This is a genomic window from Rarobacter incanus (assembly GCF_006715765.1).
Taxonomy (GTDB): domain Bacteria; phylum Actinomycetota; class Actinomycetes; order Actinomycetales; family Cellulomonadaceae; genus Rarobacter; species Rarobacter incanus.
On record NZ_VFNV01000001.1, the window covers coordinates 2,248,563 to 2,363,905 of the forward strand.

The following is a 115,343-nucleotide window of genomic DNA, read 5'->3' on the forward strand; positions in this document are numbered from 1 at the left end:
CGTATTTGGCGGCTTGGACCAGCAATCGGCTATCGAATTGCTGCTCGGCAAGCTCAAGGAAACGAAGACAAACATCGAGTTTTTGCTGCAGGTGCAAAAGACGACCCCGGGTGGCGCCGGGGATGAAGGCATCGGGAAGACGGTCTAGCGGAAGCGGTTACGCCCGCTCGAGCTCGGCGGCTGATCACCAACCGGTGAGGGCCGCCGAGCGGCGGATCGCCAACCGGTGCGGGCAGTCAACCCGTCGGGCCGCCGAGCGGTGGCGGTGGCCTCGTCCCTAATCTGCGGCCAAGCCCAGGTACTTCTTAGCTGTTTGAGCGACCTGGTCCCAGGTCCACTCCGCAACGACCCGTCGGCGCCCTGCTTGCCCCATCCGCGCGGCCAATTCCTGGTCCGCAAGCAGCTGCGAAATGCGGTCGGCTATGTCGCGCGGGTTTTCCGGATCGACCAAGAACCCCGTTTCACCATCGACGACGGCATCGGGCGCGCCTCCGGAATCGCCGACGATGACGGGTTTGGCGCAGGCTCCCGCCTCCAGATAGACGATCCCCAGACCCTCGACCTCCAGCCCGCGCTTGCGGGCGCGTGAAGGCATTGCGAATACCGTGCAATCGTCGTAGTAGGCGGGCAGGTCGGCCCACGGGACGGAACCCGCGAAAATCACGGAGTCGGTCACCCCGCGATCGCGCGCGCGGGCCTCCAATGCTGCGCGGTACGGGCCCTTGCCGACGATGACGAGCACGGCCGCCGGATGATTACGGCGCACCCGCGGCCACGCATCGATGAGCCGGTCCTGCCCCTTTCGTTCAACTAACCGGCCCGTGACCAGCACGATCGGGGTTCGATCGGCAAGGTTGAGCAGGCTGCGCGCGCGGCCGGACCCCACGCCCGGATAGAAGCGCGCGGGGTCGACGCCGGGCGCCAGCCGAACCTGCTTGGCGCGGTCGGCGGGGTGCAGCGCGACGGCTATGTGGTCACGGCACCATGCGGAAATGTAGGTCAGGTAGTCGACGTGGGCGCCGATGCGCGCAAGCAGCTGCCTGGTCCCCGGTATCGCAGCCCACCACGCCTCGTGCCCGTGAGTGATGGCGACGATCGTCTGCGCGCCCGCGCGCCGCAGCGCGGGTGCCAGAAGGCCCAATGGTGCCGATGCTCCAAACAGCACCCGGTCGCACCCGTGCGCGCGCATCGCCGCCACCACGTTGCGGCGCACGCGCCAGGTCGGCAGCAACGTTCCTGCCCGATCGCGGATGACGGTGAAGGCCGCCTGCTCGTCGTACGCGGCGTCGCCCGGCATCGAGGCCGTGTAGACGACCAGATCATCCGGGTCAAAACGCTTGGCAAGTTCTTCCGCGAACGTCTCGATACCGCCCTGGCGAGTGGGGAAGTCGTTCGTGATCATGAGTGTGCGGGGCATGGGTCCGATCCTAGACGTGCGGTGCGCCCCGGTCATGTAGGCATCGCCGCCCGGTGCTACCATTGCTCGCGTGTACCCTGAGCGCAATGCCTCAAGCTCATCGTGCCGCACGCGCGCGGGCGCGGTGATCGCCCTGTGCCTCGCGGTGGTTGGCACCAGCGCCTGCGGGACCATCCTGACCACGGATGCGCAAAATGTCGTTCTGCGCGCCAAACCGGTAGAGGACGCCGTCGCGAAGGTCGGGTTTACGCTCCAATGCACCAATCAGGACGCCGCGAACGGCGTGCTGCGTGACAATACCTACCCGTGGCGCGACGCCTACTTCGTCGGGAAGGCGGCCGACATCGGCGCGGTGATAGACACGATCACGGATGCGAGCTTCACCTTCGAAGGCAAGCCGCATCGCGATCTCGCGACGCTGCCGACCGCAGTCTCCATTCTCTCGAACCAGGCCGAAGACGACACCTCCGTCGCCCTGGATTACGCAACGGACGCCGCCGGCGCCAGCTGGTACATCGCGTATTACAGGGATAAGCTCACCCTCGAATGCAGCGATGTCAATCGCTGGGGCACCGTGGTTCACCTCAAAGCAGGGGAAGTCGGGCTGGTAACGAGTCTAAGTCTTCCAGAACTGAACTGAAACGAACCTTGCGCGCCACTGGATTTCGCGGCGCAAAAGTGGCATAATCTTTCGTTGGCTTGCTGGTTCACGTTCTCGTAATTCCGCGGAGCGACCCAGCACCATGACACATAGGAGATTCGCCATGAAGGCTGGGATCCACCCCGAGTACGTCGTGACGCAGGTAACCTGCACGTGCGGCAACACGTTCGTCACCCGCAGCACGGAAACGTCCGGCAAGATTGCGGCGGACGTCTGTAACGCCTGCCACCCGTTCTACACCGGCAAGCAGAAGATCCTCGACACCGGTGGGCGCGTCGCTCGCTTCGAGGCACGCTACGGCAAGAAGAACAAGTAGCTTTTTTGCAGCGCCGGTGGCACGCCACCGCCAACCTCTCTAGGGGCAGGCGGTGCGCGCGCCACCGGCGCTGTGCTATTCCCGCATTCCCTGTTCAGCCGAAAGAAACGAGTTGTCATGGCAGCGCCCCACGAACCGACCCCGCACCACTTCGCCGCGGTCGACCCGCTGCTGGAAGAGTATGCGGACCTGGAACGGCAGCTTGCGGATCCCGCCGTGCACGCGGATCAGGCGCGCGCACGCACCCTAGGCAGGCGCTACGCGGAGCTGGGCGCGGTGGTGCGCGCCTTCAGGCACTGGAAATCGACCGCCGACGATCTTGCCGCCGCGCGGGAGCTTGCCGAACTCGACGATTCCTTCGCTGCTGAGGCCGCCACCTTGCAAACCCAAGAAGAGGAGGCATCGGCGAAGCTGCGCGCGGTGCTGCTGCCGCGCGATCCTGACGATGCGCGCGATGTCATCCTCGAAATCAAGGCGGGAGAAGGGGGCGAGGAGTCGGCGCTCTTTGCTGGTGACTTGCTCCGGATGTACCTGCGGTATGCCGAGATGCGGGGCTGGAAGACGGAGATCATCGGATCGACGGAATCGGACCTGGGCGGATACAAGGACGTTTCCGTCGCTATCAAATCGAAAGGAACCGTGGAACCCGCCGATGGCGTCTGGGCGCACCTGAAGTACGAGGGGGGAGTGCACCGCGTCCAGCGCGTCCCCGTCACCGAATCGCAGGGGCGGATCCACACATCCGCCGCCGGGGTCCTGGTATTCCCCGAGGCGGACGACGTCACGGACGTCGACATCGATCAAAATGATCTGCGCATAGACGTGTATCGATCGTCCGGACCTGGCGGGCAGTCCGTCAACACGACGGATTCCGCCGTTCGCATCACGCACATTCCCACCGGGATCGTCGTTTCGATGCAGAACGAGAAGTCGCAGCTGCAAAACCGCGAGCAGGCCATGCGCGTGCTGCGCGCCCGCTTGCTGGCGGCGAAGCAGGAGGAGGCAGCGGCGCAGGCTAACGATTTGCGCCGCTCGCAGGTCCGCACGGTCGACCGTTCCGAGCGGATCCGCACCTACAACTTTCCCGAGAACCGCATCGCGGATCACCGCACCGGCTACAAGGCGTACAACTTAGACCACGTGCTGGACGGCAACCTGGGTCCGGTCATCGAATCGGCCATCGCCGCCGACGAAGAGGCGCGCATGGCAGCGACGGGGGAATGACGGTCCCCTTGGGCTGGCGAGAGCAGATCGACCTGGCGGCTAGTCGGCTTTCGCAAGCGGGTATCGCGGCCGCGCGCCACGAGGCCCTGCTCTTGGCCGCGCACGCGGCGGGCCGGTCCCCGGGGGAGATGGCCGCCGTGCAGATCACCGGGTCGTTGGCGCCCGACGTTGACGCCAGTGAGGCGTTCGCGCGGATGGTCGCCCGGCGCTGCGAGCGCGTGCCGCTGCAGCACATCACGGGAGTCGCCCCGTTTCGCCGCCGGGAACTGTGCGTCGGGCCGGGCGTCTTTGTCCCGCGCCCGGAGACCGAACAGGTGGTCGAGGCGGCCATACGAGTCGCGGGGCTCGAAGCGGGCCGCGCCGCGCGCGTGGCGGATTTATGTGCGGGCAGCGGCGCCATTGGTTTCGCCATCGCCGACGAGTTCCCGCTCACCCGCGTGTGGTCCGTCGAGCTAGATGGGAACGCCTTCGAATGGACGCAACGCAACTGGCGGTCGCTGCCGGACTCCGTGCGTCCGCGCGTCGACCTGCGGCGCGCCGACGCACGCACGGCGTTGCACGAACTGGACGGATCGCTGGATCTGGTCATCAGCAACCCGCCCTATATCCCGGGCGACGCCGTTCCGCGTGACCCGGAGGTCGCGCTGCACGATCCCGGCGTGGCCCTGTATGGGCTGGGGGCCGACGGCCTGGAGGTGCCGCGCGGGATCATTGCGGCGGCGGCTAGGCTGCTGCGCCCGAGAGGCTGGTTCGTGATGGAACACGCGGAAACCCAGGATGCCGCGGTGCGTGCCATGGTCGGCACAGACTCGTTCGATAGCGTGGCGACCTGCAACGACTTGGCGGGGCGCCCGCGTATGGTAGTGGCACGAAGAATCGAAAGTTCGTAAAAAGGGCAGGCTCGCATCACCATGACCAACACGTTTGCTGTGCAAGATCCAGGCACGTGGGGACCCTCCCTCGACGCGGCCGTCGCCACCATCGCTCGCGGCGACCTTGTGGTCCTGCCAACGGACACGGTCTACGGCGTCGGCGCCGATCCCTTCGACCCGCGCGCCGTTGCTCGCCTATTGGCGGCCAAGGGGCGCGGACGTCAGATGCCGCCGCCAGTGCTCGTGGCGAACGAATCCGGACTCGATGCGCTGGCCGACCAGGTCCCAGACTTCGTCAGGGCTCTCGTCGCCGCGTTTTGGCCGGGCGGGCTGACCGTCATATGCAGCGTGCAGCCCTCGCTCGCGTGGGACCTGGGCGAGACGCGCGGCACCGTCGCGCTACGAATGCCCAATCACCCCGCGGCGCTGGCACTGCTGACGCGCACGGGGCCGCTCGCGGTCTCCAGCGCGAATCTCACGGGTCATCCCGCGGCGCTGACGTGCGCGGATGCGCAATCGCAGCTGGGGGATTCGATCGGGTGCTACCTGGACGGAGGCAGCGCACCCGGGCAGATCGCCTCGACCATCGTCGACGCCACCGGCGGATCGGCGCGGGTCGTCAGGCTCGGTGCCATCGACGTGGCCGCGTTGGAGGCAGTGATCGGCTCCGTGGAACTTGCCCCGGGGGTGCCGGCGAACTCGTCCTCCCCTGCGAACCCCAGCCACGGGCCCGAGGCGCGATGAGGGTCTATCTGCTTGTCTGCCTCGTCGCGGCAGTCGTGACGTTTCTGCTGACGCCACTGGCGAGGTGGATTGCGACGCGATCCGGGGCGTACACCGCGGTGCGGGCGCGCGACGTTCACACCGTCCCCACCCCGCGCCTGGGCGGTCTTGCCATGCTGGGCGGACTCGTCGTCTCGTTCGTGATCGCCTCGCACATACCGTTTCTGCAGCCGGTCTTTCGGGACTCCGGAAACACGGCGTGGGGCGTTATCGGCGGCGCGGCAATCGTGTGCGCCATCGGGGTCGTCGATGACATATGGGACCTTGACTGGATGATCAAGCTCGTCGGGCAGATCCTTGCCGCCGGCCTCATGGCGTGGCAGGGCGTGCAGCTGATCACGCTGCCCATCGGTGGCCTCACCATAGGTTCGAGCCGCATGTCACTATTCGTGACGGTGCTGATGATCGTGGTCGCGATGAACGCGGTCAACTTCGTTGACGGTCTCGACGGGCTTGCCGCGGGTGTGGTCGCGATCGGCGGCGGCGCCTTCTTCGTCTACACCTACATACTCACGCTCAATTCGAGCCCGCTCGATTACGCGTCGCTGGCCTCCCTGGTCGTCGCCGCGCTGGTTGGGGTTTGCGTAGGGTTCTTGCCATTCAACTTCCACCAGGCGCGGATCTTCATGGGGGACTCCGGGTCAATGCTGATCGGACTCACCCTGGCCGCCGCCGCGATCATTATCACCGGAAAAATCGATCCCGAAAAGATCAGCGGCGGGCAGACGATCCCCGTCTACCTGCCGATGCTGCTGCCGTTCGCGGTGCTGGTTCTGCCGCTGCTCGACATGACCATGGCAGTGATTCGGCGGCTCGCCCAGGGGAAATCACCGTTCCACCCCGACCGTCGCCACCTGCACCACCGCTTGCTCTCGATCGGGCACACCCACCGGCGTGCGGTGTTCGTCATGTACCTGTGGACCGGCGTCTTCGCCTTCGGCGGGGTTTCCTTGGTGGCGTTCCCGTGGCGCGACGTGGTCGTGGGGACGCTGATAGCCTCCGCGGTGGCCCTGGTGCTGACGCTGGGGCCGCTGCGCGGCAGGGGCGGCTACGACGATCACCGGACGGCCCGACACGCCACCCGTGCTCGCTAGGATGGCACCCGTGCCGAACCGAAACCGCCGGTGCCCGACACCGAAAGCGAGACACGCCAATCATGGCTGATAGCCACAACCAAGCAGGGGTGCCGAACGGGGCTCCGGTTCGCGCCGCGGCGCGAACCGCGCTCGTCTCGATGCTCGTCGTGATCGGGGGAACGGGATGCCTCGCGGCACCCGCCGCGTGGTATCTCGCAGGCTCAGCGGCCGGGATCGGTGTGGCAATGGCGGTGGGCGTGGCCCTCTTCTTTTCCGGAACCACGGCACTATCGATGGTGGCGGGCGCGAACAGCACCGCGGCCGCTCTCGGTACTATCATTGGCGGGGCGTGGATCGCGAAGATCGCTGTGCTGTTCGGCGGCTATCTGCTCATCCGCGACGAACAGTTCTACGACCACCGAGTTTTTGCGGTCGCTTTGTGCCTCTATGTCATTATCGCTGCGGTTATCGATGCGTTAGCGGTCGTGAGGGCAAGGATCCCGCTCGTGGACGTGTGACTTTGGTCCGATTGCTCAAGACACCAGCACGGGTATGACTGAAAGTAGTATAGGCTTATGGCCGACCCGAACACGACGGTGGGAAAACCCTGCCGTGTTGTGTGGCCGCGCCTACTTAACTCCAGGAGTCATGACAGGTCATGATCACGCTCGATACGCTCGTTCTCGCCAGTGGCGGTGAATCGGGAGAGTTCCACGCACCGTCGCTAGCGGACTTCTTTCCACCGGCCATCTGGTTCGAAGGCACGATCTTCGAGATCACCAGGTTGCAGTTGGCGCAATTTCTGGCCACCGCGGTCATCCTCGTTATCCTCGTCGCTGTCACGCGCCGCGCTGCGGTGGTTCCCGGCCGGTTCCAAAACGTTATCGAGCTGATCCTCGATTTCGTGCGGGTGCAGATCGTTGAATCGACGATGGGCCGCGAACGCGGCAAGAAGTACATCGGGATGATCACCACGATCTTCATCACCGTGCTCGCGTTCAACCTGACGTCGATAGTTCCCGGTCTCAACCTCTCCGTGAACTCGCGCATCGGCGTGCCGATGCTGCTCGCACTGTGGGTGTTCTTCTCCTACTGGGCTGCCGGAATCAAGCGACTCGGCTTTTGGGGTTACATCAAGACGAACCTGTTTCCACCGGGCGTTCCCTTCTTCGTGTACCCCATCCTCGCTCCCATCGAACTCCTGCAATTGCTCATCGTCAGGCCCGGATCGCTGCTGATCCGATTGCTGGCCAATATGGTGGCGGGTCACATCACGCTCGCGCTGTGCTACCTGGCAACGAACTACCTGCTCCTCTACGCAAGCGTGAGCCTGAAGGCCTTCGGCGGGCTGACCTTCGTCGCCGGTATCGCGATGACACTTTTCGAGGTGTTCGTCGCGGCCCTCCAGGCGTACATCTTCGCCCTCCTGGCCGCCGCCTACATCAACATGTCTTTGGAGGACGAGCACTGACCAACCGGTCACCCACCAACTGCACGACCGTTGCCAGTTCGGCAACATCGCATCACAAACGTCCGGCGCACGCCGGCCCAAGAAAGGAAAACTCGTGGACGTCACGAATCTCGCGGAAATCGCAGGCAACCTGAACACCATCGGTTACGGTATTGCGGCTCTTGGCCCCGGTATTGGTTTGGGTATCCTCATCGGCAAGACGATCGAGGGCATTGCCCGCCAGCCTGAGACCGCCAACCAGCTGCGCTCGACCATGTTCATCGGTCTTGCATTCGTCGAAATCCTCGCGCTCCTGGGCTTCGTTCTCGCCCTGATCAGCTAAGTCCATGACAAGTTTCTTGGCTGCTGGAACAGAGAGCGTCGAGGGGATCCGGCTATTCATCCCCGAGCCTTCCGAGATCTTTTGGTCAGCGATCGTTCTGGTCATCATCGCGATCGTCGTCATCCGCGTGGCGTTGCCAAAAATCAACAAAGTGCTGGACGAGCGCACCGCCTTGATTGAGGGCGGTATCGCGAAGGCGGATGAAGCCCAGGCGCAGGCCGCCGCGTTGCTATCCCAACAGGATGAGGAGTTGCGCGCCGCGCGCGCAGAGGCTGCTCGGATTCGGGAAGAAGCCCGCGGTGAGGGCAGCGCGATCGTCGCCGAGCACCGCAAGACTGCATCGCAAGAGGCCGACCGAATCACCGAGGCCGCGATGCGACAGATCGAATCTGAACGTCAACAGGCGGCTATCGCGCTGCGTGATGAGGTGGGCACGCTCGCCACGGAACTCGCCGCGAAGATCGTCGGCGAATCGCTGGACGACGTTGCTCGTCAGTCGCGTGTGGTTGATCGTTTCCTTGCTGATCTTGACGAATCGACCGCATCTACCAAGGGGAACTAATGCGTGGAACATCCCTGGCCTCGCGTGAAGCTACGCTTGCTGCCTTCGCGCCCGTGCTCGAGGCTGCGGGCGAGGAGGCGGTATCCTACGGCAAGCAGCTCCTCGACGTTGTCGATCTGTTGGACGCTAACGGAACCGTTCGACGCGCGCTCACGGATCCGGCTCGGGATGCCCAGGCGAAGGCCAGTTTGATCCAGGGGCTCTTCGGCCCGCACGTCGCTGCAGCGGTTTGCACCGCGCTCGTGGACGCCATCGGCCACAGGTGGATTCGCATCGGTGATTTCGTATCGGCGATCGAACACCTCGGCTTCGTGGCTGTGTTCTACGGTGCCCGCAATGGCGGGCGCCTGGAGGAAGTGAGCCAGGAACTGTGGTTCGCCAGCCAGGCCCTTGCCGGGCAGCCCGAGGTGCGCACCGCGCTCACGGATCCGCGGGCGGACGCCCGGGCGCGCGGCGAGCTGGTCGGGTCGTTGTTCGCCGACAAGGTGAGCGAGGAAGCGCTCACGCTCATCGTGCGCGCCGCGGCGTACCCACGGGGACGGCACCTGGTTCCCTTCCTGCAATCGTTGTCGGATCTCGGCGCCACACTGCGGAACCGTACGGTTGCGCACGTCACGTCCAACACCGCTCTTTCTGAAGAACAGATCGAACGCATCGAATCGATCCTCGGGCGCAAGTACGGGCGGCGCATTCAGGTGGATGTCACCGTCGATCGTTCCGTCATCGGGGGTGTCCGCATCCAGGTGGGACCGGACGTGGTGGATCAAACGGTCGTTTCACGACTCACCGACATACGCAGGCAGATTGCCAGCTAACGACATTGGGCACCGGCGGTGCCAAACGGGTAATCCCCGGTAACTTTGGAAAACGAGCAGGGACCGTGGTAGCGGTCGCGACAGGAGTGGAACAATGGCTGAGCTGACGATCAAGCCGGAGGAGATCCGGGCTGCGCTAGACAGCTTCGTGAAGTCGTACAAGCCCAAGGGCGCGGTCAGCGAAGAGGTTGGACGCGTCACACTAGCGGCTGACGGTATTGCACAGGTTGAGGGACTCCCTGGCGCGATGGCGAATGAACTGCTGCGCTTTGAGGACGGCACGCTCGGCCTCGCGCTGAACCTGGATGTGCGCGAAATCGGTGTGGTCATCCTGGGGGAGTTCTCGGGGATCGAAGAGGGCCAGGAAGTGCGCCGCACGGGCGAGGTGCTTTCGGTAGCCGTCGGCGACGGTTACCTGGGACGAGTCGTCGATCCGCTGGGCAACCCGATCGACGGGCTGGGCGAGATCGCGACGGTCGGGCGCCGGGCGCTTGAGCTACAGGCACCGGGCGTTATGCAGCGCAAGAGCGTCCACGAGCCGTTGCAGACCGGCATCAAGGCGATCGATGCGATGATTCCGATTGGTCGCGGGCAGCGCCAGCTGATCATCGGGGACCGGCAAACGGGTAAGACTGCTATCGCCATCGACGCGATCATCAATCAGAAGCAGAACTGGCTGTCGGGGGACCCGAGTAAGCAGGTGCGCTGCATCTACGTCGCTGTCGGCCAGAAGGGCTCGACCATCGCGGCGGTTCGCGGGGCGCTTGAGGAAGCCGGAGCCCTGGAGTACACGACCATCGTCGCCGCCCCGGCCTCCGATCCTGCCGGATTCAAGTACGTGGCGCCCTACACCGGTTCAGCAATCGGGCAGCACTGGATGTACGAGGGCAAGCACGTCCTGATCGTTTTCGATGACCTATCGAAGCAGGCGGAAGCCTACCGCGCAGTCTCCCTGCTGCTGCGCCGCCCGCCGGGCCGCGAGGCGTACCCGGGCGACGTCTTCTACCTCCACTCCCGCCTGCTGGAACGCTGCGCGAAGCTCTCGGACGAGATGGGGGCCGGATCGATGACCGGCCTGCCGATCATCGAGACGAAGGCGAACGACGTTTCCGCCTACATCCCGACCAACGTCATCTCGATTACCGACGGGCAGATCTTCTTGCAGTCGGATCTGTTCAACGCGGACCAGCGGCCTGCCGTCGACGTCGGCATTTCGGTGTCCCGGGTCGGCGGATCGGCGCAGATCAAGGCGATGAAGAAGGTTTCCGGAACCCTGAAACTGGACCTGGCGCAGTTCCGGTCCCTGGAGGCATTCGCGATGTTCGCTTCGGACCTCGACGCCGCCTCGCGGGCGCAGCTCAACCGCGGTGCACGACTCCTCGAACTCCTCAAGCAGGGGCAGTACGACCCCTACCCCGTTGAGAACCAGGTCGTTTCGGTTTGGGCCGGAACAAAAGGCAAACTCGATGACGTGCCCGTTGCCGATGTGCGCCGCTTCGAGTCCGAGCTGCTGGACCACCTGCGGCGCAACTCGGATGTCTTGGAGACAATCGCCTCGACCGGAAAGCTCGAAGACGAAACCGAATCCGCGCTGGATAAGGCCGTCGAAGAGTTCCGGCTCGGATTCTTGACCGCGGACGGCTCCCCGCTGTTGGGTGACGAGGAGGCGGAAGAGACCGGATTGACCCCGGAGCCGGAGCAGATCGTCAAGCAGAAGAAGGCCTGACCGTGGCGGGAGCTCAACGGATCTATCGAGCGCGCATACGCTCGACGCAATCGCTGAAGAAGGTGTTCAGGGCGCAGGAGCTGATCGCCGCGTCGCGGATTGGGAAGGCCAGGGCGCGCGCAAATGCCGCCCGTCCCTACGCGATCGCGATCACGCAGGCGGTTTCGGCCGTCGCGACGCACTCTGATATCCAGCACCCGCTGGCATCGCAGCGCACCGACACCAAACGTGTCGCCGTGTTGCTGGTGACCGCCGACCGCGGCATGGCCGGGGCCTACACCGCGAATGTCCTGCGGGAGGGCGAACGACTCATAGAATCGTTCGCTGAGCAGGGCCGCGAGGTGGATCTCTACGTCACCGGTCGCCGGGGTGTCGGCTATTTCAGTTATCGCGGGCGCGAAATCGCGGGCAGCTGGACGGGGGAGTCCGATGCCCCCTCGACGCAAACCGCCGATGCAATCGCGGCGGAACTGCTGGCTCGCTTCCTGGCCCCGGCCGCCGCGGGCGGCGTCGCCGAACTGCACGTGGTCTACACGCGGTTCGTGAACATGGTTACGCAAGAACCCACGATTCTGCGGTTGTTGCCGCTCGAGGTTGTCGACGGTGTGGCTCCCGTTTCAGCGGACGATGTGCTGCCACTGTACGACTTCGAGCCTTCCGCCCACGAGGTTCTCGACGCGTTGCTGCCGCGCTATATCAGGGCGCGCATCTATTCGATCCTGTTGCAAGCGGCGGCCTCGGAGCTGGCGTCGCGGCAGCGTGCCATGCACACCGCGACCGACAACGCCGAGGATCTGATCCGCACGTACACGCGGCTTGCGAACCAGGCTCGCCAGGGTGAGATTACGCAAGAAATCACCGAGATCGTCTCGGGTGCAGATGCATTGAAGGCATCATGATGCTTACCAGTGCACAAGAACTATCTACATTTGAACCACGTCTCCGCAGCAGCGAAGACACGTCAGGACAAGAAGAGCGAGGCCAGAAATGACCGCCACAACAGTCGAGAGCCCGGCGTCCGGCGCCGGCGCGTCAGCTTCTGGGCGCGTTGCGCGGGTTATCGGACCCGTTGTTGACGTCGAATTCCCAGCGGGTGGAATCCCCGACATCTACAACGCGTTGACGGTGCCGATCGACCTGTCGGGCCAGGGCGAAGGCGAACAGAACTTCGTCTTGACGATGGAGGTCGCCCAGCACCTCGGTGATAACCTCATTCGGGCCATCGCCCTCAAGCCGACCGATGGTTTGGTGCGCGGTGCAGAGGTGACCGACACCGGTGCCGCCATTTCGGTGCCCGTCGGGGACGTGACCAAGGGCCACGTCTTCAACGTCACCGGTGACGTCCTCAACGCCAAGCCCGGCGAGAAGATCGAGGTGACCGAGCGCTGGCCGATTCACCGCAAGCCCCCTGCGTTCGATCAGCTGGAGTCCAAGACCCAGATGTTTGAAACCGGCATCAAGGTTATCGACCTCCTGACACCCTACGTGCAGGGCGGCAAGATCGGTCTGTTCGGCGGTGCGGGTGTCGGTAAGACCGTTCTGATCCAGGAAATGATCTACCGCGTTGCTAATAACCACAATGGTGTTTCCGTGTTCGCCGGGGTTGGTGAGCGCACCCGCGAGGGCAACGACCTCATCGAAGAGATGACCGAATCCGGGGTCATCAAGCAGACTGCCCTTGTCTTTGGCCAGATGGACGAGCCGCCAGGCACGCGCCTGCGCGTGGCGTTGTCCGCGTTGACCATGGCAGAGTACTTCCGCGACGTGCAGCGCCAGGACGTGCTTTTGTTCATCGACAATATCTTCCGCTTTACGCAGGCCGGTTCGGAGGTCTCGACGCTGCTGGGGCGCATGCCTTCTGCTGTTGGTTACCAGCCAAACCTCGCCGACGAGATGGGAGTTCTGCAAGAGCGCATTACCTCCACGCGTGGTCACTCGATCACGTCGCTGCAGGCGATCTACGTGCCAGCGGACGACTACACGGACCCGGCCCCTGCGACCACCTTCGCGCACCTGGACGCGACGACGGAACTGAGCCGCGAGATCGCTTCGCGCGGTCTTTACCCGGCCGTTGATCCGCTGACCTCGACTTCGCGCATCCTCGATCCGCGCTACGTCGGCCAGGACCACTACGAGGCCGCGACCCGGGTCAAGCAGATCCTGCAGCGCAACAAGGAGTTGCAGGACATCATCGCGATTCTCGGCGTCGACGAACTGTCCGAAGAGGACAAGACGGTCGTGGCTCGCGCCCGTCGCATTCAGCAGTTCCTGTCGCAGAACACATACATGGCCACGCAGTTCACCGGCGTTGAGGGATCGACGGTTCCGTTGAGCGAAACCATCGAGGCGTTCACCAAAATTGCCGACGGCGAGTTCGATCACATTGCCGAGCAGGCGTTCTTCAACATCGGTGGCCTGGAGGATCTGGAACGGAACTGGGCGCGGATTCAAAAGGAGTTCGGGGCCTGAGTGGGCGCCGAACCCGATCGCGCGGAAGGTCAGTGAGGTAAAACGTGGCACAGCTCGAAGTCAACGTCGTTGCAACCGGCGATACCCTGTGGCAGGGCCAGGCACGTATGGTCGTGGCGCCCGCGTCCGACGGCGAGGTGGGTATCTTGGCGGGGCACACCCCCATGCTGGCGGTGCTCAAGGCGGGAACCGTCCGGGTCGTGCCTATCACCGGCGAGAAGGTTGCGATCCACGTCACGGGCGGGTTCTTGTCGGTCGACTCCGACGTGATCACGGTCGTTGCGGATTCCGCAACCATCGACGCGAGCGCCCACTAGCTCCGCTGGCTTAGGCATAGTTTTGGGAGAGTCTGTGATGGCCGCGGCAATCGTTGTGATTGCCGCGGCCATCGTCATGACGGGCGTCCTTGGACGCTTTCGGTGGCTGTGCCACAGGCCCGGCTCGGTCATAGCCTCGCTGCGCAGCACCGGCAAGCGGCCGCGATGGCGCCTGGGGATACTGCGTTTCGGTTCCAACGAAATGAAGTGGTTTTCGGCGCGAGCCGTCTTTCCCTGGTACACGCGGTTGTGGCGGCGGGGCGACTTTGAGTTACTGGGTCGGACCACGGCACCGGCGCAGGGCGACCACCGCCCCACGTGCGTCGTTGCGTGCCGCTACCGGGGCACGGACATGGAGCTATTGATGTCGAGCGGTGCGTATGCTGCGCTGGCCTCCTGGTATGAGGCGGCGCCTCCGCATATATCCGCGCAAGTATTGTGAAGGGGCACGCATGCGGTTGGTAATCGCCCGATGCGAGGTGCGCTACAGCGGCAGGCTGACGGCGTTGCTTCCGGTAGCGACCCGGCTGATCATGGTCAAGGCCGACGGCTCGGTTCTGGTGCATAGCGATAACGGTTCATACAAGCCACTCAACTGGATGATGGCTCCGTGTCGCTTGCGCGAATCCTCGCCAAGTCCCGAGGCCGCCGCCATGGGGGTCGCCGCGGTCTGGACGGTCCAAAATGACAAGACCACCGATCGGCTAGAGATCGATATTCACGAAATGCTGTCCGACTCGGCATTCGAGTTCGGGGTCGACCCGGGCCTAGTCAAGGACGGTGTCGAAGCGCACTTGCAGGCACTCATGGCCGAGCAGATCACCGTTCTGGGGGAGGGACACACCTTGGTGCGGCGGGAATACCCCACGGCGATTGGGCCCGTTGACATCCTTGCGCGTGATTCGCGCGGCGGGACCGTCGCCGTGGAAATCAAACGCCGCGGCGACATCGAAGGGGTTGAGCAACTGACCCGGTACCTGGAACTGCTCAACCGCGATCCCCTGCTGCGTCCCGTCGCGGGCGTGTTCGCTGCACAGGAGATCAAGCCGCAGGCGCGCGTGCTTGCGACCGATCGCGGGATCCGGTGCGTGGTGCTCGACTACGACGCGATGCGCGGCGTCGATGACGTCGAATCACGACTTTTCTGACGCCTCCAGCCGGCTGGGGTCTAGCCCGGGCGGGTAGTGGATGCAGGCGGTGCAATACACTGACATGACACGCACGCGCCCTCACCGCCTACCGAAGGGATGATCGCCCGTGGTTTCTCGCTCGATTCGCCGCCGCCTCGTTGCCGTCGCCGCCGTTGGATCTTTGCTGCTCACGGCATGCACGACCGGCGCAGATTCCACGGACGAGGCGACCGTCGTCGACGACGGCTGCATTCCGCTCGTCGTGGCGACATCGTCCGAGAAGGTCAACTTGATGGATGACCTGGGCGCGGCATTCAAACAGTCGCCCGAGCACGCGGGCGTAGGGCAGTGCGTGACCGTGCGGCCGGTCAACGTGGCGTCGGGCAAGGCTGCAAAGTATCTGTCGGCCTCGACGAAAGAGTGGGCGCTGGGCGCCGACAGCGCCCCGGCGGTCTGGTCGCCGGCCTCCACCGTGTGGACGGACCGGGTTGCTTCCATCGCGGGCGCCCAGATCGTCGACGGCGCCGAGAGCTTCACCAAGACCCCCGTCGTTTTCGGAATCCCGGAGTCGATGGCAAAGGCGCTCGGCTACCCGGACAAGAAAATCACGATGGCCGATATTCACGACCTCATCGTGGATCCGCAGGGCTGGGGTTCCGTCGGAAAATCGATGTGGGGATCGTTCAAGATCGCCAAGACCAACCCGAACACGTCGACGACGGGGCTGTCGATGCTGCTCATGCAGGCGTACGCAGCCGCAGGCAAGACCAAGGACCTGACGGTCGCCGACGTCAAGGCCGCCCAGGATTTCTCGCGGGACTTCGAATCCGGGGCGATCCACTACGGCGACACCACCGGCAAGGTCCTGCAAAACCTTGCCGACAAGCTCACCGGGGGCGGATCCTCCTACGTCAGCGCCGTGGCGCTCGAAGAAACCTCGCTGTACAACTACAACATCGGCAACCCCGATTCGCACACCGTGCAGCCCGGCGAGGTATTGACGCCCCCGAGCGAAAAGCTGGTCGCGATCTATCCGCAGGGCGGCTCGATGTGGAGCGATAATCCCGTCGTGGCGCTGAACGCCGCATGGGTATCAGCAGACCAGAAAAAGGCCGCGAAGGCCTTCGTATCCTTCTTGCACACCAAGGCGGCGCAGGAGCTTTTGCCGCGTTACGGGTTTAGGCCGCTGGATGACAGCGTCGACGCATCGCAATCGCTCAACTCAAGCGTCGGAATCAATGTGGACGAGCCCACCACGACACTTCCCCAACCCGCCCCGGAGGTGGTCTCCGCGGCGATCGAGCAATGGACGCAGATCCGCAAGCCCTCGGCGATTTTGCAGCTCATGGACGTCTCCGGCTCGATGGCGGAGGACGTCGGGGATGGCACCTCGCGCCTGGACGGCGCGATTCAGGGCGCGACGACAACGCTCAGCGATGTTCGATCCACGGACGAGATCGGCGTGTGGGCGTTCACGACCGGTATCCAGGACACCGTCGATGGAAAGACGCTGGACGGGATAGCGGTGGTTCGGCCCTTCGGCCCGTTGGGCGGCGACAAGGAGGCGCTGCGCACCGACATAGAGGACCTCGCGCACGCGCGTAGGGGCGGGACCCCGCTGTACGACGCGCTGAGCCAGGCCTACGACTACATGCTCGGTCACGCCGAATCCGGGCGGATCAACGCGATCGTCGTCCTGTCCGACGGCGAGGACACCGATTCCGTCACGCAACTAGACTCCCTGATCCAAAAGATCAATGCGGACCAGGCCGAGGGCTCCAACGACAAGCCTGTCCGCATCTTCGCAATAGCCTATTCGCAGTCGGCCGACGTCGACGCGCTGCGGATCCTGGCGCGGGCATCCGGCGGCCAGGTATTTGATGCCACGGATCCGACGCAGATCGCGGAGACCTTCCAGTCCGTCATGAACAACTTCTAAGACAGCACTAAGGGGCGCAGTGTCCACGCTTGACGAAATCATCACCGCCTGTGGCGACCAAGTGGTGTGCCAATTTCGCGGTGCGACGGTATCGGACCCCGCGCAGGTGGCGGCGGATCTTCCGGCCGGCGCGCGGGTGATCGTGATACCCGAGCTGGATCAGGCCGAAACGACGATGTCCGCCAACGAACTGGCGGCGGGCGTGCGCGCGGCGGACGGCGCGACGACGGTCATAGTGATCGAGTCGCGCGCCGGCATCGATCGCTTTGGCGTCGCCACCGCAGGCGACGCCAAAGCCATCCAGGCCGCCCTGAACTCCCAACGCCTCGATGACGGGGGACAGGCGGTGGCTTCGATCGCCGCGACGATCGCGCCCGCGCGGACCGCGGACGCGGACGCGGGTGGCGGCCTCAGCGGCGCCGTGGGCGGAATTATCGCGGGGGTGCTCGGCGTGGTAGTCATCGGTGCGGTGGGGGCGATCGCCATCGAAGCCGCGCATCGCAGGCGCAAGCGCTCCACGGCCCAGGCCGGGGTGAATCGCCGACTCGACCGCCAATTGCACGATGCCTTGGACGGCAGGGACGGGGAACTCGTCCTGGAGGCAATAGAGCGCCTCGAAGAACGTGCGCGCGCTCTGCCTGCGCTGACGGACGCGATTACATCGTTGCGTAGGCACGTCGCTGAGCTCTTCGTGCGAGTCCGCAGGCGGGGAACCGACCAGCAGATTCGCCTCTTGCAGGTGCAGTACAAGGACACACTGACGAAGCTGCTGAGCGCGCTTGCAGACGACTACTACGCGGACATCGCGCGAAACCCAGAGTTTTGGAGCAATCCGCGCGACCGGATGGCGGAGGTCGAGCGAGCGATCGGATCGGTGGATCGTCAAGCGCTCGACAACATCCGGCAGGTCAACGAATCGCGCGACCTCGAATTCAAGGTAGCACTCGATTCGCTGAATCAAACCGTCGACCAGGCGCGCCTGTCAGACGTGTACAAGGACCGCGCCGACGGACACTGAGGAACCGCCCGTCCACCCCACCACCCCACCACCATCATTGGAACGCCACACCAGGAGGTAATCGATGCCCCAGGACACCGTCACCGTCGACTTCGCCGCGCTCATGGAGACGGCCGACGCCCGAAGCGAGGAAGCCCAGGGCAGCCCGCTTGAAAATGCCATGGCCGAGGTGCCGCCAACCGATGTTGCCGCCGCCACGCCCGCGGCCGCGGTTTTCACTTTCCGCAGCCTGCTTTCGGACAAGCAGCGCGCGGACCTGGAGCACGGTGCGCCCGGCCTGGCGAAGAAGTTCATCGCCGACGTGAACCAGATCGTGTCCTTCGGCGCGCCCATCATGAAGAAGATGAACGACGCATCCACTCAGCTTCTGGAAGTGCAGCGCTCGATTACGGTGCCCCAGGCCGACGCGATCGTCAACGATCTGCTGCGTGAGATGGACGGATTCGAGAAAAAGTGGCGGTCCGTGAAGCTCGAAAGCGCGGCCGAAACCGTCAAGGGCTGGTTCAAGAAGACCAAATACACGCTCAAAACCATGATTCGGGAGTCGAAGCCGATCACTGACCGCATAGACATGGCCGAACTCAAGCTCCAGGAGATGGAAACGGCGCTCGCGGACAATATCGCGCGCGGCCAGCTGCTGCACAAGCAGTCGCTGGCTCACATGGACGACGTCGTGGCGGTCCTTGCCGCGCTCGAGCAGGTTATCGAGGTCATCCGCGCGGAGTTTGCGGTGGCGGACGCGGCGCTACGGGCGGCAGAGGCGCATGGTGGCGACACCGCCGAGCACGGTGGCGCGACCGTCACCGTCAGCGAGTTGCGCGAGGCGCATGCGAATCTGTCGTTCGTGCTGTCCGAGACCGAAAAGACATGGGCGGATTGGCGCTCGCAGTTTTTTCTGGGCTTCGCGCATGCGCCCGCGACCCGCAATCTCATCGTGACGACATTTGCCCTGCGGCGTCGCCTGGCGGCATTCCGCACCATGGGTTTGCCGTCGGCGCGCCAGTCGCTCGCGCTGTGGCAGCAGGCGGCCTTCGCCAAGGAGGGAGCGCAGCTGGGCGCCGCCGTACAGGAGGGAACCAACAAGCTGATTCAGGGTGCGTTCCAGGTGACCGCGGAATCGATCGAGGTCGTAGCGAATGCGGCGCAGGCGCCCGTGATCACCGAAGAGACGATCTGGGTGGTCATCGATTCGGTGAAGGCGCAGTGCGCCTCTATTGTGCAGGCGGACAAAGCCGGACGAGCGCTCCGTGCCCGTAATCTGCAGGCGCTGGAGACGGGGGAGGCGCAGATTGAGGACGCGGTGATCGCTTCGCAGCGGGCTCTGGCGGATGCCGGACGCACCCCGATCGGTGTAAGCCCGGGCAGCGAATCGGCGCGCGAGGGTTCAACTCAGAGTGACGGCACGGGCACGGACCCCGGTGGGGATCTGCTAAACAAGCTGATCGACTAGCGGCCACGCGCCCCACGGGGGCTACTCGATCTGTAAGATATCGCCGGTCGAGCAGCGAGCGCCAGCGAGCCTGTCGACGCTTTTATGTGTTTTTTCTAGTGGTGTGGGTGTGTTGGTGGATGGTGACGAGGCGGCGGGCTAGGTGGCTCTTGAGTTCGCGGCTTCGGCATTTGGCGATGAATCGCCCGGAATTGGTGGTGGGATAGCCTTGGAGGGGCTAAGGACAAGGTCGGCGCAATTGGCGTCGCACTACTCATGCTTGGGTATGGTGGTCCAGAAAGAACCACGTGGGTCACCGCATGGGGACTTGTGTGGCCCTGGGAGTGTCGCTCGGCGTCGCCACCATGCGCTCACGCAATCGAAAGCAATCCGAGTCCGACAACTCCGCTGGCTAAGGCGAGGCTTGGCGAACCTCGTCCACCAGGAATTGGTGCGCCTGGGAATCTGCGTGCGCGTTGGCCTCGCTGCGACGCAGGTGCACGCCGGGGGGGACGAGGACTGCGTCGCGCATCCCGGCGGCACCGCACTCGCGGCCGACCCACCAGCAAACCAGGAACCAGTCCCAGATCAGTTACAAACCACTAAAGAGGCCTCTACCCGAAGCGACCGTTCACATAGTCGAACGTGCGCGGGTCCTGCGGGCTGTTGAACATCGCGTCGGTGTCGCCCCATTCGACGATCACCCCCGGGGTGCCTTGCTCGGCGAGAAAGAAGGCGCACTGATCGGATACCCGCGCCGCCTGTTGCATGTTGTGGGTGACGATGACAACCGTGACCTCCCCGGCGAGCTCCTTGATCGTTTCTTCGACGCGGCGCGTGGAGGTTGGGTCCAGGGCCGAGCACGGTTCGTCCATGAGCAGGACACGCGGCTGCACCGCGAGCGAGCGCGCAATGCACAGGCGCTGCTGCTGCCCGCCCGACAGCCCGCCGCCGGGCTGCCGGAGCCGGTCCTTGACCTCATTCCACAGCCCCGCACGCCGCAACGACTTTTCGATCAACGCTTCCTTGTCGGCCTTGGATTTCTTGGTCCCGGTCAGCTGTAGGCCGGCAGTCACGTTGTCCTGGATGGACATCGCCGGGAACGGGTTGGGCTTTTGGAACACCATGCCGATTTCCCGCCGGGCGGTCGTGATGCGCAGCGCAGGGTCGTAAATGTCCTGCCCGTCGAGGCGCACCTCACCGGCCAGGGCGGCGCTGGGGACCATTTCGTGCATGCGGTTCAAGATCCGCAGGAACGTCGATTTTCCGCATCCGGACGGGCCGATGAGAGCGGTAACGTGACCGGCCGGCATCGTGAGCGAGACCCGGTCGAGGACCTGATGGTGACCGAACCAGGCGGAAATGGAGTCGGCCTGGAGCTCGCCGGCCCGCCCGACGACCGGAATTTCGGCGGGCTCTGCGGGTGGCTGCTGCGGGAGGGGGCCGCGCGGACCGCGCGGGCCATCCGGATAGACGCGGGGGAATTGCGGAGCGGCGGGTGCGTCCGCCGACGCAGCACCTGGGCCGGGTGGTTGAGTTTGGACTGTCACGCAGAAAGGATCGCAGTGGCGTGCAAACGCAGGGTGAACGATGTGTGCAATCTGGATGGATTGTTGGAAGTGATCTAGATGAGATTTGGCAGGCACGCGAACACGGCCTGCGTGAGCAGCGCCGTCACGACAGCGAACGTCGGCAGCCCGACGATGAAGGTCTGCCCCACCCCCCACCAGCGGCTCAGCCACAAGATGCCCGCGAACACCGCCGCCCAGACGGAAAGCAGAATCACGACCCAGGCCGTGCCCTCGGTGGACCCGGCGAACGCCTGCTCTTGTGGTTCCAGCAGCGGCGCGGAGATGATCGAGGCGCCGGTCGGGAAGGGTGCCGTGGTCAGTTCCGCGTCGACGCGTATCACATCCGCCGGGAAGTACGGGATGCCCGTTGCGCTCACTAATGTGAGCCGCCCGGCGCCGGACGGCAACACCGCGGGCAGCGGGTCGCCCCCGCGGCGAATTCCCGTCACGGTATAGGTCGATGTCCCTTGGCCAGTCACCGTGGTGATCGTCGCCCCCTCGGTGAGGGCTGCCAGCTTTTTGAAGATGCCGCCGAAGGCGGCTTGCCGCCCCATGATGACGCTGGCGCCGCTTTGCCCCGGTAGGACGGTGTCGCGGCGGTGGCCCGCCCCGTGTTGCAGCACCTCGGCCGACGTTCCGGACAAGAAGACGGCGCTCGATACCCCTATAGCCGGGATGCTTATGGTGCCGAGGGGAGTGCCAGAAGCAAGCGGCACGTCGTCGGAGGTGATCTGCCCGACGGGTGCCGTCCCGGATGCCAGGGCGGCTCGCAGATCGTTGAAGGCCACGTGCTGGTCGCGGTGGTACTGCAGGGGCGAAATCACCGCGATCTGAACCACGACCGTGACGACAAAGACCGCGAGAACCTGCGCGGCCATGCCGAGAATGTGGTGGCGTTCGGATGGCGCTAGCCGTTCGAGGGCTCGCGAGAGCGCGGGGGTCGCGCCGGGCCCGGCGCTGCGGCCCGGCGCCGCTTCTTGGCGCGGGGCCGGGGTCAAGGTTGTGGTCACGCGGGGAACTCCTGAACGTGCTTGCGGTAGAAACATGTATCGCGGTTGGGGCGGCGTGGTGAACCGCCCCAACCGCGACCGATCATGCGGAAAGGTTGACGCCCAAGTCGCCTTAGCGCTTGATCGCGACGTTGCGGCTGATGGCCGCCTTGCCGATTGTGGAGGTTCCGGCGTAGCTGACGGTGAGCTTGTTCTTGCCCTTCTTCAGCTTCTTCACGCTGATCTTCGCCGTCCCCTTTGAAACCTTGCCCTTGCCAACGGTCTTTTTCCCGAGCTTGACCGTGATTTTTCCGCCGATCGACTTGGCCTTGACGCCCTTGGCGGTCACCTTGATCGTCAGGATCGCGGTGCGCTTCTTGGCATTGGCCTTCGCCTTGGTGACCTTGACCTTCGCGGTCGCCTTCTTGGCTGGCGTGGAGGTGTTGGTGTTGGGCTTCGGGTTGGTGGGTGCAGTCGATGCGGCCGCCGCAACGTTGATGGTTTGCGCTGCGGCCTCAGCTGCCGCGATTCCGGGCAGGGTCGGGATAAAAGTGGCCGAAACTTCGACCGCACCGGAAGCGGCCGGGGTCCACTGCGTCGAGCCCGAGGTCTTGCCCGCCGCAACGGTCGCCGTCGCGATGACCTTGCCCGCCGCAGTGAACTCGACGATCCCGCCCTGGTCACCGTTCGAGACGACCGAAGCCGACAGTGTCACTGCCTTGCCGGCAGTTGCGCTCGCGGGAACCACGGCCTCCAGCGATGAATCCGAGGCCCTATATGCCTTGGACGTCGTTGCACCGCAGTCGTTCTCGATCAACCCGAAACCGTAGGCCTTGATGACGTCCTTCTGCTTGCACACTAGCGAGTCAGTGCCGACGAACGTCTTGGCGATCTGCGAGGTCGGGTCGTCTGCCAGGACAGTCGGCACGACGTTGTAGACCAAGCGAACATAGCCCTTGTAGCCTTCGTTCAGCGAGTACGGGGCCGCGGACGAGGCGAGCGGGTCTTTGCCATCAACGGAGTGCAGGACCGCACCGTCGCGGTGGTCCGTCACCTTCGCGTTTGCCTGCGCGATCCACTGGGCCACGGAGAACGGGACGAGGGTGGCTTTTTGCAGTTCGGCATCGCCTGCCACCAGCGCGGCGCCCTTGTGCTCTTGCACGGCTTTGCCGGCCAAGTCCTTGTCTTTGATCGGGTACTTTGTCAGTTCCGCCTCCGAGATGCCGAGTTGCCCCAGCCAGTAGGAACGCGTTCCGGACCCAGCCTGCGGAATCAGCGGGGTGATGGTGACGGCCGTGAAGCCCTCGTCGACGGCCGCGCCCTTGGCGAGCAACTTCGATTCGTCGCCCTTGTACTCCACGCGGTCGATTTCGCCCTTGTAGATCGAGACGATTTCCTTGCTCGTCAGATCCGTCGGAATGACCGAAGTCGGCGAGGTGGCCACGGTCACCGCATCAAGACCGAAGGGGATGTAGGTCAAAACGCCCGCGTCATCCGCGTTGGCACCGGCGCCCGAAGATGACCGTGCGAAATCGACCTTTCCCGAAACGTCGGCCGTGGTCACCGACTTCGAATCGGAGGAGGTCGAAATCGTCTGCGATCCGGTTTGCCCGATGGCAGTGAGCAGCAGCTTGACGCCGGCGCCAGATCCGTTGGCGCGCGGAATCGCTGATCCGCCGGAGCGCGTGACGACGGTGGTCGACGAACCGGTCGCATCGTACGAACCGATCAGGTTCTGGCCGATGGCGCCGGAAAGTCCGTTCATCACGTCCTGCGTGGTGTCGGAACCCAGGCCCACGAGTTGCCCGAAGGCACCGGCGGCGGGGTCCGCGTGAGCGGGGAGTGCGGCCGCGGAGAGCAGGACCGCGCTCATCGCCGCGCCGACGGCGACGCGGGTGGTGAGCTTAGCTTTCATTGAGGGAGTTCCTCTCATCGGATTCAAAAAATGGTGGTGTCATTTCGGTGACGCGCCTATCTACCCAAACGAATGCGACATCCGGGCCGCCGATTCGCGACAAGTAAACGAACGTCAAGTGTCAATTGGGCAAACGGCGCGACCGGCGTAGCAGCCACGGTCCAAGGATCATGCAGGGCACGCCCATCGATAGCGTTCCCGCGGCGCCCACGCGCCAGGCATTTGTTGAGATCTTGGCGGTCGTGATCGGGTCGATCGTCGCGACCTGTGCGGCGGTGCCGCCCGCCGCGGGGCTTGCCGTGGGCGCCGGCGCCGAGACGTCCGTGGGAAGGTCGGCGGACGGCGAGACGGGTGCCGTGGCCGCCGACGTGGAATCGGGCGAGGGTGCCTCGTCCTTGTTCTTCTTTTCCTTCTTTTCGGCGGTGGTTTTAGGCTCCGTGGCCGTGTCCGCGGGGCAGAGCTTGTCGATGGCGGCGTCGTCGCGCAGCAGGGTCGATAGCGATGCCAGGGCGTTGGTATCCGCGGAAGACAGGGGAATATAGCCTGGGGGCAGCTGCCCCTTGGCATGTCCCGTGATCTGGCCGCTGCCCGCGGCGTAGGTCAGGAATCCCGCGTACGCCTTGCGCTCGGCGGCGGTAGATTTGCAGACATTGACCGCGGCGTAACTCACCGCCGCGAGCGGATAGGCGCCGGAGTCCTTTGTCTGCGGCGAAAAGACCCGCACCGACGACTCATCGGAAGACGCGGTGAAATCGTCGATGGCCGCATTGATGCTTGTCGCCGTCGGCGAAATGGCGGCACCGCTCGCATTGACGATCTTGGCCGTCCGCAGCCCGAACCGCTCTGCCGCGGTCAAGGTGGTGATCCCTATTTCGAAGCGCTGCCCGGGCAACTGCGCTCCGCCCGACACGAACGCCGGTGGCAGCCGGAACTGATCCCACACGACCTTGGAACCGGATTCGCCCCGCTGTATCTTGATTGCGGCATCCTGCATGTCCGACATGTAGGGCCGCAGGTCGAGCGTGCCGTAGCCCGGCTCGGGAACCAAATCGTTGTATCGGAACGAAGACAGATCGGCCTTGGGGAACGAATCGGTGTCCTCCGTGGCCAGGTTCAGGGCGATGTATGCGGGGTTGATCCGCATGCCGTAGCCGTCGTCTTTGCCCTCCAGGAAGGACTTCGCGTCAGCGTCCGCGCGCAACCACCGCCAGACCTGCGCGTTCGCATCCGATGAGCCCAGGGACACCAGGAGCCCTTCGGGGGCAGCAGTCTCCAAGAAGTCGGAGAATTCCGGATTGAGCTGCACAAACTCAGGGTCCGTGACGATGCTGTAGGGATTCGACTTCACGGGATCGGCCGTGGCGCTTGGTACATCCGCTCGATACGACTGCGTGAGTAGTTTTGCCACCAGGCGGGCGTTCAGCGTCAATGACTCGATGGGGGTTCCGCTGGCGTCCAGCCGATCGGAGTTGAACTTGATGCTGCGTTCGATGTTGTAGCCAATGACCAGTGCATTGCGGGCGATGGGGGCGTACTTGAGGATATTAGTTCCGCGCGCCGAGCTGGATATCGGGGTCGATATGACACCTAGGTGCGCGGCCCCATTGGTCGAGGAAACCAGCTGGGTGCGTGCCTCGCTATCTCCTATCTGCGACCAACCGTAGGTGGTGCCGGACGCGCACAGGCTCGACTGCCACGACGTCATGGCGTCGCTGAAGACTTCATGGCCGACCAGACGCTGCTCGGCGTTTCCGAGCGGGCAGTTAGCGCCGATCGCTTGGAAACTTAGCGGGAAGACCAGGCGGTTGGCCCAATTGGTCGCCGTGAGCGGTGAGCCCGTCAGGGTGCCATCGGCAAGGTCGCTTACGGATGTGCCGTTCGCGGTGGTGGTGCCGCGCGGAACCACCACGAGCCAGCAACTGCGCGGCTTCCCGTTCGTCATCACCTGGCCGCATCCCAGGTGCGGTGCCTCGAGCGCGGTCTGCGCGGTGAAGACGGCGACCCCGGTGCCGTCCGCGCTCGTCCGCAGCGCCGACAGCTCGTTGGTGGTCCCGGAAGTGAAGTAGTCCTGCGGGTCGGTCACGGTAGTCCCGTCGACGGCCGTGAACGGCACGGTGTACGCCTTCAGGTTGGGGTTGGTGCGCGGTGGGGGCACCTTGTATTCGTCTGTGTAGTCTTGCGCGGGATCCTCGTCGATCTTCAGCGAGCGGGTCCCGACGCGGTCGCCGAGCATGGCGCCGATCGCCTTCGATACCCCGCCCCATTGGCACTGTTGGGCGGTGGGCCCGGTGGAGTCGTCGCCCCAACACTGCATCACTTGGAAGAACGATGATGTCAAGACCCCCGCGGGGGTGGGCGATGCGCCCGACCATTTCACGACGATCCCCTGGTTGGTGATGTCCTTTGTTTGCGCGACGGTGACGGAGATGTTCTGCATCTGCTCGTAGGCGGCGGAAGACCGGTCCCGGTCGCCGATATATCTTGGGTTTGCCCATTGCTGGGTGATGGCCGACGAGGTGTCCGCCCCCCATTCATCCGCCGAATGCTGGACTGCCGTCGCCTGCTGCGCGGCCAGCGCGCTGGTTGACATCGCTAGCATTCCGAGACCGGCGAGGTTCGCAATGAGACCCGCGCTCGCGAGCGCGGTGCCGATCGATTGGAGTGTGGGGCGCTTCATCGTGCCTCCCCGCCTGCGGTGCCGCGACGGCGTCGACGCAGCAGGTGCGAGAGCGCGGCGGGGGCGCTGATCGCGAACCCGGCCGCCGCGATGACAATCCACGAGCCGGTGGGGACCGCGGCATTGGCGGCCGTGTCTACCGACACTGGTTCCGCGACGACATTGGTGCAAATCCCTGTGTCTTGTTCGCACACCACCGGGCCGCCGCCGTAATTCGCGGCGACGGAGGTTCCGGTCCCAGCGCCGGTATCGCCGGTATCGTTGCCCGCCGGCTCGCCGCCGGAGTCCGTAGCGGCTGCGCCCGTCGTCGAGTCGCCCGCTGTGTCTGTTTGCGACCCGGCGGATGCGCTCGCGCTCGACGTGCCGGTCTTGCCGCCGGTGCCGCCGGAGGACTGGGCGGTGGACTTCTTGGTGACGGCGGTATTCTTGGTCTTGGCCCCTCCGGTGCCACTCGCGCATTGCGCGACCCCCAATTTGTCGCATTCCGAGGGCATGGGCGCGTTCTTGGCGAGCGTATTGGTGCCGTCCGCGGAGAAGGTGGGGTTGTTGCAGCCCTTGATGTCGATCGACTTGGCCTCGACCCCCGGGATCTGCTTGACCTGGTCCAGCCCGGCCTTGACGAGGTTGATGGGCAAAGGCGAATACCCAAGAACTTCGGCCTGCTGCTGCCCCTCGCACAGGAAGTAGTAAGAAAACGCGCCGAGCGTCTTGCCCTTGGCGGTGGTGAATCCGGACTGTGTGCTTGTGGGGACGATGATGTACGAGTAGGACGAGAGCGGGTACGCGCGCTTATCCTTGCTGCGGTACACCCCTGTTAGATTCTGCGTCAGGTACTTCGCGGACGACTTGTCGGTGTTGATTTTTGCGCCGAGCAAGCCCACGGCCACATTGGAGGCCGTTGGCTCTACGTAGTAGTCGGCGTTGTTCAGGATTTTTGCGACGGGGTACCCGGTCTTCAGGGCGTAGGAGTATTCGACGTAGGTGATGGTACCCTCGTTCGCGCGCTGGGCTACGTAGCCGGCCACACCCTGGGAGTTGGGCTGCGCGATGAATCCCTTGCCTGCAACGACGGGGTAGTTCGAGGTGACGCCACACGGGGTCGAGCGCCCGGCCGCCTTGCAATAGGTGTCCCACAGCGTCGTGTGTTCCTGCGCCATCCACGCGGTGAATTGGGCCGTGGATCCGGAACCGTCGGAACGAACGACGGGAACAATTTTGCGGGCGGGTAGCGCGAGGCTGGGGTTGTCGGCAGCGATCGCCTTGTCGTCCCAGGACGTGATGGCGCCGGTGAAGATCTTGGTGAGCACGTCCCCCGAGAGACGCAGGTTAGTGACCTGCTGGCCGCCCACTTTGAGGTTGTACATGAACGCGGTGCCGCCCGCGACGATCGGCATGTAGGCAAATCCGCGGGTGGGCGGGGTGTCGACCACTCCGCCGTCCGAGAGCCCGTAGGGGATTTCGGAGCTGGCGAAGTCGATCGTGCCCGCCTTGAACTGATTGCGGCCATCGGAGGAACCCGTGGACGCGTAATTGACTCGCATGCCGTACTGCTCGACGTTGCGGCGCCATTGGTCGATCGCGTTAGACGACCAGGACGAACCCGCGCCGTTGATGGGAACGTAGCTGTCCGCTCCGGCGGGGGAGGCCGCTGCGGTCATGGTTGATGCCGCGGCGATGACAAGCAGGGCTGTGCGCGCCGCCCACAGGCGTCCGCGGGTGCGAGCGTCAGCGCTTGCGCGCGAACGTGTACGGGCTTTCATGAGGCTACCTCGGGTTCTGTCGCGGAATTGGGGGCGGTTGCGTGGTGGGGGGCTGAGCGGCGTGGGCGAGGCGCGAATCGGCGCAGGGTACGGGCCAGGGATGCGTGTGCCCGCGCGAGATGATCGTGGCGCGCGGCGCGCCTGGCGGGGCTGTCGGAGCCGACAACTCGAGCGACGATGAATAGCAGGACGACAAGGGCCATGAGAACCGCAGCGGTACCGAAGCCGCGGGCGATCATGGTGGGTTCCGGCGATTTGACGAACTGAAAGATGGCGAGCGGCAGCGAGACCATGGGCCCGGCGGTCGGATCGGTGTTCATGGCGGCCGTGAAGCCGGATGTGAGCAGAACCGGGGACGTTTCCCCGATGCCGCGGGCCGTGGCCAAGATGATGGCGGTTGTCAGGCCCGACCGCGAGGTGGGCAGCACCACGTGCCAGACGGTTTTCCACTGGCTCGACCCGAGCCCGTACGACGCTTCCTTGAGCGTGAGCGGAACCAGCCGCAGAACCACGTCGGCGGAGCGGATCATGATCGGGAGCATCATGATCGAGATCGCCAGGGCCGCCGCGAATCCCGACTTGTCGAGGCCGAGTGCGTAGATTGCGGTCGCGTAGACGAACAGGCCCGAAACGATGGAGGGCAGGGCCGTCATCGCCTCGACGACGGTGCGTACGAACCGCGCGAACGGCCCGGGGATTTCCGTGAGGAACACGGCGGTCGCCAACCCGAGCGGAACCGTGATCGCGAGTGCGATACCGATCTGTATGAGAGTGCCGGCGATCGCGTGCAGAATCCCGCCGGTGGAAAGCGGATCCAGCGGTCCGGCCAGCGCCATGTCTTGCGTGTAGAAGTTCAGGTGCGGCAGCGCGGGTAGCGCGCGCGCGAGGGTGTAGACCACGACGAATCCAAGTACCAGGAGCACCGCGAATGCCAGCGTGTGGACAACAACCATCGCGATGCGGTCCCGCACCGCGGGTCCCGGTTCGCTCACCGCGGTCACCGCGGCATAGATGGCGACGAAGCACACGATGGTGGTTGCGATCAGCGCGGGAGCTCCGCGGACGGGCGCCAGCTGCGTCGCGATGAAGGCGGTGAGGGAAATGGCCGCGACGGCGGAACCCACGAGTGCCAGGGCATCGCCGATGCGAGTATCCGAGAGGAGCCGGCGCGATGCCGGACGGGCCGGGAGTTGCTGTGCGTCGCGCAGCGTTGTGCGCGTCGTAGCCGGCCGCGGTTGCTCCGCCGCGGTTGGGGCTTCGGTCAAACATTGTTCGCTGGCGATTGTCATGAATCGGCCCCTGACCTGGAACGAGAGACGATGATCGACGCGGCGAAGTTGACCGCGAGCGTCATGAGGAACAGGGCGAGTCCCGCGGCCATGAGCGCGGACATGCCGATCGGTGTGGCCTCGCCGTAGCGCAGCGCGATGAGCGCCGAGACTGAGTTGGCGCCGTTTTGGAGGATGTGCGGCTGGATTTCGAAGACCGGCGAAATGATCATGTATACCGCGATCGTTTCGCCGAGGGCGCGCCCGAGGCCCAGCATGGTGCCGCCGATGATTCCGCCTGCACCGTAGGGCAGGACCACCGAACGGATCATTCCCCAGCGCGTCGATCCCAGCGCCAGCGCGCCCTCGCGTTCCCCGAGCGGTGCCTGCATGAAAACCTCACGCATGATCGACGTCATGATCGGGGTGATCATCATCGCCACCACTAGGCCCGCAATGAATGTCGAGGACGTGTACGCGGTGGTGCTCGTCAAGGGGTCGCGGGGGTCGACGCTGGGCACGTTGAATACCGGGATCCAGCCCAGCACCGTGGATATCCACTGCGCCACGGGAACAACCTTGTCTTGCAGGTAAAAGACTCCCCATAGCCCAAACACGACGGAGGGAACGGCCGCCATCAGGTCCACCAGGGTTGTCAGCGATGCGCGCATGCGCAATGGTGCGTATTCACTGATGTAGAGGGCGGTGCCGAGGGCAAGCGGCACCGCGAAAGTCACCGCTACCAGTGCGATGAGGCTGGTGCCGATGATGACGGCGGCGATACCGAAGTTGCCGGAGTCGGGTTCCCATGCCTGCGTGGTGAAGAACCGGATTCCGGCTATGCCCAGCGCGTCCTTGGCTCGCAGCAGCAAGAACACGCCCACAAAGAGCATGATCAACAGCACGAGCGCGCCGCCGGAACGGATTGCGCCGCGAAATACTCGGTCGGCGTGTTCGCGACGCGTGGCCAGTCTGCGTGGCCGCATGGTTTCTTCCACGGGTGGGGTGTCCTCGTTTCTTCCTTAATCCGCCAGCTCAATGGCCGGGCGACACCCCATCGAACATCATCGCGGCGGCGCGCAGGTGCCTTGCGTCTGAACGGTTGGTGAATCCTGCGTGCCGACACGCCGGGGGATTTTTTTTGGGACGAGTTTTCCACCGCCCGTGGATAGCTGATCGCCGGGTCCGGTATGCCGGAATCCGCGTGTTTGTGCGGTCACCGATTGGGGCCCTTGCGGATATCCGCAGGTTGTCCACAGCGCAACCTCGGCGTGCCGCTCGACACAACCTGTTGTGGTTCGGATGCGAGGGGCCTACTAGGTGTAGTGTTGGGGTAGCGGAAGGGATCGGCGCGTAACCCGGCCCGATTCCGAACCACATGAATGTAATTTCAACGCTGTCACTCGGCCGCGCATCCGCGCTGGATGCCTGGCCGAAGGGCAATTACCCGGGAGGAACCGTCGCGATGACCATCACCGTCTACAGCAAGCCGTCCTGCGTCCAGTGCGATGCCACGTACCGTGCGCTCGACAAGCGCGGCATCGAATACTCCGTTGTCGACATCAGCCAAGACGTGGAGGCGCTCGACATGGTTCGGTCCCTGGGCTACTTGCAAGCGCCCGTGGTGATCGCGGGTGAAACCCACTGGTCGGGCTTCCGTCCGGACCAGATTGGCAAGCTCGCGGAGGCTATCGCTGCCAGTAGCGCCGTCGCCTGACGGCCGCGCGCCGGGAACTTCGGTAGCGAGCAACCTCCTTCATCCGCCCAGTGCATGGCGGTCTGCGCCGATCTGCACTGGGAGACCTTCGGTACCTGTACGTATTCGACTTCATGGGCATAACGGCCGACGTGCGCAACGTCAGTCATAGTTTGGAGAGATTTTGGCAACGACAGCACAGCGCGTAGACGAGACGGCGGACCTTGATTATCACGCCCTCAACGCCATGCTCAACCTCTATGGGCCGGACGGCAAGATCCAGTTCGATAAGGACAAATTGGCCGCTCGCCAGTATTTCTTGCAGCACGTCAACCAGAACACCGTGTTCTTCCACTCGCTGCGCGAGAAACTGAACTATCTGGTGGAAAACCACTACTACGAGGCGCGCGTCCTGGATCAGTACAGCGCCGAGTTCATCAAGTCGCTCTTCGAGCAGGCTTACGCCAAGAAGTTCCGCTTCGAGACCTTCCTCGGTGCATTCAAGTACTACACGTCCTACACGCTCAAGACCTTCGATGGCCAGCGATACCTAGAACGCTTCGAGGACCGCGTATGTATGGTCGCTCTCGCGCTTGCGCAGGGCGACGAGAACCTTGCCCGCAACTACGTCGAAGAAATCATCTCCGGAAGGTTCCAACCGGCAACGCCGACCTTCTTGAACCTGGGTAAGGCACAGCGCGGCGAGGCCGTGTCGTGCTTCTTGCTGCGCATTGAAGACAACATGGAGTCGATCGCGCGCGGGATCAACTCCGCGTTGCAACTCTCCAAGCGCGGCGGCGGCGTCGCTCTCTTGCTGAGCAACCTGCGCGAGCAGGGGGCACCCATCAAGAAGATCGAGAACCAGTCTTCCGGGGTGATCCCGGTAATGAAGCTGCTCGAGGATTCGTTCTCTTATGCCAATCAGCTCGGTGCGCGCCAGGGGGCGGGCGCGGTGTATTTGCACGCCCATCACCCGGACATCATGCGCTTCCTCGACACCAAACGGGAGAACGCGGACGAGAAAATCCGCATCAAGACCCTCTCGCTCGGCGTTGTGATTCCTGACATCACCTTCGAACTGGCGAAGAAGAACGAGGACATGTACCTCTTCAGCCCGTACGACGTGGAGCGGATCTACGGCAAGCCGTTTGCGGACATCAACGTTTCGGAGTTGTACCACGAACTGGTCGACGACGGGCGAATCCGCAAGTCAAAGATCAACGCCCGCGAGTTCTTCCAGACGATCGCAGAATTGCAGTTCGAGTCGGGATACCCGTACGTCATGTTCGAGGACACGGTCAACAAGGCCAACCCGATTGCGGGCAAGATCACTCACTCGAACCTGTGCTCCGAGATCCTGCAGGTGTCGACCCCCTCGACCTACAACGCTGACCTCAGCTACGAGCACATCGGACGCGACATATCCTGCAACCTCGGCTCGTTGAACATCGCCAAGGCGATGGACTCCCCGGACTTCGGCAAGACGATCGAAACCGCAATCCGTGCGCTCACCGCTGTCGCGGACCAAACATCGATCGACTCGGTTCCATCGATCAGGCGCGCAAATTCCGAGGGACGCGCGATCGGGCTCGGGCAGATGAATTTGCACGGATACCTGGCGCGCGAACGCATACACTACGGCTCCGAAGAGGGCCTTGACTTCACGAATATCTACTTCCTCACCGTTGCCTACCATGCGCTGCGAGCGTCCAATAAGCTCGCGATCGAGACCGGCAGCGCGTTCGGCGGGTTCGCGGAATCGAAGTACGCCAGCGGCGAGTATTTCGACAAGTACACCGAGCAGGTGTGGGAGCCGAAGACGGATCGCGTACGCCAACTCTTCGCCGACGCCGGGATCGCGATCCCGACGCAGGACGATTGGCGTGAACTCAAAGCGTCCGTCATGCAGCACGGAATCTACAACCAGAACCTGCAGGCCGTGCCGCCAACGGGCTCCATTTCGTATATCAATAACTCGACTTCGTCGATCCACCCGGTCGCTTCGCGGATCGAGATTCGCAAGGAGGGCAAGATCGGGCGCGTCTACTACCCGGCCCCGTACCTCACAAACGACAACCTGGAGTACTACCAGGACGCCTACGAAATCGGCTTCGAGAAAATTGTCGACACTTACGCGCAGGCCACCCAGCACGTCGACCAGGGCCTGAGCCTGACACTGTTCTTCAAGGACACGGCGACCACCCGCGACCTGAACCGGGCGCAGATTTACGCGTGGCGCAAGGGAATCAAGACGCTGTACTACATTCGCCTGCGGCAGATGGCACTCGAGGGCACCGAAGTCGAGGGCTGCGTGTCGTGCATGCTGTAGTCAGGTTGCGGCCGTGACGCCCAAGAACCCGGCCTGGGACGAAATCGAGGAGCGCGAGGCCCCGCGTGACCAGCGCGAGGCGATCCGCCGGGCGCGCACCTGGGCGGGCAATTCTTCTCCGGTGATGACGGTCGCGGTCGGCGTCGTCCTGCTGACCGTCGTGGCGCCAATAATGCGACTGATTGTTGGTGAGGCCGTGGCGCATTTCCCAATCGCGGGCGTCATCTTCGGTGCGGTTGTGGGGCAAGTTGCGGCGGTGTTTTGCCTCCTTATCCTCACGGGCCTGTCGATGCTCGTGTGCGAGGCAGTGGTGAAGTCCCGGGCCCGGCGTGGCACGCTGCGCGCGGTGAGCCCGCAGCCAGCCTTGCCGCCGGCCCGCAAGCTATTTCGCACCACATTCGGCGTCGCCGCGGGCACCATCGGCTTCCTGCTGATTCGCGGGGCCACGACGGGCGGCAGCGAGAACGCGGCGGCTTTATTCTCTGCGTTCTCGGATTCGCCGCGTGCCCCGGCCATCGACGCGGTCATCGGGTTTGTGCTCCTGGCGCTGGGCATGGTTTCGGTCATCGCCCTGGCGGTTTTGGTCTTGCGCTCATTCGCGCGCGCCTACTATGCCTACGTCGCCAATGGTGTGCAACTGGTCTTGGATCCTGAATGGGCCGCGCGAGCGCCCCGCGTCCTGATGCGGCCCGCCACCGATGGAAGCGGCGCCACAGTGTCATCGTTCCCGTCGATTCAGATCACCTCGCCCTACGCGCAGGGTGATCCCGCAAGCGGCGCGCCCGGCCCCGCCGATGTCGCGCGTCGCCGCCGAGAGATGCCGGTAGGTTCACCGCGGTACGCGGCGAACCCACCCGTGGGCGCGATCGCGGCAACCCCCGCGATCGCGCGCAGCGTCACCGTCTCGCGGCGCACGATGCTGGTGGTCGGTGCCGTCGGCGCGTTGTTAGCTATGAGCGTTTGCATCGTGGTGTCTGTCGCGTTGGGCTCCATATTCCTGGCGTCCCGGGGTGAAGCGGCCCCCGCTGGTGCCGGACAATCGACTACGATCGGGTCGGTCGTCGAACTCGAACGGGTGGCCCCTACCGCAAGCGAAGGCTCGCAACGCCAGGGCTGCCGCGAGATCGTCGGGTACGCGGTGGGCGAGAGTGCGTACGAGGTGGCGGGCTCATCCGTGCGTTACCCGTGCGATTCGCTGGGGGTGGCGCGTGAGGTTGTTTACCAGGACGGCGCACCCGAGCGCGCCCGGGTGCGCCGCGACAGCGTCGGGGGAGACCTCATCTATGGTGCTCTGGGGTTCGCCGTGGCCGCGCTCGTGGCGTTGGGCCTTGGCATCTATCTCGCCCGTCGACTGGGGCGCGGCGCGGGGAGCCAGGCGGCACACCGAGTCGGCGGCGCACAGTGAGGGGCAGCGATGTGGCAGGGAGCGCTCGTTCTTAATCGTCGTTGGAAATCGGCACTAAAGTTTGCGTGAAATCGTTAGAAAGGTAGGGGCAGAACGTGGCTCCAAGCGGGAAGATCAAGCTCATCGACAGGGTCCAGGCGATCAACTGGAACCGGCTCGAGGATGACAAGGACCTTGAGGTGTGGGACCGACTGACGGGCAACTTCTGGTTACCCGAAAAGGTGCCGCTGTCTAACGACATTCAGTCGTGGGCCACCTTGACCGAGGCCGAGAAGCGGATGACGACGCGCGTGTTCACCGGGCTGACGCTGCTCGACACCATCCAGGGCACCGTCGGCGCCGTTTCCCTGATTCCGGACGCGATTACCCCGCACGAAGAGGCCGTGTACACCAACATCGCGTTCATGGAATCCGTGCACGCGCGCAGCTATTCGTCGATCTTTTCGACCCTCATTTCCAGCCGCGAGATCGACGACGCCTTCCGCTGGTCCGAGGAAAACGAGAACTTGCAGCGCAAGGCCGAGATCGTCCTGCAGTACTACCGCGGCGACGAACCGCTCAAGCGCAAGGTCGCGTCGACGATGCTCGAATCGTTCTTGTTCTACTCCGGGTTCTACGCGCCGATGTACTGGTCCAGCCACGCCAAGCTGACCAACACCGCCGATCTGATTCGCCTGATCATCCGCGACGAGGCGGTGCACGGTTACTACATCGGGTACAAGTACCAAAAGGGGTTGGAAAAGTGCACCCAGGCGGAGCGCGATGACCTCAAGGCGTACACCTTTGAGCTGCTGTTCGAGCTGTACGAGAACGAGGTCGAATACACCCAGGACCTGTACGACGAGATGGGCCTGACCGAGGACGTCAAGGCGTTCTTGCGGTACAACGCGAACAAGGCGTTGATGAACCTCGGTTACGAGGCGCTGTTCCCCAAGACGGACACGAACGTCAACCCGGCAATCCTGTCGGCCCTGTCGCCCAACGCGGACGAAAACCACGACTTTTTCTCCGGGTCGGGGTCCTCGTATGTCATTGGCAAGGCGGTGAACACCGAGGACGACGACTGGGACTTCTAGGAGCCCTCTTCTCACCGGTCTTGCTCAAGGCCTGGTCACGCCCCGGATCTGCGAGTCTTCGCAGATCCGGGGCGTTTTCGGGCTCTTCCCGATTGAGGGTGTAAGGGTGGGTGTTGGCGCTGGGGCGTGTCGGTGAATCGGTAGGTGTCGAGGTCGTCGGGGTGGACGGCTTTGCCGGGTTCAAGACCGCCGCAGCTGAGGAACTGCCCACCGCGGTCACGGTCATGAATCCGTTCCATGCGGTGCGGTTGGCCGCTGAGGGACTCGATGAGTGCCGCCGACGGGTCCAACAACAGACCCTGTTCACCGGCGGCACCCACGTCGCCGTAGTAGCGACCTGGCACGTTTACCAAGACATGATCGACGCCTACCGACGCCCCGACCCCAGTCACGGAATGCAACTGACGACCGGCCTCGTCGAGCGTCTCAGTCACAGTGTCCCCACCGGCGACTCGGGCCCACGGAATCTGCAACGGGTACACGGGTTCGCGGCCGCGAGGCCCGGGGTTAGCTGGTGCGTACGATCTGCTTGCCGAGCGGCGCCAGCGAAATGGGGATCATCTTGAAGTCGCCCAGACCCAGCGGTATACCCACGATAGTGATACACAGGGCGACGCCTGAAACAAGGTGGCCGAGGGCTAGCCAAATGCCGGCGAAAACAACCCAGATCACGTTCCCAAGGAACGACCCGATGCCCGCGGTCGGCCTGCCAACGACATCGCGGCCGAACGGCCACAGCGCGTAGGCACCGATGCGGAACGACGCTATGGCCCACGGAATCGTGATGATCGGGATGCAAAGCAGTATTCCCGCAGTCACATAGCCAACAAACAGCCAAAATCCGGCCAACACTACCCACAAGACATTGAGGATCGTCTTCATCTTTTCGATCGTAGTGCCCCATCTTGGCAATTGGCGGGACAAAAGAGCGGGGGGTGGCGGCGCCTAGCGCGCCGCCACCCCCCGCCGGGCACGGAAACCGCTATGAGTCGATGCCCAGGATGTCCACCACGAAGATCAGCGGTGAGTTCGCGGGAATGGTGCTTTGCGCGGAGTCACCGTAGGCAAGGTCCGCGGGAATGACCAGCAGCACCTGGCTACCAACCTTCTGCCCGGCCAGACCCTGCGTCCAGCCACTGATGACGCCGGAAAGCGAGAACGAACTAGGCTCGCCGCGGTCCCACGAGGAATCGAACTGCGTGCAGTCGAACAACCAGCCGGAGTAGTGCGCGGTGATGGTGTCCGAATCCTTGACGGTGGCGCCATCGCCCTGGATCAGGACCTGGCTGACAAGTTCGGTCGGCGCGGTGTAGCCGGCGGCGATCGTGACGATCGGCTTGCCGGTGTCGTCCAGCGCCACCGTGGGAAGACCCGAAACCGGGTCAACGGCCTTGCCGGTCGCGCGCGCCAGGGAGTCCGGCACGTCTTCGGTCGAAACCACGTCGATCACGGCGACCGAGGCGGCCGTCGCGGATGTACCCGTGGTCTCATCGGCCTCGGTGCCGGGCGCTCCAAGGATGAGCCTGGCTCCGACCTTCTGCCCCACGAACGCGTTGAGCAACCGCGCGTTGAGCGCGGAACTTGTGAGGGTTAGTTCCTCGGGATCGGACGTGTACGAGTTATAGGTCGCTTCGCCCGTGTCGGCGGCCACCTGGTAGATGTTGACCGTTATCTTCTGCCCCTTTTTGATTGTCTTGCCGCTTCCGGCGGAAAGCACCTTCACTGCAAGATCGGAGAACGAGGGCGTCCCATCCAGCTTCACGGTGGGCTGCTTGCCCGACTTACCGGACACCGTTACCTTGTCGAATTCCGCGAGGTCGGCGTCGCTGGTCCCAGCATCCTCAGTCGTGGAATCGGTTGACGTCGTCTCCCCGGGCGTCGTGGTGCAACCGGCGGACGTGGTGACAGCGGTGGCGGACGCGCTCGCCGAGGCGGATTCTGTTGACGTTGCAGAGGTCGACGATGACGAGTCCCCGCTCGCACATCCCGCGAGCACGAGGGTCGCAGCGACGGCAAGCCCCGCTCCGCGGTACAAAACTGACTTCATTGATGCTTCCTTAAATCGACGAGATCGCCGGCACCACCGGCAAACAGTGACACACGAGTTAGGCGGGCGCCTACACCCAATCTCGCTCAACGGTACAGGCTAATGCTGTGAGACACAGCCCGAATCCTGGGCGTCGGGCGGGCATCGCGCCCGCAGTTGCGACAATGGAGGTATGCCGTCATCACGTCGCTCCCGCCGCCGCCCGTACACCAGCGCGCCGCGCGAACTGGACCTCGGCCGTGCGCGCGGGGGGCGCAGTTCGCTCACCCGCGCCGGCGAGGAATGGATCGTGCAACAGATCCGCGAATCCGCCAAGACGTACGTGTGCCCCGGCTGCGGGAACCAGATACCGGCGGGGCAGGCGCATGTGGCGGCGTGGCGGGCCGAAACGGTCCTGGGGGCGCGCGACGGGCTTGAGAACCGCCGTCACTGGCACGCGGCGTGCTGGCGGATCGGGCACTAACGAAACACGCCGGCAAGCAAGGCGAAGACGCACCGACGAACCCCGGCGGGGCATGCCTGTGAGCGCGCATTGCGGCGGGGCATGCCTGTGAGCGCGCATTGCGGCGGGTCGCCTGGGTGGCTAGGGGACAATGGGAAGTGGGGGCGGGCCTCGTCCTCAAAATCCACCTACGGGAGAACACGTGACCACCGAAATCCGCGCTACGACCGTCCTGCCTGCCCGCAGGGAGGACATCGAACTGCACACCGATGACGGTTTGACGCTGGTCGGGGAACTGGCAACCCCGCTCGATAGGGCGCCGCGCGCGAGCCTGCTGACTTTGCACCCGCTGCCAACGCACGGCGGCTACATGGATTCGCACGTGCTGCGCAAGGCGGCGTGGCGTCTGCCCGCGCTCGCGGATGTGGCGGTACTGCGGTTCAACACTCGCGGCACCCATTCCCCGCGCGGCACGTCGCAGGGGGAATTCACCGGCGGTGACCTGGAACGGCACGACGTGGCCGCGATGCTCGATTTCGCCGCAGAACGCGCTTTGCCGCGCCAGTGGATCGTCGGGTGGTCGTTCGGAACCGAGCTGACGCTGAAGTATGGGGACGACCCGCGCATCGAAGGGGCGATATTGCTTTCGCCCCCGCTGCACCGGGCGACTGATGCCGACCTGGATCGGTGGGATGGGTTTGGCAAGCCGCTCGTCGTGCTGGTGCCGGAACTTGACGATTATCTGCGGCCGCCGGCGGCGCAGGAGCGCTTCGCGCGCGTGCGCGGGGCGGAACTGATCGCGGTAGATGGCGCCAAGCACCTGTGGGTGGGTGAAAAAGCGGTGGGACGAGTTCTCAACGAGATCGTTGCGCACGTGGCCCCCGAGGTGCGCGTGCCGCTGCCGACCACCTGGGAGGGGCCGCTGGGGTAGCGGCCCCTCCCAGGCCGGGTCCTTCGTTACTCGGCGTTCTCGGCGTCGTCGCCGGCGCTGTCGTCTGCGTCGGCTTCGATTGCGGCGGGGCTGGCGCTGCCAGCGGCCGTGGCGCGTGCCGCGGCGTCCGCAAGCGCGCCGCCCCCCAGGAGCGTGCGCAGGTCATTGAGGTGACCGGCGATCGAATCGCGTTCGTCGCGCAGCGCGTCCACCTCGCGCTGCACGGAGGTGAGCTCGGCGGCGGCCCGCGCGGCGGCCTCCGAGCGGATCCGCTCGGCATCCGCCTGCGCCTCGGCAATGATCGCGTCTGCGCGCGATTGCGCTTCGCGCGCAGATTCTTCGCGGAGCGTCGCCGACTTGGCCTCGACCTCTTCGAAGTGCTTGAGCGCTGCCGCGGCGCGCTGTTCGGCCTCGTTTGCTGTCGCGGTGGCCGACTCCAGAAGCGCCTGCGTCCGTTCCTTCGCCGCCTGCGCGTCGTCGGCTATGGCGGCGGCGGCCTGCTCGCGCTCGGCGGCCGCCGCGATATCCGCCTCGTGGCGCTGGCGCCGCGCGGCCGCGTGCATCTCTTCGGCCTGCTTTTGGGCGTCCTTGAGGTGCTCGCGGGCTTGGGCCAGCGTTTCCTCGGCCTCCTTGCGGGCGGCATCGAGGGTCGCCTGCGTCTCTTCGCGCAGGGTCTTCGCGGTTTCCTGGGCGGCGGATAGCTCGCCCGCGGCCTGTTCGCGGATTTCGCCTGCCCGCTTGTTGGCCTGATCGATTGCCGCCTGTGCCTCCGCGCGCAAGGAATCCGCGTTGGCGCGAGCGGCGGCAAGCTGTTCGCTGGCGGCCGCCTGGGCGTTCTCGCGCTCGGACTGCGCGGCGCCAGCCGCGTGCATGCGCACGGCGTCGGCTTCCTTTTGGCCGGCGGCCAGCAATTCCGCGACTTCGGCTTCCGCCGCCTCGCGGTGCGTTTTTGCCTGATCGGCCGCGTTTTCGCGGATGACCGTCGCCTCTTCGTTGGCGGCGGCAACGATCTGTTCGGCTTCCTGCCGGGCGTTGGTGACCAGCGCGGTTGCCTCGGACTCGGCGGCAGCCTTCCGCTTCATGAGCTCGGCCTCAACCTCGGAGTGCCACTGGGCCGTTTGCGTTTCCGCCGTGGACCGGATGCGCGCCGCCTCGCGCTCGGCGCTTTGCCGCATGTCGTCCGCGGCCTGCTGCGCGGCCTTGGCCTTCGCTTCGGCGGCCTCGTTTGCGGCCGCGATGAGGTGGTCCCGGGTCCTCTCGGCTTCCCGGACCACTTGCTCCGCCTTGGCCTGCGACTCTTCGGCGAGCCTGTCGGCCTCTTGGCGGGCGGAGCGAAGCAGCGCCTCGGATTGCGCGGTGGCCGACGAAACCAGCGTCGCTGATTGTTCCTCCGCCGACCGCAGCAGCACCTCGACGCGGGATCCAAGACCGGCGTAGCTGGGCTGATCGACCTCGGCGACCTTGGCGGCGGCTTCTGCCGCCTTCATCTTCGCCTGCGCGACCTCGCCTTCGGCGTGCAGGATGCGCTGATCCAGTGTCGCAATGCGAGTTCGGGCATCGTTCAACTGCCGGTCGCTCTCTTCGATGCGATTGGTGAGTTTAGCGATAGCCGAATCGACTGGTTCGCGTTCGTATCCCCGAAATGCGAGGGGGAAAGCCGTGCTCTCCTGGGTCATTACCACTCCTGTAATCCGCTCCCGACATGCGACCACACTAAGGTTATCCCGTCACCCCGCCCAGAAGCTGGGTTCGGCTGCGCGTCGATTCCATTGGTGCAATATGAACACCGGGCGTGCCGGTTCAGGGATTGCCGATACCCTGGTAGGGCAATGAGTAATCACAAACGTGCCCTCGGGCTAATCTCAATCGTCCTTATCGCGGTGGGCGTTCTTGCGGCCGGGGCCGCGGTCGCCTCTGCGACTATCTGGCGCCCCAACCCCGTCTTCGCGCCGAAAACGACCGCCACCTCGCTGCCTCTCGTCACTTCGCCAGGCGTGCTGAGCGCCGGTGCGGACTCGGTACTGATCTCGGCGACCGCGGATTCGGCGGACACCGTTGTGTTGGCCATTGGTCGCATTGTCGATGTGCAGGGTTGGATCGGCTCGGCGGCGCACACGACCGTGACGGGCCTGACTAGCAGGACCGAACTCACCCAGGCGACGCAAAGCGGCGACCAGGAATCTCTCACTTCCCCGGCCGGCAACGATATGTGGCTGGTGCAGGATTCCGGCCTGGGGACCGCCGAGGTCAGCTGGACCAGCACCGACGACAGCGTTGCGCTGCTGGCCGTGGTGGTCGACAGCTCCGGCACTGTGGTGGGCAGTCCTAATGTGACACTCACCTGGACCGTGCCCACCTCGACGCCCCTGCTGATTCCGGGGTTGGTGGGCGGGACCATCGCGGTCTTGGCGGGAGTCGTGCTCATGGCGTGGTCCCGCAGGCGAGGGGAATCGAGTGACGAGGCCGCCGCCACACCGAGCGACGCGACCGAGCAGGCGGACGTGGCCGCTGACGTCACTGCCTTTGCCCCGCAGTCGCCAAACGGCCCCGCGGCGGAGCTTGCGCCCGCGGCGGAGCCTGTACTCGCGGCTGAGCCGGAGCCCGCGCCCGCGGCGGAGCCCGCGCCGGAGCTTGCACCCGCGGCGGAGCCTGAGCCGGAGCCCGCGCCCGCGGCGGAGCCCGCGGCTGAGCCGGAGCCTGCGCCCGCGGCGGAGCCGGAGCCTGCGCCCGCGGCGGAGCCGGAGCCTGCGCCCGCGGCGGAGCCCGCGGCGGAGCCTGAGCCTGCGCCCGCGGCGGAGCCTGAGCCTGAGCCCGCGCCCGCGGCGGAGCCTGTACCCGCGCCTGAGCCCGCGCCTGAGCCCGCGCCTGCGCCCGCGGCGGAGCCCGCGCCCGCGCAACCCGCGCGGCAACCGCTCACGCGCAAGATGCTGCGCGAACTCAAGGAGCGCGGCGAACTCCCGGAAGGTTACGAGCATTGGGGGCAAAAGTGAAGAGCGCACGGACCGTAGCCGCGTGGGCGGCGAGCGGAGCGCTCGTCCTTAGTCTTGGCGCTTGCGCGCAAGAACTACCGCAGCCGCACCCGTCCGTCACCTCGAAGCCCAACGAGGCATCCTTGACGGATTCGCAGGTTGATCACGTCTCGGCGCGGATCGGAGACGCGTTGGCCGCGGCGGACAAGGCGCGCGACGCACAGCAATTGCAAGGGGTCGTCACCGGCCCGGCTGCCGCGATGCGCGCCAGCGAATACAAAATCGCGGCGGCGACCAAGAGCGAGGATGAAATCACGCCGCTGCCGGTCGAATTGCAGTCCGTCGCGATAACGACAACGCAGACCTGGCCGCGCGCCTCATTCGTTGTCACGGTCCAGCCCGAGGATCTGCAACCGCAGCGTCTTGTGGTCTTCACGCAGGAAGATGCCCGACACAACTACGAGTTGTGGGGGTGGGCAAGGCTCTTTCCCGGCGTGAACCTACAGATTTCCTCGCCAGCGCAGGATGCCGCGGATTCGACCGGGCTCGCCACGCCCATCGATGACGCCGTGAGCGACTACGTTGACGTGCTGAACAAGGGCACCGGTTCGACCTACGCGGACCAGTTCGAAAGCGACGCACTGCGGACCGCAATCGAAACGCGGCGCAGCGAGCTGGGAAGCGCCCTGAAAAAGGTCAAGGGGACTTTCAGCTATCAGGTGTCGGCGCCCAAGGACGCGCAGCGATTCGCGTGGCGCACAGCGGACGGTGGGGCGATAGTGATCGTGCCGCTGTCCGCCACGGAGACGGCGAAGGCGCCCAAGGGCGCAACCATCACCCCCGACGCCACGACGAAGGCACTGTTGGGCGGCGCCACGGTGAAGAACTCGCTCATTGTGGATCGCCAGCTCGTGGTGGCGTTGACCATTCCACCGACCGGTAGCACGGATAAAATGCAAGCTGTCGGCGCCGAGAACGTGCGTACCTCGGCGCGACTCAAGTAGTTACACGCAAGCATTCATACAAAGGGACTGAACATGTCGCAACCTCCACAGCCGCACATTTCCATGCGGGGTGCTGTAGATCTGTCGGGTTTGGGGGCGCCTGCGCCCCGCGCTGACGGTGCGGGAGGCGGTGACGCGAACGGCTACGTCGTCGACGTCACCGATTCCAATTTTCAGCAGGTGATCGAGGGATCGGCCAACTACCTGGTCTTGATGCTGGTGTGGATGCCGGCCGATCCGGCGTGCCAGCAGGTCGCCAGCGACCTGGCGGCGCTTGCGGACGAGGCCCGCGGCGCGTTCCAGCTCGCCCGCGTCGATGCCGAGGCCGCCCCTAACATCGCCAGAGCGCTGCAAGCGCAGGGCGTGCCGTTGGTGGTCGCCGTCATCGGTGGGCAGCCGGTGCCCATGTTCCAAGGAACGGCCGACATCGAGCAGATTCGCGATGTCGTGGGGCAGGTTATTGCTGCGGCCCAGGCAAACGGCGTCACCGGGAAGGCGCCGTACGCGGAGGCCGGGGAGCCGGACGCCGAGCCCGCGCCGGAGCCACTGCCGCCGTTGCACCAGGCCGCATTCGATGCGCTGGAAAAGGGCGACGCGCAGGGCGCGGTGCAGGCCTACCAACAGGCGCTGCAGCAGGACCCGCGCGATCAGGACGCGGCCGCGGGATTGGCCCAGGCCTCCCTGCTGCTGCGGTTGCAGGGGGCGGACGCCGCTGCGATCCGCAAGGCGGCAGCCGATCTGCCGGCCGACGTCGACGCGCAGCTTGCCGTAGCTGACCTGGACATAGCCGGCGGCAAGGTCCAGGACGCTCTTGACCGGCTGCTCGACCTGCTCACCGAATCTTGCGGTGACGACCGCGACCGCGTGCGGGCACGGCTCCTGGACTACTTCACGCTGCTGGGCGCCGACGACCCGCGGGTGCCACCGGCGCGCCGCCGCTTGGCGGCAGCCCTTTTCTAGGGGCGGCAGTGGTGGTGGGGTGAGCGTCCCGCCCAGCCCACCACCAAACGCTGTTACGCGGTGGCACGTACCAGGAACAATCCGCCCAGGGGAGGCACCCGCAGCGCGACGGAATGAGCCTGGTTGTGCCACGGCGTCGGCTCGGCGACCAAGGCGCCGGTGTTGACCACCCCGGAACCGCCGAACTCGAGGGCATCCGAGTTGAACGCCTCGCGCCATGCGCCCGCGGCGGGTAGCCCGATCCGGTATCCCTCGTGCGGGACGCCGGCGAAGTTGATGATTACAACGACCTCGTTGCCCTCCCCGTCGCGGCGAATATAGGACAGGGTGTTGTTGTCGCCGTCGGATGCATCGAGCCACTGGAACCCGGCAGGGTCGTGATCGAGCTTCCACATCGCGGGGTGCGCGCGGTAGAACTCGTTGAGCTTGCGAACTGCCTCGCGGTCCCCGCGGTGGCTGGGATAGTCCAGCACGTACCAATCGAGCGGCCGTGATTCGCTCCATTCGGTGCCCTGGGCAAATTCCGTTCCCATGAAGGTTAGTTGCTTGCCCGGGTGCGACCATTGGTAAGTGAACAGGGCCCTGACGCCGGCGTGTTGCTGCCATTCGTCGCCGGGCATCTTTCGCAACAGCGAGCCCTTGCCGTGCACGACCTCGTCATGGCTGATGGGCAGCACGTACCGCTCCGAATACGCGTACACCATCGAGAACGTGATCTCGCCGTGGTGGTATCGGCGGTTGATGGGGGATTCTTCGAGGTAGCGCAAGGTGTCGTTCATCCAGCCCATGTTCCACTTCAGGCCGAATCCAAGCCCACCGGCGCTGGTTGGGGAGGTGACTCCGGGCCACGCCGTCGATTCTTCCGCGATCATCATGACCCCCGGCGCGCGGCGGTAGGCCGTCGCGTTCGCCTCCTGCAGGAACTGGATCGCGTCGAGGTTTTCTCGTCCCCCGAACTTATTCGGCCGCCACTGGTCCGCCTCGCGCGAGTAATCGAGGTAGAGCATGGAGGCCACGGCATCGACGCGCAGGCCATCAACGTGGAACTCTTCGAGCCAATACACCGCGTTCGCGACCAGGAAGTTACGGACCTCGTTGCGCCCGAAATTGAAGATGTACGTCCCCCAATCGGGGTGCTCTCCTAACAGGGGATCCGGGTGCTCGTACAGCGGGGTTCCGTCGAAGCGCGCGAGCGCCCAATCGTCCTTGGGGAAGTGCGCGGGAACCCAGTCGAGGATGACACCGATTCCGGCCTGGTGCAGGCTATCGACCAGGAATCGGAAATCATCGGGGGAACCGAAACGAGAGGTGGGGGCGTAATAGCCCGTTACCTGGTAGCCCCACGACCCCCCGAAGGGATGTTCCGCGACGGGCAGGAACTCGACGTGCGTGTAGCCCATTTCCGCAACGTAGTCGCGCAGCTGGGTTGCCAGCTCCCGATAGGAAAGGCCCGGCCGCCACGATCCCAGGTGCACCTCATAGACGCTGATCGGTCCGGTGTGCGGGTCGCCCCCTGCACGATCTTCCATCCACGTGCCATCGGCCCACTCGTAGGTAGACTGCGCGACGATCGACGCCGTTGCCGGCGGAATCTCCGTCGCGCGTGCCAGTGGGTCGGCCTTTTCGCGCCACTGGCCGTCGGGGTGGCGCAGCTGAAACTTGTACCGCTGCCCGGCCCCGACGCCGGGGATGAAAATCTCCCACACCCCGGAGCTACCCAGCGAGCGCATCGCGTGACTGCGGCCATCCCACCCATTGAAGTCGCCGACGACGCGAACGGCTTGGGCGTTGGGCGCCCACACGCTGAACGCGGTTCCCGCCTCCCCGCCCAGCTTGGACGGAACCGACAGCACCCGCGCGCCCAGCGCCTGCCACAGCTGCTCGTGGCGGCCTTCGCGGATAAGGTGCAGGTCGAGTTCGCCCACGGTCGGCAGGTGCCGGTAGGGATCGTCCACCGTTTGGGTGTGCACGCCGTAGCGCGTGCGAACGCGATAGTCCGTGGATCCCTGCGGAACAATGGCGAACCAAACGCCGGCATGCTCGTGGGAGGCGGGGAACTCGTCCGACTCCGTGATGATGACAACCTCATCGGCCAGCGGTCTGCGCACGCGGATCGTTGCGAAGCCGACGTCGGGTCCAGGGTGGTACCCCAAAACCGCATGCGGATCGTAGTACGTGCCGTCGGCGACGGCCTGCAAAATTCCATCCGCGATGGGCAAAGGCTGAGACGGCGGTGTCTGGGTAGCACTCATGAACTTACCTTGTCACAAAGTTGCGTCAATGTGGAACCCCGCGTCCGTCCCGGACCCAAAGCGATGAAGCCTGCGGCATTTGTCCGGTTCCGCGGACCCGATCCGGTTGCTACAGCGTTCGCTTCAGTCCGACGTGCTTGGTGTCGTAACCGTGCCGGGCGTAGAAGGCGCGTGCCCGCGCTCGCACCTCGTCGGTAGTCACCTGCGCAAGCTGCGCCCCGCGCGTGCGCCCGTATTCGTGCGCCCACTCCAGCATTGCCGAACCCAAGCCCCGCGAACGCCGGGTGGCGGCGACGCGCAGGCCCTCGATTTGCAACCTCGTGGCACCGCCCCTGGTCAGTCCCGGAATGAGCGAGAGCTGCATGGTTCCGGCGGCCCGGCCCCGACTGTCGCGAACAATCGCGAGATGTTGCGAGCGATCGAGCACCACTACGTCGTACGCGGCTAAGTAGGCGGCGGTCTCGTCCATCTCCCTGTGCCTGCCAAGCTCATCGTCGACGAGCAAGGCAACGATGTCCGCAACGTCCGCCCGCCCGGCCCGCGCGATCGTGAACGATTCGTCGCCCACCTTGAGATGCGACCGCACCGAGGTGCGAGCGGTGGCACGCAGGCGTTCCACCAGTGCGTCCAGCCAACCGCCGACATGTTCGCGCGCCAGCTTGGTGTCGGGGTAGCGGCACCGCAGGTGCAGGCCCGACTGGTCGAGGATGAACCACAGCATCACCCCGTCCGTGCGTATCGAAGCGCCCACATACTGGGCCTGGAGGCCGGCCGCATCGACCTGGACGGGGAGGCGCCGCAGGTCCAGCCACGAAATGGCGAACATTCCGGGTGCCTCCGGCATTCCGCCCCAGGGTTCCATGATGTCCGCCAGCGGCCACGACCCCAGCCGAATCGCTTCCTTGACCGCTGCCGCGCAGGCGGCGGGCGCCGGGTCGCCCGATTCGATGACGGAGTTGGTGATGAACCAGCCCGCGGAGTCGTGCCACGTCGCGTCGTAGCGGCTGTGGACGGGGAATACCGCTCGCAGGGGCGTGCCTGCAAGTTCGCGGGTGATCGCCGTCATGGCCGACACTGCGAGAGAAAGCGTGGATACTGCCTCGACGCGGGCCTGCGCGCTAAAGGCGGCCGCGTCGTCGACGTCCAACACGTCGCGCACCTCGACGCGCTCCAACTGGGGAGTCGGATCGCCCAGCGGCAGGGGGAAGCGGGGCATCGCGTTGTCGCTGGCCGCCAGGATTTCTTGCCAGCGCCCGCGCACGTCTTGCGGGGCGCGCGGGCGGCGCGCCAGTGCCCGCGTGTGTTCGGTGAACGACGGGGCGGGCGGCAGTTGGGGGCCGATGCCATCGCGGGCGGCAGCGAGTGCCGCCAGGAAATCACGCAAAATGGCCAGCATCGACCACATGTCGACGTGACTGTGGTCGACGGCTATCACCACTGTCGGGCCGTCCGCGGTTTCCAGGACGCACAGGGCGTGCGACGGCTGGCTCAGTGGCCGACAGCGGGCATCGAGCACCGCACGGAGCGCATCGTTGACCGATTGGCCCGGGGCAATCGTGTGTTCCTCCCACGCGCCGGGCAACGCGGTGACCTCGCGCAGGCGCAGGGCCTGCGCCTCATCGATCTCGAAAACCGTGCGCAGCGTCCCGTGCCGCTCGACGACCGCGTGCCATGCCGCCGCCAGCTCCGCGCGGTTGGCGGCGGCACTGAGCTGAAACGACAAGGCCATCCACGAACCGTCGCGATCCCCGGCCAGCACGTGGCGCCGCTGATCGAACGAGATCGGCAGGTCACCGCGCTTGCCTGCGGCGACGGTTTGGTAGCACAGCAGGCGACCAAAGGGTAATCGCAGGTGAGCGACGTTTGTAAGGCGCATGGCGATACCCTAGTCCCTATACCCGCGATGGCCTACGGAGGGAGCCGCCGTGCCGACCTTGAGCGTTCCTGGTGCGAACTTGGATGTGGAACTAAGCGACGAGGGCGGTCATCCGGTCGTCCAACTGCACGGGCTAACCTCGAGCCGGGCGCGTGACCGCCGGTTGCGTTTGGATCTGGGACGAGGCCTCAGCGGCACGAGGCTACTGCGATACGATGCGCGCGGGCACGGCCGTTCGACAGCTAGGCCGGTCGCCGATAACTTTCGCTGGACGGCACTGGCGGGGGACCTTTTGTGCCTGCTGGAGCGCTGGTTTCCCGACGAGCCGGTGCACGGCGTCGGAACCTCGATGGGGGCCGGCACGCTGCTGCACGCCGCCGTGCGGGACCCGGGTCGGTTCGACGGACTGACCCTCTTGTTGCCGCCGACGGCCTGGCAGACGCGCCGCGCGCAGGGGTCGCACTACCTCGCCGCAGCCGACCTGATCGAATCCGGTGGCATGGAGGCATTCTTGGCCGCGGATCGCGATGCCCCGCGTCCGCCGGCCGCAGTCCCTGACGACCACACCGTTCCCGATATTGCTGCCGATCTGCTGCCAGCGGCGTTTCGGGGGGCCGCGGCAAGCGATCTGCCGGATCCGGGGGAGCTGGCTAGCATTCGCGTGCCGGTGACCCTGCTGGGGTGGGTCGATGATCCGTCGCATCCGCTGTCGACCGCGCGCCGACTCGCCGAGGTCTTGCCGCATGCAGCCCTTCACGTGGCCAGGACGCCGCAGGACGTGGCGACCTGGCCCGCGCTGCTGCGCGAATCAGTGCCCGGGTGACTCGCCACCCGGGCGCCTGCGAGTTCGGTGCCACCGCAGCCGCTCGCTCGCAGCGCGTCGCCGCGACGTAGAATTGACCCATGCCTTCTTCACCTGCTGCGCCGATCCGCGTCCGTTTTTGCCCATCGCCGACGGGAACCCCGCACGTCGGAATGGTCCGTACCGCGCTGTTCAACTGGGCCTACGCGCGCCACACCGGCGGCACCTTTGTGTTCCGCATCGAAGACACCGACCCCGCGCGCGATTCCGAAGAGAGCTTCCACCAGCTGGTGGACTCCCTGCAATGGCTCGGTTTGACGTGGGATGAGGGCGTCGGGGTCGGCGGACCCTACGAACCGTATCGGCAATCCGAGAGATTCGGTATCTACGAAAAGGTCGCTGCCGACCTGCTGGAAAACGGCTACGCCTACGAGTCGTTTTCGACGCCAGAAGAGATCACCGAGCGGAACAAGGCGGCGGGCCGCCCCGCGCAGTGGGGCTACGACGGCTACGATCGCACGTTGACCCAGGAACAAAAGCAGCAATTTCTGGATCAGGGGCGCCAGCCTTCCATTCGCCTGCGGATGCCCGATGAGGACATAACCTTCACCGACCTAGTGCGCGGCGAGATCACGTTCAAAGCCGGTTCGGTGCCCGACTTTGTCATCGTGCGGGCCGGGGGCCACCCGCTCTACACGCTGGTCAACCCGGTCGATGACGCCCTGATGCACATCACCCACGTGCTGCGCGGCGAGGACCTGCTTTCCTCGACTCCGCGCCAGATAGTGCTCTACCGGGCCCTGATCGAGCTTGGTTACGCGGATCAGATCCCCCAATTCGCGCACCTGCCCTACGTTATGGGCGAGGGCAACAAGAAGCTGTCCAAGCGCGATCCCGAATCCAACCTGCTGCTGCACCGCGAGCACGGGTTCATCCCGGAGGGGCTGTTGAACTACCTGGCGTTGCTGGGTTGGTCCATCGGACCCGACAGGGACGTTTTTTCGATGGACGAGTTCACCGCCGCCTTCGATATCGCCGACGTGAATCCGAATCCCGCCCGCTTTGACCTCAAGAAGGCGACGGCGATCAACGCCGACCACATTCGCTTGCTCGACCCCGCCGATTTCACCCGGCGCTTGGTTCCCTACCTGCACGCGGCTGGCGTGTTGGCGACCGGCAGCTACGAGGATCTGGGCGCGGACGAGCGCGCCAAGCTGGACGCCGGGGCGCCGCTGACGCAGGAACGTATGACGCTGCTGGGGGAGGCCCCGGGAATGCTCGGGTTCTTGTTCACGGCGGACGACGAGTTGACGGTCGACGACGACGCCCGCAAGACGCTGCGCGAGGATTCGCGTGCGGCGCTCGATGCGGCGATAGAGAAGATCGACGAACTGGACGATTTCAGCGCCGGCACGCTCCAGGAGGTGCTGCGCGCGGCCCTGGTCGATGGCTTGGGCATCAAGCCTCGCTTCGCGTTCACGCCGCTGCGGGTCGCCGTCACCGGCCGCCGCGTGTCGCCGCCGCTGTTTGAGTCGATGGAGATCCTGGGCAAGGAATCCTCGCTCAGGCGCCTGGTGCGGCTGCGCGATTCGCTGTGAGCGCGCCGCTCGCGGGCGGCCTGGCGGCGCTGATAGTCGACGTCGACGACACGATCGTTGACACCAAGGGGGCGTTCGCCAGGGCGCTCAGCGACGTGGCCGCGACGTACCTGCCGGATCTGCCGACCGAACGCCATGCCGAGGTGGTCGCCCTGTGGCGCCGCGACCCTGACGGCTACTACCGGGCATACACCCGCGGCGAAATGGGGTTTGGCGAGCAGCGGTTGGCGCGCGCCGAACAGGTGCAAAGCACCTTCGGGGGCAGCCCGATCGGGGCAGCCGGATTCGCGGCGTGGGACGCCGTGTTTGAGCAATCCTTCCAGCGCAACTGGCGGGCGCATCCCGACGCGCGCGGTTTGCTCGAAGCAGCCATCGCGGCCGGTGTGCGGGTCGGCGCGGTGACAAACGCGCGCACCGAATACCAGGAGCGCAAATTGTGCGCCGTCGGGCTGGCGGACCTGGTGGAAACAGTCGTCGGGGTGGACGTGTTTGGTCAGGGCAAACCTGACCCGCGCATTTTCCGGGAGGCCTGCGCGCGCCTGGGCGCAGAGCCGGGCAGGTGCGCCTACATCGGCGACGAGTTGGATATTGACGCGCGCGCGGCGACGCAAGCGGGGCTGCGCGGGGTATGGCTGGACCGGCCCGGCACGCGCCGGGGCGGGCCATTCGACGAGGACACGGCCGCCGCCGTCGCCGACGGCATCCCCATCATTTCCGCGCTCACGGATTTCACCGCGCAGCTCGCCTCGTCGTCCGCGCTCGGGCGCTGAGGCGAGCTGCGCGGGCCCCGCCGCGTGCACCGACTAGTTGGTCACCCAAACCCAGATGAAATATGCGGCGGCTGCGGTGCTGCCCGCGATCACACCAACCCAGACGGCCTTGTCGATGGCCCACCGGAACGCGACCTTGCCTATGACGGCCAGCACGACACAGATGGCGTAGAACACCGGTGCGAGCGCAACCATGTACGCAAAAACGATAGGCAGGGCCACGACGCGCCAGTCGTTCCCGTCTTCGTCCGGCAACATGGTGATCACGGGACTGAGAACGGCGAGGACGAGCACCGCATAGAACGGGAGCCACCGTTTGGCGGTCTTCCCCAAGATCTTCGGCACGTCGCGCCGCGTGAGCGACCGGCGGGCGGGGCTCGCGGGGATGGCGGGGGCCGTGGGGTCTGCGGGGGTGGCGGGGACCGTGAGGTCTGCGGGAGTCGTTGGGTATTCGTTGCTGTGGGGCATAGCGGCTCCTTTGCGCGCTGGTTGAAGGTCCGACACTACCAGGATAGGCGTGTCCCGGGTCGTGGACCGGGCGCCGTCTCGATTGAATCCTCGGTACGCTGAATGGATGAAGCCGTTCCTCCTAGTCGCTACGCGCTTCGATGATGCCATCGCCGACGCGGAATTCGAGTCGTTTTGGCGCCTCAGCGGCCTGCGCGAGGACCAGCTTGCACGCGTCAGGGCCGAGCAGGGGCCAATGGAACCGATCGATCTGCGCGATTATTCCGGGATCATCATCGGCGGTGGACCATTCAACGCCTCCGATCCATACGAGACGAAAACCGCGGTGCAAAGGCGCGTCGAACGCGAAATCGGTGAGCTCGTCGAGCGCGTCGTCGCTGCCGATTTCCCGCTCTTCGGGGCCTGCTATGGGGTCGGAACGGTGGCGACGCGACTCGGCGCGCAGGTCGATCGCACCTTCGGTGAGCCTGTCGGTGCGGTCACAATCGAGGTCAGCGACGAGGGCCGCGTCGATCCGCTTCTTGCGGGCCTGCCGCGGACGTTCGACGCCTTTGTGGGGCACAAGGAGGCGTGCCGTACGCTGCCGCCGGGGGCCACGTGGCTGGCGTCCTCGATGACGTGTCCCGTGCAAATGTTCCGTTACCAAAACAACCAGTACGTGACGCAGTTCCACCCCGAACTCGATAGCCAGGGCTTCGCGCAACGCATTGCGGCCTACCGCGATGAGGGCTACTTCGATCCCGCCGAGATCGACGAGGTCATCGCGCGCGTCAAGAGCGCAACGGTGGATGTGCCGCGGCACATTCTCGCGCGGTTTGCGCAGCGATACGCAACCGACTAGCGACCGGGGCGCGGCGGCGTCAGCGGGTCGCCGCCACGAGGACGAACGGGACCGCGAGGGCGACTCCAAGGCCGCTCAGTGCGGCGAGCCCGGTGGTCTTCCATAGCCGCAGCAGCGACCGCGGCGCAATGTTCGCTCCGACGGCGATCATTGAGCCTGCGATCATCGCGGTCGAGAGCCAGGTGGCGGCGGTCACCACCCAGTGCGGCGCGGTGAAGACCGACGCGAGGGTTATGCAGGCGATGAACCCGATGACGAACGGTGGGACCGCGACTGCGCGGCGGCGCCCCGCGGCGGCGCCGAGACTTGGGTGTTGCGAGCGCGCCAGGCGCGAGGTCACAACGATCACTAACGGCGCAAGCAACACCACCCGAGTGAGCTTGGCTATGGTGGCGGCGGCCAGTGCCGCCGGAGAAATCAGATCGCCGCCCATGACGACGTGGGCGACCTCGGGCAGCGACGCCCCGAGCCACAGTCCCGCATCCCGGTCCGCAAGGCCGATCCAGCGCGCGGCGAACACAACGATGGGTACGGCCACGATACCCAAAATGGACACGAGCGCGATGGTTGCGGCGGTGTACTCGTCGATTATTTCCCTGCGCCTTTCGTCGGCGCGCCCCAGGATCGCGCCAGCCATGGTCGACGCGGCGGCGGCGCCGCACACCGAGAACCCCGCCGCGATGACCAGCGAACCGGTGGGGTCGTTGCCAAGCTTGCGGGCGACCAACGTGGTGACCAGGAACGTGATGGTGAGCGTCGCGGTCACGATCAGCAGGCCGCGGACGCCCAGATCGCCGAGGTCGCGGGCGGCGAATCTCAGCCCGAGCAGGGCGACGCCGGTGCGCAGAAGGGTGCCCGAATGCTTGGTGAGCGCAGGGGGGAACCAGGCAGGCGCGAATCCGCGTTCCGGATCTATCGAGCGCAGCAGCAGGGGGTGCAGGCACAGCCCAGCGACCAGCCCGATGATGATCGCGGACAGGGCGGGGACCACGCTTGATAGCGCAGTGCACACGGCGCCCGCGACCGTTAGGGGCAGGGCGATCGCAGCGAACGCGGCCAATTTGTGTTCGGTTGCCGGTGGCAGTGCACTGATTGTTCTCACCCATCCAGTGTCGAGTGGCGGGGATGCGCGCGGTAGGCCGGCCTGCCTAGATCGGTATAACATTTATCTATGGCTGAAGAGATAGGGCGCACCTCGCTGGTGGGACTGCACGTGATTGCCGCCGTCGATGAGTGCGGATCCATCAGCGCGGCGGCGCGCTCGCTTTCGATTTCGCAGCCGGCCGCGTCCGTCGCGCTGCGGCGACTCGAAAAGAGGGTCGGGGTGCGGCTGCTGGATCGCACGCCCCGCGGCAGCGCACTGACCGAAAATGGGCGCGCCGTGGCCGCTTGGGCGCGCAATGTACTTGGCGCCATGGAGGAATTCGATACGGCCGTGGCAGCGTTGAGCGCCAAGCACGCCGAACGGGTGCGGGTTGCCGCCTCGATGACCATCGCGGAATACCTAGCCCCGCAGTGGCTGGCTGCACTATCCGCGGTGCGACCCACCACCGACGTGGAGTTGGTGGTCCGGAATTCCTTCGACGTGATGGACCTTGTGCTGGCGGGCGACATCGAAGTCGGATTCGTCGAGGGCACGAACATCGCCCGCGGGTTGCGATCGCGAGTGGTTGCACGCGACGAGTTGGTGGCGGTGGTGGGCGCCCACCACCCGGCCGCGCGGCGGCAGGCCATCGGTGCGGATGAACTGCTGTGCGCCGGCCTCATCGTGCGGGAGGTGGGGTCGGGCACCCGTCAGGTGCTGGAGGAGGCACTGGCGAAGACCGGCCTCGCGCTCAGCCCGCACACCCCGTGCCTGGGCTCGACGGCCGCGGTGAAGTCGGCGGTCCGCTACGGGGAATCGGTTGCGGTGCTTTCGCGTCTGGCCGTCGCCGACGAACTCGACCGTGGCGTGCTGGTGCCCCTGGAGGTGCTGGGAATCGGCCTGGTGCGCAAGCTGCGGATGGTGTGGCGCGCAGACGCCGTGCTGGGCCCGGCCGCCGCCCAGCTTGCGGCCATCGCCGCGCGCGGCAATGTGCATCCGGGCCGCGCCGGCCGGTTCGCGCATCGCGGTTAGGCGCGCTCGCGGTACGTTGGTTGCGAGTCGCGGGCCGTGGTGACATCGGTTGGCAGTTGCTGGCCCGGGCACGTGGCCAGGACGCGTTGCATGGACGAGCGCTCCGCCGCCGTCACCCACAGGCCGTAGGAGTACTTCACCGCAATTTGCCGGGCCACGTACGCGCACCGGTATTTCTTGTTCGGCGGCAACCAGCCTGAGGCATCGTCATCGCCCTTGGCCGTGTTGAGCGGCCCATCGACGGCAAGGAGGTTGAGCGGATCGTTTGCGAACCTGTGGCGCTTTGTCGCGCCCCACGCCTGCGCCCCCTTCTGCCACGCATCGCTCAGGGCCACCACGTGATCGATCTGGACCGCGGCGGAGGTATCCGCGCCGTAGACGAAGTGGATACTTTTCCCGGAGTAGGGGTCGGGTAGCGCGCCGCGCAGTACCAGGCATCCCTGCGTCCCTTGCGCGATCACGACGTCGTTCAGATCTCGGCGCAGGACGTCGTTGCGGGCGTCGCAACCGTTGCGGTCGAAATCGAACTGGCGGAATTTGAAGGAATCCCTGTCGTAACCGGTGCGGGCGGCACGGCCCCGCGTTGCGAGTTGAGCGAGCGCGAGGGCTGCCGGACCGCGCACGTCGATGACGGTGTCATCGGCACCGTCCGCAGTGGTTGGCGGCGCGGGGGAGTTCGCATCGAGGGTGTTGTGCGAAAACGCGCCCAAAAGGCCCACGCCGACCAGCGCCACGATGACTATGAGGGGCGCTTGGCGCTGCTTCTTGCGGGGCATTTGGTCAAGTTTATCCGTCGAAGTGCGCGTAAAAGGCCGGCGGCTGCGGGGTCAATCTCCGCAGCCGCCGGCCAGATGCTGTGTCGTGATCTAGATGTCTAGAGGTGACGCCGTTCCCGGCGTGTCTGCGATGTCGATCGCGCCCGAGGACTCGTCCGTTGGCGTGTCCGGGGTCAGGGGAATTTCGGCGTCATCTGGCTGGTTAGGTGTAGGCATTGGCTTCTCCTTTGATACCTGTCTGAGCGGGCAACTTCCGCTCTCAACGTTATGCCCGCACCGATCCGCCCGCAACCTTTGGTGCTGGTGCCGACGCGAATTAGCGCAGTCCCAGCGGACGTTCCAGCGCGAGTGCGAGGAGCTCGTCCACCAATTCCTCGTAGGGCATACCGGACGCCTGCCACATGACGGGATACATCGAAAAGGGCGTGAAGCCGGGCATCGTGTTGATTTCGTTGACGATCACGTCGCCCGTGGGTGTGACAAACACGTCCACCCGGCTCAGTCCTTCGCAGGCCAGTGCTTCGAAAGTGTCGATGGCTAGGCGCTGAACGCGGGCGACCACATCGCTGGGTAGATCGGCGGGGCACGAAAGCGTCACCGACGACTCATCTAGGTACTTCGCTTCGAAATCATAGAAGGTGTGTTCGGCGTGGCTGACCATGATCTCACCGGGCAGAGACGCGCGCGTGGGCGCACCCGCGCGGCCCTGGAGGACGGCGCACTCGATTTCGCGCCCCTCGATTCCCTGCTCCACCAAGATACGGGCGTCGTGACGGCGCGCTTCCGCGACCGCGTCGGCCAGTTGGGAAGGTTCCGAAATCCTGGTGATCCCGAGGGATGAACCGGCGCGGGCCGGCTTGACGAAGAGGGGGTAGGCGAGGCGTTCGACGCGCTTGGTGATGGCAGCCGAGTCGCGATCCCATTGATCGGCGGTGAAAAACTCGTACGGTCCCACCGGGATTCCGCTGCCCTGGAGAACGACCTTCATGAAGTGTTTGTCCATGCCCACCGCACTGGCCAGCACTCCCGGCCCGACGTAGCGGATGTCAGCTAGCTCCAGCAGCCCCTGGACGGTGCCGTCTTCGCCGAAGGGGCCGTGCAAAAGAGGGAAGACCACGTCAATATGCCCCAGCGACCTAACCGGCTCGTTATCTGTCACCACGCGCGCTTCGCTGCTACCCACGTCGAGGGAAAGCGTTACCTCACCGGCGGAGGCGGGCACCACCTCGGGTAGCTTGCCGTCCTTGATTTCCCACGTCGCCGGGTCTGGGTCGACTTCGACCCAACGGCCGTCCTTGGTGATGCCTACGGGCAGGACCTCGAAGCGCTTCTGGTCGATTGCGCGCATCACCCCGGCAGCCGTGGCGCAAGAAATCGGGTGTTCGCCGGAGCGGCCGCCGAACAAAAGCATGACGCGGATGCGAGAAGTAGAGGACATTGCCGATAATTCTACCTGCCGCAGCTGACTTCGTGGCGTCCCGCCAGGTGGTCGCGGCTTTTATCCGCGCGGCGATGAAACTAGATTGGTGGGATGAGTCACAAGAGCCTTCACCCTGCCACAATCGCGGTGAGCGCGGGGCGTCCCGCGCCGGAACCCGGCGCACCGCTCAACGCCCCTGTCGTGCTGAGTTCCACCTACGTGTCGACGGGCACTCCCCGACCCGATCAGATGCTTTACACCCGGTGGGATACGGAGACGTGGCAGCCATTCGAGCAGGCGGTCGCGCAGCTGGAAGGAAGCGACCGAGCGGGGCTCGTGTATTCATCGGGCATGGCTGCGATCGCGGCGGTGTTGTCTCTTGTGCCCGACGGCGGCGTGATCGTGGTACCCCGCCACGCCTATCACGCGACCCTGATCCTGGCGCACGAACTGGCCGAAAAGCACGGCGTGACGGTTCGCACGGTAGACGTTGCCGATACGGCACGGGTGATCGAAGCCGTCGACGGGGCGTCGCTGGTGTGGATCGAATCCCCGACCAATCCCATGCTGGAGGTGGCCGACCTGCCCGCCATCGGTGCGGCCACCCGGGCCGCGGGGGCGATATTCGCTGTCGACAACACGTTCGCTACGCCGCTGCTACAGAGACCTTTGGACAGCGGCGCCAATATTGTGGTCCACTCGGCGACGAAGTACCTGGCGGGGCATTCGGACGTGGTGCTTGGCATCGCCGTGACGCGCGACCCGGTGCTGCACGAAAAGCTGTGGCACTATCGCACCCACCACGGCGCGATCGCCGGGCCCTGGGAGGTGTGGTTGGCCCTACGCGGGCTGCGGACCCTGGCGCTGCGGGTCGAACGCGCGCAAGCCAACGCGGCGGAGCTGGCGGACCGGCTGTCGGCGCATCCCAAGGTTATCGAGGTGCGTCACCCGTCGCTGGTGGACGACCCGGGCCACGCAGTGGCGAAGGCGACCATGAATGGGTTCGGTTCCGTTATCGGCCTGCGGCCGAGCGGGGGAGCGGCGGGCGCCGACCGCCTGATCGATGCCTTGAAGCTGTGGCTGCCGGCCACATCACTTGGCGGAGTCGAATCCACGCTAGAGCGTCGGCGCCGGTTCGATTCCGAGTCGGCGACGGTGCCCGAGGACTTCATCCGCATGTCCGTCGGGATCGAAGAGATCGAGGACCTGTGGGCCGACCTGGATCAGGCGCTCCGCGCGCTGTAGTCTGGGCCGCGGCTCACAGCCCCTCGGTCTTGCGGGGGCGGCTGAGCAGCCGGTGCGCCATCTCGGTGACCGGTTGACCCTCGTGTAAAACGGACACTACCGCCTCCGTGATGGGCATTTCCACGCCGACGGACTGCGCCAGCGCCAGGACGGAACGCGAAGACTTCACCGCTTCGGCCGTGCCGCGGGTTGCCGCGATAGCCTGGTCCAGGGTCTTGCCCTGTCCGATGTGGCGTCCCAGGGTGTGGTTGCGTGAGGACGGGCTGGCGCAGGTTGCCACCAGGTCGCCCATTCCCGCCAGGCCGGCAAACGTTTCGGCGTGGGCGCCGAGCGCGAGCCCCAAACGCGTGATCTCCACCAGCCCGCGCGTTATCACCGTAGCCGTGGTGTTGTAACCCATCCCTTGGCCCTGGGCGATGCCGACCGCAAGCGCGATAACGTTCTTGACCGCGCCGCACAGTTCCACGCCCACCACATCGGGGTTGGTATAAGGGCGGAAGTAATCGCACGAACACGCTTCAGCGACGAGCGAGGCGGTCCGCTCATCGATTGAGGACACGACTGTCGCCGTCGGCTGATGCGCGGCGATTTCTCCGGCAAGATTGGGCCCGGAAACCACGGCTATGCGTTCCATGGGAAGTCCGAGGGCCTCGGCGATGACGACACTCATCCGCTTATCCGTGCCGAGCTCGACGCCCTTCATCAAGGAAACCGCGACCGCGTCGTCGGCCAGGTACGGGGCAAACGGTTCCAAGACCGTGCGGGCGCTCTGCGACGGGATGGCGACCACGACGATTTGCGCCCCAGCCAGCGCCTCGCGCGCGTTCGTTGTGCCCGTGATGCCGTTTGCCAAGCGGATGCCCGGGAGGTACTTGTCATTGCGGTGCATCGTGGTTATCTGCTCCGCGACGGCCTCGTCCCTGCCCCACAGCCGCACCAGGCAGCCAGAATCCGCCAGGATCTGCGAAAACGTGGTGCCCCACGCGCCCGCCCCAAGCACTGCCGTAATCATGGTGTCCCCTTCCCGCCGCGCGTGGCGCGCAGGTCGAATAGTTGTGCCGGTGGGGTCTCGGCCCGCAGTTGCCCGACGCCATCGGCGATCGCCCGCATGATGCGGTCGGTGGCCTCGTTCAGAACGTTGGCTGTCAAGGGTTGGCCCCGCAGATCATCGAGGCCCACCGCGGGCCCCACCGCGACCTGCACGCGCTTGCGCGGCAGCAGCCGTGGGAACTTTGAGTGCTGCGGGAAAATCCGCTGGACCCCCCACTGCGCCAGCGGAATCACCGGCGCATCAGCCATGAGTGCGAGGCGGGCAACGCCGGTCTTCCCCGCCATGGGCCACAAGTCGGGGTCTTTGGTAAGCGTCCCCTCCGGGAAGATGAGGATCACTTCACCGTTGCGCAGCGCGGCGGCCGCGGCCTGCAGTGAATCGGCTGAGTTCCGGGTGCCGCGTGAGACCGGGATCATCCGGGATCCCCGCAGGAAAGACCCGAGCACAGGGACCTTCCACAGCGAATCCTTCGCCATGATCTTTGGTGCGACTGCGTGGTCGAACAGGAAGTGCGTCGTGGTCAAGGGGTCGAACGCGCTCATGTGGTTGGCGGCGACGATGAAGCCGCCGGACCTGGGGATGTTGGAGCCGCCGTGCCAATCGCGGCGCGTAAACACCATCAGCCCTGGCCGCAAGATAGCGACCAGGGCCCGATAGGTGGGAGTCAGCCCGCGAACGGGTTTGATCCGTGACATGTTTTCCTTACGCTGGGCGTGCGGCCTCGATGTCGACCTTTGGCAGATGCTTGGCGGGCAACGTCTTCGGCTTGTATCCCGGTCGCTTGGCTTCGAAGGCCGTGATCTCGTCCTCGTGCTGCAGTGTCAGCCCGATGTCGTCCAGCCCCTCCATGAGGCGCCAGCGCGTGTAGTCGTCGATGTTGAACGGGACGGTCACATCGTCGGCCGTTGCCACCTTTTGGCCCAAATCGACGGTGATGTTCGTGCCCGGCTTGGTTTCCAGGATCTTCCACAAGAGTTCAACGTCTTCTTGGGCCATTTGGCCGGCTAGCAGGCCCTGCTTGCCGGAGTTTCCGCGGAAAATGTCGGCGAACCGCGAGGCGAAGACGACCTTGAACCCGTAGTCCTTGAGTGCCCACACGGCGTGCTCGCGCGACGATCCGGTACCGAAGTCGGGGCCCGCGACCAGGACGGATCCTGCTCGGTACGCGTCCTGGTTGAGCACAAATTCTGGATCGTTGCGCCACGCGGCAAACAGCGCGTCCTCGAATCCGGTGCGGGTGACGCGCTTGAGGTACACGGCGGGGATGATTTGGTCGGTGTCGACGTTGCTGCGTCGCAGTGGCACACCGATTCCGGTGTGGGTAGTGAACTTCTCCATGACGTTTTCTCCTAAGAAATTATTTATTGACGAGTCCCGCGACGCCGTTAGACCTGAACGATCAGGTTCGGGTCTAGGGGTGCAAGCGGGCTGCCGTCAATGGCGTCAATGTCTAAGTTTGCGAAACTGGGATCATCTGCGACCAGGTCTGCAACCGAGGACAGCGTACCGCGGATGGCCGTTGCCGCCGCCACGAGTGGTGATACAAGGTGCGTGCGGCCGCCTTTACCCTGGCGCCCCTCGAAGTTGCGGTTCGATGTCGACGCGCTGCGTTCGCCCGGTGCGAGCTGATCCGGGTTCATGCCCAGACACATCGAGCATCCGGCATTGCGCCACTCGCCGCCGAAGTCCTTGAAAATCTTGTCAAGGCCTTCGGCCTCCGCCTGGAGGCGCACGCGCGCCGACGCCGGTACAACCAGCACGCGGACGCTGTCCGCCTTCTTGTGCCCCTTGATTACCTTGGCGATCGAGCGCAGGTCCTCGATGCGTCCGTTGGTGCACGACCCCATGAACACGGTGTCGACCTTGATCTCACGCAGGGGCTGACCCGGAATCAGGCCCATGTATTCGATAGCGCGTTCGGCCGCTACGCGTTCGTTTTCGTCGGCGATTTCTTCCGGCACGGGAACGTTTGCGCTGAGCGGCAGGCCCTGGCCGGGGTTAGTTCCCCACGTAACGAACGGTTCGAGGTCGCTGGCGTTGAGGTCGACCTCCATATCGAAGACGGCGTCCTCGTCGGTCTTTAGTGTCTTCCAATACTTGACAGCTGCGTCCCAGTCCGCGCCTTCGGGGGCGTGCGGGCGGCCCTTGATGTAGTTGAATGTGACCTCGTCGGGAGCGATCATTCCGGCGCGGGCACCGGCCTCGATGGACATGTTGCAGATCGTCATGCGCGCTTCCATGGAAAGCTTGCGGATGGCGTCGCCGCGGTACTCCAGGACGTAGCCGGCGCCGCCGCCGGTGCCGATCTTCGCGATGATCGCCAAGATGATGTCCTTGGAGGTCGTGCCGGGCGGCAACTCGCCGTTGACGTTGATCGCCATCGTCTTGAATTTTTGCAGCGGCAGGGTCTGCGTCGCAAGGACGTGCTCGACCTCGCTGGTGCCGATCCCGAACGCCAGCCCGCCAAAGGCGCCGTGCGTGGACGTGTGCGAGTCACCGCAGACGACCGTCATCCCCGGCTGCGTCAGTCCCAGCTGCGGGCCCACCTGGTGGACGATTCCCTGGTCGGCGTCGCCCAGGGAGTGGATGCGCACGCCAAACTCCTTGGCGTTGTTGCGGAGCGTGTCGATCTGCGTGCGGCTGGTCAGGTCGGCTATCGGCAGGTCGATGTCGAGGGTCGGTGTGTTGTGGTCCTCTGTCGCCATCGTGAGTTCGGGGCGGCGGACCTTCCGGCCTGCCAGGCGCAGGCCCTCGAAGGCCTGGGGGCTAGTCACCTCGTGGCAAAGGTGCAGGTCGATGTAAAGCAGGTCGGGTTCACCATTGGTGCCTTGTCGGACCAAGTGGTCGTTCCAGACCTTTTCTGCCAGCGTGCCGGCCATCGTCATCCTCTCGAAATCAGGCTGCGCCCACCGAGGTTGTGCAGGTGGTGGGCTGCGGTCGCGTGCGGCGACCTAGTGGGGGGTTTGAGTGCGGCGTCGGGCCGCGGAACTGTATTCAATTTTTGCACGAACCACACCGAAAAGCCGTCTCGCGCTTCAGTATGCGGACAAACGGTTGCATCTCAGTCTTCGAGACGGCAATATCGAGGTATGGACAATTCTAGCGGAGTTGGCGTCTTGGACAAGGCCGCCTCGGTATTGAGTGCTTTGGAAGCTGGGCCGGCAACGCTCGCCCAATTGGTTTCGGCGACGGGGCTGGCGCGTCCGACCGCGCACCGCCTGGCCGTGGCGCTTGAGCATCACCGGCTCGTGGCGCGTGACATGCAGGGAAGGTTTGTCCTGGGGCCGCGGTTGAATGAACTGTCGACAGCGGCCGGCGAGGACCGTCTGCTGGGTGCCGCGAACCCGGTCCTGACCGCTTTGCGCGATCACACCGGCGAGAGTGCGCAGCTCTACAGGCGCCAGGGTGACCAGCGGATCTGTGTCGCATCCGCCGAGCGCCCAGTGGGGTTGCGCGATTCCATCCCGGTTGGGTCTGCTCTCACGATGCAGGCGGGATCCGCCGCCCAGGTCCTGCTGGCGTGGGAGGAGCCCGACCGTCTGCATCGCGGTCTGCAGGGTGCCGAGTTCACCGCCACGATCCTGTCGGGAGTGAGGCGTCGCGGTTGGGCGCAATCGGTCGGCGAACGAGAGGTGGGGGTCGCGTCCGTCTCTGCGCCGGTGCGCAGCCCCTCGGGCCGAATCGTGGCGGCCGTATCAATTTCCGGACCCGTGGAGCGCTTGAGCAGGCAACCCGGCCGGCTGCACGCGGCTTCCGTCGTGGCCGCCGCTAACCGACTCACCGAGGTGTTGCGCCGGGCGGGGGAGTAGGCGTCGTAGCTGGTTGCTGGGCTTGGTGCTTGCGCGGGTTGGTGGCGCTTCGCGCTCTCGTGGCCGCCCTCCCCGTGAACTGCGGGTTGTGGGATCGAGTTGGTGGCGCTTCGCGCGCCCGGGATCGTCCTGGTCGCGGGGAGCATAAAGGGCCGGGGTGTCGGGTCCTGGTCCGCGTATTTCCACCAAGTTTGAAACCGGCTGCAACTTCCGGTAATGTTTTCCGGCGGTGACACTGTTGGTTCCGATCGACGTTGATCCCCTTGGGGTATGGTGTAATTGGCAGCACGAAAGATTCTGATTCTTTTAGTCTAGGTTCGAGTCCTGGTACCCCAGCCATAGAGTCCGGCAGCTACGATTCAGGCCCGGATCCCTTTGCGACAGATGCCCATCACCGGCCTACGCGAATCGCTCCCAGTCGCAGTTGAACTTCCAGTCGCAGTTGAACTACCAGCCACAGTTGAGTTCCCAGCCATTCCATGACTCCAGGGCGGCGGGTGGAGGCTCTTTGCTTGCTGACCTTGACTAGCCCTGGAAGCCAGAAACGATTCGGTTGGCGATGTGCGCTCACTGGCGTCGCCGCACTGCGCTTACAAGAGTGGTGTTGCTTTGGTTGCGTGGCGCTGCTTTGAAGTACCGAGGGTGCTAAAACGGCACTACTAGTGGCTTCGATCGTTCAGGGCTCCGCGCCTGAGATCCAATCGGAAGTTTGCCAACCCGCGCTTCTGGTTGCGGGGGCGCTGGTTCCATGCGACCGCGACCACGGGAATTGTCATGCACCAGAAGATAGCGAACGCGATTGTGGATCCCGAAAGAAGCATCGCGAAGGCGAAAAGGGTGTGCGCGGCAGCCAGCGCTAGCGCGACCGCAAAGTGCGCGACGGCGCCGGACCTGTTGCGCCACAGAATGAGACCAAAGGCAAACCAAACGAGCATCGCGCTCATGGCAACTACGTCGGGAACTACCGAAGTGCTTCGACCGTCAAATTCGGCCATGGCGTGGCCAAAGCTTCCGACAATCCATATGCCAGCGAACCCGATCACAGCCTCGAGGAGAACCACGATCGCGGTCATGCGCCTGAGCAAAGTGCTCCGTTGTGCCGTGGTTTCGGTCTTTCCTCCGGTCATGGGTGGATCATAACCGTCCAGCGCTGCGGGGTGCAGTGCGCGCTGCGGTGGCGGGCCCGGCGGGTGCGCGTGGCAGGTGCGGGGTGCACTGAGCGCGGCGGTGGTGAGCCTGGCGGGTGCGCGCTGTAGGCAGTGAGCCCGGCCGTACCGCTAGGGCGATCTCACGAAACGCATGCCAGCTGCGGTGGTGGGGCGCGTCAACTACCAGCAGTTCGGCGCCACTATCGCATTGTTCGATAAACGCGCCCACTTCAAGAAGCGTCACACCGGCCGCTATGGATTGGGTGGACGGCCGGAATAGTGGTATTGTCATCGGGCCGGTTCGGTGACACTTTGGTCACGTCCGATCTAGTTTCCAGCAAGTTTTGCTCAAGCGGGAAATAGTGTAGGGTGATTCACCGGTGAAGCGATTCTTCGCTTCGGCAAGTCCCAAGGCCCCCATCGTCTAGCGGCCTAGGACGCCGCCCTCTCACGGCGGTAACAGGGGTTCAAATCCCCTTGGGGGTACAAGAATGGGTCGTCTGATCTGCGAAAACGCGGATCGGGCGGCCCTTAGTTTTTCCCGGCGGACGGCAGACAACTACGCCGGGGCCGGGGCTATGGCCTATAGCCCCTGGCCCAACCCACAACCAGGACTGCTCTGCGGCCTGGCCGACCCCAAGACCGGGACTAATCCGCTATTTGAACCAGGGCCGCACCGACCGCGGCGGCAGGCATATCCGTCGGCAGCAGGCGCACCCGCTCGGCAAGATGCAAACCGGTGAGGAACTGAGATTCCGCCCCGGAAAGGCCGAGCTGAGCCCGCACGGCTTGCCGCAGCGGCTCGCCGAGGCGGCTCAGCCCGCCCCCTATGACAATCGTCTCGGGGTCGAGCGAGAGAACCAGCAGGCGCACGGCGGCCGCGGTACCAGCTGCGAGTTGGTCAAAGGCCCGTTGCGCCTCGGCGTCGCCGGTGGCAATGGCGGACAGGAGCACTCGTCCCGGCCTATCGCCACCTCGCGGCCAGGCCCGCCGCAGTGCCGATCCGCTCGCAATTGTCTCCAAGCATCCGCGCTGGCCGCACGGGCAATCCAGCCCCAGGGGATCGACGGGGAAGTGCCCGATCTCGCCCGCGACACCCGTGCTGCCGCGCCAAGGCTTGCCGTCCCGGACGATACCGGCTGCCAAACCCGTACCAAGATTGAGCAGGGCGATCGTGCCTTGCAATCTCATCAGGTGGGCGGTCCCGATGGCGGCCGCGGTGACGTCGTTGTCGACGCCGATCTCGATACCGAAGCGAGCCCGCAGGCGCCGCGCGATGTCCAAGCGTTGCACGCCGATGTTGACGGCGTTGCGAACTATTCCCCCCGCGCGGTCCACGTGGCCCGGAATCCCGATACCGATGGAGCTAAGCGACGATGGCGAAATATCGGCGGCGGCGAGCAGCGTTTCAACCAGCGCCGAAGCGGTTTCCAGGACGCCGTCTTCGCCGAACCGGGTGGGGGACTGGGCGCTCGTGACTATCGAGCCGTCGTCGCCGATGACGACACCGAGGGTTTTGGTGCCACCAATATCGAGCCCGATCTTGTTCATGAGCAAGCTCCGTTCGCAAGGGCGACGAGCGCGGCGCCAACCAGCCTTGTCGATCCGTAAGTCATGATCAATCCGGGCTCGTTAGGCGAAATGGCCGCCCCGGAAGCGGTTGAACCGTCGTCGACGTTGACGCCCGTGCCGCCGGCCCGACCCGGCCACCCCATGTCGGCAACGATCACGGCCGCTCCGCGTGCGCAAAGCTGGGCTGCGACGTCGCCCAGCCACGGGAGGGCTGCGTCGCGCGTCGCGACCACGACGGTGCCGCCAGCGATAGAGCGCCAGGCGGGATCACGCGGGCCCTCGGCCGTCGCAACCTCGCCCAGTGCGGGGTCGGCCCGAACCGCGGCAAGCGGCCCCCACGCCGCCGACCCGACGGCGATGTTCGAAGGGGATTCAACCTGCACGATCGTTGCTGCCGTTGACGATTTGAGGATCCGGGCCGCGCGGGAATCGATGGTGAAGGACGAGGCCACCAACCCGTCGTCCCCGCGCCGCGGCACGGTTGGCGCGGGCCCGAAGTACCGGGGCGCTTGCGGTGAATCCAGCGCATCCCTTGACTTGTCGGATTCCGCAGGACCAGGCTGCGAGCGGCGCCCCAGCTGACGGACCCGCGCGGCGGCCTGGGCCACCCGCGACCGCGGCAGCACGCCCTCGTCGACGGCGTTCACAATCGCGGATTCCACGGCGTCCAGGAGCGCGGGCGTTGTCCCCGGTCCCAAGCAGAGAAGGTCGCAGCCGGCCCCAAGTGACCGAACCGCGGCCGCGGGGATACCGATGGTGCCGCTGGCGCCCTTCATATCGAGCGCATCGGAGACAATGACGCCCGTGAACCCAAGCTCGCCGCGCAACAGATCCGTGAGAATCGGCGCGCTCAGGGTCGCCGGAGCGGTCGGATCAAGCGCCTTGAGAACGATATGCGATGTCATGATGGCCTGCGCGCCGGCAGCGATTGCCGCAACGAACGGTACCAGTTCCCGGTCGCGAAGCGTCGCGGCGGACGCGCCAACCGTTGGAAGCTCCAGGTGTGAATCCGCGTTGGTGTCCCCGTGGCCGGGGAAGTGCTTGACGCAGGGGATCGCCCCCGTCGCGGCGCAGCCGCGCAACCAGGCTTCGACCTGATCCGCGACGACCTGGGGCGTCGCCCCGAAGCTGCGGGTGCCGATGACCGGATTGGCGGGGTTGGAGTTGATGTCCGCGACGGGTGCAAGCACTAGGTCGAACCCGGCGCTCAGCGCGTCCTCGCCCACGTCCCGCCCCACCCGGTGGGTGTATTGCGCGTCGCCGATCCGTCCCAGGACGGCCGCTCCCGGATAGGGAGAGCCGTCCACGTAGTGCAGTCGGGTTACTTCGCCCCCCTCCTCGTCGATTGCGGCCAGGACGTGCCCGTTGGCGAGGCGGAGCGCTCGTCCTATATTCGTCACCTGCTCGCGATCGCGCACGTTCGCGCCATACAGGCAGGCCGACTCGAGGCCTTCGGGCAGCAGGTCGAGCAGCCAGGCCGGCGCCGCCAGGCCGACGAACCCGGGCATCAGGGTCGCGCGGACGTCGCGCACAAGGTCCGAAGTCATCCCTTGACCGCCCCGCTGACCAGGCCGGATGTCATGCGCCCCTGTACCAAAACGAAGAAGATGATCACGGGAATCGCAACCAGGGTCGAGGCCGCCATGACCTGTCCCCAGTCGATGGCGCGGGACGCCGATTGCTGGATGAAACCGCGCAGCCACAGCGGCAGGGTGTGTTCCGCGGAATTCTGCAGGATGACAAGGGCAACGGTGAATTCGTTCCAAGCCTGCAAGAATGCGTAGACCCCCGATGCGATCAGGCCGGGAGCGAGCAGCGGGAACGTGATCCGCAAGAATGCCTGGGTGCGGCTCAGCCCGTCGACCATGGCCGCCTCTTCGAGTTCGACGGGCACCCCGGCGACGAATCCACGCAGCATCCAGATAGTAAATGGCGTAACGGCGGCGATGTAGATGATGCTGACGCCCACCAGCGAACTGAGCCCCAGGGTCCCCATGAGCTTGTATTGGGCGATGAACATGCCTTCGGCGGGCAGCATCTGGATGAACAATACCGAGAGCACAAATCCGCGCCGGCCCCGAAAACGAAAGCGGCTGATCGCCAGCGCCGCGAGGAAAGCGAACAGCAGGCAGAACACCACGGTCGCCCCGGCGACGATCAGGCTCATCCCCAGCGCGCGCAGGAACGAGCCGTCGGCGATAACGGCCCGGAAATTATCCAGCGAGCCACCGAACGGCAGGAACGTTGGCGTTGTTTTTTCCAGCACCACGCCGGGAAGGAAAGCCGAATTGAGCATCCAGTAGACGGGGAACGCCCACAGCACGGCGACGATGACGGCGCCGATGCTGGCCGCGATCTTTCCGTTGCGTCGCGGGCCGGCGCCGCGGCCCGCCGCCTGCGGTGAGGGTGCGTTGTTGGCGGTCATGGTGCCTCGTCCTCCTTGATGAGGTTGCGGACGTACGCCCAGCTGAGCGCGATGGTGAGCAGAAGTACAAAGATGGACATGGCGCTAGCCATGGCGAAGTCGGACGATCCGACCCCGAGTTGGTAGATGTATGTGCCAAGGACGTCGGTCTGGCTCGCGAGCGAGCCGCGGTCCTGGAGCATCTTGATCTGCGTGAAGACCCGCAGATCCCAGATGACCTGGAGCAGCATGACGATCCCCAGGACGGGTTTGATCATGGGAACGATGATGAGGCGCAGGCGCTGGAAGCGGCTGGCCCCGTCCATTTCCGCGGCCTCTAGGACTTCGCCGGGGACTTGCGTCAGCCCCGCATATATCGAGAATGCAGCGAACGGAACGCTCATCCACACCACGATGATCATCGCGACGGCGAAGAAGGACCACGGGTTTTCCAGCCAGTTGTGGCCGTAAAAGTCGAAGCCCAGCTTCTCGAATATCCAGTTGGCCAGGCCGCGGCGCCAGTCGAAGAACCAGTTCCAAATGGTCATTGCCGCGACCACCGGTGTGGCCCAGGCCAGCAGCAGGGCGACCTGGAGGGTGATCCTGGCGCCGCGCGAGGCGGCGTTCATGACGAGGGCTACGGCGATGCCGATCGCCATGGTGACGGCGGCGGTCACGAGGCAAAACGCGACCGAACGGGCGACGACGGCCCACGTCGTGGGGTTGGTGAAGAGCTGGACGTAGTTGTCGAACCACACGAACTCCGGCGGTTTGCCGAACTGCTGCGCCAACCCGAATTTCTGCATCGCGGTCTTGAACTGCCAAACGATGGGGTAGCCCATGGCCAGCAGCACGATGGCGGTGGCCGGAAGCAGGAGCAGGTACGGCGTTAACCTCTTTGTTCGCCGCCGCGCACGCGGTGAGGTAGGCATGGCTGTCTCGATTCATTGGGGGGTGGTGGTCCCGCGCGGGGCGCGGGACCACCTGGACGGGCGACGGCCCGTCGCGGATACTACTTCTGGTTGAGCAGGGCGTTGAGCTTGGTGTTGGTGTCCTGCGCCAACTGGGTGAGATCCTGCGAATCGCGGATCTGGGCGAAGAATTCTTCCATGATGTTTTGCGATTCGATCGCGGCCCAACCCGGGGCGGCCGGGGTGAGCTTCGCGTTGCTGGCGGATTCGACCAGGGCTTTGGCGAACTGATCGTCGCCGAGCGATGACGTGTAATCGGAGTTGGCGGGGCCAAGGCCATTCTTGCCGAGCATGTTTTGGTATTCCGCGGAGAAGATGATCCGCATCAGTTCCTTGGCCAATTCAGGTTCCTTGGACGTGGCCGAAATGCCGATGTTCGACCCGCCGGCGAATACGGGCGCGGGGTTGCCGTCCGTGCCCGGCAACACGAAGGTTCCGAAGGTGTCATCGTTCCACTCACGGGCGGCCTTGCCGTCCTTGTCCGTGGTCAGGTCGCCGATCGACCAGTGGGCCCAGCCCGGGGCCATAATCGTCGCTGCGGAGAGCGAGAGCTTGTCGGTTACCTTGCCGTTCTCGTCCGTGACCGAGTCGGAATCGTTGAGGTACTGGTACTGGTTGGCGTCCTTGGCGTCGTTCGGTGCCTTTGATGCGGTCTTGTAGAGCGCCTGAAGCTGCTTGAGCCCCTCCAGCGATTCGGCGGAATCGAGGGTCGCAACCCACTTGCCGTCCTCGAACTTCGCGATGTCCCCGCCGTTGGCGAAGATCCAGGAGATTCCGTCGCGCCAGTCCTGGCCGCCCAGGTAGAAGCCAGAGAAGTCCTTGATCGATTCGGGGTTCTTTTCCGCGATGGTTGCGACAGCGGCGTTGAAGTCGGCAAGGGTCTTGGGAACCTCGACGCCGGCGGCCTTCCAGATATCCTTGCGGTAGAACACGTAGCGTGATCCGAAGTAGTAGGGCAGGGTGTAGTTCTTTCCGTCCACCTCGCCTGCTTCGACGAAGCCCTGGAGCAGCTTATCGCCGCCGAGTTCCTGGTACATGTCGGAAATGTCCAAGAACGCGCCTACGTTCGTGAAGGTTGGCGACTGGGTGTTCCCCAGTTCGGCAACGTCGGGGGTGTTGTTTGCATCGGGCAGGGAGGTGGTTAGTTTCGTAACGAGGTCGCCCCAGCTCTGCTCCTCGATCTTGAGCGTCGCTCCCGTCTTCTCGTTGAACGTTGTCTTCAGGTATTCGCGCAATTCATCGGGCGTGTCGGAGCCGGCCAGCCACAGGGTGATGGTCTTTCCCGCGTTGTCGGCGGTCGATGTTGCGCCACCGCTGGCCGTGGTCGACGACGACGAGCCGGACGACCCGCAACCGGATAGTGCGAGTGCAGACGCCGTTACTAGGGCAGTGAAGCCCAACAGCACTTTCTTCATTGCTTTTCCTTTCGGTGAGCGGGCCGGCGTCTGCCGGTCGCGTCGGGGGGCTCGCATCAGCTGACGCCGAGCCGGTTTTGCAGGACGAGCGCCATCGCGCCCAAAAGAACCAGGTCCTGGCCCTGATCGCTTGTCCTGATGGTGAGGGTGTCGTGCGAATCGGACATCGTTCGGCGCTGGACTATTTCCAGCGCGGCGTTGGCGATTTCATTGCCAACAAGGTCGGGGGGGCCCGCAAGGACCACCTCGGCCAGGTTCAGTGCGCCGATCACGGGAGCCAGCGCGACTCCGAGGCGCTGACCGGCCTCACGCAGGATGTCATCGCGGGCGGCGCCCGCGGCGTCCATGGCGGCGCGCAGGTTGGGCACGGACAGCCAGTGCTCAAGCACCTGGTCGCGGCTGTAATCGGCACCCAGCCCAAGGTCGGTTCCGACCATCACCTGACCGATCTCACCGGATGCGTAGCGGCTTCCCATCACAAGGCGGCCATCGACGATCAATCCGGCGCCAACGCCGTGCCCGATCGTGACGAGCATGAGATCGTCGCTCGCATCGCCGAGAGCGTGCTCGGCGATGGCGGCAGCATTGGCGTCGTTGGCGATCACGGTGGGGATTCCGGTGGCCGTCTCCAGGTTGGACCGCAGGGCCTCGTCGTGCCACCCGAGGTTGGGAGCGGTGCGGACCGTGCCGAGATCATCGACGACGCCGGGGGTGCCGACGCCCATTCCCAGGATCGCGACGGGGGACGCGGCGGCCAGGTCATTCGCGAGCCGCACCGTGAGCGCGGTGACCTCGTTGCCGCGTGCGCCGCCAAGGGGGATTTCCGCGCGCTCAATCACGTTGCCGGCTATGTCAATGATCGCGCCCCGCAGCAGTTCGTGGCCGGATAGGTCCAGGCATACGGTCGCGTGCGCCGAGCGCGCCAGGTCGATGAGGACGGCGGGCTTGCCCGGCCCGCGGGCCTCCCGAGTCCCGAGGGAGTAGACCAGGGATTCGTCGGCGAGCTGCGCGACCAGGTCGGAGACGGTGGCCTTGGTGAGCTTGGTCGCGCGGGCAATGTCCGCGCGGCTTATGGGCCCGTGGGTGTAAAGCGTCTGCAAGACGAGCCGGCGGTTGTGCCAGCGGCTGTCTCCGGGTTGGGCCTTGATGCTCGCGCGGGGACCGCCCGCGATGCGCGGGGGGTGGCCAACTGATTCAATGGCGGATAGCTCGAAATTCGCCGGGCTGTTAGTCGTGACCTTAGTCATGTAAGTTAGTACAGCGTACAAACTAAAAGTTGGCAACCCCGGATAGAAGGATTTACACATCCGAAACGCAGCGGGGGAGCGGCCAATGTTCGCTTCGCAGGCTTGAGGAGGCCACCATGCAGGTTGTGATTCTCGACGATCCCGAGTCGGTCGCGGAGTTTGCCGCGCGCCGCATCGCACACGTCATCGCCGTGGCCGCGAGCCGGGGAAGGGCGGGCGCCATCGGTGTGGCGACCGGTTCGTCGCCGCTCGGAACATACCGGCACCTCGCCGACCTGGCCGCAGCCGGGCAACTGGACCTGGCGCACGTCAGCGCGTTCGCGCTCGACGAATACGTCGGCCTGCCCTACGACCACCCCGAGAGCTACCACGCCGTCATAGCGCGCACGGTGACCGAACCACTGGGATTGGACCCCGCGCTGGTGCACGTGCCCGACGGCGCCGCCACCGACCCGCAGGCGGCATGCGCCCGCTACGAGGAGTTGATTCGCGGCGCCGGCGGAATCGACATTCAACTTTTAGGAATCGGCGCCAACGGGCACATCGGTTTCAACGAGCCCACAAGCTCCCTCACCTCGCGCACGCGCATCAAGACGCTCGCGCAGCGCACCCGCGAGGACAACGCGCGATTCTTCGACTCGCCGGATCAGGTGCCCATCCACTGCATCACGCAGGGACTCGGCACTATCGCTGACGCCGGTCAGGCGCTGCTGGTCGCGACCGGGGGATCCAAGGCGGCTGCGGTGGCCGCCATGGTCGAGGGCCCCGTCACGTCCATGTGCCCGGCATCCGTGCTGCAAATGCACCCCCACGCCACCGTTGTTGTCGATGACGAGGCCGCCTCGCGCCTGACCATGCGCGATTATTACCAGGACGTGTTCCGCAGGCTCCCGGGCACCGACCGATAGGACATCATGGACCGGACATCGCTGATTACCGCCGCCCGCGTCGTGACGGCAACCCGCAGCTACGCGCCCGGATGGGTGCTGATACGGGGGGAACTCGTCCTTGAATGTGGCGAGGGGCAGCCGCCCGCCGTTCCCGCATCCGTCACCGATATGGGGCAATCGACCATCGTCCCCGGATTCGTCGACATGCACGTTCACGGCGGCGGGGGAGGCACCTTCGCGGGAACCGATCGGGCAGCGGCGCTGATCGCGCGGGCGGCCCACCTCGAACGCGGGACCACCACGACGATGGCGTCGCTGGTCACGCAGACCCCCGCCCAACTCCTGGCCGCGGTGATGATGAACGCGCAATTGTGCCGCGAAGGCCACGTTCGCGGAATACATCTCGAGGGGCCGTGGATCAGCCCGCAAAGAAAGGGCGCGCACCCCCTCGAACTGCTGCGTGACCCAGACCTGGAGGAGATCGATGCCCTCATCGAAGCCGGCGACGGCTACCTGAAAATGGTGACCATGGCGCCCGAGCGGGCGGGGGCCATCGCCGCAATCGAGCGATTCGTGGATGCGGGCGTCGTGGTGGCGGTGGGACACACCGACGCCGATTACGCCACCACCGAGCGTGCAATCGACGCGGGCGCGACCGTGGCGACCCACCTATTCAACGCCATGCGCCCCCTTGGGCACCGCGAACCCGGGCCCATTCTCGCGCTCGCGCGTGACCCCCGCGTCACCCTCGAGCTGATCGGCGACGGCGTCCACGTGCACCCCGACCTAGTGGACTACTCGCGCTGTGTTGCGGGCCGCGACAGGACCGTATTCGTTACCGATGCCATGGCCGCGGCGTGCTGCGACGATGGCGACTACGTGTTGGGAGCCCTGCCCGTCGAGGTGGTGGGCGGCGTTGCGCACATCGCGGGAACGGACACGATTGCCGGATCGACAACGACCATGGAGGCGAATTTCCGGGCCGCGCTGCGCCCGGGGTTCGCGGGGCAAAACGGTGCGCGGCCTGCCTCTCGCGATGAGTCGCCTGGCGCGGTGAAATGCGACCCATTGCAGGTTCCAGACGACATCGTGATTGGCGCGGTCCGGGCCTGCGCGACGCTGCCCGCCGCGGCGATGGGATGGGATGAGGCGGGGGATCTGTCGGCCGGAAAGGCGGCCAATATGGCGGTGCTCAATGCGGCCGGTGAGGTGACGAAAGTGATACTCGCGGGCCGGGCACTGTAGGCCCCGGGCGGCGGGCTCGGGCGGCCACCCGCCGCGGCGCCGCTGCGGGCGTAAGGCTATTCGCAGTGAGCGGTCACGGTCGTGGCCGTCAGGGCATCGGAAAGGTCAGTCAACCCGGGTTGGGTCAGGCCAAGGGAATCGGGAACGTTGAGCTCCACCGCCGGGGTCCGGCCGTAGGTCGTGAAGCGCCAACCGGTGGATACCTTCGCTGAAATCCAGTCAACCGTCGTGTCACCGTACGTCACCGAAAGGCAATCGGCGCTGGGGCCGGGTTGCTGCACACCACACTGCAAGGTGATCGCCTTCCCAGCATCTCCCCAGGCGGTGGTGGACTGGCTGGTTGTCTGGCGGCGCGCAAGCCCGTCGAGGGTTTCCGGGGTGCGCACCAGCACCATCCCGCAGGCCGGGTCCGTCGCGTCGGTTCCGGCCTCGACCGCGATTGTCGGGGCGCAGCCCCCGGCGATCAGGGCAGATAGCGCGGCCGCCGCCGCCAGGATCCGAGGAAGAGTGCTCACCCGCTCAGCCTAGCGCGGGGGAATGCGGTGCCGCGCATCGCGCCGCGGGCATTGACGGTTAGGGTGAAGCAATGACCGAACGCGTCCAAGACCTTGACGAGGCAGAACTACTCACCCGCATATTTGCCGTGTTGGGAAGCGCGAGCGCCGCGTCAACCCTGCTCGGCCCCGGAGACGATTCGGCGATCGTGGCGGCCGCGGACGGCAGATTCACCATTTCCACAGACCTACTGGTCGAAGGGCACCATTTCCGGCGTGACTGGTCCAGCGGCTACGACATCGGATGGCGTGCCGCAATGCAAAACATGGCGGATGCGGCCGCAATGGGCGCGCGGCCAACGGCACTCACGGTGGGATTGGTGCTTCCGGCGGACACCGAGGTCGCCTTCGTCCAGGAGCTTGCTCGCGGATTCGTTGACGCCGGCGGGCCCTGGGCGCTCGACGTAGTCGGCGGGGATTTGGTGGCGGGACCGTGCCTGATGGTCGCCGTCACCGTCACGGGAGATTTGGGTGCGGCGCCCGCGGTACTGCGCAGCGGCGCCCGCCCGGGCGACGTGCTGGCGCTTGCGGGCCGCTGCGGATGGTCCGCCGCCGGACTCGCCGTCCTGGGATCGGGGCGCCTCGACGAAACCGTCACCCGCACGCATCCCCAGGTCCGTGCCGTGATAGAGGCCTTCAGGCGACCCGTGGCGGCCATCGCCGAGGGGGTCGCGGCGCGCCCGCACGCCCACGCCATGATGGATGTGTCCGACGGGTTGGTTCGCGATGCAGCCAGGATCGCCGCCGCGTCCGGGGTCAGCATCGAGCTGCGTGAACCCGAGATCGCCTTGGCGCGGGACGCCGAACTGCTCGGCGCCGTAGCGGAGTTCCTGGGGGACCCCGGCCTGGTTCGCGCATGGCTGCTCGGCGGCGGCGAGGATCACGCGATGCTAGCCGCATTCCCGGCCGATGCCGTGCCGGCAGGCTTCGCCCCGGTCGGGGCCGTCAAGGCGCGCGCGGGCCAAGCGCCCGCTGTGACGGTTGCCGGGGCGGAGCCGCACGTGCGCGGGTGGGATCACTTTCGCCGGTAGCGGAGCTCTAGGACGTCGGTGTTGTCGAAGGTCGCCATGCGTTCGACGCCGTCCTCGCTAAAGCCGTGGCGCCGGTAGAATTGCCGCGCCCGATCGTTGTCGGCAAGCACCCACAGCGTGACGTCGTTGGCCGCGGGTACGTGGTCAATCACCGTCCGCATGAGCGCGCGCGCCACGCCGCGGCCCCACACCTGCGGGTGCAGGTATAAAGTCAACAACTCCAGCGTGAGCCTGCCCGCATCCTCATCGCGCGATTCGCCCAGCGATGCGAATCCGACGACGGCCGAAGCGCCCGTCGTGGCAACCCACGTTCGGTGCGTCGGGCTGGCCAACTCGCGCGACCAGCGGACCGCCCGCTCGGCGACGTCGATGCCGCTCAAGTAGGTGTCCGGAATCACGCCTGAGTATGCCTGGCGCCACGAGGTAACGTGCACCCCGGCGATTGACGCGGCGTCCTCGGGTCGGGCCACGCGTATGGAGAACTCAAGGGGTGTTCCGTCCATGCCTTCTAGCGTGCCACGACCGGTGGGTAACGCAACAGGTACACGCCGGTAAATTTATGCCGTTTTGTTCTGATTGGTGTTGGCGGTTCGGCGGGGCGCAGCCCCGCCCGCGAGCCGGATCCCCGGTTGGGCCCTATACGTCCGCGGGCCCCCGGTTTGCACCGAGGGGCCCGCGGACGTACGCGTCCTGCGAATCTACCGCTTCTTGTACTTGGCGGTGTACGAATAGGCGGGCCCATGCTTCGACTTCGCGACCTTGACCTTCACCTTGGCCGGTAGCTTTACGCCGCTCAGCTTGAGCTTGGCGCGCGCGCTAGAACTCTGGCGCTTGAGCTTGAAGGCCTTCTTGATCTTTTTGTATTTCTTCTTGCCCTTGCTCTTGACGTATACCCGCACCTTCGAGCCCGCATATGCCTCAGGGGTGTAAAGGTAGGTGTCCGCCCGTCCCTTGCGGACATAGAGGTACGAACTGAACGATGTCTTCTGCTTCGCCCATGACTTCGATCCATTCACCGTGATCGTCAGGGTGCCCCGCTTCGTGACGGTGATGTCCTCGTTGGCTGTCGTTGTGGCACTGAGCTTGACATTGACGTCAACCCGATAGACGCCGGGGCTCTTGTATTGGTTGAGCTCCAGCTGCCAGAACTTGTCGGTTCCCGGGCCGGCGGTGTGGGAGGTGCGCGAGCTCACATACAGTTTCGGCACGTAGGACTTGTCGGGGGAACTCACGACGGACACGTCCGCCGTAATGAAGTACGAGGCGTACTTGATCCCGTCACCATTGGAATCTGAGTAGTCGCTTTGCGCCGCCGGGCCGTTGAATGTGATGTTGAGCGGCACGTACTTCGAACCGTCGGCGGGCAGGGTGACCGTCTTCGGTGCCTGTGGGAACGTCACCGAGGTGAACGCCCCCACCCCGGCGGCCTGCGCAGCGGGGGCACCGAGCGCAACGGTCCCACCCGCAAGGATCAGCGAGAGCGCGATTGCGGCCGATTTCAGTCTTATGCGAGTCATGAGTGGTTCGCTTTCGTAGGTTGGGTCCCGTGCCCCCGTGGAACCCGATGGTGGTAAACGTGTGGTGTTACGTTCACAGGTTGCCCGCTGTGCGCAAGATGTGCGCGTTGAAACGGCACAAATCGACCTAATGTGACAAGCATCACGTTGAATGAGTAATGGAGGTTGGAGCATAATGCGGGATTGCTCCCAACGGGGGTAGCGACACCCGGGGGAGGGGCGGCGCTCGTTCGTGAATCGACCCGTCGCGGCGGCCAACATTGCCGTCATCCGGGCACCCGTGCCACAATGACTGGGTGAGCGGTGAAATCATTATTCGCGAGCGCGCCTGAGATCACTTCGATCCCGGACGCGCTAACCTCCCCTGCCGGGAGGTTTTTTTATTGCCTCGCACTCGCTTCGGACCAGCGTCGATCCCGGCGCCCAGGAAAGGGACACCACGATGAAGTTCCAGGTCTACGACACGACCCTGCGCGATGGAGCGCAACAAGAGGGCATGAACGTCTCGGTCAACGATAAGCTCGCGATCGCGCAGCTACTCGATGATCTGGGTGTCGGGTTCATAGAGGGCGGATGGCCCGGGGCCATCCCGAAGGACACGGACTTCTTTTCCCGGGCGCGCAAGGAGCTGAACCTCAAGAATGCCCAACTCGCGGCGTTCGGCGCCACCAGGAAGGCGGGCATCGGTGCGGGGACGGATCCGCAGGTGCTGGCGCTGGTGAACTCGCAGGCACCGGTGGTCACCCTGGTAGCCAAGTCGGATATCCGCCACGTCGAACGCGCGCTGAAAACCACGCCGGAGGAAAACCTGGCGATGATCCGCGACACCGTCGAGTTTCTGCGCGCCGAGGGCAGGCGGGTCATGGTCGATGCCGAACACTTCTTCGACGGGTATCGGTTCGATTCCGACTATTCGACCGCGGCCGTCATGGCGGCGTTCGAGGCGGGCGCGGAAAGCGTGATCCTCTGCGACACGAACGGGGGCATGCTCCCGGAATGGGTGGCGCACATCGTCACCGAACTGCGCGAGGCAACCGGCACCGGAACCGACGCCGCGATCTTGGGCATGCACGCTCACAACGACACCGGGTGCGCGGTCGCGAATTCGCTTGCCGCGGTCAGCGCCGGGGTGCGGCACGTGCAGGGCACGGTCAACGGATACGGGGAGCGGACGGGCAACGCCGACCTCATCACCGTCCTGGCGAACCTCGAGCTCAAATACAAGATGCCCACGCTCGCAGGCGGGGGACTGGCCGACGCGACCCGCATTGCCCACCAGATTTCGGAAGTAACGAACATCACCGCCTACGGGCGCCAGCCCTACGTCGGGGCCAGCGCGTTCGCGCACAAGGCGGGCCTGCACGCCTCCGCAATCAAAGTGGACCCGGACCTGTACCAGCACACCGACCCGACCCTGGTCGGCAACGACATGCGGATGCTGGTTTCCGAGATGGCCGGGCGCGCCTCGATCGAACTCAAGGGCCGGGAACTGGGATTCGACCTGACCGGGCGCGGCGACGTGCTGACCGCGGTGACGAACCGCGTCAAGCAGGCCGAGGCCAATGGCTACACCTACGACGCCGCGGACGCGTCCTTCGAGTTGCTGTTGGTCGAGGAGTTGGAGGGCACTCGTCCCAAGTATTTTGCGGTCGAATCGTGGCGGGCAATCGTTGAACGGGTGGGGCCGCGCGGCACGCAGGCGAATGCGGAGGCGACGGTCAAGTTGGTGGCCGGTGGGGAACGCTTGGTCAGCGTCGGCGAGGGCAACGGGCCGGTCAACGCCTTGGACCACGCGCTGCGCAGCGCGTTGCAGCAGGTCTACCCCGAAATCAACACCTTCGAACTGATCGACTTCAAGGTTCGCATCCTGGATGAAACTCACGGCACCGACGCGATAACCCGGGTGCTGATCCAGACCACGGACGGGGTCAACCGGTGGTCGACGGTGGGCGTCGGGCCGAACCTGCTCGAGGCGTCGTGGGAGGCGCTCACGGATTCGGCGATATACGGGCTGCGGCAGGCGGGCATCACTCCGCGCTGATCATGGTATAGGGACGAGGCCCGACCTCCTTGCCAACGGTCCGCGGGGAACCGGCGGGATTAGCCGCGGGTCACCGCGAAGTCCACTTTCGTGTTGGCGAGCGCCGCATGCAGCGACGCTTCGCGCTTCGCGGACTTGGGTCCCGAACGGGTGACGTCGGGCACCTCGATCACCAGCGTGAATCGGTGCGCGCCGGCGGCTTGTGCGGGGACCAGTGCCAGGGATTCCGGGTGGGTGAGCGCCGCGAGCCCCTTGTCGAAGGCCGCCTTGAGGAGCCGGGCGTTGCGGGCGTCGATGGTTGTCGCGGGCAACGCGATCGTCGTGGCAAGGGCCGCGTCGGCCTGATTCCATACGACCTGCGGTTGGGGAACGTGCGGGTCTTGATCGGGGTCATCGGATTCCTCGTCGCGCAGGCCGCCGGGGGCCGCTTCAATCGGGATGGAACTGCCCAACGACTCCTGCATTATTTCGATCGTCTGGGTTTCGAGCTCTGCGAGATCGCGATGCGTCGGATGGACCCGAATGGCGACGGTCGCCTGGTCAACGCCTGGAGGGATGGAATCGCCGACCTGATTGGTCTGGATGGCCTCGATCGCTTGCAGCAGCCCGGCGGAAAGCAGGTCGGCGGTTTCCGAGTTCGCGGGCTGCGATGTGTCCAATGGCACCGCGATGACGATTCGCGAATTATCGGCATCCCACGACTCGGACCAGCGTGGGGCGGACTGGCGCTTGCGCCCGAAGAATGAAGCCATGCCTACGACTTTCCCGCACTGGGCCTAAGCATGCAAATCCCGCGGCCCGAACGCGCCGATGCCCGGGCGCACGATCGTCGCCCCGCAGGCGATGGCGATGTCGAGATCCCGTGTCATGCCCATCGAAAGCTGCGTGCAGGTCGGGACCTGGGCCCGGACGCTGTCGCGCAGGTCACACAAGGAATCGAAGGCCCTGGCGGTGAGCGAAAGGTCGTCGCTGCGCGCACCGATCGTCATCAGGCCGCGCACCTCAACGCCGGGAACCTGCGCGATCTGGGCGACGGTCCGCTGGGCATCGTGCACCGCGATGCCGGACTTCGCCGCCTCCGCCGAGGTATTGACCTGCACAAACACCGCCAGGTCCGTCTCCGATTGCCAGCGCTGCGCTAGCGCCTTGGCCTGGTCAACGCTGGCAACCGATTCGACGGTGGGGCCGCGCAATTGCGCGAGGGCGCGCAGCGCCGCGTTGATCTTGTTGCTTTGCAGCGGGCCGATGAGGTGCGTTTCGACATCGAGCGCCGCGAACGTCGCGGTCTTGGCGACCAATTCCTGGACGCGGTTTTCCCCGACAAGCACGTCGAGCCCGCCGGCGCGCGCCGCCGTGACGGCCGAATCGATGAGCGCTGGGGGCTGGGTCTTGGTGGCGAGCAGCACTCTGACGCTGCCGGGGGCGCGCCCGGCCCGCACGCAGGCCTCGGCGATGCGATCGGTGAGTGCGGCGACGCGATCATTGATGCTTTGCACCGGTCAGGCCCTCGCGATCGGGGCGACCACGGCCGCCGTGAGCTGCGCAAGATCCTGGGGTGCCAACTCGATGTCCAGACCGCGCCGCCCTCCCGAGACCAGCACGGTGGCGTGCGTCAGCGCTGACGCATCGAGAACCGTTGCATGTCTTGTCTTCTGCCCCAGGGGCGAGATCCCCCCGACCACATAGCCCGTGGCCCGCTGCGCGAGAGCCTGGTCGGCCATGACGGCGCGCTTCGCACCGAGCGCTTGCGCCAACGCCTTGAGATCCAGGTGTCCCCCCACCGGCACGATTCCGACGCTAAGGGACGAATCGGCCATCACCATCAGGGTTTTGAAAACGGATGCCGGGTCGCGCCCCAGTGCGGTGGCGGCCTCCATGCCGAAGTTCAAGGTGGATCGGGGATCGTGGTCGTATTCGAGCACTTCGAACGGGATACCGGCCGCCTCAAGCGCGACTATTGCCGGGGTCGAACCCGCGGTCCTTGACTTCTTCTTAGCCATTGAAATCACCATCCGCTTCCCATGGGCCGACGGCAGTGACGTGAATGACGACCTGACCCGCCTCATCGCACTCATCCAGATCAACGGTCGCGCGGATCTCCCAATCCCCGGTGTGCTCGGGATCGTCTATGACCTGGCGAACGCGCCACACCCTGTCGCCGCCGCGGGGATCGGTGTCTATATGCAGAAGGGCCGCGGAACGGGCGGCGGCATCGAACCCGATCGCGTCGTCCCCGAACTCATCGAAAAGCGGATCGAGCGCGTCCGCCCACCGGTCGGCGTCCCAGCCGTTTGCGCCATCGAGCCCGGCAAGGGCGCGGTAGTCCTCGCGCGCGGCGAGCTCAACTCGGCGGAACATGGCTCCGGCCACCATGATTCTGAAGCTACGCAGGTTCGCGGTCATGGGGCGAACGGGCTCGGACTCGCCGACACCGCTGAGCGGAGAATCGCCCGGGAGCGTATCGGCGTCGTCGTCGACGGGGTTGGCGAGACGCTCCCACTCGTCCAGCAGCGATGAGTCGGTAGATCGGACGGTCTCGGACAGCCAGGTCACGACATCCTCGACCTCCTGCGTGCGGTGCTCGGCGACAACTGTCTTCGCCAAGGCCCGGTAGGCATCCGCGAGGTATCGCAACAAGACCCCCTCCGTGCGATCCAAACCAAACCGGCTCACGTACTCGCCGAACGTCGCACCCGTCTCGACCATGTCCCGGACCACGGACTTACACGACAATTCGTAGTCAGCGACCCACGGGTTGGTCTTCCGGTACGTCGCGAAGGCGGGCTCCAGGACCTCGTGCAGGGGTTTTGGCCACGTCACTTCCTCCAGTGCCGCCATGCGCTCGTCGTAGTCGTAGCCCTCGGCCTTCATCGCAGCGATCGCCTCGCCCTTGGCAGCGCGCTGTTGCGCATAAAGCACTTGGCGAGGATCATCCAGCGTTGCTTCGATCGTCGAAATGATGTCGAGGGTGTGCCCCGGATCCTCCGTATCGAAAAGGTCTTGCGCCGCCAATGCGAACGGTGAGAGCGGTTGGTTCATCGCGAACTGGTCAGGGATATCGCGAGTGAGGCGCACCCGCGCGCGGAGCCGGCCCCGGTCATCGCGGTACGAGGTGTGCTCCACGACGCCCGCCTGGCGCAGGGAGGTATATATCTGCAACGCCATGCGGGCGTGCCCGCGGCGAGCGGCTTCCGGTTCGTGGTTGTTTTCCAGCAGGTAGGACATGACTGCCAATGCGTCATAGTCCTTGTCGTCGCGGGAGCGGGCAAGGACGTTGAGAACCAACGCGTGGTTGACCGCGAAGTGGCTGGTTAGCGGTTCGGGCGCGGCCGCGCACAGTCGTTCAAAGGTCTTATCCGTCCAGTTGACGGATCCCTCAGGTGCCTTTTTGCGGACGATCTTCTTCAGCTTCTTGGGGTCGTCGCCTGCCTTTTCCAGGGCCCGGCGGTTCTCGATGACGTGGTCGGGTGCCATCACCAGGACATCACCGACGGTGTCATAGCCAGCTCGCCCCGCCCGCCCGGCGATCTGATGGAATTCGCGTGCGGAAAGGTGTCGCATGCGTTCTCCGTCGAATTTGACCAGCGACGTCAAGAGCACGGTTCTGATCGGGACGTTGATGCCCACCCCGAGTGTGTCGGTTCCGCACACGACGGCCAGCAGCCCGGCCTGGGTTAGCCTCTCCACGACCCGCCGGTACTTCGGCAGCATTCCGGCATGATGTATCCCGATCCCCGCTCGCAGGAGCCTTGAGAGCGTCTGCCCGAACCCGCGGCCGAACCTGAAATCACCCAGCTCGTGTGCGATCTTTTGCTTTGTCTCCTTGTCGATCAAGGTGGTGCTGAGCAGCGAGGTCGCGCGGTCGATGGCGTCCTTTTGCGCGAAGTGGACCACGTAAACCGGGAATCGATGCGTGTGTACCAGTTCTTCGAGGACATCCTGAATAGGTTCGATGACATACGAGAAGTTGAGGGGCACGGGACGCTGCGTGCTCGTCACGCATGCGACCTCGCGGCCGGTGCGCCGCCGCAGGTCTTCCACGAAGAAATCCGTGTCACCGAGCGTCGCCGACAGCAGCACGAACTGCGTCTTGTGCAGCAGCAACAACGGAACCTGCCACGCCCACCCGCGTTGCGGATCGGCGTAGAAGTGAAATTCATCCATGACGACCTGCCCGATCGCGTCGGGTCCCGCCGCATCGCCACCGGCGCGTAGCGCCAGATTCGCCAGGATTTCTGCCGTGCAGCAGATGATGGGCGCACTCGCGTTGACCGCGCTGTCCCCGGTCATCATGCCCACGTTGGCCGTGCCAAACAGCCGGACCAACTCGAAGAACTTCTCCGACACCAGCGCCTTGAGCGGTGCGGTGTAAAAGGTCCTGCCGCCGCCCGCCATCCTCGCCATCTGGGCGAAGTGCGCGGCGGCGGCGATCATCGACTTGCCCGAACCCGTGGGTGTCGAGACGATGACGTGCGCGCCCGTGGCGACATCGAGCAGCGCCTCCTCTTGCGCGGGGTAGAGGGAAAACCCCTGCTCGCCGGCCCAGTCGGTGAACCCGTCGACGATGGCTTCTGCGCCGTCGTCGCCCGGAAGGTCGGGGACGTGGGCCAGCAGGGAGGGGTGCGAAGTCGGCATGATCCCAGTCTAGTGAGAAGGTCTGACATCGGAATACGCTGGATCCGCGCCGACCAAAGCGGTTGTAACCTCGAGCAGCCGCGCGCGTAGAGCATCAGCGCGGGCGCGGAAGCCTCGTTGGCGAGAAATGTATTGCGCGCGGCCCTGCGCGGTTTCGATCGCGACCACGCCATAACCCCTGCTCGTGACGTCGTAGGGCGAGGCCTCCATATCCAGAATGCGGATATCGCGGGCAAGCTCAAAACAATCGAGAACGAGGCCCCCCGGCACCGCCGGACCCAATTTCAGAGCGTGCCGCAGCAGGTCCATATTCGTGTGCAGGCACGCGGGTTGTTCCTGAAAGATGCGGCCCTGGGCGCTCGGCGCAAGAGTGTTGAGCGGAACCGCGGCCGGGGTGAAAAAGCGAAACGCGTCGAAGTGCGAGCAACGGATGGTGGAGTTGTCCACGACCTCGTCCGTGCGTTCCTGTCCCAGGCGCAACGGCAGCGCATGGCGGTGGTCCGCCTGCCGGTAGACCATGGCCCATTCGTGCAGCCCCAAGCAGCCGAAGAAGGGGGTGGCGCCCATCGTGTTGGTCAGCAGCGTGTGAATCCAGCGCACCGTGTCCGCGCGCTCGTCCATGAAGGCCGCGCCGTCAAACCAGACCAACGCCCTATCGTCGCGCGGTTCGCCGGCCTGCCGTCCGGACGCGCCCCGTTCCGGTCCCCGGGAGGCATACCAGCGCGTTCCCTTCCACGCCGCGATCTGGTCGGCGCTTCCAGCCAGCGTCACCCCGATCCCCGGTTGCCAACGCCGCAACAGGCCCGGGCGCACGGGGTAATAGGTGAAAAGAAAGTCCTCGACCTCGTCTTTGGCGCCCGTCGCCGTGCGCTGCTCGCGCGCCGCAAGCAAGCCATCAGCGCGGGCGCGATGGCGGATTGCCACGCTGTTCCATTCCTCATGGGGCAAAGGTACGCCGGACCGGATCACGCCAAGATCTTACCCGCGAGGTTGTGGATAACTCATGCTGCGTGGCGCCCGCCAAGTAGCGTGCGGTTCATGCGATGGGAACTGCGTGATGCACAACGGTGGTTGGTCATTCTCGAATGCGACTCGAACGCGACCGTCGGCATGATCGCCCACACCATTGCCGGTGCGATTCGCGGGGTCATCGGTCCGGCTCTAGAACCCATGACGCTATGCATGAGCGACACGGGTGCGCCGCCATGGCGCCCGGTGGCGCCAGCAATGACGCTGGCCGCTGCTGGAATTCGCTCCGGTGCATCCATTCGTCTGCTCCCGGTATCCGCGGTGCGTGTGGCCGACATGTCCCCGGCGCCGTGGGCGATGATGCGGGTCCGAACATCCACCGGCGCAACCGCGGCTGCCCCGCTGGTCACGGTTCCCGCCGAGATCGGTAGAGGGTGGCCGTGCGATCTGCGCGTGCTTGACGGCGCGGTGCCGCGCCGAGCGCTGGCGATTGAACCGGCCGGAAGGCACCACCAGGGTCACCTGACACACTGCCAGGTGAGCGATCCCAGCGGCAGTTGGACGCGCATCGTCCCCGTCCCCGGGAGCTTTACCGCGCGGGGCCTGACCTGCGAGATCGCCTCCGCGCCCGGTGGTCGGGTGGCGACCGCGGGCGGCCCGTTCGCAGCAACCGGGTGTCGCAATGATCTGTTCGAGGCCATTTTGCCCGCCCCGGATGTGCATCCGCTCCCGCCGCCGCCGCGCGCGCATACACCAGCCGCTGAGCCTGCGCCGGCCTCGTCCTTCGCGATGGGTTCACTCGCCGTGTCAGTCGGAATTCCGGCGTGCGCGGGCATCGTCCTGTGGGCGGCCACCGGGCAAACGGCGATGCTGTCCATGACCGCACTTTCGCTTGCTATCGGGCTCGGAACGATGGCCGAACAGTGGTGGCGAACTCGCCGCGAGCTGCGCCTGCACGACCGCGAACACGCCCGCGCGCTCGCGGCGGCCAAGCAGGATGCCGCCGCGGCGCATGCGACCTATGTAGCCGCGTTGGATGCGGCGGTCCCGGATGCCGCCGCTGCGGCAGCTGAAATAGCGGCGCGAGGGTCCCGGATCTGGTGCCGGCAGCCGGGCAACGCCAAATTCTTGACCTTGCGGCTCGGGTACGCCGCTGGCGGAGGCAGCGGTGAGGCCGCCGCGGAAGGCCGGGAGGCCGCGGAACGTCTGGCAGCCGCGGAAGGCCGGGCAGGCGTGGGGCCGTCGGACACCGCGGGGCCCACCGAATCGGCGTCCCTCACGGGCAGAGTGCTGCTGGTCAACCTCCGCGAAAAACCCGTCCTGGGCGTGTGCGGGGTTCGCGAGGACGCCTTAGCACTAGCGCGCGCGGCAATTGTCCAGCTCATCGCGTTCCACTCGCCCTCTCACGTGCGCGTGATGGCCTGCGTTCCCGGATCCCACGGCGCCGATTGGCGGTGGCTGGCGTGGCTCCCGCACGTGCGCCCGGGCGACGGGCTCACCGATAGCGACGACGACGACGGCGTCGTGCGGATGCAGGACGCGGTTGAACGCGAAATCGCGAGCCGGCTCGCGGACCGGGGCAACCGCCCGGAGGCGGAGTCAACCTGGCCCGCGGTCGTCATCGCGCTCGCGTGGCCGAAGTCGTCGCATGTCGCCCGGTGGGCGCAGGTCGCCCGCACCGGCGGGAGCGTGGGAGTCCACGTCATTTGGGTGGCAGCGGCGGCGGATTCCCTGCCTCCGGCGACCAGTCAGTTCGTGGAAATGATCCCCGCTGCGCACTTTGTCGATGCTGAAACGGGCCTTCGATGTCCCCTGCGGGCCTGCGACTCCTTAGATGCGGTGGCCGCGGAGGCGGCAGCGCGGAGCCTCGCCCCTTGCCGTGACGGCTCGGGGCACGCCACCGCGACCGAGCTTGCGCACCGGGTGGGACTCGTCGCGGCACTGGGATCGTGGGCGACCGACCCCGCGGGGGTTGCCTCCCGATGGTCCGATCCGCCCGCGGGCCTCACCTGTCCGATCGGGCTCGCGCCCGCCGCTTCCGCCACGATCTCGCTGGTGCGCGACGGGCCGCACGCTCTTGTGGGCGGCACGACGGGGTCCGGAAAATCCGAATTCTTGCAGGCGTGGGTGTTGGCTTTGGCAGCCAATTACAGTCCGCGCGACGTGACATTCCTGTTGATCGACTTCAAGGGCGGGGCCACATTCGCCCGGGCCGCGCAGTTGCCGCACGTGGTCGGGGTCGTCACGGATCTTTCGGACGCGCTGGTCATGCGCGTCTTGGTGTCGCTGCGCGCCGAGATACGCCATCGCGAGCAGGTGCTAGCGCACTGGGGCTGCGCCGATGTGGGGGCCTTGCGCGCGCTGCGGCCCGCGGTCGTGCTGCCGCCCCTGGTCATAGTGATCGACGAGTTCGCCGCCCTGGTTACGGAGGTCCCCGACTTCATCGAGGGCATAATCGATATAGCTCGCCGCGGCCGGTCGTTGGGGATTCACCTCATCCTCGCGACGCAGCGTCCCGCGGGCGTTGTCAGCGACAACGTGCGGGCCAACACCTCGATCAAGGTGTGTCTTCGTGTTGCCTCGGCCGAAGACAGCATCGACGTCATCGGCGTCGACGCGGCCTACCGCCTTCCCAAGCAGTTTCCGGGTCGTGCCTTCCTGAAAATCGGGGCCGAACCTGCCTACATGTGCCAGTCCGCGTACGCGGGCGAACCCGCTTCATCTGAGGGGCCTCGTCCCATGCCAACGCTTTGCAACGCGCCCGGCTTTGCGCGCGCTCCGGACGATTTTGACGACCGCAACTGCGTGGATGCCCGCCGCCGCGATGCGGCCGGGGACGTCGCAGCGCGGCCCAGCAATCAGCTTGAACAGGTGACGGCGGCCATCGCGCAGGCGGCGCTCGCGGCCGGGGAAATGCCGCCGCGCAGGCCCTGGCTCGACCCGCTGCCCGCCGTCGTGCGGCTGGCGGAGATCGAGCATCTCTTGGAGCCCAGGACGATCACCCTCGGCCTGCTGGACGACCCCGCGACCCAGTCGCAGCCGCCGTGGGCCTGGGATCTTTCGGATCCGCGCCCCACATTCGTCATCGGCGGACCCGGCTCCGGCAAGACGTCGTTGCTGCACACGGTCGTTGCCGCGGTGGGCAGGTACTCGATGTCCGAACTCAACGGCGCATGGTCGGGGCCCGCCGTACAGGTCCACATTCTCGACGCCGTCGGCGACATCGACCCAGATTGCGGGGACGTGCCCGTGGTGGTCAACCTCATTCGCGGAACCGACCGCGAAAGGCTCGGGCTGGCCTTGCAGGAGATCGCGGCACTGGCCGGTGAGCGACGAAACGGCCGGGACACCGCGAACGAACCCCCGGTTATCGTGCTGGTGAACGGGATCGACGTCCTGGCGCGCCTATACGAACGCGACATGATCGGCACGTTGGGGACGCTTGCCGGAGAAATAGCGCGGGCGGGGGCGCTCGGAATCCACCTGTTGGCTACGGCGGCCTCGCTCAGTGAGATTCCGCACGACCTGCGGGCGGACGGACCCGTGATTGTCCGCATCGGGGTTGGCGCCGACGGCGTCACGCGCTCCCCGGGAGCCATCAACGCCGACCCGGAGCGGGGGAGCGCGCAGGTGGAGGGCAGGATCGCAATCGATGCGAAGCCACGATGCGAGGGACAAGAGGTGGAAGACGCGCACGGCTTTCGCCGGCTTGCGGCCCGCATTGCCGCGGCGGGCGTGGTACGACCCGGCCGTCCGGTGGTTGCCCTGCCCGCGGCGATCGCGCTGAGCGAGGTCACGCGCCCGGATTCGCCGCGCCCGGATTCGCCTCGCGCGGCCCCGGTCGTCGGCATCGCCGCAGGCACTCTTCGACCCGTGGCCGTCGAATGGGACCGCGGTGTGCGAGTCACCGGCGGTGTGCAAGCGGGAAAGACGACGGCCGCGCTCACGCTGCTCTACGGGGCGATACTGGCACGCAGCGTACGCGCCCCGCTGGTTGTGGCACCGGATTCGCGGGCGGCCGAAGTCGTGCCGCCTGCCGTCGCCGCGGTCAGCGAAATCATCACGGGCGCATCGCAGTGTGCGGACCTCTTGCGCGATGCGGCACAAGACGCACGCACCGACCGGCTCGCGTGGGACGCCGTCGTCGTGCTGGAGGCCGCCGGATTCGGTGCGGGCGATACCGAAGGCATTATCGCGGGGGTGTGCGCGGCTGCGACACGAAACCGGATTCCGGTCGTCATCGAATCAGACGAGACGGAACTGGGACGATGCTGGTCGCTCCTTGACTACGCCCGCACGCTGCCGAATCGGCTCATAATGAACCCCACCGCGGATGAGGCGGCAGCGCTCGAGGTCGAACGGTGGTCCTTGGCCCCGGTTGCGGGCCGGGCCATAATCAGCACCGCCCGTGCCGCACGCGTCGTGCAGGTAGCGCTACCGATGTAGTAGGTTGCGCCGCGGCTTGCGGCGCAACAGGTACGCGCACAAGGGATTCGGGGAATCCGCTCGGCGATCTGAAGCGGGCCGGGCCGCCCCGCAACATTGCTACTGCGCCGAGCGATCGCGCACGGCAACGTGATCGTGGAACACCACCTGGTCACTGCCGTTGGAAAGGAAATCGTCGACGCCCGCGGGAGTGGACCCCTCATTGGCTCTGGCGGTGCGCGCATAGTCCAACGCGCTGTGGCCACCCGTGGCACCGATGATGGTCGTCCGCCCTGGGCCACAGGGATTGCTTGCGAGGTCGAGGCGAGGCACGGCCACATCGCCAGCATTCTCGAAACTGGTGACCGTAGTCGCCCGCGGAATCTCGATGCGACCGATGGGAGATCCCGCGGTCACGACGTGTTGGATCTTGAAATCGTTCTGGTAGTTCCGCGCGAAGGCCGCTGCCGTGATGCCGCCCTGGCTGAACCCGGCAACCATGACGCGGGCGCTGGCGGGATCCTGACCATACCGCGATATGGTGTCGCGGAGCGCGCTGTGCGCCGCCCGCAGCAATCCCGAATCGCCCTGCGCCATGATCGAGATATTCGAAGCCAGATCATTGGGCACGCGTGAGGTGGAATACCAGTCCTTTGTGCTCGGAATAATCACGGTGAAAACGGGCGGCTCGCTCTGCCTGACGGCGACCCTAATGACGCTCCGATCGGTTCGTCCCATCGCGTCGATCTCGCCCGCGTTGGCGAGCAGATCGGATATGGATCGGAACCGCTGGTAGTCCGCCGCTGCGCCGGAAGCACTTGCCCTCTTGCGGAACTCTTGCGCCCGCTCGCGCATTTGTCTTTGCTCAAAGGCAGTGGGCACGATCATGCGAACTTTGGTGCTATCCCATCCGGCGGCCGACCACGCGCGCTGCAGGCTCCCAACGATGGTGCGATACGACGCGGCGCCCTCGGTCGGCAGCAGCGCGCCGGTAACACGCTCGATCTCCTGCGGGGTGAGGCGGCGTCGGCCTGTGCCGGTGCGCCACGCGGTGGCGATGTCCTGCGGTATTCCAACCCACGAGGAGAACCCCCCGCCTCGCGCCTGCCACAACGCGGATGCGCCCTGCCACGTATCGCGCGCGGCGAGCCCCGCGGAAGTAACGATTCCCGCGCCGAAGGCAATGATTGCGCCGCCGGATGCGGTGATGACCGACGTGTGCCACTGGGCGAGGTTTGCGCCCGCGCCCAGCACAACGCCCGCGGCAGCGCGCGGCACCGCCAGCCCGTCCGCATTGATCCGCAGCACCATGGTCCCCGCCCCGACAGCGGTAGTGACGTGAGTGCGCACCAACGACGTAAGCGAAGCGGCGGACGCGGCAAGCACCTCATCCGCGGCGCTCAGATCACTTCCTATCCGTGACCACCCGGCGGCCAGGGTGGAACTCGCGGCCACGACGACTAGCAAGGTGGCGCTTGTCGAGTGACTTGCCGCCACGATTCGTGCTCCGGTGACCGGCGAGAACGGTACCGAGGAGACGATCTGCGGGTCAAGCGCTATTGCGGATACAAGTTTCTGCGCACTTCGCAGAGCGGTGCCCAGACTGTCTATGAGCCTGCGTGCCGACTCGATGTGGGCGCGATCGACGGCGATATCCGTCATCGCCGTCCGCGCGCGTTCGACGGCGGAGCCAACGGTATTGCGGTATTCCTGGGCCGTCTGGGTGGCCTGTGCGGAGACGTGACCGGTCACCCTCTGGGGCAGTTCGGTGAGGCGGTCGACCGGGGAATCGCGGGCGAGCTCGCGCGCGCCCCCGGTTCGCACGGCGTCCAGCGGCGCTTTGACGACGACGTCGACCGCGAGGTCCTTGTCGATTCCCCCGTCCTCACGCGACATCGATTCTCACCCCGCGTCTCCCGCTGTACCCCGCAGTCGGACGGTCCCCTGATTCGCCCACGGCCTACATCTCCTCGATGACGATGGCGGCCGCGTGCGCCAGTGCCTGCGCGGGATCACATGCCGGGTGGATCGATAGCATCATTGGCTCCGGGCTTCGCGACTCAACTGGGCCGTCGAAGTCGGTCGCGAGCGCAATCTCATACGGTGCCGACTTCGTCATTGTCACCCAACTTCCGTCATGTTGGTAGAACAGCAGCATCAGCGTCGCTGCGTCCCGGACGGAATCAGTGATCAGGCACCGCGCGAAGTAGGCGGTGCCTTGGACCTGCCTCGCGAATTCCTCCGCGTCGGCGCGCACGGTTTCGCCCTGGGGTGGGGTTGCCTCGGCGCGGCCGGCCAGCACGCCCGACGCCGTGGCGATCTGCGAAGTCGGACCCCAGGCGCGCCCCATCGCGAATGCGAGCGCAGACGCGGACGGTGCCCTGGGCATGAAATGCGCCGGCCGCGCCCGGGACGGGGACTGGCCCTCGGGGCCAGCGACCTCCACCGCATCGGCGAATGCGCTGCCTACGCCGTCCCGGAGGGCGCATCGCGCCACGGCAGACAACTGGGGCGAAAGCGACTCGACGTATGCCATCGCTGTTGGTGATGACCAGATCCTCTCGCTCGCCCAGGCAAGAGGGGTCGGTTCCAGGCAGCAGGCACTTCGATCGGAGCCCAGCGGCTCGCACGCGTGGAGGGGATCGTCACCTGTGCGCCGCCGCGAGATCCCGCCGGCGCACAGGGCATCGACGACGTCCTTGTCCCAACTAAGCGCCGGCGGGTTGCACGTGTTGGGATCGTCGGGGGAGAGCCCGCACCCAAGCGCGGGAACCATCTCCTTGAGGTGACTGCTCACACTCGCGGTGAGATCGAACCCTGCGTTCGCGCAAGCCGCAGTCATAGCAGCCCCCGCAGCAGTGAGGGGACGGTGAGCCAATGCGCCGATCCGGCGCGCGGTATGTCCTGCAACCGGCTAACGATTTTCGCGGCGTTGTCAACGGCCGCGCTCGATATCGGTGTGCCGCGGTGCTCCAGGTAACGCACGGTGACCGTTGCGGCACCCGCGGGCCCGCCGCCGATCAGCGTCATCGCCGGCACGACCTGATCGCGCGCAACCCTGGTGACGACCGTGCGGGCGGATCTGGATATATCGAGCGCTTGTTCCAAAACCTGGCGCGTGCGTCGCTCGATCGCCGCCACCTGCTGTTGGGCGGCAGCAACCCGGGCGCGGTGCTCCCCGATCTGGTGGGCAAGGTGCTCCAGATCTGCCGCGGCCGCACCCGCCTGCCTGTTCAGGGCGATCGCGTGGGCGCGCGCAACGGGCCCGCACACGCGCGGCAGTTCACCGGACTGCACCGCATTCACGGTCGCTGCGGCGCGACTGCGGAGTTCTAATGCCTGGATTGTGAGCTGTTGTTGCAGGCGCGCTAGCGCCGCCGGGTCGGGGACCATCGCTCTCACCGCGCCAATTTGGCGGCCAACTGACGGTCCACGTCTGTGAGCGTCGCGGCTGTCTTGTCCAAGAACTCGGCGAGCCCGTCCAGTGCGGTTACCGTGGTCCGCGCTCCGCGGGCAAAGTCTTGGTAATACGAGTTGAAGGCGACCGAGGTCTTATCGGTGACAAACCCGCTGGACACCAGGCCGGCGATTTCGCGTTGCAGGGCATCGATTCGCTGGACGATTTCTTCGCGTCCCCGCCGCAGCGAACCGGCTTGTTTGGCAAGCTCTGCGTACGACACTTTCATGTGTTGTGCCATGATCCGTATTCCCTTCCCGCCGGCCCCAGCGGCCGGCTATAGGAATGAAAATACGGCCCGCAGCGCGTTCCCGATCAGTTATCCACAGGCAGGAGGCAAGGAAGATGCGAGCGGCTGTTCCGCTGGGGTGCGTTCAGAACAGCGCGATGGGCGCGGGGGCGGGAAATATCCCATCGATGGCCGCCAGGACATCGCTGCTCAGCGGGTGGACCGCCAGCGCGTTCTGTCTCACCTGGTCCGGGCGGGTGGCGCCCGCAATCACCGAGGTCACTGGCCGCTGTGCCGCCAACCAGCTAATGGCCAACTCCAGCGGTGAGAGCCCGGCGCCGTCCGCCAGCCCGAAGAACTGCTCCAACTGATCCCAGGGGGCGCTCGTCATTAGTGAACTCTTGCGACCCGCCAGGCGGGTGCCCGCCGGCGCCGCGGCATCGCGCCGGTACTTTCCCGTCAAGAGTCCGTTGGCGAGCGGGAAGTAGGGCAGCACGCCGAGGCCCAGGTCCACCGCCGCCGGCAGCACCTCGAGCTCCGCACGCCGGTCAAGGAGGTTGAAGTGGTTTTGCGAGGAAACGAATCGGGTCACACCGAGTTCGCGGGCGACATAGTGCGCCTGCGATATTTGCCAGCCTGCGCGGTTTGAATGGCCGATGTAACGCACCTTGCCCGCGCGGACGGCGTCGTCGAGCGCGCTGAGCGTCTCATCGATCGGGGTGAGCGGGTCCGGGGTGTGGAACTGGTAGAGGTCGATGTAGTCCGTTTGGAGGCGCTTGAGCGAGGCGTCCAGGGCGGCCGTGATGTACCGGCGCGACCCCCGGGCGCCCGGCACCGCGGCTTCCGCCTCCATGTCCATGCCGAATTTGGTTGCCAGGACAATGTGGCCGCGCCGCCCGCGCAGCGCCCTACCCAGCAGGCGTTCGCTTTCGCCGTTGCGTGTGCCGTAAATGTCGGCGGTGTCGAAAAGTGTTATCCCGGCATCGATCGCAGCGTGCACGACGGCGTCGGTGCCGGCCTGATCCGCGGTCGCGGTGCCCGCGGAACCGAAGTTGTTGCAGCCAAGCCCGACGACTGACACGGTGAGTCCGCTGCGCCCGAGCTGCCGGGTGGTGGGTGTTGACGAAGTCATAGCCTCCGACGCTACGCTGGCCGATCGAGATTATGCAACCAGTTTGCGCCAATATGTGAGATAGGGGTCTCGGATGTTGAGCCGCGCCCGTACTATCGAACCATGTCGACCGACGCGCCCCTGCCCCCCGCTGCGCACGCCAATCTGGCGCAGGAATCGGAGTCCTACACTCACGGACATGCCGAATCCGTGCTGCGGTCCCATCGCTGGCGCACCGCGGAAAACTCGGCGCGCTATCTTCGCGATCGATTGGCACCGGGCATGAGCCTGCTCGACGTTGGCTGCGGCCCGGGCACGCTCACGGTGGATCTGGCTCGCATCGTATCGCCAGGGCGCGTCGTCGGCGTCGACGCGGCGCAGGCGGTACTCGAAGCAGCCCGCGAACACGCCGCGCGCGAGGACGTGCCGGTCGACTTCGAGGCGGCCAACGTCTACGAGTTGCCCTTCGCCGACGCGCAGTTCGACGTCGTGCACGTGCACCAGCTCTTGCAACACCTCTCCGACCCCGTCGCGGCGATCAGGGAACTGCGCCGGGTCGTCAAGCCCGGTGGCATCGTGGCCGCACGCGAATCCGATTACGGTGCCATGACCTGGTTCCCGCAGTACGCAGGGCTGACGGAGTGGAATCTGCTGTATCACGAGGTCACTGCCGCGCACGGGTTCGAGGCGGACGCGGGTCGCCGGCTCCTCGGGTGGTTCTTGCAGGCCGGATACGCGCCCGCACAGCTCACGCCTTCGTCCTCGACCTGGTGCTATGCGACCCCCGCCCTGCGCGAATGGTGGGGCGATCTGTGGGCGCAGCGCTGCCTAGAGTCGAATTTCGCGATTCAGGCGCGCGAAGCGGGTCTTGCCGATGATGTGGCGCTCGAAGCGCTTGCGCACGATTGGCACCGTTGGGCGGCCGACGACGCCGGATGGTTTTCCGTGTTGCACGGCGAAGTAATCGCCCAATAGTTATCCACACTGACCTATTCGCCCGGCAACGATGGTTCGGGTCGCTAGAGTTAGCGCATGCGCATCGCGAGATTCATTGAAGGTGACACCCCTAAATACGGCTTCGTGCAGGGCGAACCCGGCGGAGAATACCTCGCCGTCCTCAACGGCGACCCACTGTTCCAACCCGCTGTCCCCACCGGGGAGCGGGTGTTCTTGGACGCCGAGGGGTTGCGTCTTCTCGCGCCGATCATTCCGCGTTCCAAGGTGATTGGGGTGGGTAGGAACTACGCAGATCACGCAGCTGAGTTGGGCAACGAAGTACCGACGAGGCCCCTGCTCTTCTTGAAGCCCAATACTTCTGTGGTGGGTCCGGACGATCCGATCCAGCTGCCGGACTGGTCCAACAATGTGCACTTCGAGGCCGAGTTGGCGGTCGTAATCGGAAAAATCGCCAAGAACGTTTCGCCTGACCGCGCGCTCGACCACGTGCTCGGTTACACGGTTGCCAACGACGTGACCGCGCGCGACGTCCAAAACGCCGACGAGCAGTGGACGCGGGCAAAGGGGTTCGACAGCTCCTGCCCGCTGGGTCCGTGGATCAGCACCGACCTAGATCCCGAAGACGCCCAGGTATCCGCAATGCTGAACGGCGAGTTGCGGCAGGACGGTTCCACCCGCGACCTCATTTTCGATGTGCCGTTCCTGGTCTCGTACATTTCGGAGGTCTTCACCCTGCTCCCGGGGGACGTCATCCTGACCGGGACGCCGGCCGGGGTGGGAACGATACGGGCGGGGGACGTTATCGAGTGTGCGGTCGAGGGGATCGGCGTGTTGCGTAATCCCGTGGTCGGCGCAGCGGTGGACGAGGACTAGGAGCGCCGGTGTCAAGGCCGCGCCCTGCGTGGTTGCGGTCGTGCAGCTCCTGGACGAGGACTAGGGGCGCCGGCACCGAGTCCGCTCCCGAATCAGAGGAATGGCCCCAGGATGCGGTTGACAGCGTCTTGGGGGACCCACGCCCACTGCGGGCGTTGCGTCATCTCGTAACCGACCTCGTAGCACGCCTTCTCCAGCTCGAACGCAGTGAGCAGCGCATCTGCGCTAGCGCCGCGCGGGTGGGGCTGGCGCGGGTCGAGGGGGCCGACGTTGTCCGCGTAGCCCTGCAAGAGCGCTTCGCGTGCCCGCCCCCGCCATCCCGGATCCGGGGCATCGGCCAGAGCCGCGGCATAGTCGATCGAGCGCAGCATTCCCGCCAGATCGCGTAGCGGAAGATCCGGCGCCAACCGGAACGACAGCGGCCGCAGCGGTTCCCCTTCGAAATCGAGCACCCACCAGCCGAAGGGCGAATGCAAGGTTTGCCCGAGGTGCAGATCCCCGTGGAGGCGCTGCACTGTCACCGGCTCGTCGACGACGTCGCGTCGCAGCGCATCCAAGAAGGTATCGATCGGGCCGAGTAACTCGGCAACAAACCCGCATCCGGAGGCGCTGTGGTCTATTCGCTCCGCGACTCGGTTTAGTACCTCATGCGCCGTTTCGATGCCGACGGGAAACGCGCGGCGCAGGGCCCCGTGCATGTCCGCTAGGTCGGCACCCAGGGACCGACAATCGCGGGCGAAATCGATTCCGGAGGCCGCCATGGCGCACGCGCGGGTGAACCCGTCCTCCGCCTCGGGGACCAGTTGCGACACAATCGCCAGCGTCGCCGTCCAGCGCGCAATGAACCGTCCGTCGTCGACCCCGGACTCCAACACCGCGTAGGTGCGCGGCACGTGCGCGAATCCCGCCGCGGCCAAGGCATTGGGCACGTCTAGGTCCGGTTGGGCCCCATCCACGACATTGCGCATGACCTTGACGATGATGCCACCGTGGATTCGCGGCATGATGATCGAAGTGTTGGACTGCTCAACGCCCAACACGGCGCCAATGCTGCCCTCGGGTACGTCGGCGCTGACGCCGCGATCGGGTGCGGGCGAGGGGGCCTCGTCAGGCGAAATCAACAGCGGACCCGTCGGCGCCCCCGCCCAGGGCTCAATGACACGCAGGTTGCGCAACAACGCGCGATGGAAAGCCGGATCGTGCGTGGCGTCGATGACCTGGACGCGCGTGGTGCCTATTTGCGCGGTACCTATCAGACCCGGGGGAGCCGGCGCGCGCGTGCGCGCCGCGAAAGCGCTGAGAGAGACGACCGTTGCATCGCTGCTGGTCGTGGCGGACCCGCGCCCGCCGTCGGGCGACCCGGAAACCCCGTGCGCAGGCGGCGCTGGCGAAGCGGGCTGCCCGGCCAAACGGTCCTCGCGAAGCACGAGCGGGACCTGCACGGTTATCCCGCCGGCAGTGCGCAACAACCACACCGTGACGTTGTCGGCCAGGTCAACTGCCGTGGCCGACTGCCATGCGCAATCACCGGGCCACCAGCGCTGTTGTGGCAACCACCCGGCCAGCACCCGCGCGATCTGCGCGGGAACCTCGCGCGGCTGCGCGAAGAGCGTCATCAGTTGCGCCGCAGGTGCACGACGTGGGCGACCTTTTCGGCGGGATCCAGGCGCACGAACGGCTGCGCGCCCCACTGGTACGTCTCGCCCGACAACTCGTCGTAGGCGGTCACGGTGCCGTTCCCCAGATCACCCAGGCCGATCGCGCCCAGATCCAGGTGGACGATTCCCTCGCGGGCTCCATGCGGGTCGAGGTTGACCACCGTCAGCACCGTGTCCGCAACGTGCGATGGCGTGTACGCGGCATCGAGGTGGTGCGAGAAGGCAACCAAATCGTCGCTGGTGGTCGGGTGGACCCGCAGGTTTCGTAGCTGGCGCAGGGCCGGGTGATTGCGCTTTATCCCGTTCAGGCGCGTGAGCAGGTCCGCTATCCCGTAGTGCTGCGCGAGCGACCAGTTGCGCGGCTTGAATTCGTATTTTTCGTTATCGATCTGCTCTTCGACCCCGGGGCGCGGCACGTTTTCGACCAGTTCGTATCCGGAGTAAATGCCCCACAGCGGCGAGGACATTGCGGCGAGTATCGCGCGCACCTTGAAACCCGCGATTCCACCGTTTTGCAGGTAGGGCGGAAGGATGTCGTGCGTGGTCGGCCAGAAGCTGGGGCGCATGACTCCCGCTTGCTCATCGGCTATCTGGGAGAAGTACTCTTCCAGTTCCCACTTCGTGTTTCGCCACGTGAAGTAGGAATACGACTGATGGAACCCGATGGTTGCCAGCGTCTTCATCATCGCGGGGCGCGTGAACGCCTCGGCCAGGAACAACACCTCGGGGTTCGTCGAGCGGATGTCGCCGAGCAGCCTTTCCCAGAAGGGAAGCGGCTTGGTATGCGGGTTATCGACCCGGAAAGCAGTGACCCCGCGCGCTATCCACACGCGCAGTATGCGAGCGATTTCCTGATAAATCCCCTCGGGATCGTTGTCGAAATTCAGCGGGTAGATGTCTTGGTACTTTTTCGGCGGGTTTTCCGCATACGCGATGGAGCCGTCGGGAAGGGTTGTGAACCACTGCGGGTGCTCCTTGACCCACGGGTGATCGGGCGAACACTGCAACGCCAGGTCAATGGCGACTTCGAGACCGTGGGAGCGGGCGGCGGCCACGAAGGCGGCGAAATCCGCCTCGTCACCCAGCTCGGGGTGGATGTCCGCGTGGCCGCCCTCGTGCGAGCCAATCGCATACGGCGATCCAGGATCGCCGGGCCGCGCCCCGAGAGTGTTATTGCGGCCCTTGCGTTCGGTTGTCCCGATGGGGTGGATGGGAGTGAGATAGACGGTGTCGAAGCCCATGGCGGCGATTGCGGGCAAGCGGCCGGTCGCGGTCTCGAAGGTGCCGGAATGCCAGTTACCATCGGGGTCCTGGTAGGCGCCTTCCGAACGCGGGAAAAACTCGTACCAGGACGCGCACAAAGCGGCCTCGCGGTCGACGCGCAGTGGGTAGGTGGGGGAACCGGAGACGAGTTCCCGCAGCGGTTCGCGGTCCAAGATTCCCGTGACGGGTGCGGAGGTGGCCGCGGCGAAACGCGACGCGATGCTCAGCGATGCGTCCACGGCGGTGGCGGCGGCTTGTGCCAGCGTGGTCGCGTCGTCCTTTGTGCGCGACGCCTGGGCGGCCGCCCGCCGCAGCACCTCAGCGCCCTCGGCCAGGGTCAACTCGACATCAATGCCCGCGGGAATCTTGATGTGCGCATTGTGGCACCACGTCCCGTATGGGTCGGACCACCCCTCTACCCGCAGGCCCCAATCGCCCACGGCGTCGGGGACGACGGCACCGGCCCAATGGTCCAGGCCGGTGCCGACCTCGCGCATCGGGGCCCGCGTGTGAACGCGCCCGGACGGATCTATGAGCACCGCCGTGGCCCGGTACAAGTCGTGGCCCTCGCGGAACACCGTCGCCGAAACTGGCACGACCTCCCCGACCACCGCCTTGGTCGCCCAGCGTCCCCCCTCGATCACGGGCTGCACGTCCACGACCGGTATGCGACTGATCTGTGGCCCGCGCGGTAACGGCACGGCGGGCACGGCGGGTGTGGCGGGCGTGGCGGGCGTGGCGGGCGTGGCGAATGGGGCGCCTGCCGGCGCGGTTTTGGGTTTCACCCCTCGAATTTACCGAAACAACGCAGGCGGACGCCAGATCGCTCGCCGCCGCGACGATAAAAGTTGGGCAGGGCAACCTACTATTGATGCGATGGAGCCAACATTCGCCGCGCCGGAACCGCTTGTGCGGGCGCATCCCGCGCACAGGCACGCGCGCCCCCGCCGCGGTAGATCGGTCGTATCGGCGCTGGTTGGCCTCGTCGGTGAATTGCTCATAACAGCCGGAATACTGATCCTTGGATTCGTGGCGTGGCAGGTGTGGTGGTCCTCTGACGAGGCCGCGGCCGTGGCAACCTCGCAAGTTTCGCAGTTCCGCGCCCAGATTCCCGATCCGGTGCTGGCAACCACGCCCTTGACGACCACGGGCACACCCCCGGTCATGGACAAGGTCGCGCCCGGGGAGACGTTCGGGGTCCTGATCATCCCGAAGTGGTACGACAAGACCGACAACGACATGCCGATCCGCGAAGGCACCACGCAGGCGATCTTGGATCAGGCCGCCGCCGGGCACTACGTCCACACCGTCATGCCGGGGGATATAGGGAACTTTTCGCTTGCGGGTCACCGCCGCACGCACGGGAACTCGTTCCGCTACATCAACGTGCTGGAACGGGGAGACCAAATCATCGTCGAAACGAAGACCACCTGGTACGTCTACGAGGTGAAAAGCCACGAGATCGTCACCCCCGACCAGACGCAGGTTGTCGCGCCCGTGCCCAACGACCCGGACGCCGCACCAACCGAGCGGTACCTAACGCTCACCACCTGCCACTCACCGACGCTGGGGGAGTGGGGCAACTCTCATCGCTGGGTCGTGCACGCCAAGCTGGTGGGGTGGCTGGATCGGGACAAGGGCACCCCCGAGCAAATCCTGGATCACATCGAGAAGGCGGAGTGAGCATGTACGCACTGGTGTGGAGGCTGCTGCCGGGCCCGACGTGGCTGAAAACCATCGAGGCGGTCGCGCTCGTCGTGGCGGCCGCCTATGCGCTGATGCGGTGGGGCTATCCCTGGGTCAGCGATCAGATCGACATCGACCCAACCCTGGGCGGGTAGCTAGTGTCCGGAACTGACATCGCGTTGATCGCGGGCCTGGTCATAGCCTTCGTTGCCGGTGCGAGGCGCGGGCTGCTGGGCACCCTGGCAATGGTATGCGGTTTCATCGTGGGCGCGATTCTTGCCGGGTTTGCGATTCCGTGGGCGACGGGGCAACTGCCGAGTCAGCACTGGCGCGTGCCGATCGCCGTCGCGCTGGCGCTCTTCTTGCCGATTGGCGGCGCCCGCCTCGGTGGGTACCTGGGAACTGCGGCGCGGGCAAACGCCGACGGCACCCGTTTGGGCCCCTTCGATCGCATGGCGGGGGCGACCCTGAGCGCGGCCGGGCTGGGACTGGTCTACAGCCTCGTTGCCTCGCTTTTGGTTTCGTTGGGGATCCCGGGGCTTTCGACGGCCGCCGCGTCCTCGCAGGTGGTCGGGGCGATTGAGCGGATCATCCCGGCGCCCGCGCAACGCCTGATCGCCGCCGCGCGGGCGTCCGAGGTGCCGTCCGCGATCGCTAGCATTGGCGACATCTTCGGTCTCGGCGATCAGCCGGCGGTGCCGACATTCGCGACGCAAACCCCGCAGATACGCACCGCGCTGGAGTCGGTCGCGGCCATCAGCGGTGCGGCGGTCGCCTGCGGTATCACGTCGAGCGGGAGCGGGTTCTTCGTCGATGCCAGCCACGTCATGACGAACGCCCACGTCGTTGCCGGGGTCAACAAGCCGATCATTCAAGCCCCCGGCGGCTACGCCAGCAGCGGGATTGTTGTTTACTTCGATGAGGGCAGCGACGTTGCGATTATCAAGGTGAAGGACGAGGGCCCCCGCCCCCTGGCCTTGGTCCCGAATATGGCGAAGGGAAGCCGCGCGCTAGTCGCGGGCTACCCCTATGGGGGCCCGCTGTCGGTGGGGAACGCGATCGTGACCTACGTCGGCAAGGGCGCCTTCCAAACGCAAGACGGCAAGACAACCCCGCGCCGCCAGATGTACGCGATGGCGGCGGATATCGAGCCCGGGAACTCCGGGGGGCCGGTGCTGACCGAATCCGGGGAGGTCGCCGGAATGGTGTTCGCTGCCTCAACCACCGCCAAGAACCTCGGATACGCGTTGTCGGCAAGCGAGATCGAACCCGCGATGAACAAAGCCTCCTCGCTCAGCGCGGCCGTGCCAACCGGCAGCTGCCAGTCGTAGCGCCGGGTTGCACGGCGCGCTCGCGGCCGCTGCCTAAAGACCACGCAGCACGGTGAGGTTGTTGCTGGCGGTGTCGTTATCGGAATCTATCGCGAGTGCGGCCTCGTAGTCTTGCTTGGCCGCGTTGATATCACCCAGATTCGCGCGCACGGTGCCGCGCCGCACCAGGACATCCACGTCGTAGGGCGTCGCATCGACGATGACAGACAGATCCCGATCCGCGGATTCGAAGTCGCCAGTTAGCTGGTAGGCGACGGCTCGTGCTTCGAGCGCGCCGAGGTCTGCGCCGTTGGCGCTGATGGCCCGCGTCGCCTCCGTGATCGCGGCAGCGGCCACCGCCTGGACGGCATCCGTGCGCCCTCCGTCGCTCAGCGACTGCACCGCTGCAGCGAATTGCTGCGCGCACTGCGATTCCACGTCGCGGTTCCACCGCATGGCGCTGGCGGCGCGGTCGCATGTTTGCAAGGCGGCCGCACCGTCGCCGCTGCGGGCTTGGCTGCTCGCGGTGGACAGTGCGTACTGCGATGCGGCTGCGACGGATGTCAGCGCGGCCAGCACGCCCGCGGCCGCCAGCCATGCGGGCGCCGCCCACCTGGAGGCATCCCGCGAGCCGCGCACGCGCGGCGGCGATCCGATTGCCGAGCCCAGGACCAGCAGCGCAAGGGGCAGGATGCCGGGAGTTGTCAGGTGCGTCAAGAGTGCCGCGCCGACTCCGGTCGCCGCGCCGAAGCGAGCCGCAAACTGCCAGGCGGTGCTGGGCGGCGCGTTGATGATCGCGCGAACTGCGACGGTGCCCAAGAACGCCACACCCCCCAGCGTGATTGCGAGCAGTGGTAGACCGCCGACGGCGGTAACCTGCAAGATCCAGTTGTGCGGCGAATCCAGCTCTGTGTGAAAGGTGATGTCCCGGGCATAGTCGACGCCGAGGTAGGGGCTGATTGCGGCTTCGTAGCCGCTGGGTCCGACCCCCGTCCAAAGATGATCGCGGATGAGCTGCAAGGTGGCCTGCCAAATCTCGAAACGGCCGGTTATCGTCCGGATCGATGAGGCCTTGACGCCGGTGAACCGCTGCGCGGTCGCGGGGATGAGGAAGACGGCGCCGACCACACCCACAGTGATCGCGCCGATCCACACCGGGTACGTTCTGCCGGGCGCGGTTGAGCGGCGCGCGGGTGCGCCGTCGGGTGCGGCGGCGCGGCGGCGGTGAAGAATCAGAGCGCGCAGGCCCATTGCCGCGGCCGCGACGATCACGCCCGCCACCAGGGCAAGAACGGCGGCGCGCGACCCGCTGAGCGCGACCGAGCAGGCGGCGGCCGCGGCGCCCACGGCGTAGAGCCACAGCGAGAGGTGGCGAACCGCGTTGGCGGTGGTTGTCGCGCGCTCGGCGGCCGCGGCGCCGAGCAGCAGTGCGATCAGGGCGCTGACAACGCCCAGATCGGTCGCGTTTCCGAGCAGGGAAATGATTCGCTGGAGGTCGGGTGCGTGGGATACCGGGTCGTGGCCGGCCGCGTTGAGCAGCGCCCCGGCCAGCAGAACGATCGCAAGGACGCTCAGCGAAGCGTTCAGCGCGGGCCACGGCGTCCATGGCCGCGCGAGTGTGGAGCGTCTTGGCTTCCCGCGCGCCGCGGCTTGAGGTGAGGCGGGTTCGTCGCCGGCCGACAGCAAGCGAGCACCCGCCCACAACGAACCGATGTAGGCCGGAATCGTGATGATTCCCTCGAATCGTGGGGCGGCGCCCGCCAGCGCCTGCGCGGGTGCGGCACCGAGTGCGGCGGCGATCGCCAACCAAACGCCCCCCGCACACATCAGCAAGACCAAGGGCCGCGGTAACCTCGCCCACCCCGGAACGGATGCAGCGAGGGCGATGCCTATGTAGGCGACCGCAATCTTGGGAAGCGTGTAGGGATCCAGCGCACCCGGAAGGCATGCGACGGTAGTGAGCGCGATGCAGACGACGGCCGCGGCTGCGCGCCGTCTTTGGTTAACACTGAGCACGGGCCCTCCGGCCATGGCGAGTAGGTGGCCCCATCCTAATACGGGGCATGGAACGTCAAGTGTGGGGCGGCGAGTGGGGTGCTCGTTCATATAAATATCGGCCGGGAGCGCGCGTGGGTTCGGTAACCGACGAAACGTCGCGTAGCCTTGAGGATCGTGGCCACTACTGATTTTCCCGTTGAAATCTCACAGTTGCGATCGACTCTGGGGACGATCTCCGCTGTTTCCGACCCCGCGGCGTTGCGCGCAAAGATCACGGACCTCTCCGCGCAGGCGGCCGCCCCAGATTTGTGGGATGACCAGGAAAAGGCCCAAGCAGTGACCTCGGCGTTGTCGCAGGCGCAATCCGAGCTGGAACGCATAACCTCGATGGAGGCCCGGATCGATGATCTGGAAGCGCTGGTCGAGTTGGCGGGCGAGGAAAGCGACGACGATTTGCTCGCGGAGGCCGATAACGAGCTCACCGCGATCCGCAAGGACCTCGACGCGCTGGAAGTGCGCACGCTTTTGAGCGGTGAATACGACTCGCGCGAAGCGGTGGTCACCATCCGGGCCGGGGCCGGGGGCATCGACGCGGCCGACTTTGCCGACATGCTGCTGCGCATGTACCTGCGCTGGGCCGAGCGGCACGGCTACCCCACGTCCGTACTCGATACCTCGTACGCGGAGGAGGCGGGGCTCAAATCCGCCACCTTCGAGGTCAAGGCGCCCTATGCGTTCGGCACGCTGAGCGTCGAGGCGGGCACCCACCGGCTCGTGCGCATCTCTCCGTTCGACAACCAGGGACGCAGGCAGACCTCTTTCGCCGCAGTGGAGGTTGTCCCGCTCATCGAACAGACCGATTCGATCGAAATTCCGGAATCGGAAATCAAGGTGGACGTGTTCCGATCATCGGGGCCAGGTGGGCAATCGGTCAACACCACCGATTCGGCGGTCCGCATGACGCACATACCCACCGGGATCGTCGTGTCGATGCAGAACGAAAAGTCGCAGATCCAGAACCGTGCGGCCGCCCTGCGCGTGCTTCAGTCGCGGCTGCTCTTGGAGCGCCAAGCGGAGGAGCGAGCGAAGAAAAAGGAGCTTGCGGGCGACATCAAGGCGTCCTGGGGCGATCAGATGCGCAGCTACGTCTTGCAGCCCTATCAGATGGTCAAGGACTTGCGCACCGAGCACGAGGTGGGGAACACGGGCGCGGTCTTTGATGGTGACATCGACGACTTCATCGAGGCCGGAATCCGCTGGCGCCGGTCCCAGGACCGGGCGGATAGCTGAATGTGACACCGCGCCTGCGCCGCTGAGCGTTTCCTGAATTCCGGCGTGTCTGGGCGTTACCCCCCGAGCGTGGCCATAGGCTCAAACACGACTAGTGCCGACCATCGACACAATTCGAGGCAAGGGGATCGCAGCACGTGATTCGGTTCGACAACGTGACCAAGGTGTACGCGCGCGGGGCGCGACCCGCACTCAACGACATCTCGCTTGAGATAGAGCGCGAGGAATTCGTGTTCCTGGTCGGCGCCTCGGGGTCGGGCAAATCGACGTTCTTGCGCCTTGTGCTGCGCGAGGAGAGAGCGACGACGGGTCGGATATTCGTGGCGGGCCAGGATCTCACGGGACTGTCCAATTGGAAGGTCCCCGCGCTGCGGCGCCATATCGGAGCGGTGTTTCAGGATTTCCGCCTGTTGCCCAACAAGAATGTGTTCGAAAATGTGGCCTTTGCGTTGCAAGTCACGGGGCGGCCTCGTCACCAAATTCGCACCACTGTGCCCGAGATGCTGGAATTGGTCGGGTTGGCGGGGAAGGAAAAACGTCGACCACACGAACTTTCCGGAGGCGAGCAGCAGCGCGTCGCGATCGCGCGCGCCATGGTGAACAGACCGCCGATTTTGCTGGCCGATGAGCCCACCGGAAACCTGGACCCGACGACGTCGCTCGGGATCATGCGGTTGCTGGACCGCATCAACCGCAGCGGCACCACGGTCGTCATGGCCACTCACGACGACGAGATCGTTGACCAGATGCGCAAGCGCGTGATCGAACTTTCCACCGGGGATCTGGTTCGCGACCAATCCCGCGGCGTCTACGGCGCATCCCGCTAGGAGAAAAAGAACGTGCGTTTCCAATTCATAGCTTCAGAGATCTGGATCGGTCTGCGCCGCAACCTCTCCATGACTGTTGCCGTCATCATTGTCGCGTTCGTATCGCTGACATTCATCGGATCGGCCGCGCTGCTGCAGACCCAGGTGACTAAATTCAAGGATGACTGGTACGGCAAGGTCGAGGTTTCGGTGCTTTTGTGCCCGACTAATTCTGCGAAGACCCAGTGTGCGTCGGGGGAGGCAACGGAAGCGCAGATCAAGGAAATCGAGTCGGTGCTGGCTTCGCCGGAAGTCGCGCCGGAAATCGAAAAGGTCAGTTTCGAATCGAAGGCCGACGCGTGGAAGTCCTTCTCGAAGCGGTTCGCCGACCAGTGGCTGCTATCGCAAGTCACCGAGGCGGATATGAACGCCTCGTTCCGCATCAAGCTGGTCGATCCGCAGAAGTATCAGGTTATTGCCGATGTGCTGACCGGGAAACCCGGCGTCGAGGAGGTGCAGGACCAAAGGCAGATCCTGGAGCCTATTTTTCGCGTCCTGAATGGGGCCACCATCGTCGCCGCGTCGCTGGCTGCGGTGATGCTATTGGCGGCCGTGTTGCTGATCACCACGACCATCCGCCTGTCGGCGCTGAGCCGCCGTCGCGAAACCGGAATCATGCGGCTGGTTGGTGCCTCCAACTTCGTCATCCGCTTGCCGTTCATGTTGGAAGGCGCGTTCGCTGCGCTGATCGGCAGCGTGCTGGCGGTCACCGGCCTGTGGGCCGCGGTGAAGTATTTGGGGCAGGCCGCCCAATCGAGCAGCCTGCAATGGGTGCCCGTGGTCACCGCCCACGACGTGTGGACGATAGCGCCATATCTCATCGTTACGGCCGTGGTCGTGGCGATGGCAGCATCCGCCCTGACCCTGCGACGATTCTTAAAGGTGTGATTCGATGCGATTACGGGGCGTAGCCGGTCTGGTGGCGGCCGGCCTAGTTGCCGCGATGACGTTCGCGCCGGCGGCGGGCGCCGACGACCTAGCCGATTTGCAGGCCAAGCTCAACAAGGCCAAGGCGAATGCCAAAGCCAATGAGCAGGCGCAAGACGACATCGTTGACGACCTCGAGCACTCTGATAAGGAATTGACCAAGGCCTACGAAGCACTAGAAAAGACGCAGGCGCAGATTCCCGTCGCGCAGGCCGAGTTAGACAAGGCCAATGGCGAATACGAGGTCGCGCAGCGCGAGGCGGCCAGCATCGCCGAACGCCTCGATGACGCCAAACAAGAGCAGTCGGCCATCGCGGAGCAGATCACCAAGAACGAAGCAGATACCGAGAAGGCGCGCAACGGCATAGCGCAGATGGCGCGCGACTACGCCGCCGGGAACTACCGGATGACATCGGTCGAACTGGTCGTGGGGGCAAGCGATTTCGGCGACGTGCTTGCCGAGTACAACCTGTCGCAAACCGCGATCCGCACGGAGTCCGAAGCGATGCAGGCCGTGCGGGAAGCCAACGCCGTGGCGACGAACATGCAGGTGCGATTGGAAGCGACGAAGGAAACGATCTCTTCGTTGCAGACGCAAGCGCAACAAAACATCGTCGACACCAAGACGGCGCGCGACGCCGCTTCGGCCGCCAAGTCGAAGCTCGAAAAGCTTGAGGCCGATCAAAAGAGCGCGGCTGCGACGCTCGAATCGCGAAAGGCCGCCGAGCAGGAGCAGCAGAAGAAGCTGGCAGAGGACGGCGACAACCTCTCCGATGAGATCCAAAAGCTCATCGGCCTGACCAAGGCCGAGCGGGCGCGCCTGAAGAAGCAACGCGAGGAACAGGAACGCAAGGCCCGCGAGGCCGCCGAGAAGGCCGCAAAGGAAGGCAAGGCCAACGGCGGATCCTCGGGATCCAGCGGGTCGGGTGGGGGATCGTCCAACGGCGGCTCGTCCGGGGGCGGCAAGGGTTCCGGCGTGCTCAAGTACCCGACCGCCGTTCCGTACATCACATCGTCGTACGGGATGCGCTATCACCCGGTTTTGCACTACTGGCGGTTGCATGCGGGGACCGACTTCCGGGCGTATTGCGGGACGCCGATCTACGCGGCTCGCGGTGGCACGATCGAGTGGGCCAAGCTGCGATATGGCTACGGTAACCAGGTCATGATCAACCACGGCACCGTGGGTGGGTCCAACCTGATGACCAGCTACAACCACCTGTCCAAGTTTGCGGTGAGCACCGGTGAGAAGGTCAAGGCCGGCGACCTGGTCGGATACGCGGGCGCGACGGGCACGGTTACCGCGTGTCACCTCCACTTCGAGGTATACGTCAACGGCAACACCGTGAACCCCGTCACGAAGCTTTCGTAGCTTGCAACGCGGTGATGGTCGCGAAATAAAAACGGGCTTTGCCGGGAGCGTTGTACTAGGCTGAGGGCCGAGATCGCGGGGGCGGGCGCGGCCTGGAGGGGCGTGGCGCGGTGCCTCGCACCCCACGATAGGCACGGCGCCGCACCCGCACTTAGGAGGCTGTATCCATGGCGAAGAATCGTATGTTCAATGTTGCCCCGACGCCGTCCAAAAAGGTTCCGGACCGGGTCCCGGTGAAGACGCTCATCGCGTCGAACAAGCGGGCGCGTCATGACTATGCGATCGATGACGTGTTGGAGGCCGGCGTGGTGCTGACCGGAACCGAAGTCAAGGCGTTGCGGGCCGGACGGGCGTCGCTGATCGACGCCTACGTCGCGGTGGATCGCGGTGAGGCCTGGCTGGAGGCGGCGCATATTGCCGAATACGCGCAGGGAACGTGGACGAACCACGCTCCGCGCCGCAAACGCAAGTTGCTTTTGCACCGCTTCGAGATCGACCGGTTGGATCAACGGATTCGCGAAAAGGGATACACGATCGTGCCGTTGTCCTTGTACTTCCTGGATGGACGGGTCAAGGTCGAGATCGGCGTCGGGCGGGGCAAGAAGGAATGGGACAAGCGTCAGGCCCTGCGCGAGCGGCAGGACAATCTCGAGGCGCAACGCTCGATGCGCTACCGCGAATTGGGTTAGCCGGTCGCTCCCGGTTGCCGCGACCGATCACGCGCCATATGCTTGGGGGTCCGAGTGTCAATCGGTCGGGAGTTACATAATGCGGGCAATAGTAGGTGCGGTGGCGATAGCGGCGATGGTTGCCGGTGGTTCAGTGTCGCAGGCCGGCGCGGCTGGATCGTTCGGGGCCGACGCGGACACAGGGACGAGTTCCCCGTCATCGCTCGCGGCCTCATCGGTAGGTGGCCGGGATTCCCTTGCCTTCCAGGGCGGCACCGTCGGCGCTGCGAAGAAGAAATCTGGCAAGAAGGATACCGCGAAGGGGTCTTCGAAGCGGGCGGCGCGTTTCGTGATCAAGAAGTCGGTGTCCACGCTTGCGGCGGGGCACGGTATGAAACTGAGCGTCAAGCGACCCTACCTGCGCGGTGGCAGCGCAAAACAGCGCAAGGTTGTCAACGCCGCTATCGCAAAAAGGGTCGAGGCCGCGAAGAAATATGTGCTCGATTGGCACAACGGCTGCTATGACCCTAATAATGAGAATTCCGGCCCGGCCGAGTTGCGAGTGTTTGTGCTTTCGGCCGATGTCTATCAGGGCCGTTACGCATCGGTGCTCTTAGATACGATGATGATTTCCGGGTGTGGTGGTGTGAGCAACCAGGTACCCTACTCGGTCAATATCGATCTGCGCACTCGCAAGGCATTCAAGATCTCGCGGGTTCTGGCGTATAAGTCGCTGTTGCGAACATACAACAACGCGGTCATCGACAGGACCATCCAGGCGAAGAACTCCAGTTGCGTCGTCGACGGCTCGTACTACATGGAACTGCCAAAGAACGGACGCCGTTGGGCCGTATCCAGCAAGGGCGTCACTGTCGCCTACGGTCGCTATGCCATCGCCGCGGGGGCGTGTGGCACCGTCTCGGCCCGCGCCTCGTGGAAGCTCCTGGCAAAGCCTTCGGACGTCCGCGGGAAGCCCGTCGTGCGGACGTACGTCAAGGAGATCAAACGGTATCCCGGCGCCTCGTCGAGCTATGACCCGAAGTGGATGGGTGGGTACCTCATCGTGACACAACGGGGGAACATGGTGTGGGTGAATTGGGGTGATTTGGCCGCTAGCGGCGGGAACTCCGTGGGGAAGCTGCGTGGCAAAGAGATCATGTCGGGTGGATCGGATGGGTACCTTGGGATCAAGAAGAACTCCACGTGGAAAGTAAAGGGAGGCAAAGCGATCCCGGCCGGAAGCGGCTTTCACGAGGCCACCAAGAGCGACTTGGCGAAGATGAAGGAAAGCTACGTGGTACCCAAGGCCGTCATGTAGCTTTGGCCGTGCCCGGTGACGCAGCGGTGCGGAAACAATTTAATAAGGGTGACGACCGCCCGTGGTACCCGATAGAATGGAGGCGGTCGCTGGGCTTGGTCCGCAGCTGCTTTGATAACTGAACATGGGGGTGATCGGTTTCGACGGTGGTCGTGATTCCACGCGAAGCGGGTCGAGGATGCAGGCTTATCTCGTAAACGATGCTTGCAAACCAATAGGTGCCGATTCCAAGCGCACCGACTTCGCCCTCGCTGCCTGATAGCGCGAGCGCACATGAAGTCCGTCAGCCCGGGGTAGCTTCCGCTCCGGATCCTGGCGTCATCTAGGGAGCCACCGCTGTCCGTCCTCGTCGGTGGGGCGGGCGGGGCTTTTAGCCGACTGGGCCTGTCAGCAACTTGTCTGCGTGAGTGCTGGGGCCAAGAAATGCCATAGCAGACTGCACCCGGAGAATTCGTGGGTGACCGTCACCGGACCCGGGTTCGATTCCCGGCACCTCCACCTTGAAGGCCCCGGAACCCTTGTGGTTCCGGGGCCTTCTCTTTCGCTGCGCCTAGGGCCGCACGTGCAACCGCCTGGGGACCCAAGCGGCCGGCCGCGACGAAGTTAGCGTTGAACACGTCGCGGCCTTCCAGATGGGCGGTGTCGGAACTTCCATCCTCGGGGGACCTTGCTCCCTATCCGGCCACCGCCGCCCGAATCCCGGATACACCCTCATCTGCGAAGAGCCAGATAACCGACGACTACCTCATCACTGCGGGCGCCGCCGCCGGCCTGTCTGGCGCGTTCGGTGCGCCGCTATCGGGGATTGTCTTTGCGCTGGAAAAGCTGCACACGTCCTTTTCCACGTTCGTGATCCTCGCCGCGGCGGCGGGCGCTTTCGTGGCGGATTTCCTTGCATCGGCGGTATTCGGATTGCAACCGGTGCTCTCGTTCGTGGACCTGGGATTCTTACTGCTGCGCCAGTACGCGTGGTTGATCCCTATCGGAGTTGTTGCGGGTTTGACGGGGGCCGCGATGACGCGCGGATACCTGTGGATGTCGCGCGTCGCCGGCGCAATTGCGATGTATTGGCGAATCGTCGCGGCGAGCTTCGTTGCTCTCGGGGTTGGACTGTGGGCACCGTCGTTGGTTGGCGGCGGCGAAAACCTGATCGAACTCGCGGAAAATGCGGTGGCGGGCCTCGTCCCCCTTATCGCATTGCTGGCCGGGAAAATGTTGTTCTCAATGACGAGCTTCGCCTCCGGTGTCCCCGGCGGCATCTTCATGCCGGTGCTCGCGGCGGGAGCGCTGAGCGGAGCGGTTTGCGGTTCCCTGCTCGTTTCCGCCGGCTGGGCGGCGCGCGACGACGCGGCCGTGTTCGCCGTCGCGGCGATGGCGGCGACGCTCACGGCAACCGTGAAGAGTCCTCTGACCTCCATTGTCTTGACCGTCGAGATGGTGGGAACTGTCACGCACGTCCTGCCCATGGCGCTCTGCGCATTCGTGGCGCTGGGGATGGGGGACCTGGTGCGCTCCCCGGCGATATATTCCGCCCTGCTGCGCAGGCGCCTCGCCGCGGAGGGTGTCACAGGGGCCAAGTAGGGTGGTTCCATGGAGGCGAATCGCAACGTAACTAGCCGCGAGTCGTGCGCGCTCGCGGGGCACGCCAGCACCGGGCACGCCGGGGTCGATGCGGTGGTTTCCGGGCTGCGCCTGGGGGATAACGTCGTGTGGCAGATCGACGACATCGCCGACTACCGCGACATGGCGCAGCGGTTCGTGCGAAAGGCGCGCGGCGACGGGCGCGCCATCGTCTACTTCCGGTTCGCCGAACACGATCCGGTCCTTGCGGACCTAACCGGCATCACCGTCGAAATCGTTGACCCGCGAGAAGGGTTCGAACGATTCGCGGCCAACATTCACCGCGTGATAACGCGCGAGGGGGTGGGCGCATACTACGTCTTCGATTCGCTGACGGACCTGCTCGGTGTGTGGTACTCGGACCTGATGGTCATGAATTTCTTCAAGGTGACCTGCCCGTACCTCTACGACCTCGATACGGTCGCCTATTTCTGCTTGCTGCGCACCAACCACACGTTCGAGACCATTGCGGGGATACGCGAAACAACGCAACTTCTGCTCGATCTGTACCGGGTCGAGGGAAACACGTACGTGCACGTCCTCAAAGCGGCCGACCGCTACAGCCCGACCATGTATTTTCCGCATCGCGTCGCGGACACCAGCGCCGAGCCGGTCACTGCAAGCGAAGAAACGTCGCGGCTATTTGGGCAGGTAGCCAGCCAACGCGAGCCCCTGGATCGGTGGCGCGGGCTGATCCACGACGGGGCAAAGGCCGTGGCCTCCGCGGACGTTCGGGCGCAGGAACGCATCGCGGGGACGCTGGCGGCGCTGCTGCTGGGGCGCGGGGAGCGCATGAACGCGTTGGCCCGCAAACACCTTGGCCTGGCGGATCTGCTTTCGATTGCCGATAGGGAGATCGGGACCGGGTTCATCGGCGGCAAATCGGTCGGCATGCTGACCGCGGGCGCGATTGCGAAGGGCAACCGCGAACTGGCACCGCGCCTGGAGGCACACGATTCGTTCTACTTAGGATCGGACCTGTTTCTCACCTACATCGTCGCCAACGGCCTGTGGCAAGAATGGATGCTTCAAAAGCAGCCGGAGCACTACCACAGCGCAGGCGCGCGCCTTTTCAAGAGGTTGCGAACCGGTCAATTCCCGCAGAGCGTGCGTGAACGATTCCTGCGGCTCCTGGAGTACTTCGGGCAGTCGCCAATCGTGATCCGCTCAAGTTCGTTGCTGGAGGACAACTTCGGCAACGCATTCGCTGGCAAGTACGAATCGGCTTTCTGTGCGAACCAGGGAAGCCCGGAGGACCGGCTGCGTGCGTTCGAAGAAGCGGTGCGGATCGTGTACGCATCCACCATGAGCCCGGAGGCCCTCACGTACCGCGAGCGCAGGAACCTGAGCACTTCCGACGAGCAGATGGCCGTGCTGGTGCAGCGCGTTTCGGGCGACCACCACGGAGCGGAATTGTTCTTCCCGCACGCTGGCGGTGTCGGTAACTCGCACAACCTGTATGTCTGGTCGCCCGACATTGACCCGGCGGCCGGAGCGCTACGAATGGTTGTGGGCCTCGGAACGCGCGCGGTCGATCACCTGTCGGACGACTACGCGCGGATTGTCACGCTCGACCACCCGCGGCGCAGCCCGTTCTCCCTGGAGGAAGCGGGACGGTACGCCCAGCGCCAGGCAGACGTGCTGAACCTTGCCACCAATGAGCTCACCACCGTCCCGGTCGGGCAGATCGCCGACATCGAGCTGAACTGGGACCAGTTCTTTTCCGTGGACAGGGAGCAGATGCGGCGCCTGCGGGAATTGGGTCGCCACGTTGTCGAGGTCCCGCGCACATGCGACTTCGCGGGCCTACTGAGCGGGGACTTTGCTCCGTTCATGCGAAACCTGATGCACACCCTGGCGCAGGCCTACGACTATCCGGTCGATATAGAGTTCACCGTGAATATGACCAGGAATGACGAGTTCCGCGTCTGCCTGGTTCAGTGCAGGCCGTTGCAAACCCGCGGCATCGGCGATGCGGTGAGTGTGCCCGCCGCGGACCCGCAGTCCGACATTTGGCGGTCGCGGGGGAACTTCATGGGCGGCAACGTTCATATGCCCATTGACGCGGTTGTCTATGTTCGCCCGGAGAGGTACCTGGTTTTGGGGCAGCAGCAGCGCTACGGGGTCGCCCGCGAGCTGGGTGAGGTCAACCGCGCACTCGCCGGTCAACGGATCATGTTCATCGGGCCCGGGCGGTGGGGGACCAGCACCACCGACCTGGGGGTGCCCGTCCACTTCGCGGAGATCAACAACGCGGCGGCTCTCATCGAGATAACCGAACCGGGCATGGATTTTGCTCCCGATCTGAGTTTTGGGTCCCACTTCTTCTTGGACCTGGTTGAGTCCGACATCTTCTTCGCCGCCCTAGACCGCGGGGCGCCAGCCTGTCATTTCGACGCGAGAGGGCTTGTGGTTCGCCCCAACAATCTGGCGGAGCTGGTTCCTGGCGCCGACTTCGGGGACATCATCCACGTCGTCTGCGCTCCCGGCGCGACACTGTATTCGGACGTCGTGAGCCAGGACATCGCATTCGTCGCCGACGCGTAGGCGGCCGCGGTGAGCCCGCGCGGTGGCCCGCTGATCGAGTGCGCCGTAGGCGCGGTGGCCCGCTGATCGAGTGCGCCGTAGGCGCGGTGGCCCGCTGATCGAGTGCGCCGTAGGCGCGGTGGCCCGCTGATCGAGTGCGCCGTAGGCGCGTATCGAGATCAGATGAGGGGCGGGTGTGGTCTCGATACGCCCGCTGTGCGGGCCACTCGACCGGCGAAGTCGCCCGCTGCGCGGTGGCCCGCTGATCGAGTGCGCCGTAGGCGCGGTGGCCCGCTGATCGAGTGCGCGGTAGGCGCGGTGGCCCGCTGATCGAGTGCGCCGTAGGCGCGGTGGCCCGCTGATCGAGTGCGCCGTAGGCGCGGTGGCCCGCTGATCGAGTGCGCCGTAGGCGCGTATCGAGATCAGATGAGGGGCGGGTGTGGTCTCGATACGCCCGCTGTGCGGGCCACTCGGCCAGCGGGCCAGCGGGCCAGCGGAGCGGCGCGCTACTCGAACGGCAAGGCTCGGTCGTAGAATGTT

The 115,343-nt window shown here is 65.5% G+C and carries 100 protein-coding genes, 2 tRNA genes, 1 other RNA gene and 1 pseudogene (1 of these 104 only partly in view); 59 read left to right on the forward strand and 45 right to left on the reverse strand.

The genetic code is table 11. The features are described 5' to 3' along the window. Positions 1 to 148 carry the final stretch of a transcription termination factor Rho gene (gene rho, locus FB389_RS09260; protein WP_142113721.1) on the forward strand. It extends 1,784 nt beyond the left edge of the window, so 148 of the gene's 1,932 nt are visible here — the last part of the coding sequence; its start codon lies off the left edge, out of view; the stop codon is at positions 146 to 148. Positions 149 to 277: 129 nt separating this feature from the next. Here rho and FB389_RS09265 read toward each other — a convergent pair whose 3' ends face one another. After that, positions 278 to 1,417, reverse strand: a complete 1,140-nt coding sequence (locus FB389_RS09265; RefSeq protein ID WP_142112986.1) for a glycosyltransferase family 4 protein — start codon at positions 1,415 to 1,417, stop codon at positions 278 to 280. A gap of 70 nt (positions 1,418 to 1,487) precedes the next feature. On the opposite strand from FB389_RS09265, the gene FB389_RS09270 reads away from it, so the two are divergent. The 20 genes from FB389_RS09270 to FB389_RS09365 all read left to right on the forward strand — a co-directional run bounded on the left by FB389_RS09270 (position 1,488) and on the right by FB389_RS09365 (position 19,568). After that, on the forward strand, positions 1,488 to 2,057 hold the full coding sequence (locus FB389_RS09270) for a hypothetical protein (protein WP_142112988.1): 570 nt from the start codon (positions 1,488 to 1,490) through the stop codon (positions 2,055 to 2,057). A 124-nt stretch (positions 2,058 to 2,181) separates the two neighbouring features. Further along, entirely contained in the window at positions 2,182 to 2,394 is a 213-nt protein-coding gene (rpmE, locus tag FB389_RS09275; protein WP_142112990.1) for a 50S ribosomal protein L31, read from the forward strand. A 117-nt stretch (positions 2,395 to 2,511) separates the two neighbouring features. Further along, on the forward strand, positions 2,512 to 3,618 hold the full coding sequence (gene prfA, locus FB389_RS09280) for a peptide chain release factor 1 (RefSeq protein WP_142112992.1): 1,107 nt from the start codon (positions 2,512 to 2,514) through the stop codon (positions 3,616 to 3,618). Continuing rightward, positions 3,615 to 4,508 carry a peptide chain release factor N(5)-glutamine methyltransferase gene (gene prmC / locus FB389_RS09285; protein WP_142112994.1) on the forward strand — a complete coding sequence of 298 codons (894 nt, stop codon included), beginning with the start codon at positions 3,615 to 3,617 and terminating at the stop codon, positions 4,506 to 4,508. Before prfA ends, prmC begins: the two co-directional genes overlap by 4 nt. A 21-nt stretch (positions 4,509 to 4,529) precedes the next feature. Next, on the forward strand, positions 4,530 to 5,234 hold the full coding sequence (locus tag FB389_RS09290; RefSeq protein WP_142112996.1) for an L-threonylcarbamoyladenylate synthase: 705 nt from the start codon (positions 4,530 to 4,532) through the stop codon (positions 5,232 to 5,234). Beyond that, positions 5,231 to 6,367 (forward strand): MraY family glycosyltransferase, encoded by a 1,137-nt coding sequence (locus FB389_RS09295; protein WP_142112998.1) that lies wholly within the window; start codon positions 5,231 to 5,233, stop codon positions 6,365 to 6,367. The genes FB389_RS09290 and FB389_RS09295 overlap by 4 nt, the downstream gene beginning before the upstream one ends. A gap of 62 nt (positions 6,368 to 6,429) precedes the next feature. Next, on the forward strand, positions 6,430 to 6,867 hold the full coding sequence (locus FB389_RS09300) for a Cg1360 family ATP-synthase-associated protein (RefSeq protein WP_142113000.1): 438 nt from the start codon (positions 6,430 to 6,432) through the stop codon (positions 6,865 to 6,867). A gap of 140 nt (positions 6,868 to 7,007) precedes the next feature. Then, positions 7,008 to 7,820 carry a F0F1 ATP synthase subunit A gene (gene atpB / locus FB389_RS09305; protein ID WP_142113001.1) on the forward strand — a complete coding sequence of 271 codons (813 nt, stop codon included), beginning with the start codon at positions 7,008 to 7,010 and terminating at the stop codon, positions 7,818 to 7,820. Positions 7,821 to 7,914: 94 nt separating this feature from the next. Beyond that, complete coding sequence (gene atpE / locus FB389_RS09310; protein WP_142113003.1) at positions 7,915 to 8,142, forward strand: ATP synthase F0 subunit C; 228 nt, start codon at positions 7,915 to 7,917, stop codon at positions 8,140 to 8,142. 4 nt (positions 8,143 to 8,146) lie between these two features. After that, a complete protein-coding gene (locus FB389_RS09315; RefSeq protein ID WP_142113005.1) occupies positions 8,147 to 8,704 on the forward strand; it encodes a F0F1 ATP synthase subunit B in 558 nt (185 codons plus the stop codon). Further along, positions 8,704 to 9,519: a F0F1 ATP synthase subunit delta gene (locus FB389_RS09320; RefSeq protein ID WP_142113007.1), complete on the forward strand. Its 816-nt coding sequence runs from the start codon at positions 8,704 to 8,706 to the stop codon at positions 9,517 to 9,519. The genes FB389_RS09315 and FB389_RS09320 overlap by 1 nt, the downstream gene beginning before the upstream one ends. 94 nt (positions 9,520 to 9,613) lie before the next feature. Continuing rightward, the gene (atpA, locus tag FB389_RS09325; protein ID WP_142113009.1) at positions 9,614 to 11,245 is read left to right on the forward strand and encodes a F0F1 ATP synthase subunit alpha; all 1,632 of its coding nucleotides are present in this window, start codon (positions 9,614 to 9,616) and stop codon (positions 11,243 to 11,245) included. 2 nt (positions 11,246 to 11,247) lie between these two features. Further along, positions 11,248 to 12,144 (forward strand): F0F1 ATP synthase subunit gamma, encoded by an 897-nt coding sequence (locus FB389_RS09330; protein WP_142113011.1) that lies wholly within the window; start codon positions 11,248 to 11,250, stop codon positions 12,142 to 12,144. 88 nt (positions 12,145 to 12,232) lie between these two features. Then, positions 12,233 to 13,714, forward strand: a complete 1,482-nt coding sequence (gene atpD, locus FB389_RS09335) for a F0F1 ATP synthase subunit beta (protein ID WP_142113013.1) — start codon at positions 12,233 to 12,235, stop codon at positions 13,712 to 13,714. Positions 13,715 to 13,758: 44 nt separating this feature from the next. Next, a complete protein-coding gene (locus tag FB389_RS09340) occupies positions 13,759 to 14,031 on the forward strand; it encodes a F0F1 ATP synthase subunit epsilon (protein ID WP_142113015.1) in 273 nt (90 codons plus the stop codon). A 37-nt stretch (positions 14,032 to 14,068) separates the two neighbouring features. After that, positions 14,069 to 14,473, forward strand: a complete 405-nt coding sequence (locus FB389_RS09345; RefSeq protein ID WP_170207947.1) for a DUF2550 family protein — start codon at positions 14,069 to 14,071, stop codon at positions 14,471 to 14,473. A gap of 10 nt (positions 14,474 to 14,483) precedes the next feature. Further along, complete coding sequence (nucS, locus tag FB389_RS09350; protein WP_142113019.1) at positions 14,484 to 15,179, forward strand: endonuclease NucS; 696 nt, start codon at positions 14,484 to 14,486, stop codon at positions 15,177 to 15,179. A 109-nt stretch (positions 15,180 to 15,288) separates the two neighbouring features. Continuing rightward, complete coding sequence (locus tag FB389_RS09355) at positions 15,289 to 17,100, forward strand: substrate-binding and vWA domain-containing protein (protein ID WP_142113021.1); 1,812 nt, start codon at positions 15,289 to 15,291, stop codon at positions 17,098 to 17,100. A gap of 19 nt (positions 17,101 to 17,119) precedes the next feature. After that, the gene (locus FB389_RS09360) at positions 17,120 to 18,118 is read left to right on the forward strand and encodes a hypothetical protein (RefSeq protein WP_142113023.1); all 999 of its coding nucleotides are present in this window, start codon (positions 17,120 to 17,122) and stop codon (positions 18,116 to 18,118) included. 64 nt (positions 18,119 to 18,182) lie between these two features. Then, on the forward strand, positions 18,183 to 19,568 hold the full coding sequence (locus FB389_RS09365) for a toxic anion resistance protein (RefSeq protein WP_142113025.1): 1,386 nt from the start codon (positions 18,183 to 18,185) through the stop codon (positions 19,566 to 19,568). A 593-nt stretch (positions 19,569 to 20,161) separates the two neighbouring features. Here FB389_RS09365 and FB389_RS09370 read toward each other — a convergent pair. The 7 genes from FB389_RS09370 to pstC all read right to left on the reverse strand — a co-directional run bounded on the left by FB389_RS09370 (position 20,162) and on the right by pstC (position 30,713). After that, positions 20,162 to 20,953: a phosphate ABC transporter ATP-binding protein gene (locus FB389_RS09370; RefSeq protein WP_246043716.1), complete on the reverse strand. Its 792-nt coding sequence runs from the start codon at positions 20,951 to 20,953 to the stop codon at positions 20,162 to 20,164. Positions 20,954 to 21,171: 218 nt separating this feature from the next. Further along, positions 21,172 to 22,128: a sortase gene (locus tag FB389_RS09375; protein WP_170207948.1), complete on the reverse strand. Its 957-nt coding sequence runs from the start codon at positions 22,126 to 22,128 to the stop codon at positions 21,172 to 21,174. Between the two features lie 112 nt (positions 22,129 to 22,240). Then, on the reverse strand, positions 22,241 to 24,022 hold the full coding sequence (locus FB389_RS09380) for a hypothetical protein (protein WP_142113029.1): 1,782 nt from the start codon (positions 24,020 to 24,022) through the stop codon (positions 22,241 to 22,243). A 121-nt stretch (positions 24,023 to 24,143) separates the two neighbouring features. Next, positions 24,144 to 26,699 (reverse strand): hypothetical protein, encoded by a 2,556-nt coding sequence (locus tag FB389_RS09385; protein WP_142113031.1) that lies wholly within the window; start codon positions 26,697 to 26,699, stop codon positions 24,144 to 24,146. Next, on the reverse strand, positions 26,696 to 28,459 hold the full coding sequence (gene pstS / locus FB389_RS09390; protein ID WP_246043609.1) for a phosphate ABC transporter substrate-binding protein PstS: 1,764 nt from the start codon (positions 28,457 to 28,459) through the stop codon (positions 26,696 to 26,698). The genes FB389_RS09385 and pstS overlap by 4 nt, the downstream gene beginning before the upstream one ends. Next, entirely contained in the window at positions 28,456 to 29,748 is a 1,293-nt protein-coding gene (gene pstA / locus FB389_RS09395; protein WP_142113033.1) for a phosphate ABC transporter permease PstA, read from the reverse strand. The genes pstS and pstA overlap by 4 nt, the downstream gene beginning before the upstream one ends. Beyond that, complete coding sequence (pstC, locus tag FB389_RS09400; protein WP_142113035.1) at positions 29,745 to 30,713, reverse strand: phosphate ABC transporter permease subunit PstC; 969 nt, start codon at positions 30,711 to 30,713, stop codon at positions 29,745 to 29,747. Before pstC ends, pstA begins: the two co-directional genes overlap by 4 nt. Before the next feature lie 479 nt (positions 30,714 to 31,192). Here pstC and nrdH point away from each other — a divergent pair, with 479 nt between their 5' ends. The 5 genes and pseudogenes from nrdH to FB389_RS09425 form a co-directional block, all read left to right on the forward strand. Next, entirely contained in the window at positions 31,193 to 31,444 is a 252-nt protein-coding gene (gene nrdH / locus FB389_RS09405; protein ID WP_142113727.1) for a glutaredoxin-like protein NrdH, read from the forward strand. 163 nt (positions 31,445 to 31,607) lie between these two features. Continuing rightward, positions 31,608 to 33,752, forward strand: coding sequence for a class 1b ribonucleoside-diphosphate reductase subunit alpha (gene nrdE / locus FB389_RS09410; RefSeq protein WP_281282038.1), 2,145 nt, complete (start codon positions 31,608 to 31,610; stop codon positions 33,750 to 33,752). 13 nt (positions 33,753 to 33,765) lie between these two features. Next, positions 33,766 to 35,157, forward strand: coding sequence for a hypothetical protein (locus FB389_RS09415; protein ID WP_142113038.1), 1,392 nt, complete (start codon positions 33,766 to 33,768; stop codon positions 35,155 to 35,157). A gap of 95 nt (positions 35,158 to 35,252) precedes the next feature. Further along, a complete protein-coding gene (nrdF, locus tag FB389_RS09420; RefSeq protein WP_142113040.1) occupies positions 35,253 to 36,233 on the forward strand; it encodes a class 1b ribonucleoside-diphosphate reductase subunit beta in 981 nt (326 codons plus the stop codon). 146 nt (positions 36,234 to 36,379) lie between these two features. Beyond that, positions 36,380 to 36,676, forward strand: a pseudogene (locus tag FB389_RS09425) (transposase); the annotation flags it as partial. Between the two features lie 64 nt (positions 36,677 to 36,740). On the opposite strand, the gene FB389_RS09430 reads toward FB389_RS09425, so the two are convergent. Then, on the reverse strand, positions 36,741 to 37,115 hold the full coding sequence (locus tag FB389_RS09430; RefSeq protein ID WP_142113041.1) for a YccF domain-containing protein: 375 nt from the start codon (positions 37,113 to 37,115) through the stop codon (positions 36,741 to 36,743). A 100-nt stretch (positions 37,116 to 37,215) separates the two neighbouring features. Beyond that, entirely contained in the window at positions 37,216 to 38,280 is a 1,065-nt protein-coding gene (locus tag FB389_RS09435; RefSeq protein ID WP_142113043.1) for an FKBP-type peptidyl-prolyl cis-trans isomerase, read from the reverse strand. 172 nt (positions 38,281 to 38,452) lie between these two features. On the opposite strand from FB389_RS09435, the gene FB389_RS09440 reads away from it, so the two are divergent. Together FB389_RS09440 and FB389_RS09445 are read left to right on the forward strand one after the other, a co-directional pair. Next, positions 38,453 to 38,743, forward strand: a complete 291-nt coding sequence (locus FB389_RS09440) for a hypothetical protein (RefSeq protein WP_142113045.1) — start codon at positions 38,453 to 38,455, stop codon at positions 38,741 to 38,743. A 130-nt stretch (positions 38,744 to 38,873) separates the two neighbouring features. After that, positions 38,874 to 39,653, forward strand: coding sequence for an alpha/beta hydrolase (locus FB389_RS09445; protein ID WP_142113047.1), 780 nt, complete (start codon positions 38,874 to 38,876; stop codon positions 39,651 to 39,653). A 26-nt stretch (positions 39,654 to 39,679) separates the two neighbouring features. Here the strand turns inward: FB389_RS09445 and FB389_RS09450 are convergent, their stop codons facing one another. Next, positions 39,680 to 41,329, reverse strand: a complete 1,650-nt coding sequence (locus FB389_RS09450; protein ID WP_142113049.1) for a hypothetical protein — start codon at positions 41,327 to 41,329, stop codon at positions 39,680 to 39,682. 153 nt (positions 41,330 to 41,482) lie between these two features. Here FB389_RS09450 and FB389_RS09455 point away from each other — a divergent pair, with 153 nt between their 5' ends. From FB389_RS09455 to FB389_RS09465, 3 genes are read left to right on the forward strand one after another with little or no spacing between them, the layout of a single operon-like run. Further along, positions 41,483 to 42,643, forward strand: coding sequence for a hypothetical protein (locus tag FB389_RS09455; RefSeq protein WP_142113051.1), 1,161 nt, complete (start codon positions 41,483 to 41,485; stop codon positions 42,641 to 42,643). After that, positions 42,640 to 43,626 carry a DUF8094 domain-containing protein gene (locus tag FB389_RS09460; RefSeq protein WP_142113053.1) on the forward strand — a complete coding sequence of 329 codons (987 nt, stop codon included), beginning with the start codon at positions 42,640 to 42,642 and terminating at the stop codon, positions 43,624 to 43,626. The genes FB389_RS09455 and FB389_RS09460 overlap by 4 nt, the downstream gene beginning before the upstream one ends. Positions 43,627 to 43,659: 33 nt before the next feature. Continuing rightward, a complete protein-coding gene (locus FB389_RS09465) occupies positions 43,660 to 44,586 on the forward strand; it encodes a tetratricopeptide repeat protein (protein WP_142113055.1) in 927 nt (308 codons plus the stop codon). Positions 44,587 to 44,639: 53 nt separating this feature from the next. Here the strand turns inward: FB389_RS09465 and glgB are convergent, their stop codons facing one another. Together glgB and FB389_RS09475 are read right to left on the reverse strand one after the other, a co-directional pair. Continuing rightward, a complete protein-coding gene (glgB, locus tag FB389_RS09470) occupies positions 44,640 to 46,838 on the reverse strand; it encodes a 1,4-alpha-glucan branching protein GlgB (protein ID WP_142113057.1) in 2,199 nt (732 codons plus the stop codon). Between the two features lie 109 nt (positions 46,839 to 46,947). Then, on the reverse strand, positions 46,948 to 48,714 hold the full coding sequence (locus FB389_RS09475) for a GNAT family N-acetyltransferase (protein ID WP_142113059.1): 1,767 nt from the start codon (positions 48,712 to 48,714) through the stop codon (positions 46,948 to 46,950). Between the two features lie 49 nt (positions 48,715 to 48,763). On the opposite strand from FB389_RS09475, the gene FB389_RS09480 reads away from it, so the two are divergent. The 3 genes from FB389_RS09480 (at position 48,764) to FB389_RS09490 (ending at position 51,884) form a co-directional block, all read left to right on the forward strand. Beyond that, positions 48,764 to 49,537, forward strand: coding sequence for an alpha/beta fold hydrolase (locus tag FB389_RS09480; RefSeq protein WP_142113061.1), 774 nt, complete (start codon positions 48,764 to 48,766; stop codon positions 49,535 to 49,537). 80 nt (positions 49,538 to 49,617) lie between these two features. Then, positions 49,618 to 51,114, forward strand: a complete 1,497-nt coding sequence (gltX, locus tag FB389_RS09485) for a glutamate--tRNA ligase (RefSeq protein WP_142113063.1) — start codon at positions 49,618 to 49,620, stop codon at positions 51,112 to 51,114. Next, positions 51,111 to 51,884, forward strand: coding sequence for an HAD family hydrolase (locus FB389_RS09490; protein ID WP_142113064.1), 774 nt, complete (start codon positions 51,111 to 51,113; stop codon positions 51,882 to 51,884). Before gltX ends, FB389_RS09490 begins: the two co-directional genes overlap by 4 nt. Before the next feature lie 33 nt (positions 51,885 to 51,917). On the opposite strand, the gene FB389_RS09495 is transcribed toward FB389_RS09490, so the two are convergent. Further along, on the reverse strand, positions 51,918 to 52,352 hold the full coding sequence (locus FB389_RS09495; protein WP_142113066.1) for a hypothetical protein: 435 nt from the start codon (positions 52,350 to 52,352) through the stop codon (positions 51,918 to 51,920). A 106-nt stretch (positions 52,353 to 52,458) separates the two neighbouring features. On the opposite strand from FB389_RS09495, the gene FB389_RS09500 reads away from it, so the two are divergent. Next, the gene (locus tag FB389_RS09500; RefSeq protein ID WP_142113068.1) at positions 52,459 to 53,193 is read left to right on the forward strand and encodes a glutamine amidotransferase; all 735 of its coding nucleotides are present in this window, start codon (positions 52,459 to 52,461) and stop codon (positions 53,191 to 53,193) included. Between the two features lie 19 nt (positions 53,194 to 53,212). Here the strand turns inward: FB389_RS09500 and FB389_RS09505 are convergent, their stop codons facing one another. Next, complete coding sequence (locus FB389_RS09505; RefSeq protein ID WP_170207949.1) at positions 53,213 to 54,295, reverse strand: YeiH family protein; 1,083 nt, start codon at positions 54,293 to 54,295, stop codon at positions 53,213 to 53,215. A 69-nt stretch (positions 54,296 to 54,364) separates the two neighbouring features. Here FB389_RS09505 and FB389_RS09510 point away from each other — a divergent pair, with 69 nt between their 5' ends. Further along, positions 54,365 to 55,309 (forward strand): LysR family transcriptional regulator, encoded by a 945-nt coding sequence (locus tag FB389_RS09510; protein WP_142113072.1) that lies wholly within the window; start codon positions 54,365 to 54,367, stop codon positions 55,307 to 55,309. Here FB389_RS09510 and FB389_RS09515 read toward each other — a convergent pair. The 3 genes from FB389_RS09515 to FB389_RS09520 form a co-directional block, all read right to left on the reverse strand. Next, positions 55,306 to 56,085: an HNH endonuclease family protein gene (locus FB389_RS09515; RefSeq protein ID WP_142113074.1), complete on the reverse strand. Its 780-nt coding sequence runs from the start codon at positions 56,083 to 56,085 to the stop codon at positions 55,306 to 55,308. The genes FB389_RS09510 and FB389_RS09515 overlap by 4 nt on opposite strands. Positions 56,086 to 56,175: 90 nt before the next feature. Then, on the reverse strand, positions 56,176 to 56,301 hold the full coding sequence (locus FB389_RS10875; RefSeq protein WP_281282039.1) for a hypothetical protein: 126 nt from the start codon (positions 56,299 to 56,301) through the stop codon (positions 56,176 to 56,178). A 100-nt stretch (positions 56,302 to 56,401) separates the two neighbouring features. Next, positions 56,402 to 57,523 (reverse strand): D-alanine--D-alanine ligase family protein, encoded by a 1,122-nt coding sequence (locus FB389_RS09520; protein ID WP_142113076.1) that lies wholly within the window; start codon positions 57,521 to 57,523, stop codon positions 56,402 to 56,404. A 93-nt stretch (positions 57,524 to 57,616) separates the two neighbouring features. Between FB389_RS09520 and FB389_RS09525 the strand changes: the two genes are divergently transcribed. Continuing rightward, the gene (locus FB389_RS09525; protein WP_142113078.1) at positions 57,617 to 58,750 is read left to right on the forward strand and encodes a trans-sulfuration enzyme family protein; all 1,134 of its coding nucleotides are present in this window, start codon (positions 57,617 to 57,619) and stop codon (positions 58,748 to 58,750) included. A 13-nt stretch (positions 58,751 to 58,763) separates the two neighbouring features. Here FB389_RS09525 and FB389_RS09530 read toward each other — a convergent pair whose 3' ends face one another. The 4 genes from FB389_RS09530 to leuC are packed head-to-tail and all read right to left on the reverse strand — an operon-like array spanning position 58,764 to position 62,680. Then, on the reverse strand, positions 58,764 to 59,762 hold the full coding sequence (locus FB389_RS09530; protein WP_142113080.1) for an NAD(P)H-dependent glycerol-3-phosphate dehydrogenase: 999 nt from the start codon (positions 59,760 to 59,762) through the stop codon (positions 58,764 to 58,766). Beyond that, entirely contained in the window at positions 59,759 to 60,496 is a 738-nt protein-coding gene (locus FB389_RS09535; protein WP_142113082.1) for a lysophospholipid acyltransferase family protein, read from the reverse strand. The genes FB389_RS09530 and FB389_RS09535 overlap by 4 nt, the downstream gene beginning before the upstream one ends. Positions 60,497 to 60,503: 7 nt before the next feature. Further along, on the reverse strand, positions 60,504 to 61,139 hold the full coding sequence (leuD, locus tag FB389_RS09540) for a 3-isopropylmalate dehydratase small subunit (RefSeq protein WP_142113084.1): 636 nt from the start codon (positions 61,137 to 61,139) through the stop codon (positions 60,504 to 60,506). 47 nt (positions 61,140 to 61,186) lie between these two features. After that, positions 61,187 to 62,680, reverse strand: coding sequence for a 3-isopropylmalate dehydratase large subunit (gene leuC, locus FB389_RS09545; RefSeq protein ID WP_142113086.1), 1,494 nt, complete (start codon positions 62,678 to 62,680; stop codon positions 61,187 to 61,189). A 210-nt stretch (positions 62,681 to 62,890) separates the two neighbouring features. Here leuC and FB389_RS09550 point away from each other — a divergent pair, with 210 nt between their 5' ends. Together FB389_RS09550 and FB389_RS09555 are read left to right on the forward strand one after the other, a co-directional pair. Next, the gene (locus tag FB389_RS09550; RefSeq protein ID WP_142113087.1) at positions 62,891 to 63,610 is read left to right on the forward strand and encodes an IclR family transcriptional regulator; all 720 of its coding nucleotides are present in this window, start codon (positions 62,891 to 62,893) and stop codon (positions 63,608 to 63,610) included. A gap of 264 nt (positions 63,611 to 63,874) precedes the next feature. Further along, positions 63,875 to 63,949, forward strand: a tRNA-Gln gene (locus tag FB389_RS09555). Between the two features lie 320 nt (positions 63,950 to 64,269). On the opposite strand, the gene FB389_RS09560 is transcribed toward FB389_RS09555, so the two are convergent. Then, entirely contained in the window at positions 64,270 to 64,737 is a 468-nt protein-coding gene (locus FB389_RS09560; RefSeq protein WP_142113089.1) for a hypothetical protein, read from the reverse strand. Between the two features lie 434 nt (positions 64,738 to 65,171). On the opposite strand from FB389_RS09560, the gene FB389_RS09565 reads away from it, so the two are divergent. Further along, a tRNA-Glu gene (locus FB389_RS09565) sits at positions 65,172 to 65,244 on the forward strand. Between the two features lie 162 nt (positions 65,245 to 65,406). Here the strand turns inward: FB389_RS09565 and FB389_RS09570 are convergent. The 6 genes from FB389_RS09570 to FB389_RS09595 form a co-directional block, all read right to left on the reverse strand. Next, positions 65,407 to 66,309 (reverse strand): ROK family protein, encoded by a 903-nt coding sequence (locus tag FB389_RS09570; RefSeq protein WP_142113091.1) that lies wholly within the window; start codon positions 66,307 to 66,309, stop codon positions 65,407 to 65,409. Next, positions 66,306 to 67,877, reverse strand: a complete 1,572-nt coding sequence (locus FB389_RS09575) for a glycoside hydrolase family 3 N-terminal domain-containing protein (protein ID WP_142113092.1) — start codon at positions 67,875 to 67,877, stop codon at positions 66,306 to 66,308. Before FB389_RS09575 ends, FB389_RS09570 begins: the two co-directional genes overlap by 4 nt. Continuing rightward, on the reverse strand, positions 67,874 to 68,755 hold the full coding sequence (locus FB389_RS09580) for a carbohydrate ABC transporter permease (RefSeq protein WP_142113095.1): 882 nt from the start codon (positions 68,753 to 68,755) through the stop codon (positions 67,874 to 67,876). Before FB389_RS09580 ends, FB389_RS09575 begins: the two co-directional genes overlap by 4 nt. Next, positions 68,752 to 69,666, reverse strand: coding sequence for a carbohydrate ABC transporter permease (locus FB389_RS09585; protein WP_142113096.1), 915 nt, complete (start codon positions 69,664 to 69,666; stop codon positions 68,752 to 68,754). The genes FB389_RS09580 and FB389_RS09585 overlap by 4 nt, the downstream gene beginning before the upstream one ends. A gap of 80 nt (positions 69,667 to 69,746) precedes the next feature. Beyond that, positions 69,747 to 71,120, reverse strand: a complete 1,374-nt coding sequence (locus tag FB389_RS09590; protein WP_142113098.1) for an extracellular solute-binding protein — start codon at positions 71,118 to 71,120, stop codon at positions 69,747 to 69,749. A 56-nt stretch (positions 71,121 to 71,176) separates the two neighbouring features. Further along, on the reverse strand, positions 71,177 to 72,367 hold the full coding sequence (locus FB389_RS09595; protein ID WP_142113100.1) for an ROK family transcriptional regulator: 1,191 nt from the start codon (positions 72,365 to 72,367) through the stop codon (positions 71,177 to 71,179). Between the two features lie 116 nt (positions 72,368 to 72,483). Here FB389_RS09595 and nagB point away from each other — a divergent pair, with 116 nt between their 5' ends. Both nagB and FB389_RS09605 read left to right on the forward strand, forming a co-directional pair. Then, positions 72,484 to 73,275 (forward strand): glucosamine-6-phosphate deaminase, encoded by a 792-nt coding sequence (gene nagB / locus FB389_RS09600; protein WP_142113101.1) that lies wholly within the window; start codon positions 72,484 to 72,486, stop codon positions 73,273 to 73,275. A 6-nt stretch (positions 73,276 to 73,281) separates the two neighbouring features. Next, on the forward strand, positions 73,282 to 74,502 hold the full coding sequence (locus tag FB389_RS09605; protein WP_142113104.1) for an N-acetylglucosamine-6-phosphate deacetylase: 1,221 nt from the start codon (positions 73,282 to 73,284) through the stop codon (positions 74,500 to 74,502). Between the two features lie 56 nt (positions 74,503 to 74,558). On the opposite strand, the gene FB389_RS09610 is transcribed toward FB389_RS09605, so the two are convergent. Continuing rightward, positions 74,559 to 75,017: a DUF3515 family protein gene (locus FB389_RS09610; protein ID WP_142113106.1), complete on the reverse strand. Its 459-nt coding sequence runs from the start codon at positions 75,015 to 75,017 to the stop codon at positions 74,559 to 74,561. Between the two features lie 71 nt (positions 75,018 to 75,088). On the opposite strand from FB389_RS09610, the gene FB389_RS09615 reads away from it, so the two are divergent. After that, entirely contained in the window at positions 75,089 to 76,087 is a 999-nt protein-coding gene (locus tag FB389_RS09615; RefSeq protein ID WP_142113108.1) for a thiamine-phosphate kinase, read from the forward strand. Here FB389_RS09615 and FB389_RS09620 read toward each other — a convergent pair. Together FB389_RS09620 and FB389_RS09625 are read right to left on the reverse strand one after the other, a co-directional pair. Then, entirely contained in the window at positions 76,072 to 76,590 is a 519-nt protein-coding gene (locus FB389_RS09620; protein WP_142113110.1) for a GNAT family N-acetyltransferase, read from the reverse strand. The genes FB389_RS09615 and FB389_RS09620 overlap by 16 nt on opposite strands. A 195-nt stretch (positions 76,591 to 76,785) precedes the next feature. Beyond that, on the reverse strand, positions 76,786 to 77,604 hold the full coding sequence (locus FB389_RS09625; RefSeq protein WP_142113112.1) for a hypothetical protein: 819 nt from the start codon (positions 77,602 to 77,604) through the stop codon (positions 76,786 to 76,788). Between the two features lie 442 nt (positions 77,605 to 78,046). Here FB389_RS09625 and cimA point away from each other — a divergent pair, with 442 nt between their 5' ends. Then, on the forward strand, positions 78,047 to 79,645 hold the full coding sequence (gene cimA / locus FB389_RS09630) for a citramalate synthase (protein ID WP_142113113.1): 1,599 nt from the start codon (positions 78,047 to 78,049) through the stop codon (positions 79,643 to 79,645). 59 nt (positions 79,646 to 79,704) lie between these two features. Here the strand turns inward: cimA and FB389_RS09635 are convergent, their stop codons facing one another. From FB389_RS09635 to FB389_RS09655, 5 genes are read right to left on the reverse strand one after another with little or no spacing between them, the layout of a single operon-like run. Continuing rightward, positions 79,705 to 80,397: a hypothetical protein gene (locus FB389_RS09635; protein ID WP_142113115.1), complete on the reverse strand. Its 693-nt coding sequence runs from the start codon at positions 80,395 to 80,397 to the stop codon at positions 79,705 to 79,707. Positions 80,398 to 80,421: 24 nt separating this feature from the next. Next, complete coding sequence (locus FB389_RS09640) at positions 80,422 to 81,141, reverse strand: YggS family pyridoxal phosphate-dependent enzyme (protein WP_142113117.1); 720 nt, start codon at positions 81,139 to 81,141, stop codon at positions 80,422 to 80,424. 3 nt (positions 81,142 to 81,144) lie between these two features. Beyond that, entirely contained in the window at positions 81,145 to 81,645 is a 501-nt protein-coding gene (gene ybaK, locus FB389_RS09645; protein WP_142113119.1) for a Cys-tRNA(Pro) deacylase, read from the reverse strand. Further along, positions 81,638 to 84,280: a DEAD/DEAH box helicase gene (locus FB389_RS09650; RefSeq protein WP_142113120.1), complete on the reverse strand. Its 2,643-nt coding sequence runs from the start codon at positions 84,278 to 84,280 to the stop codon at positions 81,638 to 81,640. Before FB389_RS09650 ends, ybaK begins: the two co-directional genes overlap by 8 nt. A 9-nt stretch (positions 84,281 to 84,289) precedes the next feature. Beyond that, the gene (locus FB389_RS09655; RefSeq protein ID WP_246043611.1) at positions 84,290 to 85,204 is read right to left on the reverse strand and encodes a 3-methyladenine DNA glycosylase; all 915 of its coding nucleotides are present in this window, start codon (positions 85,202 to 85,204) and stop codon (positions 84,290 to 84,292) included. Between the two features lie 114 nt (positions 85,205 to 85,318). On the opposite strand from FB389_RS09655, the gene FB389_RS09660 reads away from it, so the two are divergent. Continuing rightward, positions 85,319 to 89,695 carry an FtsK/SpoIIIE domain-containing protein gene (locus tag FB389_RS09660; RefSeq protein WP_170207950.1) on the forward strand — a complete coding sequence of 1,459 codons (4,377 nt, stop codon included), beginning with the start codon at positions 85,319 to 85,321 and terminating at the stop codon, positions 89,693 to 89,695. Between the two features lie 99 nt (positions 89,696 to 89,794). Here FB389_RS09660 and FB389_RS09665 read toward each other — a convergent pair whose 3' ends face one another. The 5 genes from FB389_RS09665 to FB389_RS09685 form a co-directional block, all read right to left on the reverse strand. After that, a complete protein-coding gene (locus tag FB389_RS09665; RefSeq protein WP_142113126.1) occupies positions 89,795 to 91,570 on the reverse strand; it encodes a lipase family protein in 1,776 nt (591 codons plus the stop codon). A gap of 64 nt (positions 91,571 to 91,634) precedes the next feature. Beyond that, positions 91,635 to 92,471 (reverse strand): hypothetical protein, encoded by an 837-nt coding sequence (locus tag FB389_RS09670; RefSeq protein ID WP_142113128.1) that lies wholly within the window; start codon positions 92,469 to 92,471, stop codon positions 91,635 to 91,637. Between the two features lie 41 nt (positions 92,472 to 92,512). Then, positions 92,513 to 93,076: a hypothetical protein gene (locus tag FB389_RS09675; RefSeq protein ID WP_211344986.1), complete on the reverse strand. Its 564-nt coding sequence runs from the start codon at positions 93,074 to 93,076 to the stop codon at positions 92,513 to 92,515. Next, on the reverse strand, positions 93,073 to 93,372 hold the full coding sequence (locus tag FB389_RS09680; RefSeq protein WP_142113132.1) for a WXG100 family type VII secretion target: 300 nt from the start codon (positions 93,370 to 93,372) through the stop codon (positions 93,073 to 93,075). The genes FB389_RS09675 and FB389_RS09680 overlap by 4 nt, the downstream gene beginning before the upstream one ends. Positions 93,373 to 93,505: 133 nt before the next feature. Beyond that, positions 93,506 to 94,492 carry an aldo/keto reductase gene (locus FB389_RS09685; RefSeq protein ID WP_142113134.1) on the reverse strand — a complete coding sequence of 329 codons (987 nt, stop codon included), beginning with the start codon at positions 94,490 to 94,492 and terminating at the stop codon, positions 93,506 to 93,508. Positions 94,493 to 94,594: 102 nt separating this feature from the next. On the opposite strand from FB389_RS09685, the gene FB389_RS09690 reads away from it, so the two are divergent. Next, on the forward strand, positions 94,595 to 95,446 hold the full coding sequence (locus FB389_RS09690) for a methyltransferase domain-containing protein (protein WP_142113136.1): 852 nt from the start codon (positions 94,595 to 94,597) through the stop codon (positions 95,444 to 95,446). Between the two features lie 57 nt (positions 95,447 to 95,503). Then, the gene (locus tag FB389_RS09695) at positions 95,504 to 96,301 is read left to right on the forward strand and encodes a fumarylacetoacetate hydrolase family protein (RefSeq protein ID WP_142113137.1); all 798 of its coding nucleotides are present in this window, start codon (positions 95,504 to 95,506) and stop codon (positions 96,299 to 96,301) included. Between the two features lie 92 nt (positions 96,302 to 96,393). On the opposite strand, the gene FB389_RS09700 is transcribed toward FB389_RS09695, so the two are convergent. Further along, positions 96,394 to 97,917 carry a hypothetical protein gene (locus FB389_RS09700; protein WP_142113138.1) on the reverse strand — a complete coding sequence of 508 codons (1,524 nt, stop codon included), beginning with the start codon at positions 97,915 to 97,917 and terminating at the stop codon, positions 96,394 to 96,396. Then, positions 97,917 to 100,007 carry a maltotransferase domain-containing protein gene (locus tag FB389_RS09705; RefSeq protein ID WP_425467258.1) on the reverse strand — a complete coding sequence of 697 codons (2,091 nt, stop codon included), beginning with the start codon at positions 100,005 to 100,007 and terminating at the stop codon, positions 97,917 to 97,919. Before FB389_RS09705 ends, FB389_RS09700 begins: the two co-directional genes overlap by 1 nt. Positions 100,008 to 100,098: 91 nt before the next feature. On the opposite strand from FB389_RS09705, the gene FB389_RS09710 reads away from it, so the two are divergent. The 3 genes from FB389_RS09710 to FB389_RS09715 are packed head-to-tail and all read left to right on the forward strand — an operon-like array spanning position 100,099 to position 102,239. Next, entirely contained in the window at positions 100,099 to 100,905 is an 807-nt protein-coding gene (locus FB389_RS09710) for a class E sortase (protein ID WP_142113141.1), read from the forward strand. Further along, entirely contained in the window at positions 100,902 to 101,063 is a 162-nt protein-coding gene (locus FB389_RS10540; RefSeq protein WP_170207796.1) for a hypothetical protein, read from the forward strand. Before FB389_RS09710 ends, FB389_RS10540 begins: the two co-directional genes overlap by 4 nt. 3 nt (positions 101,064 to 101,066) lie before the next feature. Beyond that, positions 101,067 to 102,239: a MarP family serine protease gene (locus FB389_RS09715; protein WP_142113143.1), complete on the forward strand. Its 1,173-nt coding sequence runs from the start codon at positions 101,067 to 101,069 to the stop codon at positions 102,237 to 102,239. Between the two features lie 33 nt (positions 102,240 to 102,272). Here the strand turns inward: FB389_RS09715 and FB389_RS09720 are convergent, their stop codons facing one another. Continuing rightward, positions 102,273 to 104,234, reverse strand: a complete 1,962-nt coding sequence (locus tag FB389_RS09720) for an O-antigen ligase family protein (RefSeq protein WP_170207951.1) — start codon at positions 104,232 to 104,234, stop codon at positions 102,273 to 102,275. Between the two features lie 156 nt (positions 104,235 to 104,390). On the opposite strand from FB389_RS09720, the gene prfB reads away from it, so the two are divergent. From prfB to FB389_RS09765, 9 genes are all read left to right on the forward strand, one after another. After that, positions 104,391 to 105,506, forward strand: coding sequence for a peptide chain release factor 2 (gene prfB / locus FB389_RS09725; RefSeq protein WP_142113148.1), 1,116 nt, complete (start codon positions 104,391 to 104,393; stop codon positions 105,504 to 105,506). 137 nt (positions 105,507 to 105,643) lie between these two features. Further along, positions 105,644 to 106,333: a cell division ATP-binding protein FtsE gene (ftsE, locus tag FB389_RS09730; RefSeq protein WP_142113150.1), complete on the forward strand. Its 690-nt coding sequence runs from the start codon at positions 105,644 to 105,646 to the stop codon at positions 106,331 to 106,333. A gap of 12 nt (positions 106,334 to 106,345) precedes the next feature. Next, a complete protein-coding gene (gene ftsX / locus FB389_RS09735) occupies positions 106,346 to 107,260 on the forward strand; it encodes a permease-like cell division protein FtsX (protein ID WP_142113152.1) in 915 nt (304 codons plus the stop codon). Between the two features lie 4 nt (positions 107,261 to 107,264). After that, positions 107,265 to 108,671: a M23 family metallopeptidase gene (locus FB389_RS09740; protein WP_142113154.1), complete on the forward strand. Its 1,407-nt coding sequence runs from the start codon at positions 107,265 to 107,267 to the stop codon at positions 108,669 to 108,671. Between the two features lie 182 nt (positions 108,672 to 108,853). Beyond that, positions 108,854 to 109,360, forward strand: a complete 507-nt coding sequence (smpB, locus tag FB389_RS09745) for an SsrA-binding protein SmpB (RefSeq protein ID WP_246043720.1) — start codon at positions 108,854 to 108,856, stop codon at positions 109,358 to 109,360. A gap of 79 nt (positions 109,361 to 109,439) precedes the next feature. After that, positions 109,440 to 110,657, forward strand: coding sequence for a hypothetical protein (locus FB389_RS09750; protein ID WP_142113159.1), 1,218 nt, complete (start codon positions 109,440 to 109,442; stop codon positions 110,655 to 110,657). A gap of 126 nt (positions 110,658 to 110,783) precedes the next feature. Then, positions 110,784 to 111,158: a transfer-messenger RNA gene (gene ssrA, locus FB389_RS09755) on the forward strand. Between the two features lie 138 nt (positions 111,159 to 111,296). After that, on the forward strand, positions 111,297 to 112,238 hold the full coding sequence (locus FB389_RS09760; RefSeq protein WP_170207952.1) for a chloride channel protein: 942 nt from the start codon (positions 111,297 to 111,299) through the stop codon (positions 112,236 to 112,238). A gap of 9 nt (positions 112,239 to 112,247) precedes the next feature. Next, positions 112,248 to 114,824, forward strand: coding sequence for a PEP/pyruvate-binding domain-containing protein (locus tag FB389_RS09765; protein WP_142113163.1), 2,577 nt, complete (start codon positions 112,248 to 112,250; stop codon positions 114,822 to 114,824). The last annotated feature ends 519 nt before the right edge of the window (positions 114,825 to 115,343 follow it).

What these genes read in the sequence shown, in the direction of transcription:
- FB389_RS09265 (WP_142112986.1), bottom strand. Translation starts at nt 1,417, where the DNA reads ATGCCCCGCACACTCATGATCACGAACGACTTCCCCACTCGCCAGGGC.
- rpmE (WP_142112990.1), top strand. Translation starts at nt 2,182, where the DNA reads ATGAAGGCTGGGATCCACCCCGAGTACGTCGTGACGCAGGTAACCTGC.
- prfA (WP_142112992.1), top strand. Translation starts at nt 2,512, where the DNA reads ATGGCAGCGCCCCACGAACCGACCCCGCACCACTTCGCCGCGGTCGAC.
- prmC (WP_142112994.1), top strand. Translation starts at nt 3,615, where the DNA reads ATGACGGTCCCCTTGGGCTGGCGAGAGCAGATCGACCTGGCGGCTAGT.
- FB389_RS09290 (WP_142112996.1), top strand. Translation starts at nt 4,530, where the DNA reads ATGACCAACACGTTTGCTGTGCAAGATCCAGGCACGTGGGGACCCTCC.
- FB389_RS09295 (WP_142112998.1), top strand. Translation starts at nt 5,231, where the DNA reads ATGAGGGTCTATCTGCTTGTCTGCCTCGTCGCGGCAGTCGTGACGTTT.
- FB389_RS09300 (WP_142113000.1), top strand. Translation starts at nt 6,430, where the DNA reads ATGGCTGATAGCCACAACCAAGCAGGGGTGCCGAACGGGGCTCCGGTT.
- atpB (WP_142113001.1), top strand. Translation starts at nt 7,008, where the DNA reads ATGATCACGCTCGATACGCTCGTTCTCGCCAGTGGCGGTGAATCGGGA.
- FB389_RS09315 (WP_142113005.1), top strand. Translation starts at nt 8,147, where the DNA reads ATGACAAGTTTCTTGGCTGCTGGAACAGAGAGCGTCGAGGGGATCCGG.
- FB389_RS09320 (WP_142113007.1), top strand. Translation starts at nt 8,704, where the DNA reads ATGCGTGGAACATCCCTGGCCTCGCGTGAAGCTACGCTTGCTGCCTTC.
- atpA (WP_142113009.1), top strand. Translation starts at nt 9,614, where the DNA reads ATGGCTGAGCTGACGATCAAGCCGGAGGAGATCCGGGCTGCGCTAGAC.
- atpD (WP_142113013.1), top strand. Translation starts at nt 12,233, where the DNA reads ATGACCGCCACAACAGTCGAGAGCCCGGCGTCCGGCGCCGGCGCGTCA.
- FB389_RS09345 (WP_170207947.1), top strand. Translation starts at nt 14,069, where the DNA reads ATGGCCGCGGCAATCGTTGTGATTGCCGCGGCCATCGTCATGACGGGC.
- nucS (WP_142113019.1), top strand. Translation starts at nt 14,484, where the DNA reads ATGCGGTTGGTAATCGCCCGATGCGAGGTGCGCTACAGCGGCAGGCTG.
- FB389_RS09365 (WP_142113025.1), top strand. Translation starts at nt 18,183, where the DNA reads ATGCCCCAGGACACCGTCACCGTCGACTTCGCCGCGCTCATGGAGACG.
- FB389_RS09380 (WP_142113029.1), bottom strand. Translation starts at nt 24,022, where the DNA reads ATGAAAGCTAAGCTCACCACCCGCGTCGCCGTCGGCGCGGCGATGAGC.
- FB389_RS09385 (WP_142113031.1), bottom strand. Translation starts at nt 26,699, where the DNA reads ATGAAGCGCCCCACACTCCAATCGATCGGCACCGCGCTCGCGAGCGCG.
- pstS (WP_246043609.1), bottom strand. Translation starts at nt 28,459, where the DNA reads ATGAAAGCCCGTACACGTTCGCGCGCAAGCGCTGACGCTCGCACCCGC.
- pstA (WP_142113033.1), bottom strand. Translation starts at nt 29,748, where the DNA reads ATGACAATCGCCAGCGAACAATGTTTGACCGAAGCCCCAACCGCGGCG.
- pstC (WP_142113035.1), bottom strand. Translation starts at nt 30,713, where the DNA reads ATGCGGCCACGCAGACTGGCCACGCGTCGCGAACACGCCGACCGAGTA.
- nrdH (WP_142113727.1), top strand. Translation starts at nt 31,193, where the DNA reads ATGACCATCACCGTCTACAGCAAGCCGTCCTGCGTCCAGTGCGATGCC.
- FB389_RS09430 (WP_142113041.1), bottom strand. Translation starts at nt 37,115, where the DNA reads ATGAAGACGATCCTCAATGTCTTGTGGGTAGTGTTGGCCGGATTTTGG.
- FB389_RS09435 (WP_142113043.1), bottom strand. Translation starts at nt 38,280, where the DNA reads ATGAAGTCAGTTTTGTACCGCGGAGCGGGGCTTGCCGTCGCTGCGACC.
- FB389_RS09440 (WP_142113045.1), top strand. Translation starts at nt 38,453, where the DNA reads ATGCCGTCATCACGTCGCTCCCGCCGCCGCCCGTACACCAGCGCGCCG.
- FB389_RS09445 (WP_142113047.1), top strand. Translation starts at nt 38,874, where the DNA reads ATGGGAAGTGGGGGCGGGCCTCGTCCTCAAAATCCACCTACGGGAGAA.
- FB389_RS09450 (WP_142113049.1), bottom strand. Translation starts at nt 41,329, where the DNA reads ATGACCCAGGAGAGCACGGCTTTCCCCCTCGCATTTCGGGGATACGAA.
- FB389_RS09455 (WP_142113051.1), top strand. Translation starts at nt 41,483, where the DNA reads ATGAGTAATCACAAACGTGCCCTCGGGCTAATCTCAATCGTCCTTATC.
- FB389_RS09465 (WP_142113055.1), top strand. Translation starts at nt 43,660, where the DNA reads ATGTCGCAACCTCCACAGCCGCACATTTCCATGCGGGGTGCTGTAGAT.
- glgB (WP_142113057.1), bottom strand. Translation starts at nt 46,838, where the DNA reads ATGAGTGCTACCCAGACACCGCCGTCTCAGCCTTTGCCCATCGCGGAT.
- FB389_RS09475 (WP_142113059.1), bottom strand. Translation starts at nt 48,714, where the DNA reads ATGCGCCTTACAAACGTCGCTCACCTGCGATTACCCTTTGGTCGCCTG.
- gltX (WP_142113063.1), top strand. Translation starts at nt 49,618, where the DNA reads ATGCCTTCTTCACCTGCTGCGCCGATCCGCGTCCGTTTTTGCCCATCG.
- FB389_RS09495 (WP_142113066.1), bottom strand. Translation starts at nt 52,352, where the DNA reads ATGCCCCACAGCAACGAATACCCAACGACTCCCGCAGACCTCACGGTC.
- FB389_RS09500 (WP_142113068.1), top strand. Translation starts at nt 52,459, where the DNA reads ATGAAGCCGTTCCTCCTAGTCGCTACGCGCTTCGATGATGCCATCGCC.
- FB389_RS09510 (WP_142113072.1), top strand. Translation starts at nt 54,365, where the DNA reads ATGGCTGAAGAGATAGGGCGCACCTCGCTGGTGGGACTGCACGTGATT.
- FB389_RS09515 (WP_142113074.1), bottom strand. Translation starts at nt 56,085, where the DNA reads ATGCCCCGCAAGAAGCAGCGCCAAGCGCCCCTCATAGTCATCGTGGCG.
- FB389_RS10875 (WP_281282039.1), bottom strand. Translation starts at nt 56,301, where the DNA reads ATGCCTACACCTAACCAGCCAGATGACGCCGAAATTCCCCTGACCCCG.
- FB389_RS09520 (WP_142113076.1), bottom strand. Translation starts at nt 57,523, where the DNA reads ATGTCCTCTACTTCTCGCATCCGCGTCATGCTTTTGTTCGGCGGCCGC.
- FB389_RS09525 (WP_142113078.1), top strand. Translation starts at nt 57,617, where the DNA reads ATGAGTCACAAGAGCCTTCACCCTGCCACAATCGCGGTGAGCGCGGGG.
- FB389_RS09530 (WP_142113080.1), bottom strand. Translation starts at nt 59,762, where the DNA reads ATGATTACGGCAGTGCTTGGGGCGGGCGCGTGGGGCACCACGTTTTCG.
- FB389_RS09535 (WP_142113082.1), bottom strand. Translation starts at nt 60,496, where the DNA reads ATGTCACGGATCAAACCCGTTCGCGGGCTGACTCCCACCTATCGGGCC.
- leuD (WP_142113084.1), bottom strand. Translation starts at nt 61,139, where the DNA reads ATGGAGAAGTTCACTACCCACACCGGAATCGGTGTGCCACTGCGACGC.
- leuC (WP_142113086.1), bottom strand. Translation starts at nt 62,680, where the DNA reads ATGGCCGGCACGCTGGCAGAAAAGGTCTGGAACGACCACTTGGTCCGA.
- FB389_RS09550 (WP_142113087.1), top strand. Translation starts at nt 62,891, where the DNA reads ATGGACAATTCTAGCGGAGTTGGCGTCTTGGACAAGGCCGCCTCGGTA.
- FB389_RS09560 (WP_142113089.1), bottom strand. Translation starts at nt 64,737, where the DNA reads ATGACCGGAGGAAAGACCGAAACCACGGCACAACGGAGCACTTTGCTC.
- FB389_RS09570 (WP_142113091.1), bottom strand. Translation starts at nt 66,309, where the DNA reads ATGAACAAGATCGGGCTCGATATTGGTGGCACCAAAACCCTCGGTGTC.
- FB389_RS09575 (WP_142113092.1), bottom strand. Translation starts at nt 67,877, where the DNA reads ATGACTTCGGACCTTGTGCGCGACGTCCGCGCGACCCTGATGCCCGGG.
- FB389_RS09580 (WP_142113095.1), bottom strand. Translation starts at nt 68,755, where the DNA reads ATGACCGCCAACAACGCACCCTCACCGCAGGCGGCGGGCCGCGGCGCC.
- FB389_RS09585 (WP_142113096.1), bottom strand. Translation starts at nt 69,666, where the DNA reads ATGCCTACCTCACCGCGTGCGCGGCGGCGAACAAAGAGGTTAACGCCG.
- FB389_RS09590 (WP_142113098.1), bottom strand. Translation starts at nt 71,120, where the DNA reads ATGAAGAAAGTGCTGTTGGGCTTCACTGCCCTAGTAACGGCGTCTGCA.
- FB389_RS09595 (WP_142113100.1), bottom strand. Translation starts at nt 72,367, where the DNA reads ATGACTAAGGTCACGACTAACAGCCCGGCGAATTTCGAGCTATCCGCC.
- nagB (WP_142113101.1), top strand. Translation starts at nt 72,484, where the DNA reads ATGCAGGTTGTGATTCTCGACGATCCCGAGTCGGTCGCGGAGTTTGCC.
- FB389_RS09605 (WP_142113104.1), top strand. Translation starts at nt 73,282, where the DNA reads ATGGACCGGACATCGCTGATTACCGCCGCCCGCGTCGTGACGGCAACC.
- FB389_RS09615 (WP_142113108.1), top strand. Translation starts at nt 75,089, where the DNA reads ATGACCGAACGCGTCCAAGACCTTGACGAGGCAGAACTACTCACCCGC.
- FB389_RS09620 (WP_142113110.1), bottom strand. Translation starts at nt 76,590, where the DNA reads ATGGACGGAACACCCCTTGAGTTCTCCATACGCGTGGCCCGACCCGAG.
- FB389_RS09625 (WP_142113112.1), bottom strand. Translation starts at nt 77,604, where the DNA reads ATGACTCGCATAAGACTGAAATCGGCCGCAATCGCGCTCTCGCTGATC.
- cimA (WP_142113113.1), top strand. Translation starts at nt 78,047, where the DNA reads ATGAAGTTCCAGGTCTACGACACGACCCTGCGCGATGGAGCGCAACAA.
- FB389_RS09635 (WP_142113115.1), bottom strand. Translation starts at nt 80,397, where the DNA reads ATGGCTTCATTCTTCGGGCGCAAGCGCCAGTCCGCCCCACGCTGGTCC.
- ybaK (WP_142113119.1), bottom strand. Translation starts at nt 81,645, where the DNA reads ATGGCTAAGAAGAAGTCAAGGACCGCGGGTTCGACCCCGGCAATAGTC.
- FB389_RS09650 (WP_142113120.1), bottom strand. Translation starts at nt 84,280, where the DNA reads ATGCCGACTTCGCACCCCTCCCTGCTGGCCCACGTCCCCGACCTTCCG.
- FB389_RS09660 (WP_170207950.1), top strand. Translation starts at nt 85,319, where the DNA reads ATGCGATGGGAACTGCGTGATGCACAACGGTGGTTGGTCATTCTCGAA.
- FB389_RS09665 (WP_142113126.1), bottom strand. Translation starts at nt 91,570, where the DNA reads ATGTCGCGTGAGGACGGGGGAATCGACAAGGACCTCGCGGTCGACGTC.
- FB389_RS09680 (WP_142113132.1), bottom strand. Translation starts at nt 93,372, where the DNA reads ATGGCACAACACATGAAAGTGTCGTACGCAGAGCTTGCCAAACAAGCC.
- FB389_RS09685 (WP_142113134.1), bottom strand. Translation starts at nt 94,492, where the DNA reads ATGACTTCGTCAACACCCACCACCCGGCAGCTCGGGCGCAGCGGACTC.
- FB389_RS09690 (WP_142113136.1), top strand. Translation starts at nt 94,595, where the DNA reads ATGTCGACCGACGCGCCCCTGCCCCCCGCTGCGCACGCCAATCTGGCG.
- FB389_RS09695 (WP_142113137.1), top strand. Translation starts at nt 95,504, where the DNA reads ATGCGCATCGCGAGATTCATTGAAGGTGACACCCCTAAATACGGCTTC.
- FB389_RS09700 (WP_142113138.1), bottom strand. Translation starts at nt 97,917, where the DNA reads ATGACGCTCTTCGCGCAGCCGCGCGAGGTTCCCGCGCAGATCGCGCGG.
- FB389_RS09710 (WP_142113141.1), top strand. Translation starts at nt 100,099, where the DNA reads ATGGAGCCAACATTCGCCGCGCCGGAACCGCTTGTGCGGGCGCATCCC.
- FB389_RS09740 (WP_142113154.1), top strand. Translation starts at nt 107,265, where the DNA reads ATGCGATTACGGGGCGTAGCCGGTCTGGTGGCGGCCGGCCTAGTTGCC.
- smpB (WP_246043720.1), top strand. Translation starts at nt 108,854, where the DNA reads ATGTTCAATGTTGCCCCGACGCCGTCCAAAAAGGTTCCGGACCGGGTC.
- FB389_RS09750 (WP_142113159.1), top strand. Translation starts at nt 109,440, where the DNA reads ATGCGGGCAATAGTAGGTGCGGTGGCGATAGCGGCGATGGTTGCCGGT.
- FB389_RS09765 (WP_142113163.1), top strand. Translation starts at nt 112,248, where the DNA reads ATGGAGGCGAATCGCAACGTAACTAGCCGCGAGTCGTGCGCGCTCGCG.